The sequence below is a fragment of the Amycolatopsis sp. NPDC049691 genome, assembly GCF_040675005.1.
Lineage (GTDB): Bacteria > Actinomycetota > Actinomycetes > Mycobacteriales > Pseudonocardiaceae > Amycolatopsis.
The window spans coordinates 1-110200 of record NZ_JBFANX010000018.1; the positions used below are offsets into that span (position 1 = coordinate 1).

Annotated in this window: 114 protein-coding genes and 2 pseudogenes; 54 read left to right on the top strand and 62 right to left on the bottom strand. The window is 72.1% G+C overall.

What is annotated here, in order from left to right:
• Positions 1 to 164: 164 nt before the first annotated feature.
• On the top strand, positions 165 to 1640 hold the full coding sequence (locus tag AB0J40_RS33600) for a helix-turn-helix domain-containing protein (protein WP_364461192.1): 1476 nt from the start codon (positions 165 to 167) through the stop codon (positions 1638 to 1640).
• On the opposite strand, the gene AB0J40_RS33605 is transcribed toward AB0J40_RS33600, so the two are convergent.
• Genes AB0J40_RS33605 through AB0J40_RS33615 form a run of 3 tightly spaced genes read right to left on the bottom strand, consistent with a single transcriptional unit; the run spans position 1641 to position 4179 of the window.
• Entirely contained in the window at positions 1641 to 3350 is a 1710-nt protein-coding gene (locus AB0J40_RS33605) for a hypothetical protein (RefSeq protein ID WP_364461195.1), read from the bottom strand.
• A complete protein-coding gene (locus AB0J40_RS33610; protein WP_364461198.1) occupies positions 3350 to 3664 on the bottom strand; it encodes a hypothetical protein in 315 nt (104 codons plus the stop codon). The genes AB0J40_RS33605 and AB0J40_RS33610 overlap by 1 nt, the downstream gene beginning before the upstream one ends.
• The gene (locus AB0J40_RS33615; protein ID WP_364461201.1) at positions 3661 to 4179 is read right to left on the bottom strand and encodes a YbaB/EbfC family nucleoid-associated protein; all 519 of its coding nucleotides are present in this window, start codon (positions 4177 to 4179) and stop codon (positions 3661 to 3663) included. Before AB0J40_RS33615 ends, AB0J40_RS33610 begins: the two co-directional genes overlap by 4 nt.
• 184 nt (positions 4180 to 4363) lie before the next feature.
• Here AB0J40_RS33615 and AB0J40_RS33620 point away from each other — a divergent pair, with 184 nt between their 5' ends.
• The gene (locus tag AB0J40_RS33620; RefSeq protein ID WP_364461203.1) at positions 4364 to 5374 is read left to right on the top strand and encodes an aldo/keto reductase; all 1011 of its coding nucleotides are present in this window, start codon (positions 4364 to 4366) and stop codon (positions 5372 to 5374) included.
• Here the strand turns inward: AB0J40_RS33620 and AB0J40_RS33625 are convergent.
• Entirely contained in the window at positions 5371 to 5829 is a 459-nt protein-coding gene (locus AB0J40_RS33625; RefSeq protein ID WP_364461206.1) for a hypothetical protein, read from the bottom strand. The two genes, AB0J40_RS33620 and AB0J40_RS33625, sit on opposite strands and share 4 nt — an antisense overlap.
• 101 nt (positions 5830 to 5930) lie before the next feature.
• Between AB0J40_RS33625 and AB0J40_RS33630 the strand changes: the two genes are divergently transcribed.
• The 3 genes from AB0J40_RS33630 (at position 5931) to AB0J40_RS33640 (ending at position 8320) form a co-directional block, all read left to right on the top strand.
• Positions 5931 to 6620 carry a response regulator transcription factor gene (locus AB0J40_RS33630; RefSeq protein WP_364461209.1) on the top strand — a complete coding sequence of 230 codons (690 nt, stop codon included), beginning with the start codon at positions 5931 to 5933 and terminating at the stop codon, positions 6618 to 6620.
• Entirely contained in the window at positions 6617 to 7894 is a 1278-nt protein-coding gene (locus AB0J40_RS33635; protein ID WP_364461212.1) for a HAMP domain-containing sensor histidine kinase, read from the top strand. Before AB0J40_RS33630 ends, AB0J40_RS33635 begins: the two co-directional genes overlap by 4 nt.
• Before the next feature lie 75 nt (positions 7895 to 7969).
• A complete protein-coding gene (locus AB0J40_RS33640; RefSeq protein ID WP_364461215.1) occupies positions 7970 to 8320 on the top strand; it encodes a hypothetical protein in 351 nt (116 codons plus the stop codon).
• A 54-nt stretch (positions 8321 to 8374) separates the two neighbouring features.
• Here AB0J40_RS33640 and AB0J40_RS33645 read toward each other — a convergent pair whose 3' ends face one another.
• Both AB0J40_RS33645 and AB0J40_RS33650 read right to left on the bottom strand, forming a co-directional pair.
• Positions 8375 to 8935: a DinB family protein gene (locus tag AB0J40_RS33645; RefSeq protein WP_364461218.1), complete on the bottom strand. Its 561-nt coding sequence runs from the start codon at positions 8933 to 8935 to the stop codon at positions 8375 to 8377.
• A complete protein-coding gene (locus AB0J40_RS33650) occupies positions 8932 to 12198 on the bottom strand; it encodes a glucodextranase DOMON-like domain-containing protein (RefSeq protein ID WP_364461221.1) in 3267 nt (1088 codons plus the stop codon). The genes AB0J40_RS33645 and AB0J40_RS33650 overlap by 4 nt, the downstream gene beginning before the upstream one ends.
• A gap of 123 nt (positions 12199 to 12321) precedes the next feature.
• On the opposite strand from AB0J40_RS33650, the gene AB0J40_RS33655 reads away from it, so the two are divergent.
• On the top strand, positions 12322 to 12732 hold the full coding sequence (locus AB0J40_RS33655; protein ID WP_364461223.1) for an ATP-binding protein: 411 nt from the start codon (positions 12322 to 12324) through the stop codon (positions 12730 to 12732).
• A gap of 3 nt (positions 12733 to 12735) precedes the next feature.
• Here the strand turns inward: AB0J40_RS33655 and AB0J40_RS33660 are convergent, their stop codons facing one another.
• The 6 genes from AB0J40_RS33660 to AB0J40_RS33685 all read right to left on the bottom strand — a co-directional run bounded on the left by AB0J40_RS33660 (position 12736) and on the right by AB0J40_RS33685 (position 20491).
• Positions 12736 to 13461: a GAF and ANTAR domain-containing protein gene (locus tag AB0J40_RS33660; protein ID WP_364461226.1), complete on the bottom strand. Its 726-nt coding sequence runs from the start codon at positions 13459 to 13461 to the stop codon at positions 12736 to 12738.
• Positions 13462 to 13658: 197 nt separating this feature from the next.
• Positions 13659 to 13961, bottom strand: a complete 303-nt coding sequence (locus AB0J40_RS33665) for an STAS domain-containing protein (RefSeq protein WP_364461228.1) — start codon at positions 13959 to 13961, stop codon at positions 13659 to 13661.
• On the bottom strand, positions 13958 to 18034 hold the full coding sequence (locus tag AB0J40_RS33670; RefSeq protein ID WP_364461231.1) for a SpoIIE family protein phosphatase: 4077 nt from the start codon (positions 18032 to 18034) through the stop codon (positions 13958 to 13960). The genes AB0J40_RS33665 and AB0J40_RS33670 overlap by 4 nt, the downstream gene beginning before the upstream one ends.
• Positions 18035 to 18126: 92 nt before the next feature.
• Positions 18127 to 18540: an ATP-binding protein gene (locus AB0J40_RS33675; protein ID WP_364461234.1), complete on the bottom strand. Its 414-nt coding sequence runs from the start codon at positions 18538 to 18540 to the stop codon at positions 18127 to 18129.
• Positions 18537 to 20111, bottom strand: a complete 1575-nt coding sequence (locus tag AB0J40_RS33680; RefSeq protein ID WP_364461237.1) for a GAF domain-containing SpoIIE family protein phosphatase — start codon at positions 20109 to 20111, stop codon at positions 18537 to 18539. Before AB0J40_RS33680 ends, AB0J40_RS33675 begins: the two co-directional genes overlap by 4 nt.
• Entirely contained in the window at positions 20108 to 20491 is a 384-nt protein-coding gene (locus AB0J40_RS33685; protein WP_364461240.1) for an STAS domain-containing protein, read from the bottom strand. Before AB0J40_RS33685 ends, AB0J40_RS33680 begins: the two co-directional genes overlap by 4 nt.
• Positions 20492 to 20657: 166 nt before the next feature.
• Between AB0J40_RS33685 and AB0J40_RS33690 the strand changes: the two genes are divergently transcribed.
• Positions 20658 to 21041: an STAS domain-containing protein gene (locus AB0J40_RS33690; protein ID WP_364461243.1), complete on the top strand. Its 384-nt coding sequence runs from the start codon at positions 20658 to 20660 to the stop codon at positions 21039 to 21041.
• A gap of 20 nt (positions 21042 to 21061) precedes the next feature.
• On the opposite strand, the gene AB0J40_RS33695 is transcribed toward AB0J40_RS33690, so the two are convergent.
• Positions 21062 to 22285, bottom strand: coding sequence for a GAF domain-containing SpoIIE family protein phosphatase (locus AB0J40_RS33695; RefSeq protein WP_364461244.1), 1224 nt, complete (start codon positions 22283 to 22285; stop codon positions 21062 to 21064).
• Between the two features lie 82 nt (positions 22286 to 22367).
• Here AB0J40_RS33695 and AB0J40_RS33700 point away from each other — a divergent pair, with 82 nt between their 5' ends.
• A complete protein-coding gene (locus tag AB0J40_RS33700; protein ID WP_364461246.1) occupies positions 22368 to 23087 on the top strand; it encodes a histidine phosphatase family protein in 720 nt (239 codons plus the stop codon).
• Complete coding sequence (locus tag AB0J40_RS33705) at positions 23065 to 23934, top strand: NAD(P)H-hydrate dehydratase (RefSeq protein ID WP_364461248.1); 870 nt, start codon at positions 23065 to 23067, stop codon at positions 23932 to 23934. The genes AB0J40_RS33700 and AB0J40_RS33705 overlap by 23 nt, the downstream gene beginning before the upstream one ends.
• Here AB0J40_RS33705 and AB0J40_RS33710 read toward each other — a convergent pair whose 3' ends face one another.
• The 4 genes from AB0J40_RS33710 to AB0J40_RS33725 are packed head-to-tail and all read right to left on the bottom strand — an operon-like array spanning position 23935 to position 27975.
• Positions 23935 to 24657, bottom strand: coding sequence for an SDR family oxidoreductase (locus AB0J40_RS33710; RefSeq protein ID WP_364461250.1), 723 nt, complete (start codon positions 24655 to 24657; stop codon positions 23935 to 23937). It lies immediately after the preceding gene.
• Positions 24654 to 25496: an oxidoreductase gene (locus AB0J40_RS33715; protein WP_364461252.1), complete on the bottom strand. Its 843-nt coding sequence runs from the start codon at positions 25494 to 25496 to the stop codon at positions 24654 to 24656. The genes AB0J40_RS33710 and AB0J40_RS33715 overlap by 4 nt, the downstream gene beginning before the upstream one ends.
• Positions 25497 to 25539: 43 nt before the next feature.
• On the bottom strand, positions 25540 to 26358 hold the full coding sequence (locus AB0J40_RS33720; protein ID WP_364461255.1) for a helix-turn-helix transcriptional regulator: 819 nt from the start codon (positions 26356 to 26358) through the stop codon (positions 25540 to 25542).
• A gap of 54 nt (positions 26359 to 26412) precedes the next feature.
• Entirely contained in the window at positions 26413 to 27975 is a 1563-nt protein-coding gene (locus AB0J40_RS33725) for an alkaline phosphatase D family protein (RefSeq protein ID WP_364461257.1), read from the bottom strand.
• A gap of 134 nt (positions 27976 to 28109) precedes the next feature.
• Between AB0J40_RS33725 and AB0J40_RS33730 the strand changes: the two genes are divergently transcribed.
• Entirely contained in the window at positions 28110 to 30338 is a 2229-nt protein-coding gene (locus AB0J40_RS33730) for a PHB depolymerase family esterase (protein ID WP_364461259.1), read from the top strand.
• Here the strand turns inward: AB0J40_RS33730 and AB0J40_RS33735 are convergent.
• On the bottom strand, positions 30335 to 30829 hold the full coding sequence (locus AB0J40_RS33735) for a methylated-DNA--[protein]-cysteine S-methyltransferase (RefSeq protein WP_364461261.1): 495 nt from the start codon (positions 30827 to 30829) through the stop codon (positions 30335 to 30337). The two genes, AB0J40_RS33730 and AB0J40_RS33735, sit on opposite strands and share 4 nt — an antisense overlap.
• A 17-nt stretch (positions 30830 to 30846) precedes the next feature.
• Positions 30847 to 31740 (bottom strand): glycoside hydrolase family 16 protein, encoded by an 894-nt coding sequence (locus AB0J40_RS33740; RefSeq protein ID WP_364461264.1) that lies wholly within the window; start codon positions 31738 to 31740, stop codon positions 30847 to 30849.
• 321 nt (positions 31741 to 32061) lie between these two features.
• Here AB0J40_RS33740 and AB0J40_RS33745 point away from each other — a divergent pair, with 321 nt between their 5' ends.
• Both AB0J40_RS33745 and AB0J40_RS33750 read left to right on the top strand, forming a co-directional pair.
• The gene (locus AB0J40_RS33745; protein WP_364461266.1) at positions 32062 to 33225 is read left to right on the top strand and encodes a glycoside hydrolase family 64 protein; all 1164 of its coding nucleotides are present in this window, start codon (positions 32062 to 32064) and stop codon (positions 33223 to 33225) included.
• A gap of 44 nt (positions 33226 to 33269) precedes the next feature.
• Positions 33270 to 33482: a hypothetical protein gene (locus AB0J40_RS33750; protein WP_364461269.1), complete on the top strand. Its 213-nt coding sequence runs from the start codon at positions 33270 to 33272 to the stop codon at positions 33480 to 33482.
• 502 nt (positions 33483 to 33984) lie between these two features.
• Here AB0J40_RS33750 and AB0J40_RS33755 read toward each other — a convergent pair.
• Positions 33985 to 34407 carry an ATP-binding protein gene (locus AB0J40_RS33755; RefSeq protein WP_364461271.1) on the bottom strand — a complete coding sequence of 141 codons (423 nt, stop codon included), beginning with the start codon at positions 34405 to 34407 and terminating at the stop codon, positions 33985 to 33987.
• 342 nt (positions 34408 to 34749) lie between these two features.
• Between AB0J40_RS33755 and rho the strand changes: the two genes are divergently transcribed.
• Positions 34750 to 35814, top strand: a complete 1065-nt coding sequence (gene rho, locus AB0J40_RS33760) for a transcription termination factor Rho (RefSeq protein WP_364461273.1) — start codon at positions 34750 to 34752, stop codon at positions 35812 to 35814.
• A gap of 1 nt (position 35815) precedes the next feature.
• Here the strand turns inward: rho and AB0J40_RS33765 are convergent, their stop codons facing one another.
• The 5 genes from AB0J40_RS33765 to AB0J40_RS33785 all read right to left on the bottom strand — a co-directional run bounded on the left by AB0J40_RS33765 (position 35816) and on the right by AB0J40_RS33785 (position 38193).
• Positions 35816 to 35992: a hypothetical protein gene (locus AB0J40_RS33765; protein ID WP_364461275.1), complete on the bottom strand. Its 177-nt coding sequence runs from the start codon at positions 35990 to 35992 to the stop codon at positions 35816 to 35818.
• A gap of 14 nt (positions 35993 to 36006) precedes the next feature.
• Positions 36007 to 36285 carry a hypothetical protein gene (locus AB0J40_RS33770; RefSeq protein ID WP_364461277.1) on the bottom strand — a complete coding sequence of 93 codons (279 nt, stop codon included), beginning with the start codon at positions 36283 to 36285 and terminating at the stop codon, positions 36007 to 36009.
• A 109-nt stretch (positions 36286 to 36394) separates the two neighbouring features.
• Entirely contained in the window at positions 36395 to 36595 is a 201-nt protein-coding gene (locus tag AB0J40_RS33775; protein ID WP_364461279.1) for a DUF3072 domain-containing protein, read from the bottom strand.
• 67 nt (positions 36596 to 36662) lie between these two features.
• Positions 36663 to 37085 (bottom strand): hypothetical protein, encoded by a 423-nt coding sequence (locus tag AB0J40_RS33780; protein WP_364461281.1) that lies wholly within the window; start codon positions 37083 to 37085, stop codon positions 36663 to 36665.
• A gap of 55 nt (positions 37086 to 37140) precedes the next feature.
• Positions 37141 to 38193 (bottom strand): NlpC/P60 family protein, encoded by a 1053-nt coding sequence (locus tag AB0J40_RS33785; protein WP_364461283.1) that lies wholly within the window; start codon positions 38191 to 38193, stop codon positions 37141 to 37143.
• Between the two features lie 403 nt (positions 38194 to 38596).
• Here AB0J40_RS33785 and AB0J40_RS33790 point away from each other — a divergent pair, with 403 nt between their 5' ends.
• Positions 38597 to 39427 (top strand): peptidoglycan-binding domain-containing protein, encoded by an 831-nt coding sequence (locus tag AB0J40_RS33790; RefSeq protein ID WP_364461286.1) that lies wholly within the window; start codon positions 38597 to 38599, stop codon positions 39425 to 39427.
• Between the two features lie 96 nt (positions 39428 to 39523).
• The gene (locus AB0J40_RS33795) at positions 39524 to 40342 is read left to right on the top strand and encodes an LLM class flavin-dependent oxidoreductase (RefSeq protein WP_364461288.1); all 819 of its coding nucleotides are present in this window, start codon (positions 39524 to 39526) and stop codon (positions 40340 to 40342) included.
• On the opposite strand, the gene AB0J40_RS33800 is transcribed toward AB0J40_RS33795, so the two are convergent.
• Positions 40296 to 41240, bottom strand: coding sequence for a threonine/serine dehydratase (locus AB0J40_RS33800; RefSeq protein ID WP_364461290.1), 945 nt, complete (start codon positions 41238 to 41240; stop codon positions 40296 to 40298). The two genes, AB0J40_RS33795 and AB0J40_RS33800, sit on opposite strands and share 47 nt — an antisense overlap.
• An 83-nt stretch (positions 41241 to 41323) precedes the next feature.
• Between AB0J40_RS33800 and AB0J40_RS33805 the strand changes: the two genes are divergently transcribed.
• Positions 41324 to 42235, top strand: coding sequence for a LysR substrate-binding domain-containing protein (locus AB0J40_RS33805; RefSeq protein WP_364461292.1), 912 nt, complete (start codon positions 41324 to 41326; stop codon positions 42233 to 42235).
• Here the strand turns inward: AB0J40_RS33805 and AB0J40_RS33810 are convergent.
• Complete coding sequence (locus tag AB0J40_RS33810) at positions 42186 to 43109, bottom strand: LysR substrate-binding domain-containing protein (RefSeq protein ID WP_364461295.1); 924 nt, start codon at positions 43107 to 43109, stop codon at positions 42186 to 42188. The two genes, AB0J40_RS33805 and AB0J40_RS33810, sit on opposite strands and share 50 nt — an antisense overlap.
• Positions 43110 to 43182: 73 nt before the next feature.
• On the opposite strand from AB0J40_RS33810, the gene AB0J40_RS33815 reads away from it, so the two are divergent.
• From AB0J40_RS33815 to AB0J40_RS33825, 3 genes are read left to right on the top strand one after another with little or no spacing between them, the layout of a single operon-like run.
• Positions 43183 to 44082 (top strand): DMT family transporter, encoded by a 900-nt coding sequence (locus AB0J40_RS33815; protein ID WP_364461297.1) that lies wholly within the window; start codon positions 43183 to 43185, stop codon positions 44080 to 44082.
• 37 nt (positions 44083 to 44119) lie between these two features.
• Positions 44120 to 45016 (top strand): NAD(P)H-binding protein, encoded by an 897-nt coding sequence (locus tag AB0J40_RS33820; RefSeq protein ID WP_364461299.1) that lies wholly within the window; start codon positions 44120 to 44122, stop codon positions 45014 to 45016.
• On the top strand, positions 45013 to 45594 hold the full coding sequence (locus tag AB0J40_RS33825; RefSeq protein ID WP_364461301.1) for a CPBP family intramembrane glutamic endopeptidase: 582 nt from the start codon (positions 45013 to 45015) through the stop codon (positions 45592 to 45594). The genes AB0J40_RS33820 and AB0J40_RS33825 overlap by 4 nt, the downstream gene beginning before the upstream one ends.
• Here AB0J40_RS33825 and AB0J40_RS33830 read toward each other — a convergent pair.
• Positions 45584 to 46633: a serine hydrolase domain-containing protein gene (locus tag AB0J40_RS33830; RefSeq protein ID WP_364461304.1), complete on the bottom strand. Its 1050-nt coding sequence runs from the start codon at positions 46631 to 46633 to the stop codon at positions 45584 to 45586. The genes AB0J40_RS33825 and AB0J40_RS33830 overlap by 11 nt on opposite strands.
• A gap of 156 nt (positions 46634 to 46789) precedes the next feature.
• Between AB0J40_RS33830 and AB0J40_RS33835 the strand changes: the two genes are divergently transcribed.
• The 3 genes from AB0J40_RS33835 to AB0J40_RS33845 all read left to right on the top strand — a co-directional run bounded on the left by AB0J40_RS33835 (position 46790) and on the right by AB0J40_RS33845 (position 50323).
• The gene (locus AB0J40_RS33835) at positions 46790 to 48568 is read left to right on the top strand and encodes a glycoside hydrolase family 76 protein (protein WP_364461307.1); all 1779 of its coding nucleotides are present in this window, start codon (positions 46790 to 46792) and stop codon (positions 48566 to 48568) included.
• A 179-nt stretch (positions 48569 to 48747) separates the two neighbouring features.
• Positions 48748 to 49605: a hypothetical protein gene (locus AB0J40_RS33840; RefSeq protein ID WP_364461310.1), complete on the top strand. Its 858-nt coding sequence runs from the start codon at positions 48748 to 48750 to the stop codon at positions 49603 to 49605.
• 562 nt (positions 49606 to 50167) lie between these two features.
• The gene (locus tag AB0J40_RS33845; RefSeq protein ID WP_364461313.1) at positions 50168 to 50323 is read left to right on the top strand and encodes a hypothetical protein; all 156 of its coding nucleotides are present in this window, start codon (positions 50168 to 50170) and stop codon (positions 50321 to 50323) included.
• A 3-nt stretch (positions 50324 to 50326) separates the two neighbouring features.
• On the opposite strand, the gene AB0J40_RS33850 is transcribed toward AB0J40_RS33845, so the two are convergent.
• Complete coding sequence (locus tag AB0J40_RS33850) at positions 50327 to 50803, bottom strand: MarR family winged helix-turn-helix transcriptional regulator (RefSeq protein ID WP_364461316.1); 477 nt, start codon at positions 50801 to 50803, stop codon at positions 50327 to 50329.
• Between the two features lie 82 nt (positions 50804 to 50885).
• Between AB0J40_RS33850 and AB0J40_RS33855 the strand changes: the two genes are divergently transcribed.
• The 4 genes from AB0J40_RS33855 (at position 50886) to AB0J40_RS33870 (ending at position 53885) form a co-directional block, all read left to right on the top strand.
• On the top strand, positions 50886 to 51527 hold the full coding sequence (locus tag AB0J40_RS33855) for an NAD(P)H-dependent oxidoreductase (RefSeq protein WP_364461318.1): 642 nt from the start codon (positions 50886 to 50888) through the stop codon (positions 51525 to 51527).
• Between the two features lie 178 nt (positions 51528 to 51705).
• On the top strand, positions 51706 to 52215 hold the full coding sequence (locus tag AB0J40_RS33860) for an ATP-binding protein (protein ID WP_364461321.1): 510 nt from the start codon (positions 51706 to 51708) through the stop codon (positions 52213 to 52215).
• Position 52216: 1 nt separating this feature from the next.
• Entirely contained in the window at positions 52217 to 53191 is a 975-nt protein-coding gene (locus AB0J40_RS33865) for a DJ-1/PfpI family protein (RefSeq protein ID WP_364461324.1), read from the top strand.
• Positions 53192 to 53258: 67 nt separating this feature from the next.
• On the top strand, positions 53259 to 53885 hold the full coding sequence (locus tag AB0J40_RS33870; protein ID WP_364461327.1) for a response regulator: 627 nt from the start codon (positions 53259 to 53261) through the stop codon (positions 53883 to 53885).
• Here AB0J40_RS33870 and AB0J40_RS33875 read toward each other — a convergent pair.
• The gene (locus AB0J40_RS33875; protein ID WP_364461329.1) at positions 53866 to 57258 is read right to left on the bottom strand and encodes an indolepyruvate ferredoxin oxidoreductase family protein; all 3393 of its coding nucleotides are present in this window, start codon (positions 57256 to 57258) and stop codon (positions 53866 to 53868) included. The genes AB0J40_RS33870 and AB0J40_RS33875 overlap by 20 nt on opposite strands.
• A 157-nt stretch (positions 57259 to 57415) precedes the next feature.
• Between AB0J40_RS33875 and AB0J40_RS33880 the strand changes: the two genes are divergently transcribed.
• Both AB0J40_RS33880 and AB0J40_RS33885 read left to right on the top strand, forming a co-directional pair.
• Positions 57416 to 57862: an Lrp/AsnC family transcriptional regulator gene (locus AB0J40_RS33880; protein WP_364461332.1), complete on the top strand. Its 447-nt coding sequence runs from the start codon at positions 57416 to 57418 to the stop codon at positions 57860 to 57862.
• Between the two features lies 1 nt (position 57863).
• Positions 57864 to 58589: a GNAT family N-acetyltransferase gene (locus tag AB0J40_RS33885; RefSeq protein ID WP_364461335.1), complete on the top strand. Its 726-nt coding sequence runs from the start codon at positions 57864 to 57866 to the stop codon at positions 58587 to 58589.
• On the opposite strand, the gene AB0J40_RS33890 is transcribed toward AB0J40_RS33885, so the two are convergent.
• Entirely contained in the window at positions 58586 to 59584 is a 999-nt protein-coding gene (locus AB0J40_RS33890) for a hypothetical protein (RefSeq protein WP_364461338.1), read from the bottom strand. The two genes, AB0J40_RS33885 and AB0J40_RS33890, sit on opposite strands and share 4 nt — an antisense overlap.
• A gap of 124 nt (positions 59585 to 59708) precedes the next feature.
• Here AB0J40_RS33890 and AB0J40_RS33895 point away from each other — a divergent pair, with 124 nt between their 5' ends.
• Together AB0J40_RS33895 and AB0J40_RS33900 are read left to right on the top strand one after the other, a co-directional pair.
• Positions 59709 to 60305, top strand: a complete 597-nt coding sequence (locus AB0J40_RS33895) for a TIGR03086 family metal-binding protein (protein WP_364461341.1) — start codon at positions 59709 to 59711, stop codon at positions 60303 to 60305.
• Positions 60302 to 60739: a nuclear transport factor 2 family protein gene (locus AB0J40_RS33900; RefSeq protein WP_364461344.1), complete on the top strand. Its 438-nt coding sequence runs from the start codon at positions 60302 to 60304 to the stop codon at positions 60737 to 60739. Before AB0J40_RS33895 ends, AB0J40_RS33900 begins: the two co-directional genes overlap by 4 nt.
• Before the next feature lie 85 nt (positions 60740 to 60824).
• Here the strand turns inward: AB0J40_RS33900 and AB0J40_RS33905 are convergent, their stop codons facing one another.
• The 3 genes and pseudogenes from AB0J40_RS33905 to AB0J40_RS33915 all read right to left on the bottom strand — a co-directional run bounded on the left by AB0J40_RS33905 (position 60825) and on the right by AB0J40_RS33915 (position 62714).
• Positions 60825 to 62027 (bottom strand): GNAT family N-acetyltransferase, encoded by a 1203-nt coding sequence (locus AB0J40_RS33905; protein ID WP_364461347.1) that lies wholly within the window; start codon positions 62025 to 62027, stop codon positions 60825 to 60827.
• The gene (locus tag AB0J40_RS33910) at positions 62024 to 62344 is read right to left on the bottom strand and encodes a metalloregulator ArsR/SmtB family transcription factor (RefSeq protein WP_364461350.1); all 321 of its coding nucleotides are present in this window, start codon (positions 62342 to 62344) and stop codon (positions 62024 to 62026) included. Before AB0J40_RS33910 ends, AB0J40_RS33905 begins: the two co-directional genes overlap by 4 nt.
• A 77-nt stretch (positions 62345 to 62421) precedes the next feature.
• Positions 62422 to 62714, bottom strand: a pseudogene (locus AB0J40_RS33915) (metalloregulator ArsR/SmtB family transcription factor).
• Between AB0J40_RS33915 and AB0J40_RS33920 the strand changes: the two are divergent.
• Positions 62626 to 63083 (top strand): annotated as a pseudogene (locus AB0J40_RS33920) (ArsI/CadI family heavy metal resistance metalloenzyme). The pseudogenes AB0J40_RS33915 and AB0J40_RS33920 overlap by 89 nt on opposite strands.
• Before the next feature lie 7 nt (positions 63084 to 63090).
• Here AB0J40_RS33920 and AB0J40_RS33925 read toward each other — a convergent pair.
• Entirely contained in the window at positions 63091 to 63606 is a 516-nt protein-coding gene (locus AB0J40_RS33925) for a DinB family protein (protein ID WP_364461353.1), read from the bottom strand.
• 110 nt (positions 63607 to 63716) lie between these two features.
• Here AB0J40_RS33925 and AB0J40_RS33930 point away from each other — a divergent pair, with 110 nt between their 5' ends.
• The 6 genes from AB0J40_RS33930 to AB0J40_RS33955 all read left to right on the top strand — a co-directional run bounded on the left by AB0J40_RS33930 (position 63717) and on the right by AB0J40_RS33955 (position 68792).
• Entirely contained in the window at positions 63717 to 64211 is a 495-nt protein-coding gene (locus AB0J40_RS33930) for a SigE family RNA polymerase sigma factor (RefSeq protein WP_364461356.1), read from the top strand.
• On the top strand, positions 64211 to 65104 hold the full coding sequence (locus AB0J40_RS33935) for a hypothetical protein (protein ID WP_364461359.1): 894 nt from the start codon (positions 64211 to 64213) through the stop codon (positions 65102 to 65104). Before AB0J40_RS33930 ends, AB0J40_RS33935 begins: the two co-directional genes overlap by 1 nt.
• A 31-nt stretch (positions 65105 to 65135) precedes the next feature.
• Complete coding sequence (locus AB0J40_RS33940) at positions 65136 to 65972, top strand: serine hydrolase (protein WP_364461362.1); 837 nt, start codon at positions 65136 to 65138, stop codon at positions 65970 to 65972.
• 41 nt (positions 65973 to 66013) lie between these two features.
• Positions 66014 to 66787 (top strand): maleylpyruvate isomerase family mycothiol-dependent enzyme, encoded by a 774-nt coding sequence (locus tag AB0J40_RS33945; RefSeq protein WP_364461365.1) that lies wholly within the window; start codon positions 66014 to 66016, stop codon positions 66785 to 66787.
• A 125-nt stretch (positions 66788 to 66912) separates the two neighbouring features.
• A complete protein-coding gene (locus AB0J40_RS33950) occupies positions 66913 to 68403 on the top strand; it encodes an MFS transporter (RefSeq protein ID WP_364461367.1) in 1491 nt (496 codons plus the stop codon).
• Positions 68404 to 68471: 68 nt separating this feature from the next.
• Positions 68472 to 68792 (top strand): hypothetical protein, encoded by a 321-nt coding sequence (locus tag AB0J40_RS33955; protein ID WP_364461370.1) that lies wholly within the window; start codon positions 68472 to 68474, stop codon positions 68790 to 68792.
• An 82-nt stretch (positions 68793 to 68874) separates the two neighbouring features.
• Here the strand turns inward: AB0J40_RS33955 and AB0J40_RS33960 are convergent, their stop codons facing one another.
• On the bottom strand, positions 68875 to 69753 hold the full coding sequence (locus AB0J40_RS33960; protein ID WP_364461373.1) for a helix-turn-helix domain-containing protein: 879 nt from the start codon (positions 69751 to 69753) through the stop codon (positions 68875 to 68877).
• A gap of 58 nt (positions 69754 to 69811) precedes the next feature.
• Entirely contained in the window at positions 69812 to 70714 is a 903-nt protein-coding gene (locus AB0J40_RS33965; RefSeq protein WP_364461375.1) for a LysR family transcriptional regulator, read from the bottom strand.
• An 87-nt stretch (positions 70715 to 70801) separates the two neighbouring features.
• Between AB0J40_RS33965 and AB0J40_RS33970 the strand changes: the two genes are divergently transcribed.
• Positions 70802 to 71587 carry an SDR family NAD(P)-dependent oxidoreductase gene (locus AB0J40_RS33970; RefSeq protein WP_364461378.1) on the top strand — a complete coding sequence of 262 codons (786 nt, stop codon included), beginning with the start codon at positions 70802 to 70804 and terminating at the stop codon, positions 71585 to 71587.
• Here the strand turns inward: AB0J40_RS33970 and AB0J40_RS33975 are convergent.
• Positions 71538 to 72488 carry a LysR family transcriptional regulator gene (locus AB0J40_RS33975; protein ID WP_364461380.1) on the bottom strand — a complete coding sequence of 317 codons (951 nt, stop codon included), beginning with the start codon at positions 72486 to 72488 and terminating at the stop codon, positions 71538 to 71540. The two genes, AB0J40_RS33970 and AB0J40_RS33975, sit on opposite strands and share 50 nt — an antisense overlap.
• A gap of 119 nt (positions 72489 to 72607) precedes the next feature.
• Between AB0J40_RS33975 and AB0J40_RS33980 the strand changes: the two genes are divergently transcribed.
• Genes AB0J40_RS33980 through AB0J40_RS33995 form a run of 4 tightly spaced genes read left to right on the top strand, consistent with a single transcriptional unit; the run spans position 72608 to position 74999 of the window.
• The gene (locus AB0J40_RS33980; protein WP_364461382.1) at positions 72608 to 73315 is read left to right on the top strand and encodes an SDR family oxidoreductase; all 708 of its coding nucleotides are present in this window, start codon (positions 72608 to 72610) and stop codon (positions 73313 to 73315) included.
• A gap of 4 nt (positions 73316 to 73319) precedes the next feature.
• Positions 73320 to 73667 (top strand): DUF4440 domain-containing protein, encoded by a 348-nt coding sequence (locus AB0J40_RS33985; protein ID WP_364461385.1) that lies wholly within the window; start codon positions 73320 to 73322, stop codon positions 73665 to 73667.
• Between the two features lie 2 nt (positions 73668 to 73669).
• Positions 73670 to 73963 (top strand): muconolactone Delta-isomerase family protein, encoded by a 294-nt coding sequence (locus tag AB0J40_RS33990; RefSeq protein ID WP_364461386.1) that lies wholly within the window; start codon positions 73670 to 73672, stop codon positions 73961 to 73963.
• Between the two features lie 46 nt (positions 73964 to 74009).
• Positions 74010 to 74999, top strand: a complete 990-nt coding sequence (locus AB0J40_RS33995; RefSeq protein WP_364461388.1) for a MerR family transcriptional regulator — start codon at positions 74010 to 74012, stop codon at positions 74997 to 74999.
• A gap of 11 nt (positions 75000 to 75010) precedes the next feature.
• On the opposite strand, the gene AB0J40_RS34000 is transcribed toward AB0J40_RS33995, so the two are convergent.
• Positions 75011 to 75970, bottom strand: coding sequence for a 2-dehydropantoate 2-reductase N-terminal domain-containing protein (locus AB0J40_RS34000; protein ID WP_364461391.1), 960 nt, complete (start codon positions 75968 to 75970; stop codon positions 75011 to 75013).
• 71 nt (positions 75971 to 76041) lie between these two features.
• Between AB0J40_RS34000 and AB0J40_RS34005 the strand changes: the two genes are divergently transcribed.
• Positions 76042 to 76623: a TetR/AcrR family transcriptional regulator gene (locus tag AB0J40_RS34005; RefSeq protein WP_364461394.1), complete on the top strand. Its 582-nt coding sequence runs from the start codon at positions 76042 to 76044 to the stop codon at positions 76621 to 76623.
• Positions 76624 to 76694: 71 nt separating this feature from the next.
• Here AB0J40_RS34005 and AB0J40_RS34010 read toward each other — a convergent pair whose 3' ends face one another.
• A complete protein-coding gene (locus AB0J40_RS34010) occupies positions 76695 to 77381 on the bottom strand; it encodes a TetR family transcriptional regulator (RefSeq protein WP_364461396.1) in 687 nt (228 codons plus the stop codon).
• Positions 77382 to 77456: 75 nt separating this feature from the next.
• Here AB0J40_RS34010 and AB0J40_RS34015 point away from each other — a divergent pair, with 75 nt between their 5' ends.
• Positions 77457 to 77942, top strand: a complete 486-nt coding sequence (locus AB0J40_RS34015; RefSeq protein ID WP_364461399.1) for an SRPBCC domain-containing protein — start codon at positions 77457 to 77459, stop codon at positions 77940 to 77942.
• A complete protein-coding gene (locus AB0J40_RS34020; protein ID WP_364461401.1) occupies positions 77939 to 78319 on the top strand; it encodes a DUF1304 domain-containing protein in 381 nt (126 codons plus the stop codon). The genes AB0J40_RS34015 and AB0J40_RS34020 overlap by 4 nt, the downstream gene beginning before the upstream one ends.
• A 90-nt stretch (positions 78320 to 78409) precedes the next feature.
• On the opposite strand, the gene AB0J40_RS34025 is transcribed toward AB0J40_RS34020, so the two are convergent.
• From AB0J40_RS34025 to AB0J40_RS34050, 6 genes are all read right to left on the bottom strand, one after another.
• The gene (locus tag AB0J40_RS34025; protein WP_364461404.1) at positions 78410 to 78988 is read right to left on the bottom strand and encodes a hypothetical protein; all 579 of its coding nucleotides are present in this window, start codon (positions 78986 to 78988) and stop codon (positions 78410 to 78412) included.
• A 137-nt stretch (positions 78989 to 79125) separates the two neighbouring features.
• Positions 79126 to 79707, bottom strand: a complete 582-nt coding sequence (locus tag AB0J40_RS34030) for a GNAT family N-acetyltransferase (protein WP_364461406.1) — start codon at positions 79705 to 79707, stop codon at positions 79126 to 79128.
• A 139-nt stretch (positions 79708 to 79846) separates the two neighbouring features.
• Positions 79847 to 80449, bottom strand: coding sequence for an NAD(P)H-dependent oxidoreductase (locus AB0J40_RS34035; protein ID WP_364461409.1), 603 nt, complete (start codon positions 80447 to 80449; stop codon positions 79847 to 79849).
• The gene (locus AB0J40_RS34040) at positions 80446 to 80901 is read right to left on the bottom strand and encodes a MarR family transcriptional regulator (RefSeq protein WP_364461412.1); all 456 of its coding nucleotides are present in this window, start codon (positions 80899 to 80901) and stop codon (positions 80446 to 80448) included. Before AB0J40_RS34040 ends, AB0J40_RS34035 begins: the two co-directional genes overlap by 4 nt.
• A 57-nt stretch (positions 80902 to 80958) precedes the next feature.
• Complete coding sequence (locus AB0J40_RS34045; protein WP_364461414.1) at positions 80959 to 81621, bottom strand: hypothetical protein; 663 nt, start codon at positions 81619 to 81621, stop codon at positions 80959 to 80961.
• A gap of 28 nt (positions 81622 to 81649) precedes the next feature.
• On the bottom strand, positions 81650 to 82762 hold the full coding sequence (locus AB0J40_RS34050; RefSeq protein WP_364461417.1) for an NAD(P)/FAD-dependent oxidoreductase: 1113 nt from the start codon (positions 82760 to 82762) through the stop codon (positions 81650 to 81652).
• A gap of 76 nt (positions 82763 to 82838) precedes the next feature.
• Here AB0J40_RS34050 and AB0J40_RS34055 point away from each other — a divergent pair, with 76 nt between their 5' ends.
• Together AB0J40_RS34055 and AB0J40_RS34060 are read left to right on the top strand one after the other, a co-directional pair.
• The gene (locus AB0J40_RS34055; RefSeq protein ID WP_364461420.1) at positions 82839 to 83573 is read left to right on the top strand and encodes a TetR/AcrR family transcriptional regulator; all 735 of its coding nucleotides are present in this window, start codon (positions 82839 to 82841) and stop codon (positions 83571 to 83573) included.
• 117 nt (positions 83574 to 83690) lie between these two features.
• Positions 83691 to 85052, top strand: a complete 1362-nt coding sequence (locus tag AB0J40_RS34060; RefSeq protein WP_364461423.1) for a hypothetical protein — start codon at positions 83691 to 83693, stop codon at positions 85050 to 85052.
• Positions 85053 to 85067: 15 nt separating this feature from the next.
• Here the strand turns inward: AB0J40_RS34060 and AB0J40_RS34065 are convergent, their stop codons facing one another.
• Both AB0J40_RS34065 and AB0J40_RS34070 read right to left on the bottom strand, forming a co-directional pair.
• Positions 85068 to 86099, bottom strand: a complete 1032-nt coding sequence (locus AB0J40_RS34065; RefSeq protein ID WP_364461426.1) for a hypothetical protein — start codon at positions 86097 to 86099, stop codon at positions 85068 to 85070.
• 6 nt (positions 86100 to 86105) lie between these two features.
• Positions 86106 to 86636 carry a hypothetical protein gene (locus AB0J40_RS34070; protein WP_364461429.1) on the bottom strand — a complete coding sequence of 177 codons (531 nt, stop codon included), beginning with the start codon at positions 86634 to 86636 and terminating at the stop codon, positions 86106 to 86108.
• A gap of 264 nt (positions 86637 to 86900) precedes the next feature.
• Between AB0J40_RS34070 and AB0J40_RS34075 the strand changes: the two genes are divergently transcribed.
• Positions 86901 to 87257, top strand: coding sequence for a hypothetical protein (locus AB0J40_RS34075; RefSeq protein WP_364461432.1), 357 nt, complete (start codon positions 86901 to 86903; stop codon positions 87255 to 87257).
• Between the two features lie 76 nt (positions 87258 to 87333).
• Here the strand turns inward: AB0J40_RS34075 and AB0J40_RS34080 are convergent, their stop codons facing one another.
• Together AB0J40_RS34080 and AB0J40_RS34085 are read right to left on the bottom strand one after the other, a co-directional pair.
• The gene (locus AB0J40_RS34080; protein ID WP_364461434.1) at positions 87334 to 88122 is read right to left on the bottom strand and encodes a MerR family transcriptional regulator; all 789 of its coding nucleotides are present in this window, start codon (positions 88120 to 88122) and stop codon (positions 87334 to 87336) included.
• Positions 88116 to 88916, bottom strand: a complete 801-nt coding sequence (locus tag AB0J40_RS34085) for an alpha/beta fold hydrolase (RefSeq protein WP_364461437.1) — start codon at positions 88914 to 88916, stop codon at positions 88116 to 88118. The genes AB0J40_RS34080 and AB0J40_RS34085 overlap by 7 nt, the downstream gene beginning before the upstream one ends.
• A gap of 106 nt (positions 88917 to 89022) precedes the next feature.
• On the opposite strand from AB0J40_RS34085, the gene AB0J40_RS34090 reads away from it, so the two are divergent.
• Positions 89023 to 89871, top strand: a complete 849-nt coding sequence (locus AB0J40_RS34090) for a hypothetical protein (protein ID WP_364461439.1) — start codon at positions 89023 to 89025, stop codon at positions 89869 to 89871.
• 50 nt (positions 89872 to 89921) lie between these two features.
• Here the strand turns inward: AB0J40_RS34090 and AB0J40_RS34095 are convergent, their stop codons facing one another.
• The 8 genes from AB0J40_RS34095 to AB0J40_RS34130 all read right to left on the bottom strand — a co-directional run bounded on the left by AB0J40_RS34095 (position 89922) and on the right by AB0J40_RS34130 (position 97531).
• Positions 89922 to 91385, bottom strand: a complete 1464-nt coding sequence (locus tag AB0J40_RS34095; RefSeq protein WP_364461442.1) for a glycosyltransferase family 39 protein — start codon at positions 91383 to 91385, stop codon at positions 89922 to 89924.
• Positions 91382 to 92074, bottom strand: a complete 693-nt coding sequence (locus tag AB0J40_RS34100) for a helix-turn-helix domain-containing protein (RefSeq protein ID WP_364461445.1) — start codon at positions 92072 to 92074, stop codon at positions 91382 to 91384. The genes AB0J40_RS34095 and AB0J40_RS34100 overlap by 4 nt, the downstream gene beginning before the upstream one ends.
• A gap of 125 nt (positions 92075 to 92199) precedes the next feature.
• On the bottom strand, positions 92200 to 93240 hold the full coding sequence (locus AB0J40_RS34105; RefSeq protein WP_364461448.1) for a ketoacyl-ACP synthase III family protein: 1041 nt from the start codon (positions 93238 to 93240) through the stop codon (positions 92200 to 92202).
• Positions 93227 to 93523, bottom strand: coding sequence for a hypothetical protein (locus AB0J40_RS34110; RefSeq protein ID WP_364461451.1), 297 nt, complete (start codon positions 93521 to 93523; stop codon positions 93227 to 93229). The genes AB0J40_RS34105 and AB0J40_RS34110 overlap by 14 nt, the downstream gene beginning before the upstream one ends.
• A 258-nt stretch (positions 93524 to 93781) precedes the next feature.
• Positions 93782 to 94408, bottom strand: a complete 627-nt coding sequence (locus AB0J40_RS34115) for a phospholipase (RefSeq protein WP_364461454.1) — start codon at positions 94406 to 94408, stop codon at positions 93782 to 93784.
• Positions 94405 to 95583: an acyl-CoA dehydrogenase family protein gene (locus AB0J40_RS34120; RefSeq protein WP_364461456.1), complete on the bottom strand. Its 1179-nt coding sequence runs from the start codon at positions 95581 to 95583 to the stop codon at positions 94405 to 94407. The genes AB0J40_RS34115 and AB0J40_RS34120 overlap by 4 nt, the downstream gene beginning before the upstream one ends.
• Positions 95580 to 96566, bottom strand: a complete 987-nt coding sequence (locus tag AB0J40_RS34125) for an alpha/beta fold hydrolase (protein ID WP_364461459.1) — start codon at positions 96564 to 96566, stop codon at positions 95580 to 95582. Before AB0J40_RS34125 ends, AB0J40_RS34120 begins: the two co-directional genes overlap by 4 nt.
• A gap of 11 nt (positions 96567 to 96577) precedes the next feature.
• Entirely contained in the window at positions 96578 to 97531 is a 954-nt protein-coding gene (locus tag AB0J40_RS34130; RefSeq protein WP_364461462.1) for a VOC family protein, read from the bottom strand.
• Positions 97532 to 97686: 155 nt separating this feature from the next.
• On the opposite strand from AB0J40_RS34130, the gene AB0J40_RS34135 reads away from it, so the two are divergent.
• Positions 97687 to 98673: a helix-turn-helix domain-containing protein gene (locus AB0J40_RS34135; protein WP_364461465.1), complete on the top strand. Its 987-nt coding sequence runs from the start codon at positions 97687 to 97689 to the stop codon at positions 98671 to 98673.
• Positions 98674 to 98724: 51 nt separating this feature from the next.
• Here AB0J40_RS34135 and AB0J40_RS34140 read toward each other — a convergent pair whose 3' ends face one another.
• Positions 98725 to 101859, bottom strand: a complete 3135-nt coding sequence (locus tag AB0J40_RS34140) for a PA14 domain-containing protein (RefSeq protein ID WP_364461468.1) — start codon at positions 101857 to 101859, stop codon at positions 98725 to 98727.
• A 146-nt stretch (positions 101860 to 102005) separates the two neighbouring features.
• On the opposite strand from AB0J40_RS34140, the gene AB0J40_RS34145 reads away from it, so the two are divergent.
• Both AB0J40_RS34145 and AB0J40_RS34150 read left to right on the top strand, forming a co-directional pair.
• Entirely contained in the window at positions 102006 to 102389 is a 384-nt protein-coding gene (locus tag AB0J40_RS34145; RefSeq protein ID WP_364461471.1) for a hypothetical protein, read from the top strand.
• Positions 102386 to 103747 (top strand): caspase family protein, encoded by a 1362-nt coding sequence (locus AB0J40_RS34150; RefSeq protein ID WP_364461474.1) that lies wholly within the window; start codon positions 102386 to 102388, stop codon positions 103745 to 103747. Before AB0J40_RS34145 ends, AB0J40_RS34150 begins: the two co-directional genes overlap by 4 nt.
• 389 nt (positions 103748 to 104136) lie before the next feature.
• On the opposite strand, the gene AB0J40_RS34155 is transcribed toward AB0J40_RS34150, so the two are convergent.
• Positions 104137 to 104997: a 3-hydroxybutyryl-CoA dehydrogenase gene (locus tag AB0J40_RS34155; RefSeq protein ID WP_364461476.1), complete on the bottom strand. Its 861-nt coding sequence runs from the start codon at positions 104995 to 104997 to the stop codon at positions 104137 to 104139.
• 109 nt (positions 104998 to 105106) lie between these two features.
• On the opposite strand from AB0J40_RS34155, the gene AB0J40_RS34160 reads away from it, so the two are divergent.
• Positions 105107 to 105757, top strand: a complete 651-nt coding sequence (locus AB0J40_RS34160) for a TetR family transcriptional regulator (RefSeq protein WP_364461479.1) — start codon at positions 105107 to 105109, stop codon at positions 105755 to 105757.
• A 12-nt stretch (positions 105758 to 105769) separates the two neighbouring features.
• On the opposite strand, the gene AB0J40_RS34165 is transcribed toward AB0J40_RS34160, so the two are convergent.
• Entirely contained in the window at positions 105770 to 106843 is a 1074-nt protein-coding gene (locus AB0J40_RS34165) for a ricin-type beta-trefoil lectin domain protein (RefSeq protein WP_364461482.1), read from the bottom strand.
• A gap of 17 nt (positions 106844 to 106860) precedes the next feature.
• Positions 106861 to 109230, bottom strand: a complete 2370-nt coding sequence (locus tag AB0J40_RS34170; protein WP_364461485.1) for a ricin-type beta-trefoil lectin domain protein — start codon at positions 109228 to 109230, stop codon at positions 106861 to 106863.
• Between the two features lie 210 nt (positions 109231 to 109440).
• Between AB0J40_RS34170 and AB0J40_RS34175 the strand changes: the two genes are divergently transcribed.
• A complete protein-coding gene (locus tag AB0J40_RS34175) occupies positions 109441 to 110181 on the top strand; it encodes an FCD domain-containing protein (protein ID WP_364461487.1) in 741 nt (246 codons plus the stop codon).
• Positions 110182 to 110200: the final 19 nt, after the last annotated feature.

Here is a 110200-nt window from a genome sequence, read left to right on the forward strand (position 1 = left end):
CCACCGCCGAGGACCGACGCCGGCTGGCGCGGCCTTCGGTGCGTCAGACGCACCGAAGGCCACATTGGGTGCGTCAGACGCAACCAAGGCCACATTGGGGCGCTTGGGGCGGCGGCCGCTGCCGGAGGTGGCTTTTCGGCGAGCCGGCGGGCGGAGGGCATGCCGTGAGCCTGCGCCGAGTGCTTTCCCTGCCCGGCTGGTCCGAACACGTCCGCGTGCTCGCCGGCGCCGCCGGGCTGGACCGTCCACTCGCGACTGTCCAGGCCACTTTGGACGCTTCGCACCTTCCCGCGCCGGGGGAACTCACCGTCGTCGCCCGGCCGATCGCCGGGACCGACTGGCAGATCGATGCCCTGCTCCGCCGCTGCGCCGATGCCGGGGCCACCGCCGTTCTGCTGTCGGGGACCGAGCCGCTCAGCGCGTCGCGGCTGCTCGCCGACCGGCTGGCCGTTCCGCTGCTCGCCACCTCGGCCGCGCCGCTCGACCTGCTCGTCGAGGCGCGGCTGCTGCTCGCCGCGCCCGAACTCGACCGCGCCGATCTACTCCTCGCCACGCACCGCGCGCTCGGGGACCGGCTGCGACCGCCCGAGGAGGTCGTCGCCGTGCTGCGGCGGCTGCTGCGCTCGCCCGTCGCCGTGCTCGACGACCGCGGGGTGCCGCTCGCCGGGGAGGTCGCCGGGCGCGTCCGGCTGGACGAAGCCGTGCCGCAGCGGACCGTGCTCGACGACGGTGTCCTGCTCGCCCACCCCGTCCTGCTGCAGCGGCCCGCCATGTGGCTGGCCGCCGAGCTGCGGGGCACCGAGTCGGCGCGGGCCGACGTCGTCCCGCCCGCGCTCGCCGTCGCCGCGGGCGCGTTGCAGCGGTGGCTCCTGGCCAACCGCCTCGAGCTGGAACGCGACGCACGCTCGCGCACCGCGCTGCTCGGCGACCTGCTGCGCCTGGACACCGAGCCGGGCGCGGACCTGCGCCGCCGCGTCGCCGACGCCGGCTGGCGGCTCGGCGGCTGGCACGTCGGGCTGCACATCGGCGTCCCTGCGACCGTCGACACGGTCGCGCGCACGCAGGAGGTCATGCGGGCGCTGGACGTCGAGGCGGTCGTCGAGCACGGCGACGGCTGGACCGGCTGGGTCACCTTCGACCACGAACCGACGGCGGAGCGGGTGCGGGCCCTGGCGACCCGGCTCCAGGCGGCGCACCGGACGTTGCGCCTGGGCGCGCACATGGGCGTCGGGCGGCCGCACCCGCGTCCGGAAGGGCTGGCCGCGACGGTCGCGGAAGCCCTCGACGCCGCCCGGCTGGCCGCCACCCGGCCCGAGACGGGCCACTTCCTGCACGTCGACCAGCTCGGCATGGCCCAGCTGCTGCTGGAGTGGACCCGCACGGACACGTTCGAACCCGCCGCGCGGGCACTGGTGGCGCCGTTGCGCTCGGCGCCGGGCGACCTGGTCCGGACCCTCGCGGCCTACCTGGACGCCGAGTCGTCGATCGCGGAGACGGCCACGGTGCTGGGCGTGCACCGCAACACCGTGGCGGCCCGGGTCGCGCGGATCGAGCAGCTGCTCGGCGTGGACCTGTCCCGCCCGGACGAGCGGCTGGCGTTGCACCTCGCGTCCCGGGCGGTGATCCTCGCGGGCGAGTGACTAGTCGTCGTCCCCGCCGCCGGTGACGTTCCCGATGCTGGCGGGCACGCCCTTGATCATGTCGACGACGGTCTTGCCCGCCAGGCCCGACTTCCCGAACCACGGGTCGGTCATGATCTTGATGGCCGACTCGAACTTCTCGGCGCCTTCCTTGCCGAAGACCTTGCCGAGCTCGTGCACGGAGAAGTTGCTGATCTTGTCGAACTTCTGCATGATCTCGGGGGTTACACCGTCTATTTTGGACAGTTTGTCCTTGATGACGTTGGTCATCTGATCGGTGAACGGCTTGTGCGGCTTGGGATCCGGGGCCGGGGTGGGGTCCGGAGTGGACGAAGAGGGCGCGGGGTCGGGTTTGGCGGGCTCCGGCTTGGGGTCCGGGGTCGCCGAGGACGGCGCCGGTTCCGGCTTCGGTTCGGGGGTTGCCGAAGAGGAAGAAGGTGTGGGCTCGGGTTTCGGTTCGGGCTTGGGTTCCGGTGTGGCCGAGGAGGAGGACGGTGCCGGTTCGGGCTTGGGTTCGGGTTTCGGTTCCGGTGTGGCCGAGGATGGCTTGGGTTCCGGCTCGGGGGTCGCCGAGGAGGAAGACGGTGCCGGCTCGGGCTTCGGTTCGGGCTTGGGTTCCGGCGTGGCCGAGGATGAGGACGGTGCCGGTTCGGGCTTGGGCTCGGGCTTGGGTTCCGGCGTGGCCGAGGAGGAAGACGGTGCCGGCTCGGGCTTGGGCTCCGGCGTGGCCGACGAGGGCTTGGGTTCCGGCTCGGGGGTCGCCGAGGAGGAAGACGGTGCTGGCTCGGGTTTCGGTTCGGGCTTGGGCTCCGGAGTAGCCGAAGACGGCTTCGGTTCCGGAGTGGCCGACGACGGTTTCGGCTCCGGCGTCACGTCCGGCTTCGGGCTCGCCGGTGGCTTGGGCGCCGGGGTCGGGGTCAAGCTGCTCGTCGGGGGCTTCACCGCCGCGAGGTCGTCGCCCGCCTTGCCCATCTTCGCCAGCGCCTTCACCAGGTCGCCCAGCTTCTTGGCCAGCTGCATGAGCTTCGTGCCGATCTTGCCCAGCGCCGTGGCGACCGTGCCGATCGTCGTCGTGATGAACAGCGCGATCGAGGCCCCGAACGTCACCGGGGCCAGCGCCGCCGCGATCAGCGCGCCCTTGATGATCGTCGCCAGGAGCATCGCGATCAGGTCGCGCAGGATGCCGCGGAACGCGCCGACGATGCCGCCGGCGATCATCATGTTCTTGCCGGCCTGGTCGAGGTAGCCGCCGAGGGACGTCAGCTGCTCGGTGACCGCGTCCATGTCCTTCTTGAACTGCTCCGCGGCCTTGCCGGACCAGTCCTTCATGAGCGTGTCGAGGGCCTCCTGGTGCTGCTGCGACCACCCCTCGAGCTTCTTCTTCTCGGCCTTGAGCGCCTCGCTGGCCGCCTGGATGCCGATCGGGTCGCCCATCAGGATGTCCAGCGGCCAGCGCAGGATCGTGATGTGCTCGATGAGCCAGCCGATCCCGGCCGTGAGCAGGCTGCCGATCGGGTCCAGCACGAGACCGATCGTCTCCAGCGCCATGCCCGCCGCGCCGATGCCGATCGCGACCTGGTCGTTCTCCTTGACGGCCTTGTCCAGGCCGACCGCCGCCTCGAAGAACCCGGCCCCGGCCGCCGCGTTGTCCTTGTCGAACAGTTCGGAGCCGTGGAGGCTGACGTCCTTGCTCTGGTAGTCGTCGCCCACTATTCGAACCTCACGATCGAGTCGACGGCGTCCTGCTCACCCGACTGGTAGCGCTTCGCCGCCTCGGCGACTTTGTCCGAGAACTCGCCGATGGTCTTGGCGTAGTCGCCGAACTGGTGGTGCGCCTTGTCGGTCCACGCGCTCGCGCCGGCCGCCATCAGCTGGCACGCCGGGTTGATGCCGAACATGCCCGGGTCGCAGACCATGCCGCCGACGAGGTCCGCCGTGCTCTGCAGGTTGCTCTGCAGCTCGTCGAGGTGCTTGGCGAAGGTGGCCAGGGGTGCCGAATCGACCCGGAAGCCGCCGCCGCTCACCAGGGGTTCGATTCGTCGTCGAAGCGGTCGTCGGCCTGGGGACGGCGACGCGGGGGCTGCCCACCGGCGGGCGGTGCGGGCGGCCGCGCCGGGGGAGCGGCGGGCGGCGGGGTCCGCTCGGGCTCGGTGGTCTCCGGCGCCGCGAAGTCGCCGTCCGGCGGCGGGTCCGGCGGCAGGAACGACCGGACCATGTCGGTCGATTCGCCGTCGCCGTTGATGGTGGCGAAGGAGTCCGCGACGCTGCGGGCGGTCTGGCGCTGTGCCTCCCGCACCGTGCCCATGATCGCCGCGGTGAGCCGCGCGGGGCCCAGTTCGCACGCCCGGTGCCCGAGCTCGAGGTTCGTCAGCGCGCCGTTCGGCGCGAGCGTGACGGTGACCGCGCCGTCGCGGGAGCGGACGGTGGCGCCGGCGGCGGAAAGCGCTTCACTCAGCGCCGCCGCCTTCGACTGCATGTCCCGGACCTGCCGCTCGAGCAGGAGCTGGAAGTCCTCGCCTGGCCCCAGGTTCGGTTGCACGAATTCGACTCCTCGCCACGCCGGGGTGCCGGGGCACCGGCCCCGTGATCGCGCCAGATTAGCGCACACCGGACATTCATCCGCTGGTAGTCGGGGGTATGCCTGGATGACCCCCCGATGTTGCCCGCGAATGCCCTCGATCGGGTTTGACCCGGACCACGCTCCGGGTTGCACGATCGGCCGCATGACACGATTGGACGACTACCGGCCGCTCGGCCGCTCCGGACTGCGGGTGTCCCCGCTGGCCCTGGGCGCGATGACCTTCGGCTCCGGCCCCTTCTGCGCGGACGACGACACGGCGCGGAAGGTCTTCCGCGCCTACGTCGAGCGCGGCGGCAACTTCGTCGACACCGCCGACAACTACAGCGCCGGCCGCAGCGAGGAGCTGGTCGGCGAGTTCCTCCGCGACGTCGACCGCGACGACATCGTGCTCGCCACGAAGTACTCCGGCCCCGAGTTCCGCGACGGCGCCCCGTACTCGGACGCGCGCCGGCGCAGCAACGGGCGCAAGAACATGGTCGCCTCGCTGGAGGCGTCGCTGCGGCGGCTGCGCGCCGACCACGTCGATCTGTACTGGCTGCACGTCTGGGACGGCCGCACCCCGGCCGAAGAGGTGATGACGGCGTTCGACGACCTCGTGCGCGCGGGCAAGGTCCGCGCCGTGGGGCTCAGCGACGTCCCGGCCTGGTACGCGACGAAGGCCGCGATGCTCGGCGGCCCGCCGGTCACCGCGCTGCAGCTGGAGTTTTCGCTCATCGAGCGGGCGATCGAGGCCGAGTACGTGCCGCTGGCCGGCGAGTTCGGCACCGCGATCCAGCCGTGGGGCGCGCTCGGCGGCGGGTTCCTGTCCGGCAAGTACACGCGCGACGGCGCGGGCAGCGGACGGCTCACCGGCGGCGCGGACTTCCGGGCCCTGCCCGAGTCGCGGTGGACGATCCTCGACGTCGTCCGCGAGGTGGCCGTCGAGGTGGGCGCGACCCCGGCCCAGGTGGCGCTGCACTGGGTGACGCGCCGCCCGCGGATGCCCGCGCCGCTGATCGGCGCCCGGTCACCGGAGCAGCTCGCCGAAACGCTCGGCGCGCTCGAGCTGGACCTCACCGACGCCCAGCTGGACCGCCTGACCGAGGTCAGCGCGCCGGAACTGCCGTTCCCGCACGGCATCCTGGCGCGGCTCAACGCCGGGCTGCCGCGCTAGCCCCGGCCGTGGTGGCCGCCGTCGTCGGCGACGGTCTCCGCGTGCGGCTCGCCGTCCTGGCAGGTCACCACGACCACGTTCTCGGTCCCGCCGTTCTTGAACTTGACCGACGCGGTCGTCGCCGGGCCGCGCGCGACGTCGTCGGTGCGGTAGCCGGGATCCGGGCTCCACGAGACCAGGGTGACCCGGCCGCCCGCGCACGTGGCGACGATGCTGCCGCCGGGCACGGTCAGGCCGCGCGGCGCCGGGGCGCTCGACGTGGTGGGCGGCGGAGCCGGCGTGCTGCTCCACGGCACGGTTTCCAAGGCGCGCGCGACGTCGTCGGCGGACAACGGCTGGTTCTGCGGCCCGAGGATGCCGGCGCCGACGACGTCGAGGGCCACCGTCCCGGCGCCCGCGGTGACGGCGGCGGCCAGCAGCCAGCCCGCCGCCATCAGCACTCCGCGCCTGTTCACGCGTCCACTGTGCCATCCGGGCGGGTTAAAGCGCGGCTAAGAGCGCCTTAGCGTTCGGCGGCCGCCCGGCACCGCGGGTTTTCGTGTGTAGCCTCCCGACCATGGCGACCGTGCTGCTCGTCGAGGACGACCCGACCATCCGCACGGCCGTGCTGCGCGCGCTGACCGAGCGCGGGCACGCGGTGACGTCCGCGCCGACCGCGATGGCCGGGCTGCAGGCCGCCGTCACCGACCGGCCCGACGTCGTGCTGCTCGACCTGGGGCTGCCCGACCTCGACGGCCGCGAGGTGCTGCGGATGGTGCGGGCGGTCAGCGCGGTGCCGATCATCGTGGTCACCGCCCGCGGCGCGGAGGAGGAGATCGTCCGGCTGCTCGACGCGGGCGCCGACGACTACGTGGTCAAGCCGTTCGGCGGCGCCCAGCTCGACGCGCGGATCCGCGCGGTGCTGCGGCGCGCCGAACCGGAGGAGACGCACGAGCCGGTGGTCGTCGGCGGCCTGTCGGTCGACGCGCGGACGCGGCAGGCGTCCCTCGACGGCGCGCCGCTGGACCTCACCCCGCGCGAGTTCGACCTCCTGCACTACCTGGCGAGCCGGGCCGGGACGGTGGTGAGCAAGCGCGAACTCCTCGCCGACGTCTGGAAGCTGCCCTACGCCGGGGCGGACAAGACCGTCGACGTCCACCTGTCGTGGCTGCGGCGCAAGCTCGGCGAGACCGCGCAGGAGCCGCGGTACCTGCACACCGTGCGGCGCGTCGGCGTCCGGCTGGCCGAACCGGGGGCCGGGGCGTGAGGAAACGGCTCGCGGTGCTGGTCGCGGCCGCGATGAGCCTGGTGCTCGTGGCGTTCCTGGTGCCGCTGGCGATCCTGCTGCGGTCGGTCACCGCCGACCGCGCGGTCACCGCCGCGACCGCGAAGGCGCAGTCCCTGACGTCCTTGGTGGCGATCTCCGACGCGGCGGCCCTGCGGCCTGCCGTCGACCAGCTCAACACGACGGCCGGCCACCCGGTCACAGTGTTCCTGCCGGACGGCACCGTGCTCGGCGCGCCGGCCCCGCGCACGCCCGGCGTCACGCTGGCCGCCGCGCAGGGCGGCAGCCTCACCGTCGAGGACGCCGCCGGCCGCGAAATCCTCGTCGCGGTCCAGGGCCTGCCTCGCGGGACCGCCGTGGTGCGGGCCTTTGTGGACCGCGCCGAGCTGACGCGCGGGCTGGGCGCGGCGTGGCTGGTGCTGGCCGGGCTCGGGGTGGTGCTGCTGGCGCTCGGGGTGTTCGTCGCCGACCGGCTGGCGCGCTCGATCGTCCGCCCGGTCCACGAGCTCGCGGCGGTGTCGCGGCGGCTGGCCGAGGGCGACCTGGACGCGCGGGCCGTGCCCGGCGGGCCGGGGGAGGTGCGGTCGGTGGCGGGCGCGCTCAACCTGCTCGCCGCCCGGATCCGGGACCTGGTCCGCCAGGAACGCGAGGCGGTGGCCGACATCTCGCACCGGCTGCGGACACCGTTGACGGTGCTGCGGCTCGACGCCGAGTCGTTGCGCGACCCGGCCGAGGCCGACCGGATCACCGGCCACGCGGAGAGCCTGGAACGCCAGGTCACGGCGTTGATCGACCAGGCCCGCGCCCGGGATTCGGCGCCCGGCTCGTGCGACGCGGCCGCCGTGGCGGGCGAGCGGGCGGAGTTCTGGTCGGTGCTGGCGCAGGACCAGGACCGCGCGGTGACGGTCGAGCTCGACCCGGGCCCGCTGCCGGTCGCGGTCGGGCCGGCCGAGCTGGCCGCGTGCCTGGATGCCTTGCTGGGCAACGTCTTCGCGCACACGCCGGAGGGAACGGGGTACGCGATCCGGCTGACGGCGACGCCCGAAGGAGCGCGCCTGGAGGTCTCGGACGAGGGGCCCGGGTTCGACATCGACGACGTCGAGCGCGGCGCCAGCGGGGCCGGGTCGACGGGGCTCGGGCTCGACATCGCGCGGCAGACGGCCCGCGCGTCCGGCGGGACGTTCGCGGTCACGCGCGGGCGGCCGCACGGGGCGCGGATCGTGCTGGAGCTCGGGAAGCCGTTAGGGATGCCTTAAGCCGTGCGCAGCGCGCCGCTATCGGCGGGTGCGTGAAGCTTCTTTCGTTGGCGGAGAACGAAAAGGAGCACGGACATGCGCAAGATTCTGGTGATCGCGGCGGCCGGTGCGGCACTCGCGGTGGGCGGGACCACGGCGGCCATCGCGCAGAACGGCGCGGACGACGGCACGCGAGTGCCGACGACGGCCGGGGCCACGGCGACGACCGAAACCCCGGTCGCCACGGGAACCTCGAGCGGCGGCGTCGCCACGGGAACGAGCCGCCCGGCACCGAGCACGTACCCGACGCGGACGCACGACCTCGGCGACGACCACGGCGGCCGGCACGCGGAGCCCGGCGACGACCGCGGTGGCCGGGGTGCCGAAGCCGGCGACGACCGCGGCCGGCACCGCGAGGGCGGCGACGACCACGGCGGCCGCCGCTGACCCACCGTCCACATCGGACACCAGGTGCGGCGCTTCCCGGAAAGCGCCGCACCTTCAGGGCCGGGCGGCTCGCGCGACGCGTTCGATCTCCGCGCACCGCTCCGCCCAGAACTCGCGGTCCCGGGCCGGCGCGCTGGTCGCCCCGTCGAGCTGCTCCCGGAGGATGTCGGCGTGCCCGGCGTGCCGGTTGGTCTCGGTGAGCACGTGCACCACGACGTTGAACAGCAGCACGTCCGGCCGCGGCCACCACGGCACGTGGCCGGGCGCGTCGATGGGGAGCGCCGCGATCGTCGCGTCGGCGTGCGCCGCCGCGCGCTCGAACCGGTCGATGACCTCCGCGCGCGTCTCCTGCTCGGTCGCCCAGAAGTCCCGGCCGCGCGCCTCGAGGTCGTCCCAGCGCGGCAGCGGCTCGGGGAACGGCCTGCCGAACACCTCGCCCAGGTACCGCGTCTCCCACAACGCGAGGTGCTTCACCAGTCCCAGCAGGTTGGTCCCGGTCGCCGTCAGCGGACGGCGGACGTCGTACTCGCTCAACCCCTCCAGCTTCTCCAGCACGGCCGCACGGGCCTCGCGCAGATCGTCGTGCAGGTACTGCTTCGCGAATCCGTCGATCACAGCGGCACCCCGCGCACCGCGACCGGGCCCCGGGTCGGGTCCAGCTCGACCGCCTGGTCCACTCCGGACGGCGTCAGCACGTCGAACGCCTTCGGGGCGGTCGCCGGGTCCGCCGCGCAGATCGGTGCGGTCCCGCCCGCGGCGCACAGGCCGAACGTGTACTGGCCCGCCGTCGGCGTGAACGGCCGCGCCTGGTCGGGGGAGTTGCCGTCCTGGCCGGTCAGTACCACCGCGAACGTCCAGCCGGGACCGGGTGTCCCGAACGCCGATTTCGCGACGCTCACCGTGATGTACCGCGTCGCCTGCGAAGCCTGCACCGACGGCGTCGCCAGCGTTGCGCCCGAAGCGTCGACGAGCGCGGGATCGGCGAAGCCCTGGACCTCGATGCGGCGGCTCCAGGCGTCCGAAGCCGCGATCGTGTACGCCCGGCTCGGGAACGGCGCGGCGGTCGAGGTCGCCGTCGCGGCCGGATCGTGCGCGTAGATCGTCAGCAGCTGCGCGCCGAGCGGCGAGCCGAACGTCGGCGACAGGTCGCGGATCTGCGCGCGGAACACCAGGTTCGCGCCGGAGTCGATGACCTGGAACCGCTGCAGGTCGAACGCGCCCGCGTGGAAGTCCCCGGCCGTGGGGTAGGTGTACGTGCCCGGGCCGTTGTCGTCGCCGTCCGGGTCGGCCGCGTCGAGCAGGACCGTGCCGGTGACGAAGTCCGAGCTGATCGTTTTCTGCGCGTACCCGGTGCCGGTGCCCGAAGTAGCGGCCGCGGTCACGACGTTCGCGCCCAGCGGGGTCGGCACCGTCGCGCCGAACTTCCCGTCGGCGCCGGCGCGCACCGACAGCACCGAGGTCGTGCCGGTGTCGGTGTTCGAGACGGCCAGGTCGACCTGGCTGCCCGCGGGTGCGGTGCCGGTGACCGCCGCGGTCGCGGTGGACACCGACGCCGGCGCGTCGAGGGTGACGGCCAGCGCCGCGGGCGGGGCGTGCGTGACGTACCGGGCGCGGACGTCGGCGGGCTGCTCGGGCAGGCGGCCGTCGGCGAGGGCCCTGGCCAGCCGCACCGACTGCGACTGGGCCCAGCTGAGCGGTGCGACCGAACCGGCGGGCTGTCCCGGCGCGAAGCCGATGGACGCCGTGCGTGGGTCGGAGCCGTAGGGCGAGGCGGGCACGGCCGGGTTTTCCCACGTCTGCTCGGGAATCAGCCCGGTGCCGCCGGTCTGGGCCCGCATGGCGCGCAGCAGCGCCGCCGCGCCGGCCCGGTCGCCGGTCTGCACGGCCTGCTCGCCGCGTTCCCCCGCGAGCACCGGCCAGAGGTGGCCGGACCCGGTGTTCGTCGACGGCCAGGGTGCCCCGGTCGGCGCGCAGTTCGTCGGATCGGGCTCGTAGCAGTCGCCGTAGCCGTCTTCGCTGCCCGCCGCGGAAGTCCCGTAGCGGTACCAGCCCGGGCCGGTCGGGGTGTCCCGTTTGATCACCCGGTCGACGACGCCGAGCGACGCGGTGACGTCCGGGTCGTTCGCCGGCAGCACGCCGAGCCGGGTCAGCTCGAGGAACCCGGCGTCGACGACCGCGCGCTGGTCGGCGTCGACCGAGCCGTTGCCGAGGTTGTAGAACCACTCCGAGTTCGGATCGCCGTTCTTGGTCAGCCGCAGGAAGTAGCGCCCGCCGTACGGCCCGGTGGACGTCACCGTCCAGCCCTTGATGCTCCGCTGGAAGTGGTCCGCGGTCGCCCGGTAGACGCGCGCGCGTGCCGGGTCGCCGTTGCGGTCGGCGATCACCCCGGCCGCGACGAGCCCGGCGATCTCGGCGGCGATCGTCGAGGGGGAGTAGCCGCCCTGCTCTTCCCAGCGCTCGGAGCCGAACGCCGGCCCGTGCGCGACGACGAAGTCCGCGGCCGCCCGGATGTGGCCGGTGTAGAGCGTCCGGTCGCGATCCAGGCCGGCCTGCAGCGCCATCAGGATCGGGTACGCGCTCTCGTCGAGCTGGTCACCGCCGGAGTCGGGTGCCTTCTTGCCGTTCAGCATCGAATTGCGCGGGAACCGCCCGTCCGGTTGCTGCTGGCGGGAGAACAGCCACCGGACGCTGGCCCGCGCGGTCTCACGGTCGCCGGCCGCCAAGAGCCCGGAGAAGCTTTCGTAGAGGTCGCGGGCGAAGATCTCGCGGTACGAACCGAAGTAGACGGGCTTGCCGCCCGGTGCGTCCCCCGCCGAGACGGCCTGCCCCCACGGGCTGCCGAGCGACGCGACCACCGCACCCGGGAACGTCTTGTCCTCACTGGCCTTCAGCACGTTGACCGACTGGAAGTACGCGTCAGAGTCCTTGCCACGCACGGGAATCAAGCTGTTGTCGTAGTCGCGCCAACCTCGCGCGTACTCGCGGTAGCTCTGGTCGAACGGTGTGCGCAGGCTCGCGCCCGCGGTCTGGACCGCCGCGCGCGCGTCGGCGCCGAAGCCGAGGGCCAGCACGGCCGGGCGGCGCGGCTGCAGGTCCAGCTGGGCGGTCTGCACGACGTTGCCGTTCGCCGCCGACGACGTCGGGTCGGTGAGCCGGTGGTCGCGGTCGAGCTGGGCCAGCCCGTCGCCGGGGGTGCCGACGAACCCGCTGGACGTGCTCAGGAACCGGCGGTCGGCGCGCAGCGCGGCGGCCAGCGGGGTGGCGTAGTCGCGGGCCGGCGCGCTGGACACCGTGTTCGAATCGGCGCTGACCAGTGCGGACGTCGCCGCGTCCACCGAAGCGGTGTCCCCGCCGCCGTTCGCCGGGCCACCCCCGCCGTTGCCGTTGATGCTCGCGTCGAACCGCACGTAGACCTTGAGGTCGCGGCCGGACCCCTGCAGCGGGTCGAGCCGGGTCCGGATGAGCACGCCGGTGCGCGCGGGGTCGGTCAGGTACTCGGTGACCAGCCGGTACCTCCCGGTGCGCGGGGTCGACGTCACCTCGCAGGCCATCCCGCCCGCGCTCGTGCGCACGGTGTAGGTCATGTCCCGCGCCTGCAGGTCGGTGAACGTGCGGCCGTCGGTGACGGCGAACTGCAGCGTCTCGACGTTCGTGTTGTCGATCACCGGCGCGTAGACGTCGGACAGCACGCCGCCCGCGACGGTGAACCACGCCTTGCTGGTGGTGTTCCGGGCCGTACCCAGGCAGTCCTTGCGGGCCAGGCCGAAGTGCGAAAGCACGCCCGGCCCCGGGTCCGGCGCCGCGGCGGCGGCCGGGACGGGGAGGAGGGCGGCGGCCAGCACCGCGCACAGCACCACGGACCACGTCGACCGAGTCATCGGCACATCCGATCACGCCAGGTCGCGGCGCACCAGGTCCGAAAGCAGCAGAGGGGGCCGTTACCCGTGATTGAGAAACCGGACCGGTGGGTAGCAAACCCACAGTCCCCCGGGGAGGTGAACGTGGAAGAGCACGAAGCGGACGGCTGGCGGTACCGCGGCACCATTTCGCCACGGACGCTGCCGAGCCTGCGGCGGCACCTGGTTTCGTGGCTGCGCAGACGCGCCGGCGACGAGGTCGGGCGGCAGGCCGACGACGTCGTCCTGGCCTGCTGGGAAGCGATGGCCAACGTGCTGGACCACGCCTACCACGGCCGGCCGGGGCTGATCGACGTCCGGGCGCGGATCGACGAGGACGTGCTGATCGTCACCGTCGCCGACCAGGGGCGCTGGACGTCGGTCACCGAGCGGCCCGACCGCGGCCGCGGCCTGCGGCTGATCCAGGCGCTGGTCGACGGGCTCGACATGCGCTCGACCGACGACGGCACGGTGATCACGCTGACCTGGCCGTTCCCGGCCCGGCGCACCGCCTGAACGTCAGTCCGCCGAGGACAGTCCTTCGACGAACCGCGCCGCGACGTCCCGCAGCTTCACGTTGGTGTGCTGGGACTCCGCGATCAGGCGCTTCATGGCGTCGTCGGCGGTGACCCGGTGCACGGCCATCAGGATGCCCTTGGCCTGCTCGATCACCGCCCGCGAGGTCATCGCCGTCTCGAGCTCGGCGACGCGGCGGCGGGCGGTCCGGTAGCGGCGCGTGGAGCGCAGGCCGAACGAGACGATCGTGGTGTAGAGCGCCAGCAGCCGCGAGTCGGTCTCGGCGAAGCCGTGGTCGCCGAAGCCGAAGAGGTTCAGCGCGCCGCCGAGGGCTTCGTCCACGCGCAGCGGCGCGGCGAGGTAGCTGCCGACACCGACGCCGCGCGCGTAGGCGGTGAACTCGGGCCAGACCGCACCGGCCGTGGCGAGCGGCAGCCGGACGATCTCGCCGGTCTCGGCCGCTCGCAGGCACGGACCCTCGCCCGCGGCGTACTGGACGCGGTCGATGTCGACGGCCCGGTCGTCGGTGGAGGCGGCGGTTTCCGGCTCGCCGTCGCGGATCGCGGTGATGCTGGCCATGTCGGCCCCGGGCACGGCCCGGACGGCCTCGGCGCAGACCGCCTCGAGGATCTCGGTCTCGGACGGCTCGGTCTCGAGAGCCGTCGCCAGATCCGCCATCGCCGCGGTCAGCTCGTCGAAGTGCTCGGGCGGGATCGGTTCGCCGGTCACTGCGGTCACCTCCGTCCGGCTCCTGCGGAGGACGATACCCGCGCCGGCGGTTCGGGCCGGGGCGGTGGCCCCGGCCCGTCGCTCGCTGCTGAACGTCGTGGGTTGGGTGCCGGGGCCACCTGACGACAGCCGGCAGCACAACCCACCCGGCGACCGTCGCTACCGCCCGCTTACCCGGTCGGCCGTGTGCCAACCGCTCAGCGGATCGTCACTTTGGCGACCTGGGTGAGACCCGAGACACGCAGGACGCGGTCGAGCAGGCGAGGCGCGATCAGGCGCACGTCGTGCGCGCCCGCCTGGTCGAACAGGGCCGCGATGCCGGCGCTGTCGAGGTAGGTCACCCCGGTCAGGTCGACGGTCAGCGCGGCCCCCGCGGCCAGCTCGCGCTCGAGCGCGGCGCCGAACTCCCCGGCGTTGCCCATGTCGATCTCCCCGGTCACGGTCAGGATCCGGTCTCCGTCGTCGCCCGCGGAGGCGACCAGCGTGAGTGCCGTGGTCACGAACCGATTCTCCATTCCAGCGTGACGGTGGTGCCGGTCGTGTCGTGCCGGACGGCGACGGCGTCGGCGAGCGCCTCCATCATCGGCATCCCGCGCCCGCGCAGCACGTGGTTGTCCGGCGGCGGCTGCTTCCAGTGCCCGCGATCGGACACCGTGACGATCAGGTGCGCGCCGGCGAAACGGGCCGACAGGTGCGCGGTCCCCTCGGCGCCGGGGTAGGCGTGCTCGACGGCGTTCGCGCAGGCCTCGCCGGAGGCGACGAGGACGTCCTGCGCGAGCTCCTCGCCGAGGGAGGCGGTGCCCAGCCACGCGCGCAGCCAGTGCCGCGTCGAGGCGAGGCTGTCGGGGTGGGCCGGGAAGTCCAGCTCCAGCGGCGGCACCGACCGGCGGTAGAGCAGCAGCGCGACGTCGTCCTCGTAGCCCTCCGCCGGCCGCAGCCGGCCCATCAGCGTGGCCGCCAGCTCGGCGAGGTCGGCGTCGCGCGCGCCGTGGGCGACCGAGGTCGCCCGGTCGATGCCGTCGTCCAGCGCTTCGCGGCGGCGCTCGACGAGGCCGTCGGTGTAGAGCATCAGCAGCGAGCCGACCGGGACGACCGCCGTGGCCTCCGGGCGCGCGGCCGGGACGCGGACCGCGAGCGGCACGCTGCTGCCCGCGTCGAGGAACTCCGCCGAGCCGTCCTGGTGCACCAGCGTGGCGGGCGGGTGCCCGGCGCTGCTGTAGGTGAGCGTGCCGGTCGCGGGGTCGAGGACGCCGCAGAAGACGGTGGTGCACAGGGCGCCCGGCAGCCGGTCGGCGAAGAGGTCGAGCGTGGTCAGGGTGTGCGCCGGGCCGTTGGCCTCCAGCAGCAGGGCGCGGCAGGCACTGCGCAGCTGGCCCATCACCGCGGCCGCGGCGAGCCCCCGGCCGACGCAGTCGCCGACGACGATGCCGATCCGGCCGGCGGACAGCGGGACGACGTCGTACCAGTCACCACCCACCTCCAGGGGCGGGTTCGCCGGTTCGTAGCGCACCGCGAAGCCGTCGGGCAGCAGCGCCGGGCCGAGGATCGAGCGCTGCAGCGCGATGGCGACCTCGCGCTGCCGGTCGTCGCGGTGGGCGCGGCGCAGCGCGTGCGCCAGCGTCCCGGCCAGCAGCGCCAGCAGCGTCCGGTCTTCGATGCCGAGCGGGCGGCCCGGGTCCGGCTCGACCCAGAGCGTCAGCCGGCCGCCGGGGTGGTCCAGCGTCGCGCCGGCGCCGCCCTCCGCGGGGGTCGCGTGCAACGCGGGCAGGGCACGGACTTCGGCGAGCTTCGCGCGCAGCGGCGCGGCCAGGTCGGTCCACCGCCGGTCGGCGGCGTCGGTGGACATCAGCTCCGGTTCGCCGTCGGGTACCCAGGTCACCGCGAGCACGCGCTCGGCCTGCCACAGTTCGCGCAGCAGGTCCAGGGCCGTGCGAAGGACGTCGGGCACCCCGCTGACGCCGGCGAGGCGCTGGTTCATCGCGGCCAGCGCGTTTTCCCGCTGCACGGCGTAGCGCTCGGCCGTGACGTCGCGGATCGTGCCGACCACCCGGCGGCGGCCTTCGTCGTCGTACAGCTCGTTGTAGGCGACCGCGGCCCACACCCGGTGGCCGTCGCGGTGGCGCAGCGGCAGCACGAAGCTCCCGGACGGCTCGGTCCGCGACCGGCCCAGCGCGTCGGCCACCTGCCGGTAGGCGGCCGGGTCGTCGTCCGGGTCCGGCGCCCACGGGAAGGGCGGCGAGTAGGGCAGCCCGTCGGGCCCGTACCCGATCAGGTCGGTGCACGCCGCGTTCATCTCCACCACCCGCCCGTCGGGGTCGCAGACGAAGAAGCCGTCCTGCATCGACTCGATCATCGCCGCGCGCCACCGCGAGTGCTGCGTCCGCAGCCGCGCGAGCCGGATGGTCGTGCGGACCCGGGCGAGCAGCTCCTGGGCGGAGAACGGCTTGACCAGGTAGTCGTCGGCCCCGGCGGCCAGCCCGTCGACGGCGGCCTCCTGCCCGGCGCGGGCGGAGAGCAGCAGCACGGGCACCGCGGCGGTGCGCGGGTCCCGCCGCAGCTCGGCGAGCAGGCCGAGCCCGTCCAGCCGCGGCATCATCACGTCGCTGATGATCAGCTCGGGCGGCTCGGCGGCCGCGGCGGCGAACGCTTCGACGCCGTCGCCGACCGCGGTGACCGCGTAGTCCTCGTGCAGCAGCCGGGTCAGGTAGTCGCGCATGTCGGCGTTGTCGTCGGCGATCAGCACCCGGGCGCCCGTGGCCGGGGCTTCCGCGGCGGCCGGTCCGGGACCGTCCGCCGGCAGCCAGCGCAGCGCCTCCTGGACGTACGGCTCGACGGTGTCCGCGGCGAGCCCGCCCGCGGACGGTTCCGGGGCGACGTGCTCGGCGGGCAGGTGGCGGGTGCCCAGCGGCAGCCGGATCCGGAACGTCGTGCCCTCGCCGGGGGTGCTCTCGACGGCCACCGTGCCGCCGTGCATCCCGACGAGCTCGCGCACCAGGGCCAGGCCGATCCCGCTGCCTTCGTTCGAACGCGACCGCGCCGAGGGGATCCGGTGGAACCGCTCGAACAGCCGCGGCAGCTCGGCGGCGTCGATCCCGATCCCGGTGTCGGAGACGACGACCTCGGCGTGCTCGCCGTCGACGGCGGTGCGCACCCGGATCTCGCCGTCGAAGGTGTACTTGACCGCGTTGGACAGCAGGTTGAGGACGACCTTCTCCCACATCCCGCGGTCGACGTGCACCGGAGTGCCCAGCGGCGGGCAGGCGACCTCGAAGCGCAGCCCGGCCCGCTCGACGGCGGCGCGGAACACGCTCGCCAGCTCCGCGGTGAACGCCGAGAGGTCGACCGGCTCGAAGCGCGCCTGCATCCGGCCCGCCTCGATCCGCGAGAAGTCGAGCAGGTTGTTCACCAGCCGGCCCAGCCGCAGCGCGTTGCGGTGGATGACGGCGACCTCTTCGCGGACGCGTTCGTCCGCGTCCGACAGCGTCTTGTCCAGCTCGGCCACCGGGCCGAGGATCAGCGTGAGCGGGGTCCGGAACTCGTGGCTGATGTTGGCGAAGAACGTCGTCTTCGCCGCGTCCAGCGCGGCCAGCTCCTCGGCGCGGCGCTGCTGCGCCTGGTAGGCGAGCGCGCCGTTGACCAGCGCCGCCGTCTGCTGGGCGACCAGCCCGAGGAACGTCCGGTAGGACTCGTCGAGCGCGCGCCCGGCGCTCGCCGCCAACACGATCACGCCGGTGGCCGCGGTGCCGGGGGCGCCGGGCAGCGGCAGGACCATCGCCTCGGTGGGCGGGGTGGACCAGCCGCCCGACGGCAGCTCGCCGAAGGTGGTGGTCAGATCCGTGACGGTGCGCGGAGTCCCGTCGGCGAGCACCTCTTCGAGGGGCCAGCCTGCGGTGTGCGCGCTCCCGCCGGCGGTGACGGCCGCGAGGGCGAGCCCGCCGTCGTTTTCACGCACGTGGATCGCGGAGTACGGGACGTCGGCGCCGGCCCGCGCAAGCACGCCGGCGACCAGCTGACAGGCTTCGCCGACGGTGCGGGCGATGCCGGCCTGGGCGCCGAGCTCGCGCAGCGTGGCCAGCCGGCGTTCGCCGATCACGCGCTCGGTGGTGTCGGTGACCGCGGTGAACACCGCGCGCACGGTGCCTTCGTCGTCGTGGACCGGGCTGTAGGAGTAGGTCCAGTAGGTCTCTTCCCAGTAGCCGTGCCGGTTCATCGGCAGCAGCAGGTCCTCCGACCAGGTCGCCTCGCCGGTGGCCATCACGCTGTCGAGCATCGGGCCGATGATGTGCCAGATCTCGTCCCAGACCCGCGCGCCCGGCTTGTCCAGCGCGGGGTGCTTGGTGCCGAGCAGCGGCAGGTAGGCGTCGTTGTAGAGGAAGCGCAGATCCGGGCCCCACCAGACGATCATCGGGAAGCGCGAGGTGAGGCAGATCCGCACCGCCGTGGTCAGGCTCGCCGGCCAGCCCGCCGGGTCCCCGAGCGGCGACGACGCCCAGTCGAATTCCCGCATCCGGGCGGCCATCTGGCTGGTGCCCGGGAAGACGGCCCGCTGGCCGGATTCCTCGCCGACGGTCATCACACTCCCGATCACGCGGCCCCGGGTGAGCCTACCCGTCCGGGCCGGGCCCCGCCGCGTGCGCGAACCGGGCACGCCCGGGTGACGTGGCTTCAGCCGAGCCAGGTCATCGTGACCGTCGTGCCGTCCTCGCGGTGCACCTGCGCGCTCTGGTCGGCGAGACTGTCGATGAGCAGCAGGCCGCGGCCGCGCAGCCCGTTGGTCGCGGTGGGGGCGCGCCAGGCGCCGTAGTCGGTGACCGTCACCGTCAGCCGCCCGTTCAGCGCCTCGGCGCGGACGTCGACCGGACCCGGTTCGCCGTGGCGGTAGGCGTGTTCGGCGGAGTTGGCCATCGCTTCGTAGCCGGCCAGGACGATGTCCTCCCGGCGCTCTTCGCTCACGCCGAGCGTACTCAGCCAGTGCGCCAGCGCTTCCCGCAGCTCCGGCAGCCGGTCGGCCACCGCGGCGATGCGCCGGTGGAACGGCGCCGGCGGCGCGGGCGCGCCCGGGGCGAGGGGGTCCGTCATGCTGGGTCCTCTCCGCGGTGGCGCACGTGGATCAGCGCGATGTCGTCGTCGTGCCTGCCGAGGGTCAGCTCGGCGACGAGCTTGTCCCACGCCGTGCCGAGATCGGCCGCGGCGAGCACGGCGGGGATGCCGGCCAGCAGCCACTGCACCCCGAGGGTGAGGTCGCGCGTGCGGCTTTCGACCAGCCCGTCGGTGTAGAGCACCAGGTCCGCGCCGGGCGGGAACCCGGTGCTGCGCTGGGGGAACCGCGAACCGACGCCGAGCGGTTGCGCCAGCGCCTCGCCGATCTGCTCCGGTCCGCCGTCCGGGCGGACCAGGATCGCCGGCAGGTGACCGGCGTTGGCGTAGGTCAGCGTGCCCTCGTCCGCCCGGTGGACCGCGTAGAAACACGTCACGAAGCTTTCGCCGAACAGCCCGCCGGTCAGCGCGGAGACGTTGCGCAGCACCTCCGACGGGGGCAGCTCGAGCAGGGCGTAGCAGCGGATGGCCGTGCGGACCTGGCCCATCACGGTCGCGGCCGTGACGCCGTGGCCGACGACGTCGCCGATGACGAACGCGGTCGCGCCGGACGGGAGCGCGATGACGTCGAACCAGTCGCCACCCACCTTGCTCCCGGTCACCGCGGGCAGGTACCGGGTGACGACGTCGAGGCCGGGCGTCGGCGGCGCGACCGGCAGCATGCTGCGCGACAGCTCCGAGGCGAGGGTGCGTTCGCGCTCGTACAGGCGGGCGTTGTCCAGCGCGATGGCCGAGTAGGCGGCGATGCCCTCGGCGAGGTACTCGTGCCGCGGGGTGAACCGGTCCGGCTCGGAGTGGCCGAAGAAGAACCCACCCAGCACGTCCTCGCTGGTCGGGCTGATCACCGAGACGGCGAGGTAGCTGCACACGGGCAGGTGCCCCGCCGGCATCCCGTGGTACGGCGCGTTCCGCCCGAACCGCGGGTCCTTCGTGATGTCGGGGCTGCGCACGGTGCCGGCGCCGTCGAAGGTCGGCGAAAACACGTCGGTGTTGCGCGGCATGGGAAACCGCTCGAACGTCTCCCGGGGCACGCCCGAAATCGTGTACAGCGTGTAGGACTCGCCGAGCTCGTCGACCAGGTTGTAGAAGAACGCGCCGAACTCGGCGCCGGTCGCCTTCGTGGCGGCGTCGGTGGCGTCCTGCACGATCCGGTCGATGTCGAGCTGCGCGGTCAGTTCGCGGCCGGTGGAGTGCAGCGCGTCGAGCACCGCCGCTTCGCCGCGCAGCCGCCGCACGGTGGCCGCCAGGTGCGCGGTCGCGGCTTCGACCGCGGCGGCGACGGCCGACGGTGCCCCGGTGACTTCGCCGGTGGTGTGGACCAGCGCGCTTCGGTCGTCGCCGGCGACGGCGACCGCGGCGGTGGTCCCGCGGTCCGGCACCAGGTCCGCGAGCACAGCGGGGTCGGTCACGGCCACCGCGACGCGGTCGCCGAGCACCGCGCGCGCTTCGGCCGCGTCGAGGAGCCGGACTTCGGTGGGCACGGGAGTACCGGAGGCGTCGACGAAGGCCCGGCGCACGGCGTCGAGCAGGTCGTCGAACTCCGGGGTGGTCATCCGGCGGCCAGTGCCTCGGCCAGCGACGGGTAAATGGCCAGCTCGTCGGTCAGCCGGGTCAGCTCCAGCGGGCGCAGGGTGATCCGGCCGGTGGCCACCACCCGCAACGGCGCGGACACCGTCCGCCCCCGGTGCGCGCGCACGAGCTCGGCCATCCCCGCCGAGGCCAGGAAGGTGACGCCGGTCAGGTCGATGACGAGCACCGCGGGCTCCAGGCGCGCGGCGCGCTCGGCGAGCTGCCGCAGCTTCGGTGCCAGTGCGAGGTCGAGTGCGCCCTCGACGCGCAGCACGGCGGTGCCCTCGTGGTGGTCGAGCGCCACCGTTCCCGCTGAGCTCGCGGCGTCCCCGAGTGTGTTCCCGGTCGCGTCCGTTTCGGCCATGGCGCTCATCCTGCCTGGTCCGGGGCGGCCCGCAAAACCGGAGGGGGCGCTGACACGGCGGCGGCCGCGCGGTACGGGCATGATTGATCCCGGTTGAGCAGACAGCCTTCGTGATCACGCGCGCCCTCCGGAGGTTCCGGGGCGCTGCCGAAGGCGAGGAGAAACGATGACGGAGCACATCCACAGTGAGGGCTCGGCCACCGCTGTGCCATTCGGCGAATTCCGGATCGCCCGGACGGAGCAAGGCGACGCGGTCGTCGTCGAGGTGGCCGGGGACGTGGACACGACCACCGCGCCTGCCCTCGTGCAGGCCGCGGAAGAGGCACTGGCGGCGGCACCACCGCTGCTGGTGGTGGATCTGACCCGGGTGGAGTTCCTGGCCTCACCCGGGTTGACGGCGTTGCTGACGATCCACCGCGACGCCGGTTCCGGCACCGCGGTGCGGATCGTCGCGTCGGGCCGGGCGACCCTGCGCCCGATCCAGCTGACCGGGCTCGAGGACAGCCTCTCGCTGTTTCCGACCCGCGAGGCGGCGCTGACCGCGTCCTGAGGAGCGTCCCGGCCGGGGCCTCAGTCGCCGGCCGGGACGGCTTTGCGCTGGACGGCGAGCAGGGCGACGTCGTCCTGCGCCGCCCGGTTGCCGATCATCGTGGCCATCAGCTGCGCGCAGACCCGTTCGGGGTCGCCGGCGCGCAGGGCTTCCGCCAGCTGCCGCATCCCGGCGTCCACCGGCCGGTCCCGGCGCTCGACCAGGCCGTCGGTGTAGAACGCGAGCACGCTCTCCGGCGGCAGGTCCACCACCGTCGTGCGCCGCCGCGGCGAGCCGATGGTCAGCCCGATCGGGGGATCCGGCGGGACTTCGACCAGCCGGCCCGGTTCCCCGGGGACGGCGAACGCGGGCGGCAGGTGCCCGGCCAGCGACAGGGCGATGTTCTCGCGGCCCGGCCCGACGATCCCGTAGGCGACCGTGGCCATCGCGCCGTGCTCGAAGTGGTTGGCCTTGCGGTCGAGCTTGGCCAGCACCTCGTCGGGGCTTTCGCAGTCGAGGGCGTACGCGCGCAAAGCGCTGCGCAGCCGCCCCATGATCACCGCGGCCTCCAGCCCGTGGCCCGAGACGTCGCCCATCACGATGCCGAGCCGGTCACCGGGCAGGACGAACAGGTCGTACCAGTCGCCGCCGAGCCCGGTTTCCGCGCCGGGCACGTACCGCGCGCCGAAGGCCAGGCCGGGCACCTCCGGCAGGCTGCTGGGCAGCAGGCTGCGCTGCAGCGCCATGGTGGCGGAGCGGTTCTCTTCGAGGGCCTCGACCTGGATCGCCATGGCGAGGCGGTCGGCGAGCAGCTGCATCGTCGCGACTTCGGCCTCGGTGAACTCCCGGGGCGTGACGGACCCGACGTGCAGCACCCCGACGAGCTCGGTCCCGGCGACCATCGGCACCCCGAGCATCGAGTGCAGTCCGCGCTCCCACAGCAGGGAGTTCACGACGGTCGTCTCGTCGACGAGGTCGAGGACGACGGGCTGCCGCTCGAGCGCCACCCGGCCGGCGAACCCGCTGCCGACCGGCACCCGGACGCCCTGGTGGACCTCCTCTTCGATACCGGCCGCGGCGAAGGCGACCAGCTGGCGGCCGCTGGGCTGGTACCGCAGCACGGTCGCGGTGTCGACCTCCAGGACCTCCCGGAGGCGCTGGAGGGTCTCGGCGAGCAGCTCGGCCAGCCCCAGGTGTTCGGCGGGTACGCCGAGGATCTTCTCCAGCTGTTGCAGCCGGTCGTGGGCGCCGATACTCCGGGACATGGAAAGACCCTAGCCGGAACTCCTTTGCGCGCCTAACCATCCCGGGTTTCGACGGCGGGTCCCGGCGGGTAACCACCCGGGCGTGAGCGTCGACTTGGAGTGGGTGGCCGTGCTGCGCCACGGGCAGAGCACCGGAAACGTGGCCAGGGAAGAGGCGGAGTCGGCGGGAGCGGATGTGATCGACATCGCCGAGCGCGACGCCGACGTGCCGCTGACCGACCTGGGCCGCGAGCAGGCGAAGGCCGCGGGGGAGTTCCTGACCGAGCGCCCACCCGACCTCGTGGTCACCTCGACCTACCGCCGGGCCTGGGACACCGCGCTCCTGGCCGCGCCGGACGGCGTCCCGGTCGTGCCCGACGAACGGCTGCGCGACCGCGAGCTCGGCGTGCTGGACCTGCTGACCTCCCACGGCGTCCGCGAGCGGTGGCCCGACGAGCTGCGGCGCAAGCGGCGGCTGGGCAAGTTCTACTACCGGCCGCCGGGTGGGGAGTCCTGGGCGGACGTCGTGCTGCGGCTGCGTTCCCTGATGCGGGAGCTGAGCCAGGACCACGCCGGCAAGCGCGTCCTGCTGGCCGCGCACGAGATGACCGTCTTCGCCCTGCGCTACCTGCTCGAAGGCCTGCCGGAACCCGACCTGCTGCGCGCGGCGAACGCCACCGAGGTCCCCAACGGCTCGGTGACCGCCTGGGAGCGCGACCGCGACGGCGGGTTCACCATGGTGCTGGCCCAGGAAGTCGGCCACCTGCACGCCACCGACACCCCGCCCACGGCGGACGACGATGCCGCCGAGCAGCTCTCCTGACCCGGCGCCGATCAGCCCGGCCCTGTTGCGGGACGAGCGGATCGGCACCGAGGACCGCGGCACCGTGCTCGTGCTCGGCGGCGCCCGGACGGTGCCGGGCGCGCCGGCGCTGTCCGGGACGGCCGCCCTGCGCGCCGGCGCCGGCACGCTGCAGCTCGCGGTGAGCGAACGGCACGCGGGCGCGCTCGGCGTGTCGGTGCCCGAGTCGTCGGTGTTCGGGCTGCCGGAAACGGAGTCCGGGGCGATCGCCGGGGACGCCGTCGACCGGCTGGCCGACGTGCTGCACGGCGCCGGCACCGTCGTGGTCGGCCCCGGGCTCACCGGCGCCGAGGAGACCGAGGACCTGTTGCGGCGCTTGGTGCCCGCCATCGCGCCGGACGCCCGCGTGGTGCTGGACGCCTTCGCACTCGGCGCCCTGAGCCGGGCCCCGGAACTGGCGAAGCCGCTGTCCGGCCGGCTCGTGCTGACCCCGAACCGGACCGAGGCCGCGTTCCTCGACGGCTGTGACGAAGCCGATGTCGACGACCTCGAGACGGCGGTCCGGATCGCCGAGCGCTACGACGGGGTCGTGCTGCTCTTCGGGGTGGTCGCCGAGCCCGGCGGCCGGACCTGGCGGGACGGCAGCGGCCACATCGGACTGGCGACCTCGGGCAGCGGCGACGTCCTGGCCGGTCTGACCGGCGGTTTCCTGGCCCGCGGCGCGGACCTCGGCCAGGCCGCCCGCTGGGCGACGCACGTCCACGCCGTGGCGGGGCAGCGGCTGATCCCGGACACCGGCCGCACGGGCCTGCTGGCGCGCGAGCTGGTGGACGGGATCCCGCGGGTGATCGCCGAGCTGGAACGCTGACTACCGCTGGGCGGTGGGCCGCACGACGATCTCGTTGACGTCGACGCCTTCGGGCTGCCCGATCGCGTAGGAGATCGCGCCGGCGATGGTGTCCGGCGACAGCGTCACCGCGCGGTAGGTCCGCATCGCCTCCCGCGCACCGGCTTCGGTGATGGAGTCGGCCAGCTCGGACTCGACGACACCCGGCGAGACGGTCGTCACGCGGATGCTCGGGTCGGCCTCCAGCCGCAGGCCTTCGGTGATCGCGCGGGCGGCGTACTTGGTGCCGCAGTAGACCGCGGCCGTCGGCACGACCTCGTGCGCGCCGGTCGAGGCGATCGTCACGAAGTGCCCGGCGCGTGCGCGCCGGAAGTGCGGCAGCGCGGCCGCGATCCCGTGCAGCAGGCCGCGGACGTTGACGTCGATCATCCGGTCCCACTCGTCGACGTGGAGGAAGTCCAACCGCGACAACGGCATCACGCCGGCGTTGGCGACGAACACGTCGAGCCGGCCGTGCGCTTCGACGGCGGCGTCGGCGAACGCGGCGACCTCGGCGCGGTCGGTGACGTCGAGGCGGTGCACGTCGGCGGTGCCGCCGGCGTCGTGGATCTCCTTCGCCAGCGCGGTCAGCCGATCCTCCCGGCGGGCGCCGAGCACGACGTGGTGGCCTTCGCGGGCCAGCCGCAGCGCGGTGGCGTGGCCGATGCCGCTGCTGGCGCCGGTGATCAGGACGGTCTTGCTCACGGGGTTCCTTCCGGGTAGTCGGCGCCGAGGGTGGTCTCGCGCCAGGTGTCGAAGCCGGCTCGCAGGGTGTCGAGCCGGGCGGTGGCGATGTCGTAGGCGGCCCTGCCGAGCAGCAGCCGCAGGGGCGGCTCCTCGGCGTCGACGGCGGTGAGGATCGCCTCGGCCGCGCGGGCCGGGTCGCCGGGCTGCCGGCCGTAGGTGGCGGTGGTCGCCGCGCGGCGCGCGCCGGCCGTCTCGGCGTAGTCGTCGATGCGGACCGCCGACTGCCGCATCGACGGCCCGGACCAGTTGGTGCGGAACGCGGCGGGCTCCACGATGGTGACCTTGATGCCCAGCGGCGCCACTTCGGCGGCGAGGGACTCGGAAAGCCCTTCCACGGCGAACTTCGTCGCGTGGTAGTAGCCGGTGGCCCCGAAAGCGGCGAGCCCGCCGAGGGACGACACGTTCACGACGTGCCCGCCGCGCCGGGCGCGCATGCCGGGCAGCACCGCCTTCGTGACGTCGGCGAGGCCGAACACGTTGGTGTCGAACAGCTTCCGGACTTCGGCGTCCTCGCCTTCCTCGACCGCGGCGAGGTAGCCGTAGCCGGCGTTGTTGACCAGGACGTCGATCCGGCCGAACGCGCTCTCGGCCCGCTCGACCGCGGCGGCGACCTGGTCGTGGTCGGTGACGTCGAGCGGGAGCGCGAGCGCGCGGTCGCCGTGGGCCGCGGCGAGATCGGCGACGCTCGCCGGGTCGCGGGCCGTGACGGCGGCCCGGTGGCCGCGGTCGAGCACGGCTTCGGCCAGTGCGCGGCCGAGACCGGTGGAGCAGCCGGTGATGAACCAGTTTTCGGGCATGACGAAGTACTCCGTCCTTTCCGGAACGGTGAAGGGGTGGTGGTCAGCTCGCGGCGAGGCTGCCGAGCAGGGCGAGCGCGGCTTCCGAGGAACTGCCGGGTTCGGCCTGGTAGACGACGAGCTGCTGGCCGGGCGCGCTGTTGACGGTCAGCGCCTCGTAGCTGAGCGTCAGCTCGCCGACCTGCGGGTGGTGGAACCGCTTGGTTTCGTGGGTCTTCTGCCGGATGTCGTGGCGGGCCCACAGCCGGCGGAAGTCCGCGCTCTTGACCGACAGCTCGCCGACCGTCTCGATGAGCCGCGGATCGTCCGGGTCGATCCCGGCGGCCACCCGCAGGCCGCCGACGGTGTTGACCGCGACGCGCTCCCAGTCCGGGTAGAACTCGCGCGCGTCCGGGTCGAGGAACACCAGCCGGACGAGGTCGCCGCTGTGCGTGTGCCCGGCGAACAGCGCCTCGCCCAGCGCGTTGTGGGCGAGCACTTCGAGGCAGCGGCCGAGCACCAGCGCGGGCGTGTCCGGCCAGCCGTCCATCAGTCGCAGGAGGTTCGGGCTGACCTGCTCCCGGCGCCGCGGGCGGCGGCGTTTCGGAGCGGGCCGGGCCAGCCGGTGCAGGTGGGCGGTGGCGTCCTCGTCGAGGGCCAGCCCGTGCGCCAGCGCGTCGAGGACCTGCGGCGAGGGGTTGCGCTCCCGGCCCTGTTCGAGCCGGACGTAGTAGTCGGTGCTGACCCCGGCGAGCACCGCGACCTCTTCGCGGCGCAGGCCCGCCACCCGGCGCGACCCGCCCGCGGGCAGGCCGAGGTCCTCGGGCCCCACCTGTTCGCGGCGGGCCCGGAGGAACTCTCCGAGCTGGTTGTCGCTGGGCATGTTCCGAGGCTAACGCCGATCACCGCGACTTGGGTGGCCGCGGCGCACCCACCCTCAGGCGAGCCGGATCGGCTGCTCGTCGTGGTCGGGCCGCAGCAGCGTCGCGGTGGCCTCGCGGCCGTCGACGTCCAGCGTCATCACGGCGTTCCCGAAGTGCGGTCCCGAGACGCAGCTCCAGGTCAGCGGCGCGGGCGGGACGCCGGCGCGGCGGGCCAGCCCTTCGCTCAGCCGGGTGAGCCCGCGTGCCCAGCCGGCCCGGAACAGCCGGTTCATGTACCAGGGCACGGTGTTGTGCACCGGCGAGCAGGTGAGCTGGTGGACCGGCGCTCCCGGCAGGTCGGCGCGGGCGACGTACGCGTGGTGGACGTCGCCCGAGAGCACGCTCACCGACGCCGGCCCCTCGTCGGCCACCCGGGCGATCAGCCGGGTCAGCCGGTCGAACGACGCGCGGAACGCCGGCCAGTGCTCCAGGTCGGCGAGCTGCCGGAACCACTCCGAAACCCGCCCGACGAGCCCCGGCCGCGCGCAGAGCCGCTCGTTGACCGACTGGGCGGCCGACAGCGCGGTCGGCATCAGCCACGGCAGCGACGTGCCGATCAGCAGGTGGTCGTACCCGCCGTCGGTCTGCTCCTCGATCCAGCGGAACTCCTCGTCACCGATCATCGACCGCTGCCCGCCTTCGAGGATCCGCCCGGCGCGCGAGTCGATGACCAGCAGCCGCACCGGGCCGAAGTCGCGCCGGTAGGACCACCGGGTGCCCTTGGCGCCGTCGGCCTCGCGGTCGGCCCGGTCGGCGAACTCGCGCAGCAGCCCGGCGTTGTCGACCCCGGACTTCGTCACCTGCCGGAACATCTCGTCCTCGGCCAGCTCGCGCGGTCCGAGGTTGCCCAGGTGCTGGTAGACCCAGTACGACACGAGCGCCCCGCGGATCCGCTCCGGCCACCACGGCTCGCGCGCCATCCGCTCGCGCCAGGCCTGCGAGGTGTTCCAGTCGTCGTGGTCGTCGTGGTCGTCGAAGATCATCGACGTCGGCACGGTGGAGAGCAGCCAGCGCACCGACGGCTCGCACCAGGCCTCGAAGTACAGGTGGCAGTACTCCTCGAAGTCGGCGACCTCCGTGCCCGGCGGCACCTTCGGATCGCGGCGGGTGGCGAGCCACTCCTGCGTCGCGTCGGTGGTTTCGTCGGCGTAGACCTGATCGCCCAGCAGGAGCAGCGATTCCGGCCATTCGGCCTCGTCGAGCCCGGCCATCCGGTGGGCGTAGGCGGCGAGCGCGTCCGGGCCCAGCGCGTCCTGCTCCCGCGGCTTGCGGCACGACCCGAACACCAGCCGGAACCGCGGATCGCCGGGTCTCAGGGTCCGGATGCGGCTGGGCGGCAGGGCGCTGTCCGGCTCGGGCCAGACGAGCTCGCCGTCGAGCCGGACTTCGTAGGGCGTGCTCCGCCCGGGTTCCAGCCCGGTGAGCACGACCAGCGCGTAGTGGTGCCCGGACACTTCGAAAGTCCGCGCCTGCGCTTCGGCGACGCGGACTTCGCACGGCCGGTCCGTCTCGACCCAGATCGTCGCCGAAGTGGCGTCGACGTGCCGGAGGAGCGGACCCAGGAGCAGCTCGGTCATGCCGGGATCCTTTCAGCAGCAAGGCAAGTCGGCAGTTCGAGAAGTCCCGAAACATTCCGATAATCGTTGACCGGTCCCGGGTGGCGAACGAACGATCGTCGCAGCTGCGCCTGTTCCCGGAAAGGACTCGTCGAGTGCGAAGATTCTTCACCGCCCTCCTCGCCGCCGTGTTGTCGATCGCCGCCGCCGTCGTGCTGGTGATCACGGCGCAGCCCGCGTCGGCGGCCACGCTGACCCGCGTGACCGGATTCGGCACCAACCCCAGCAACCTCAACATGTACGCCTACGTCCCGGACCACGTCGCCGCCCGGCCGGCGCTGCTGGTCGCCCTCCACTACTGCACCGGCTCGGCCTCGGCGGTGTTCAACGGCTACGCGCGCGACTACGTCACCGCGGCCGACCAGTACGGGTACGTCATCGTGTTCCCGGAAGCCACGCGCAGCGGGCAGTGCTTCGACGTGTCCTCGCCGCAGGCCCTCACCCGCGGCGGCGGCAGCGACCCGGTCGGCATCCTGTCGATGGTCGACTACGCCAAGGCGCACTACAACGTCGATCCCGCCCGCGTGTTCGTCACCGGGTTCTCCTCCGGCGCGATGATGACGAACGTCCTGGCCGCGGAGTACCCGGACGTCTTCGCCGCCGGCTCGGCGTTCATGGGCGTGCCCGCCGGCTGCTTCGCCACCACCGACGGGTCGAGCTGGAACAGCCAGTGCTCGAACGGCCAGCTGATCAAGACCGCGCAGCAGTGGGGCGACCAGGCCCGCCAGATGAGCGGCGGGCGCAGCGGCCCGTACCCGCGGATGCAGCTGTGGCACGGCACCGCCGACGACACCCTGCGCTACCCGAACTTCGGGGAAGAGATCAAGCAGTGGACCAACCTGCGCGGGGTGAGTCAGACGCCGTCGTCGACCGACTCGCCGCAGTCCGGCTGGACGCGCACCCGCTACGGCGGCACCGGCGCGCAGGCGCCGGTCGAGGGCATCAGCGTCCAGGGCGCCGGGCACTCGCTGCCGCAGAACGGGATGGTGGCGTACGCGATCGCGTTCCTCGGCCTGAACAGCGGGTCGACCACGACGACGCCGACCACGACCACGACGCCGACGACGACACCGCCCGCCGGCACCACGCTGGCCGGCGCGGCGAGCGGGACCGGACGCTACTTCGGCACCGCCGTCTCGGCGGGCAAGCTCTCGGACAGCGTCTACACCGGCATCCTGAGCCGCGAGTTCTCCATGATCACCCCGGAGAACGAGATGAAGATGGACGCCACCGAGCCCGCGCAGAACCAGTTCAGCTACTCGGGCGCCGACCGGATCGTCGCCCAGGCGGCGAGCCAGGGCGCCCGGATGCGCGGGCACACCCTGGCCTGGTACGCGCAGCAGCCCGGCTGGATGCAGAGCATGGAGGGGTCGGCGCTGCGCTCGGCCATGCTGAACCACGTCACCCAGGTCGCGACCCACTACCGCGGCAAGATCTACGCCTGGGACGTCGTGAACGAGGCCTTCGCCGACGGCAGCTCGGGTGCCCGCCGGGATTCGAACCTGCAGCGCACCGGCGACGACTGGATCGAGGCGGCGTTCCGCGCCGCGCGGGCGGCCGACCCGGACGCCAAGCTCTGCTACAACGACTACAACACCGACGACTGGGGCCAGGCGAAGACCCAGGCCGTCTACCGGATGGTCCAGGACTTCAAGTCCCGCGGCGTGCCGATCGACTGCGTCGGCTTCCAGTCGCACTTCAACAGCAACAGCCCGGTGCCGTCGAACTACCGGACGACCCTGCAGAACTTCGCCGACCTCGGCGTGGACGTGCAGATCACCGAGCTGGACATCGAAGGGTCGGGCACCACGCAGGCGGACAACTACCGCACGGTCACGAACGCCTGTCTCGCGGTGGCGCGCTGCACCGGGATGACCGTGTGGGGCATCCGCGACACGGACTCGTGGCGGGCGTCGGCCACGCCGCTGCTGTTCGACGGCAACGGCCAGAAGAAGGCGGCCTACACCGCCGTGCTCGACGCGCTGAACGGCGGCACCACCCCGCCGCCGACCACCACTCCGACGACGCCCACCACGCCGACCACCCCGTCGCCGGGTGGCTGCACGGGGGCGTACGCCAAGACGGCGGAGTGGAACGTCGGCTTCAACGGCCAGGTGACCGTCACCGGGTCGGACAACTGGGTCCTCACGATCACCTTCCACGCCCCGCAGAAGGTCATCGGCAGCTGGAACTACACCGGGACCTGGGACAGCACCGGGTACGTGCTGACCGCGCGGCCCAACGGCAGCGGCAACGTCATCGGCTTCACCGTGCAGCACGGCGGGAACCTGACGGACCCCACTGTCACCTGTTCGGTGGGCTAGAACAGGCGGCCGACCTCGTCCGCGGGCGGTTCCTCGAGGCTCAGCAGGAACCGCTTGCGGGCGAGGCCGCCGGCGTACCCGGTCAGGCCGCCGCTGGTGCCGACCACGCGGTGGCAGGGCACGATGACGCTGATCGGGTTCCAGCCGTTGGCGTTCCCGACGGCCTGCGCGGCGCCGGGGTCGCCCAGCTCGGCGGCCAGCTGCCCGTAGGTGCGGGTTTCGCCGTACGGGATCTTCGTCAACAGCGCCCAGACCTGCTTCTCGAACGCCGAACCGCGCGGCGCGAGCTCGAGGTCGAACTCGCGCCGCGTGCCGGCGAAGTACTCGCCGAGCTGGGTTTTCGCGGCTTCGAAAGCGTCGTCGTCGCGGGGTCCGAGGTCGGTGAGGCGGGGCGTCCGGAGGTGGCCGTCGAAGTAGAGCCCGGCCAGCGCCTCGCCGTCGCCGACCAGGGTCAGCGGTCCGATCGGTGACGCGATGACGGCGTGCTTCATGGGGCCAGCCTACGGGTTCAGCCGTCGCTGACCTTCACCGACAGCGAGTCGATGCTCATTTCGGCGCCGGGCGTGATGTCCGCACCGGGGGAGGTGCAGCCGCACACCTTGTTCGGGTAGGAGCCGCCGATCGCGACGTCGAAGATGACGAAGAAGCCGTGGTCGACGGCGGCCTGCCAGGTCGCGTCCGACACCTGGTTCTGCTTGACCGAGAACGTCTGGGTGCCGTCGAGGGAGAAGCGCAGCTCCTCGGCGGCGTCGCGGCGGTCCACGACGACCGAGTAGGTGTGGTAGCCGTCCTGGCAGCCGGGGCAGTCCTGGAGGTCGCTGGTGATGCCGTCCGGATCGTGGCACTCGCCCTGCCACTGTCCACAGTGGAAGGTGGTGGAGTGCTTGCTCAGCGCGTTGACGTCTTCCATGATGTCCAGCTCGCCGATGCTCGGCCAGTTCGTCGCGCCGACCGGGCGGGCGTCGGCGCCCATCGCCCAGAACGCCGGCCAGTAGCCGAGGCCGTGTTCGGGGTTGGGCTGCTTGAGCGTCGCGCTGATCTCCAGCTGTCCGCCCGCGGGGGCGGCGAAGTCGGTGCGCCGTGTTTCGATCCGGCCCGACGTCCACCGGCCGTCCGCGTCGCGCAGCGGCTTGATCGCCAGGTGGCCCTGGCCGTCGTGGTAGACGTTCCCGGTCGAGTTCGTGGCGGTCTCGATCTCGCCGGTGCCCCAGTTCGCCGCGCCGCCGGGGTAGCCGGTTCCGGTGTCGTGGAGCCAGTCCCGGTCGTTCAGGCCGGTGCCGGCGGCGCCGTCGAAGTCGTCCTGGAAGACGGTGGTCCAGCCGGCTTCGGCGTGGGCGGGGGCGGCGGTGAGGGCGAAGGCCGCCGTCGCCAGGAGGGCGGCCAGCCGCTTGGTGGTGCGCATGGAGTCTCGCTTCCTTGGGGAATCCGGTCGTCCACGACCTGCGAGGCCGTCCACTTTCGCCGCCGGTCCGCGACGGCGTCAAGGGATGTGCCCGGAAGTACCCGGCACGCGGTACCCGCGGGCAGTCCCGGCGGAGTCCCGTTTGGAATTTCTCCCGGGTGGGAACCGCGCGGGCCGGGTGTGGCAGTGGTCTGGACCTTCTTTCGAAGGGTTGCCAGGTAACGAAATCGTGGTCATAGTTTGTTGGCGTCCACAACGAACTGCGAACCGCCCTCGGATGTCCTTTATGGACTCCGCCGTCTCCTCACCGTGGAGGACACCATGATCTCCCGTCGCTCGTTCCTCGGCCTCACGGCGGCGACGCTCGCCACGGCGGTCCCGCTCGCGCGGGCCGCGTCCGCCGCGACGCCGGACACGTTCGGCCTCAACCTGGTGAACAACTCCGGCTCGGGAACCGTGTACGCCTACGTGACCGGCACTTCCCCGGACGGCAGGCTGGTGCTGCTGCGCGCCGACGGAACGCCGTACTACCCGGCGTCGCCGTCGGCCCCGACGACCCCGCTGCCGGAGGACTGCGCCATCCCGATCGCCTCCGGCGCGCAGGTGTCGGTGCCCAGGATGGGCGGCGCGCGCATCTACGTCGTCACGGACGCGAAGCTGGACTTCTTCCTCGACCCGGGACCGAACCTGGTGCACCCGAGCTTCCTGAACCCCGGCGACCCGAACTACGGCAAGAACTGGTCGTTCAGCGAGTTCACGTTCAACGACACGCAGCTGTTCGCGAACATCAGCTACGTCGACTTCGTGGGCATCCCGATGGGACTGTCGCTGACTTCCGGGTCCGGCACGGCGACGGTCCACGGGCTGCCGGCGGGCGCGCTGGACCAGATCGCTTCGGCGCTTTCCTCGCTGGGCGGCGAGTGGGCCGGTTTGGTGCAGACGGGCGGCGGCGGGAACCTGCGGGTGCTGTCCCCGCACCACCACGCGGCGCAGTTCGGCGGCTACCTCGACGGCTACATCGACCAGGTGTGGCAGAAGTACGCGGGCACGGACCTCGTCGTCGACTCGCAGAACCCGGGCCTGGGCAGGTTCACCGGCCGCGTTTCGGGCGACCGGCTGGTGTTCGGGCCGGAGTCGTTCGCCAAGCCGTCGACGGCGGACGTGTGGAGCTGCGACAGCGGCCCGTTCGCGCTGGCGGCGGGAGCGAGCGACGCGCGCAAGGCGATCGTCCCGCGCCTGGCGGCGGCGCTGAACCGCACGACGTTGCTGGACAACCCGAACCAGCCGACGGACGAGGACCCGGCGCGGTTCTACGCGGGCGACGCGACGAACCACTACGCGCGGATCGTCCACTCGAAACTGCCGGACAACCGGGGCTACGCCTTCCCGTACGACGACGTGAGCCCGGGCCCGGACTTCAGCGGAGCGGTCTTCGCCGGCGACCCCCAGCTGCTGACGATCACGATCAACGCGGCCCACACCTAGAGGCAGTGCGAAAACTGTCGGTGGTGACGGCTAGCCTCATGGGCATGAACACGGACGACGCGACGGTCCCGGCGGACCAGCTGACGAAGGGCCAGTGGTTCTGGCACGAGCCGGCGCCGGGCCTGCCCGCGTGGCAGCTGCAGGTGACCTCGGCGGAACTGCTGGGGGACTCCGTCGAGATCTTCACCACGGACGAGGAGAGGGAGCTCGTGTCTTATCCCCGGGGGCGGTTGGTGCGGTTGGCTGACGTCGCTTGAGGGGTTTGTGAGGTAGGGCACTTCGGGGCCGGGGGGCCGGGGGGCCGGGGGCCGGGGGAGCCGGGGGGCCGGGGGCCGGGGGAGCCGGGGGAGCCGGGGCCGGGGGGCAGGAAGGTTGGGGAACCCGGGGAGCTTGGGGATCGCGGGGAGGTTGGGCGAGCGGCGAGCCCGCGGAGCCGGGGAGGTGGGGGAGCCCTAGGAGCCGGGAGGCCGGGGAGCCAGGGAGGTTGGAGCGAGCAGGGGAGGCCGGGGGAGCCGGGGCAGCCCGGAGAGCCCAGGGAGCCCGGAGCCCGGGGAGGTTCGGGGGACTCCGGGAGCGGGAACGTCAGAGGGCCCGTAAGCCGTGCCGGGCAACCATGCGGGGCGTAGCTTGCCCTGCGCTCCCGTGACCATCCGCATCTCGGCCGACCCCACGCAGGTTCTCCGCGCGGACATCCGCACCCTTAACCCTTGCGTGTCCCCAGTTTCCCCGTCGGCGCGGCGCGCGGTTCTTCGCCGCCGGTCAGGCCCGGCCTTCGTCCCTCAATGCCGCCGGGCGCCACGTCATGCGGACCGTTGTTCCGTGGTCGCCCGACTCGATGTCGGACTGGTCCGTCACCTTGTCGATCAGCACCAGGCCCCGGCCGCCCGACGTTCGCAGCCCCGGTTGGCGGGGGCGCGTTGCCGGGATTCCGCAGCCGGTGTCCGTCACCGTCACCGTTACCGCGTCGCCCTTGCGGGCCGCCTCCAGGCGGGCCCAGCCGTTGCCTTGCGGGTACGCGTGAGCCGCCACGTTCGCCAGCGCTTCGTACGTCGCCAGCGTGATGTCGTGCGTGCTGCCCGGGTCGAGGGGCAGCTCGCCCAGCCAGTGGGTCAGCTTGCGGCGCAGGCCCGCCATCTCGTTCGGCAGTGCGGGCGCCAGTTCTTCGAACGTCGAGGTGACCACGGCGCGGGCACTCGTGCGCGCCCGGGACGTGGTCCCCGTTTGGTCGGCGTCGGCGCTCTCGCCCGTATCGACGCCAGGTTCCGGGGTATGTCGGTACACGGTCCGCTCCCATCGTCAGCCGCGGGTCCCCCCGTTCTCGGGCTTCACTTCAGACCTACCCACCGCGACGGGGTCTTACCCGTTGTGCTTTCCGTGACGTCGCGCTAACGTGAAGGTGCTCCTCACGGATGCCGGCCCCTCGGCCGCCCGGAGGAAGCTCCCGGATCCAGGCTGATCGGCCTTCTTCCGCATTTCCCGGTTCCGCCCTTTCGCGCGGGCCGTCCACCTCATCAGGAGACACCCATGTCCTTTCACGGAATCCTTGACACATCCGGAAAAACCCCGTTCGTCCGCACCGGCTACCGGCCGGCTCCGGACGACGTCGCACTGCCGCTTTCCCTTGTCCGCAAGCACGAACTGCGCCCGGGCGACGAAATCACCGGCACCCCCGAGGAAATCCTCAGCGTCAACGGTGCCGACCCGGCGGAGCCGCGTCCGCACTTCGGCGAGCTGGTGCCGGTGCACCCCGACGAGCGTCTGCTGCTCGAAACCACCCCGGCGCGTCTGCTGACGCGCGTCGTCGACCTCGTCACCCCGCTCGGCAAGGGGCAGCGCGCGCTGGTCGTTTCCCCGCCGAAAGCCGGGAAGACGACCGTGCTGCGTGACATCGGTCACGGCATCTCGGTCAACCACCCGGACTGCCGGCTGATGGTGCTGCTCGCCGACGAGCGGCCGGAGGAGGTCACCGAGCTGCGCCGGACCGTGCGCGGCGAGGTGATCGCGTCCACTTTCGACCGTCCGCCCGCCGAACACGTCGCGGTCGCGGAACTCGCCGTCGAACGCGCCAAACGCCTGGTGGAACGCGGCGAAGACGTCGTGCTGCTCCTCGACTCGCTCACCCGCCTCGGCCGCGCGTACAACCTTTCGGCCCGCCCGTCCGGGCGCACGCTGTCCGGTGGCGTCGACGCGGCCGCGTTGCAGCCGATGAAACGCATCCTCGGCGCGGCCCGCAACCTCGAAGGCGCCGGTTCGCTCACGATCGTCGCGTCGGCACTGGTCGAGACCGGTTCCCTGGCCGACACGGTGTTCTTCGAGGAGCTGAAGAGCACCGGCAACGCGGAGCTGAAACTCGACCGCAAGGCGGCGGAGCGCCGCACCTTCCCGGCGGTCGACATCCCGGGGTCCGGCACCCGCCGCGAAGAACTCCTGGTCACGCCGGGAGAGCTGGCCGCGATGCGGGACGTGCGCCGCGCGCTGCAGGGCCCGCACGCGATCGAGCAGCTGCTCGACCAGCTCCGCAAGACGGGCTCCAACGCGGAATTCCTCCTCCGCGTGACCGGCGCCGCCGCCCTGCCCGCGGCGGCCTGACTCAGCCGTCCCGGCGTTCCCGAAGTTCACCGATCACCTTTTGCCCGACGCCGCGGGCTTCTTCGGCGCTCTCCGGCGGATCGCCTTGGCCGGCCTCGTAGAGGCTGTCGTCCGCCCGGCCGGGATCCGGGGTGCCGGGCCGCGCGATCTCGGGTTGTCGTTCGTCGGGGGTGGACATGTCCGCCCATCACCTCACTCGGGTGGCTGGTAGGGGGTGGCCCGCGGGTAGGAAGGCCGTTCGGGCCCGCGGTTCAGCGTGGCGACGAGAAAGCCGAGCCCCACAACGACAACGACGAGCGGGGCAGCCCCCGGCGAGACGGCCCACCAGGCCAGCCCGCCGGCGCCGATGACCCAGGCCGCGACGAAGGTGCGCTTCGCGGTGAGCGGATACGGCTTCCGCAGTTCGCGAAGGGCGGTCACGCCGAGCACGAGGAGCCCGGCCATGGCCACCAGCAGCACGGTCAGGTACACGGGGATGCCTCCTTCGGGGAGTCGGGCACCTCAACCGCAGTTACCCGGGTGAGAAGGGGACATGCCGTGGCGCCGGGCACAGAGCGCGCGCCCCGGCTTCGAAGCGCCCTCAGTTGCCCCGCCCGGTCGCCCGCTGCAGCTCGTCGATCCGCGCCGAAGCCTCGGCCTTCGTCAACCCGTCCGGCACTTCCTCGCCGGCCTCCTGCGCCAACGTCTGCAGGTAGGACTTCTGCGGCCCGGTCATCGGCTCGTCACCGGTCGTCCAGTCGCTCGGGTCCTTCTCCGGGTTCGGTTCCACCTGATCGGTCACGACATCCTCCAATCGAACACCTGTTCGCCTGGATCCGACTTTAGCGCAGGGGGCCGACAGCCGCCGGTCACGAGCCGGCCGGCGGGGCCGACGGCGCGCCCGCCTCGTGGCCCGGCCTGCCGTGCGTCCGGCGGTCGTCCTTCATCTGCTGTTCGTGCAGGTGGCGGCGGCCGTCCGTCAACTCCTGCAGCAGCGATCGCTCGAAGTCGCGGCACGCCTTGTAGTAGCCGTCGTCGTACTCCTCGACGACCTGGAACGTCCACCGATCGGGTAACACGTTGCGCCCGATCAGCTCCTCGTTCAGCCGGCGCGCCCAGTCGGTGTGGCCGGCCTTCTCGAGCTTCTCGACGGCCTCGCCGAGGGCCAGGTCGGCGCTCCCGGTCAGCTGGTGGAACGAGTAGAGGTGCCCGCGCGCCCGTTCGATCGTCTCGAGCGCTTCGGTGACCTTGCCGACGGCCTCGACCGTCGCGGCGTCGTAGTTGTCGACCATGCGCGGAAGATGCCCCGTTCCGCGATTTCTACACCTCGCGGAACGGGGCACCCGGTCACGCCGTGGGTCGCGTCGCGCCCGCGTACTGGCTCAGCAGGGGCGAGATCTTGACGACGTCGCCGCTGGTCGGGGCGTGCACCATCTTGCCGTCGCCGATGTACATCCCGATGTGGGACACGGGGGAGTAGTACGCGACCAGGTCGCCCGGCTGCAGCTGGCTGCGCGACACCGGGGTGCCGAAGCCCGCCTGCGCCGACGACGTCCGGGGCAGCGAGATCCCGGCCTGCTTGTACGCCCACTGCATCAGGCCCGAGCAGTCGAACGTGCTCGGCCCGGTGGCGCCCCAGACGTAGGCGCTGCCGAGCTTGCTCAGCGCCGCGTCGACGGCCTTCTGCGCCGCCGCGCTGGGCGCCTTCACGCTCGGGGGCGTGCCGCCGGTGTCCTTCTGCGCGGCCTTGTCGGCCGTGCTGAGGGTGCGGCTCTGTGCCTCGATCTGGTCGATCTGGGCCTGCAGGTTCTTCTTCTTGCCTTCGATGTCCGACGCGAGCTTGGCCGCGGCGTCGCGGGCGTCCTGCGCCCGCTTGGCCGCGTCCGTCGCCGCCTTCTCGGCGGCGGTGGCCTTTTCGGCCGCGCCGCTGAGGTTGTCCATCGCGGCGTTCTTGTCGGTCGCGATGACCTCGAGGGCCGCGGAGCGGTCCAGGAAGTCCTGCGTCGACGTGCCGGCGAGCAGCGCCGACAGCTTGTTCATCTGGACGCCGCTGGTGAAGGACGCGCCGGCGAACTTGTCGACCTGCGTCTGGTACTTCCGCTTCGCTTCGATGGCCTGGGCACCGGCGTCCTTGGCGGCGGTGACGTCGGCGTTGGCCTTGTCGAGCTGGCCTTGCTTGGCGGTCAGGTCGTCCTGGGCCTTGAGCAGGTCCTCGTTGAGCTTTTCGGCCTGCGCCGCGAGTTCGCGGTACTTGGCCAGCGCTTCGGACCCGGCGGGCGGGGCCTGGAGGACGGGGATGGGGGCGGCGGTGGCCGACGGCTGGGCCATGGTGACGACAGTGATCACCGAGGCCGCGGCGAGGGCACCTGACACCACGCGCTTGACGGGATGCGAACGCATTCTCGCGCGGGTCTCCTTTGCTGATCGGCCGCCGTCGGGCACCGGTGGCGAGTCGGGGGCCTCGCCCGTGTCCGGCGCGCGCTCGACCGCAACAGGAAGAGCCCGCGATGGGGTCCGGTACCCGGCAGGGGGTATCGGCGGCGATCTCGCGTCGCCGTCTATTCGACGACCGGGGGCCGCGAGATCTCGAACAGGTTACGAAAGGAACACGGCAACGTCCAGCGCTCGGCTGTGACAACTCTGTGTGACGACAGGAAACACGCCTGGATCAGTGAGGTCCCGGACGGGGTGTGGCTGGGATTACAGGTTGTGACGCCGGAGCGAATGCCGCTTTTGTACGTCCCTTGTATCCGGTGCGGTGATCCTCGTGGCCGTAGGCGATTCCGACCAATGGAGGACAGGGATGTTCACGAAGGCCGCCGTGCTGACGGCACTCACCGCAGCGGCGTTCGCCGTGGCCGCACCGGCCCAGGCCGAGCCCGCGGCCACGACGGCGCTGCCCACGGCGAACATGGAGGCCGTGCTGAAGGCGGCCCAGATCGACCCGCGCCGCGCCGACGACACCCAGACACCGGGCGCGCACGACAGCGTCCTGCTCGTCGAGCAGGCACTCCAGGCGAAGGGCCTGCTGGCGAGCACCTACGTCGACGGTTACTTCGGCACCACCACGATCACCGCGTACTCGCAGTACCAGAAGTCGTTGGGCTACACCGGGATCGACGCGTCCGGGCTGCCGGGCCGGACGTCGCTGGAGAAGCTGGGCGAGGGCCGGTACACGGTGACGAACCCGGTTTCGGCGGGCAGCCACGTGACCTACCACGGCGTCACGCTCAACACGCGCACGAAGGCGATGCTCGTGGCCGCCGAGGGGATCTTCGGTTCGTCGGTCAGCCTGACCCAGGGTTCGTACAACCCCGGCGGCGTCGACGCTTCGGCCGGCACGCACGACGGTGGCGGCGCGATGGACATCTCCGTGTCCAACCTGTCGTCGACGAGCCGGACCACCCTGCTGAAGGCGCTGCGGAAGGTCGGGTTCGCCGCTTGGCTGCGCACCCCGGACCAGGGTTTCGCCTACCACATCCACGCGATGGCCATCTCCGACCCGGACCTCTCGTCGGGCGCCCAGCACCAGACCGGTGACTACTACCTGGGCATGAACGGTCTCGCCGGCCGCGGTGCCGACGACGGCCCGTCGGTGCCCAAGGTGACGTGGGAGGAGTACCAGCGCGGCTGAGGCCGGCCCTTCGGCGTTCCGGGGCGTCTCGTGGGTGGCACCGCGAGACGCCCCGGTGGTTTGATCGAATCACCAACCAACCTGGGGAGTGGTCCGATGGACAAGAAGCCGTTCCGGTTCGGCGTGGTCGCGGCGGCGACCGAAGGCGGCGCGAAGTGGCTGCAGACCGCACGGCGGGCCGAAGAGCTCGGCTACTCCACCCTCCTCTGCCCCGACAACCTCAACCTCCCCACCCCGACCGCCGCGCTGGCGGCGGCCGCCGCCGTCACCACGGATCTCCGGGTCGGCTCCTTCGTCCTCGCCAGCCCGCTGCGGACCGCCCGGGCCGCGGCCTGGGAGTCGCACAGCCTGACCGTCGTCACCGGTGGACGGTTCGAGCTCGGGCTCGGCACCGGGCTGCCCACGATGCGGCAGCAGGCCGAAGAGCTCGGCCTGCCCTACGGCTCGGGCCAGGACCGGCTCGACTCGATCTCCGAGACGATCGACCACGTCCGGCGGCTCGACGGCGACGCGCACACCCCCGTCATGGTCGCCGCCGGCGGGCCGAAGGCGCGGCGGCTCGCCGGGGCGAAAGCCGACATCGTCACCCTCGCCGGCGGGGTGCTGACCACCCGCGAGGAAATGGCCGGCTACGTCGACGAGATCCGCGCCGCCGCCGGGGACCGGGACGTCGAACTCGCGCTCAACATCTTCGTCGTCGGCGAGCAGGTGCCGCCGTGGATCCGTGGCTTCATCGGCGTCGACGCCGAGACGCTCATCGAGCACGACTCGCTCACCATGATCCGCGGCAGCGCCGACGACATGGCCGCCGAGCTCGAACGGCGGCGCGACGAGCTCGGCGTCTCCTACGTCAGCGTCAACAGCGCCTTCATCGAGGAGTTCGCGCCGCTGGTGGCGCGGCTGTCGGGGAAGTGAGCGTCGCCGGGTCGGTGTTCGCGCCGCACAGCAGCACCGCGACGCGCTCGCCGGGCGACGGCCGGTAGGCGCCGCTCAGCAGCGCCGCGAACGCCGTCGCCCCGCCGGGCTCCACCGCGAGGCGGTAGCGGTCCCACAACGCCGCCCGGGCCTCGAGGATCGCCGAGTCGTCCACCAGCACCGAGCCCACCTCCGTGCGGGTGGCGACCGCGAACGCGATGTCGCCGAGCCGGGACGCGCCCAGGGAGTCCGCGGCGACGCCGGACACCTCGACCGCGACCGGCTCGCCCGCCGCCAGCGCCGCGTGCAGCGTCGGGGCCGTGCGCGGCTCGACACCGACCACCCGGGCCCGGCCTTCGACCGCGGCCGCGATGCCCGCCAGCAGCCCGCCGCCGCCGACCGCGACCAGGATCGTGTCGACGCCGCCCGTCTGCTCCAGCAGCTCGAGGCCCACCGTGCCCTGGCCGGCGCAGATCTCCGGCTGGTCGTAGGCGTGGCAGAAGAGCGCGCCGCGGTCCGCCGCGTCCTTCACCGCCGCGTCGTAGGCGTCCGCGTACTTTTCGCCGACCAGCTCGACCGCCGCGCCCAGCTGCCGCAGCTTCGCCACCTTGACCGCGGGCGCGTTCACCGGGACGTAAACCCGCGCGGCCACGCCGAATTCACGCGCGGCGTGCGCGACGGCAAGCCCGGCGTTCCCGCCCGACGCGGCGACGACGCCGGCCGCCGTAAGCGCACCCGCGGCGATGATCCGGTTGAACGCGCCGCGGGCCTTGAACGACCCAGTGTGCTGCAACTGCTCGAGCTTGAACCACAGGCCGTCGTCGGCGAACACGGGCGTCCGGCGGACCCGGCCCTCGATCCGCGCGGCGGCCTGCTCGACATCCGAAGTACTGATCACGTCTTCAGCATGCGCGCGGACCGTCGTAAGCACCAGCGACGTCTCCTAGGCTGGCCTTAGCAATGCTTACGGCTGGAGGTTCCGTGCTCGACGCTCGCCGCCTCGCCCTGCTCGCCGAAGTCGCCCGCGCGGGCTCGATCGCCGCGGCGGCCCAGCGACTCGCCTTCACCCCGTCCGCCGTCTCGCAGCAGCTGGCGAAGCTCGAACGGGACGTCGGCGCGTCCGTGCTGCACCGCCACGCGCGCGGCGTCACGCTCACGCCGGTCGGGGAAGCGCTGCTGGTCCACGCCGAGACGATCGCCGGCGAACTGCGCGGCGCGGAAGCCGTGCTCCGCGCGGAGCCGGCGCGGCTCGCCGTCGGCACGTTCGCGAGCGCCGGCACGGCGCTCGTCCCGGCGGCGCTCGCGGAGTTCCGCCGGGCGCATCCGGCCGTCGCGCTGCGGTTGCTGGACCTCGAGCCGCCCGCCGGCTACGACCTGGTCCGCTCGCGCGAGCTGGACCTGCTGATCACCCACCGCTACCCGGGCGCGCCGCTGCCCGACGCCCGCGGGCTGACCCGGTCGCTGCTGCGGGCGGAACGGTTCCGGCTGATCCTGCCCCCGGACCACCCGAAGGCCCGCGCCCGCCGACTCACCCTGGAGTCGCTGACCGGCGAAGAGTGGATCTCGGGCAGCCCCGGCGTGCCCAACCGCGCGTGCCTCGACCAGCTCGCGGACGCGGCCGGCCTCACGCTCGGCGTGACCTACGAAACCCGGGACTACCAGGTGATCCTGGCACTGGTCGAGGCCGGCTTGGGGATCGCGTTCGTGCCGGAGAGCGTGCTCGACCGGGCGGGAACGGCGCGGGTCGAGGTCCGCGACGTCGCCGACGCCCGGCCGGCGCGGGACATCTTCCTGGTGCACCACCGGCGGCCGGGCGAGCTGGTCACGGAGATGGTGGACCGGCTCAGCCGACCGGCCGGCCCGCGCTCTCGAAGCGCGCGGAGGCGGCTTTGAGCGCGTCCAAGCACGCGCGCACCGCGCCGTGGTCCTCTTCGCCCGCCCGGCAGATCGCGTAGATCGTGCGGGTCAGCGCCGGGCGGGTCGCCAGGATGCGGACCCCCTCGGGCAGCCGCTCCCGGGCCAGGCGCGGGACCAGCGCCGCGCCGACGTTGCCCGCCACCAGTGCCAGCTGCGTCGGGTAGCCGCCGACCGTGCAGCTGATCCGCGGCTCCAGCCGCTGCTTGCGCAGCACCTGCACCAGCCACTCGTAGCAGCCGGACCCCAGGCTCCAGCCGATCCACGGCAGGTCGTCCACTTCGGACAGATCGACCGTCTTGCGGTGCGCCAGCCGGTGGCCGGCCGGCACGGCGAGGTCCGCGACGTCGGAGAACAACGCGATCCGCGTCGTCGCCGGCGGGAGCACCGTCGGCCGGTCCTCCCAGCTCTCCAGCACCGCCACGTCCAGGTCGCCGGCCAGCACGCGCGGCATCGTCTGCTCCGCTTCGCCCTCGTGCAGCGTCACCGCCAGCCGCGGGTGCTGCGCGGCCAGCGTCGCCAGCGCGGGCGGGAGGAGCGCGTGCACCGTCGTGGGGATCGCGCCGATCCGCAGCGGCCCGATGACGTCCTCGCGCAGCAGCTCCAGGTCCGCCTTCGCCTCGGCGACCTGCGCCAGGATTCGCTCGGCGTGCGCGGCCAGCACCTGGCCCGCCTTCGTCAGCCGCACGCCGCGGCCGCGGGGCTCCAGCAGCGGCTGCCCCGCCTCCCGTTCCAGCTTGGCCAGCTGCTGCGACACCCCGGACGGCGTGACGTGCAGGGAAGCGGCCGCCGCGGCGACCGAACCCTGGGTGGCGACGGCGTGCAGCGCCCGCATCCGCTCGAGTCCGAACACGGTAGCGATTCTACCGAATTCCCCGCAGAAACATTCGCTTGTCCTTGACAGTCGTGCCCCGCACGCTGGAACCGTGACCACGACCGCTGCGACCACTCCCACGCCGTTGACCGAGCGCATCGACCCGCGTCTGCTCGCCGCGCTCGGCAGCTTCTGCATCTCGCTGTCGTCGGTGTTCATCAAGGTCTCGCACACCAGCGGCAGCACGAGCGCGTTCTGGCGCTGCCTGCTGGCCCTGCCGGTGCTGTTCGCGCTGGCCGCCCGGGAACGGCGCAAGCCGGGCACCGCGCCCCGCGTGCTCCTGCCGCTGCTGGCGGGCGTCGGGCTCGGCCTGGACTTCGTGCTGTGGGGCGAAGCGATCCCGCGGGTCGGCGCCGGCATCGCGACCGTGCTGCTCGCCGTCCAGGTGGTCATCGTGCCGCTGCTGGCGTTCGCGTTCCTGCGGGAACGGCCGGCCAAGCAGTTCCTCTTCGCCGTGCCCGTCCTGCTCGGCGGCGTCGTGCTGGCCGGCGGGTTCGCCGAAAGCGGCTCGTTCGGCTCGGACCCGGTCACCGGCGCGGTGTTCGCGATGCTGGCCGGCGCGGGGTACGCCGGCTACCTCTTCCTGATCCGCCTCAGCGGCGGCAAGGGAGCGCAGTCGCAGTCCCTGGTGCTGGCGACGCTCTCGGCCGGAGCCGTCGCGGTCGTGCTCGGCGTCCCGACCGGCACGCTCGACCTGACCCCGGGTGCCGAGACGTTCGGCTGGCTCGTCGCGCTCGCCGTCGTCGGCCAGCTGATCGGGTGGATCCTCATCTCCGCCGCGCTGCCCCGGATGCCGGCCACCACCGGCGCGACGCTGATGCTGCTGCAGCCGGTCGGCGCGGTGCTGCTGGGCATCGGCCTGCTGGGGGAGACGCCGAGCGTGCTGCAGCTGATCGGCTGCGCGGGTGTCGTCGCCGCCGTCTGCTTCGCCGGGCGGACCCGGCGCGGATGATCTGCGGGCCGGGTCCGTCCCGGCTACCGTCGCCGGTATGCGCGTGCTGGTGGCCGGGGCTTCGGGGTTCGTCGGCCGCCGGTTGTGCCCGGCGCTGGAAGAAGCGGGCCACGACGTCCTCGCGATGACCCGCCACCCCGCGAAGTACCGAGGAGCCGGGACGCCCGTGCGCGGCGACGTCGCCGACGTCGGATCGCTGCGGGACGCCCTCAAGGGCGCCGAAGCCGCCTACTACCTCGTGCACTCGCTCGACAGCACGGACTTCAAGCGCCGCGACGCCGACGCGGCGCGCGCGTTCGCCCGGGCGGCGGTGGACGCGGGCCTGCGCCGGATCGTCTACCTCGGCGGCCTCGGCGACGACGAGGACGCGCTGTCCGAGCACCTGGCCAGCCGCCGCGAGGTCGAGCGGCTGCTGGGGGAGACCGGCGTACCGGTGACGGTGCTGCGCGCCGGGATCGTCATCGGGCACGGCGGGACGTCGTGGGAGCTGACCCGCCAGCTCGTCGAGCACCTGCCCGCGATGGTCACCCCGCGCTGGGTGAGCACGCGCACGCAGCCGATCGCGATCGCCGACGTCGTCCGCTACCTGACCGGCGTGCTCGACCACCCGGAGGCCGAGGGCCGCACGTTCGAGATCGGCGGACCCGAGGTGCTGGCCTATCGCGACATGCTGCAGCGCGTCGCGGCGATCGAGGGACGGCCGCTGGTGATCGTGCCGGTGCCGCTGCTCTCGCCGCGGCTGTCCTCGTACTGGCTTTCCCTGGTCACCGACATCGACGTCACGACCGGGCGGGCGCTGATCGACTCGATGACGAACGAGGTCGTCGTCCGCGACGACGCGATCCGCCGGATCGTCGAGTTCGAGCCGATGGGCTACGACGAGGCCGTGCTGCAGGCCCTCGGCGAGCGGGCGAAGAGCCGGCGGTCCGGGTGAAGAAGGCTTTCCTCGGCGGGATGCTGGTCACGGGGTCCGGGCTGCTCGGCGCGTCGCTGGCCAGCCGGCCGGGTTCGAAGCGGTTCCACGTCCTCACGGCGTCGGTCGCGGCTACGTGGTTCGCGGGCGCCGGGCGGGTGCCGCGCGGCCGCCGGGACGTCGTCCAGCCGGTCCTCGTGGGAGCGGGCGCGTTCGGCGTGTTCTACGGCTGCGCGCTGGTGGCCCGCCGCATCCCGCCGCTGCGCCGCGCCATCGCGGGCGTGCTCGACCACGCCCACCGCGGTTCGACCACGTCGGTGGCGGCGACGGCGCTGGTGACCGGAGCGGCGGAGGAGCTCTTCTTCCGCGGCGCGCTCCACGACGCTTTCGGTCCCGGGAAGGCGACGGCGCTGTACGTCCTTTCGACGACGGCGACGCGCAATCCCGCGCTGGTACTGGCCTCGGCGGTGATGGGGACGCTGTTCACCGCGCAGCGCGGGCGGTCGGGCGGGGTGCAGGCGCCGCTGCTGACGCACGTCGTGTGGTCGGCGCTGATGCTCGCCTTCCTGCCGCGCCTGTTTCCCCCGCCTAGCCCGTGATCCCGTCGTAGGCGGCCATGACCGCGCCGAGGCCGCGGTCGTACCCGCCGTCCCAGAGGACCTGGTTCATCACGTACGCCACCACCATGCGGTGCTCCGCGTCGACGAGGACGACCGAGCCGCCCCACCCGCCCCACGAGCACGTGCGGCCCTCCAGCCGGTAGCCCAGGCTGTAGCGCATCGGCGCGCCGAGCACGCGGTCCTCGCCGTGGAACTGCTCCTCGAAGACCCGCTCGGCGCCGGCCGGCGACAGCAACCCGCCGCCGCCGACGAGCGCCGACTGCGCCGCGGCGACCGAGCGGGCGTTGCCGTACCCGTTGATGGCGGGCACTTCCGCGCGCCGCCAGGCCTCGGAGTACGAGTCCGAAACGCCGACCAGGAAGCCCGGCGGCTTGTCGCCCTGCGGGTCGGGGATCAGCGGCGCCACGCGGTGGTCGTGTTCGGCGGCCAGCCCGATGTGGAAGTCGGCGCCCAGCGGACCGGCCACCTCTTCGGCGAAGAACGTGCCGAGGCTGCGTCCGGTGACGCGGCGGACGACCTCGCCGACCAGGAACCCGAAGGTGACCGAGTGGTACCCGCCCGCGGTCCCGGGCACCCACGCCGGAGCCTGCGCGGCCAGCCGCGCGGTCACGGCCGGCCAGTCGAAGAGGTCGTCGACCGCGATCGGCCCGGTGAAGTCGGGCAGGCCCGCGGTGTGCCCGAGCAGGTGCCGGACGAGCGTGCTTTCCTTGCCCGCCACGGCGAATTCGGGCCAGTACGCGGCGACCGGCGCGTCGAGGTCCAGCTCGCCGCGGTCGGCCAGGACCAGAGCGCACAGCGCGGTCATCGTCTTCGTGGTGGACCAGACGGTGGTGATGGTGTCGCGCTCCCACGCCACCGTGCGCGCGGCGTCGACGTAGCCGCCCCACAGATCGACCACCGGCTCGCCGTCGACGAAGACGGCGACGGACGCGCCGACGTCGGCGGAACCGAGCGAGGCCGCCAGGACCTCACGCACCTTGCCGAACCGGTCTTCGCAGTCACCCTGGATGTCGGTCACGGCAGCCAGCCAACTCCGCCCGGGCCGGCCGCACCACTCATTTTCCGCACCGGAGAACCTTTGTCCGGAACGAGCCAGAACCGGGCGGAAACCTTCACCAACCGCGCCCCGGCTTCCTATGCTGGAGCGAACCCCGGTGCGTGGAGAGGGATGTCGATGCGGACATTGCTCGTGCTGCTGCTCGTGTTCGGTTCCCTGACCCCGGTCCCCGCCGAGGCGGCCACGGCGGTGTGCGTGACCTCGTGCGACACGCTCGACCCGGCGCGGGCCGCGCGGGAGAGCTTTCCCCTGCCCGACAAGGTGATCAACGGCCGCGTGCTGCGCCTGCACGCCTCCGACCCCGACGGCATGGCGTGGGCGAGCATCGACAACGGCGTCGCCGGTGACGCCGTCTGGCTCGACCGTTCGTGGGACGCGGGCGCGTCGTGGGAAGGCTTGCTGGGCAAGGCGAGCATCCCCGGCACGTGGACCGGCACGCGCACGCTGATGTACAACCTCACCGATCCGGCGCACCACCGCCGCGGCTGGGTGCGGGCGTGCGGGGACGCGCAGGGCGTCGGCTGCACCGCGTGGATCTACCCGGACGTCTGCGACGCCGCGTGCGACCGGAGCGCCCCCGCCGCAGGGGACAGCCAGCCGGTGGCGCCCACTACCCTTTTCGGCCGCACGATCCGGCTCCACTTCGACGGCAAGGGCATGGCGTGGGCGGGAATCGAAGCCGGCGGTGCCGGGGACGAGATCTGGCTCGACCGGTCGTGGGACGCCGGCGCGAGCTGGCCGGACGGCTCGTCTCTCGGCCGCACGAGCGTCGCCTCGGGTGCGGCTTCCGCGCGCACGACGGCGTTCGCGACGCGCGATCCCCGCGGCCGGCTCTACGGCGGCGCGGTGCGCGCGTGCGGCCGCGAAGCCACGCACGCCCAAGGCAGCTGCACGGCCTGGGCACGTCCGGCGACGACCCGCGCGGCCGGCGCGCTCGACGCGCTGATGTGGTCCTACGACCCGTACGCCGCGTGGTGGCCGTCGAGCTGGTGGAACTCGGCGGTCGCGGTGACGGCGGTGGCCGACGCGGGCGGGTTCGACGCCGCGCTGGCCCGCACGTTCGACGTCAACCGGGCCGCTTTCCCCGCCGGGACACGGAGTTCCGACGCGATCGAGGGCGACTTCGTCAGCCGCGCCGTCGACGACAGCGCGTGGTGGGGCCTGGCCTGGGTCGCCGGCTACGACCGCACGCACGACACCCGCTACCTGACCGAGGCGACGACGATCGCGAACTACGTCCACGGGTTCTGGGACACCGGCAGCTGCGGCGGCGGGGTGTGGTGGAACCGCGAGCGGACGTACAAGAACGCCGTCACGGCGGGGTTGTACCTGCGGCTGACCGCGTCGCTGCACAACCGGCTCGCCGGCGACACCGTGTGGGGCCGGCGGGCCCGCACGGCGGGGGACTGGTACCTCAACAGCGGCCTCATCAACTCCGCCGGTCTGGTGAACGACGGCTTGACGGCGTCGTGCGCGAACAACGGCCAGACCGTGTGGACGTACAACCAGGGCCTCGGCATCGGCGGGCTGCTGGAGCTGTGGCGCGCGACCGGCGTCCAGTCCTATTTGGACGCCTCGAAGCGGCTCGCGGACGCGGCGATGGCCCGGCTGACGTCGGGCGGCGTGCTCGTCGAGTCCTGCGACACCGGCACGGCTTCCTGCGACGACAACCAGAAGCAGTTCAAGGGCATCTTCCTGCGCTACTTCGGCGACCTCGCGACGGCGACGGGCTCGGCGGCCTACCGCGCGTTCGCCCAGAAGCAGGCGGACGCGCTGTGGACGAACGACCGGGACGCGCTCAACCGGATCGGCCAGCGCTGGACCGGGACGACGCCGAACGTGACCGACTGGCGCACCCAGGCTTCGGGGCTGGAAGCGATCCTGGCGGCCGGGTAGACGCGCACGATCGAGACCATTGCCGCCACCGGTCCCCGAGTACATGCCTGGTTCCCTCTGAGGTGCGACTTGGAGCCGTAACAGGTTGAGGTGGTAACGCGACTGTGGGGGCGGCGAAGGTGTGACCGGTCTGGAGGGCCCTGGTGCGAGCGCACAATTCCACGAGCAGAGATCGGTTCGTGAGCTTCTTCCTGCATCTCAACCTTCGCGCGTTGCTTACGATCGTCACGGTGGTGCTGGGACTTGGCGGCGCAACCTATCCGTTGATCCCCAAGGGGATGATCCTTTGGTTCTTGATCTCCGTGATAGCGGCGTTCTTTATTTTGTATTTGATTCACCTGGTTGTTTCCCGGAACGAACTTCAGGAGCGCGCGAGCTATAACCAGGAGCTACTGCAAAGATATACAGATGCTATCATCGAGCGGTTGAACTCATTTTGGCGTGTGCATTCGTGGGACAAGTCTGTTGTGATCCTTCCGAATGGCGATGCGAAAGAAACCACGGTCGTCGAAGCTTCGGCGGTCGGACAGGATCTGACCTTCTATCGCGTCTGGGCCGGTGCCGGTCGGCGTCAGCCGATGACTTATGCGGCGAAAAGCAGAACTCAGGTACACGTGCGAGGGCCGATACTTGCCGATGGTAGCGGTGGTGTCGAACGAGACGTGACGTATTCATGGATGCGTAACGGTCAGCTTGAAATCCTTGTGCACTTTGCGTCGCCGATTAAGGCTAACCAGAGGTTCGCGCTCGTATTCGACGTCTTCTGGCCTTCGAAATGCGAACGCTTCATGAAGCGTGGACAGCCTGATGAGTTCAAATTCAAGGTCACGCATCAGCTGGAGAAATTCAAATACGCGGTCGAGATGCCACCTGGGTGTGATGTCCTGTATGACGCCATTGGCTTCGATATGGGTTCGAATAAGGACTCTGCTATACGTCGCGAATTCGACGAGAAGAAAAATGTATCCAAGGTCGTGGTTGAGCTTGGCAACCTCGGAGAGAACGAGAATGTCGGGATGACTTTACAACTGAAGTGACCCGGCACGCTGGGTGCCGGGTCACCTTGGTGCTAGGCGTCTCCGCCTTCGTCTCCGCGTCGCATCTTCTGTGGATCTCCTCGTGCTTGGTTGAAACATCACGCAAGTACTTCATCTGGCAGCATGCTGGGTGGCTCGTCGAGTCTGCTACCTCTGAGAAGCCGTCCCTGCCTGGGGCTCGCGCTTCGCAGTCGTCCGCTCCGCCGACAGTGTTACACCAATCCGCGTAGTGCGGCCAACTGAAGTACTCCTTGCCATGTTCAGATAACGATGAGTGGTCGCTGCGTCGGCCCCGTGCGGTGCCGGCGGACATCGTGCCTTCGGGTCGTGGAGGCAGCCTCTGTCGGGTATGCACGCCGGACGGCACGCAGTTGCGGTTCCGGTCGGTCCTCTCCGAACTGCCCTCGGGACCGGCGACAGGCTCGGCGACCGAACGGCCACGGTTTCTCAGCGGCGCGGACGTGAGCCGCGTGGACGCCTCCCTCGATCCGCAGACCGGCAGTTCGGTCATCACCCTCGGCTTCACCGGCAAGGGCGCGCGGACCTGGGCGGAGTGGACCGGGTGAAACGTCGGCAAGCAGGTCGCAATGGTGCTGCGGAGCCGCATCTTGACTGCGCCGATCGTGCGGTCCGCCATCATCGGCGGGGAACGCAGATCACCGGCAAATTCACGCTGCCCGACGCGCGGCAACTGGCCCGCGACATCGCCGGCGGCTGACGATCAGCAGGTGGGCGGCAGGGCTTCCCGGCAGGCTTCGGTCTCCGTCTTGCTCGTCGCCTGGCGGAGCAGCTCGTAAAGCGACTCGCGCTGCTCGTTGCTGAGCGCGCTGAACACCTCGTCCTCGACCGCGGCGAGCGCGAACTCCGCCCTGGCCAGCAGCTTCGCGCCGACGTCGGTCAGTTCGACGACGTGCCGGCGGCGGTCGACGGGGGAGCGGCGCCGCTCGATCAGGTTCTCGGCCTCGAGGTCGTTGAGCAGGCCGACGACGTTCGTGCCGTCCATCTCCAGGATCTTCGCCAGGTCCTGCTGGGAGCTGCCACCGAGATCGCGCAGGACCGTCAGGGCGATCAGGTGCCGCGGCCGCAGCCCGAGCGGGGTGAGCACCGACTCGCTGCGCGTCTGCAACCGGCGCGTGAGCTGGCCGAGCAGCGCCCCACAGCGGTGGGGCGGCTGGTTGACGACCGGCAGCGAGGACATGAGCCCAGTATATGGGCACCCCAACTGTCGGTGTGCTATTAATGATTTGTCCTACACCAACGATCTATGGGCGGCTAACGACATGGCGCATCTCCTCCACATCGACTCGAGCATCCAGGGCGAGCGCTCGGTGAGCCGCGCGCTCAGCGCGCGGGCCGCGGCGGCCTGGCGCGCCGCGCACCCGGACGGCACGGTCACCTACCGCGACCTGGGCGCGAACCCGCTGCCCCACATCGACGCCGCGAGCGGGCTGGCCGGCATGGTGCCGCCGGAGCAGCACACGCCCGAGCAGGCGGCCGCGTGGGCGCGGACCCGCGAGCTGGTCGACGAGATCAAGGCGGCCGACACGGTGCTGCTGGGCCTGCCGCTCTACAACTTCGGCCCGCCGAGCAGCGTCAAGGCGTGGGTCGACCACCTCATCGCGCCCGGCCTGTCGGTCGACCACGAGACGCAGACCGGCCTGCTCGGCGGCCGCGAGTTCATCGTGCTGGCCTCGCGCGGCGGCGGCTACGGCGAGGGAACGCCCCGCGAAGGCTGGGACCACGCCGAGCAGTGGCTCCCGCACGGCGTTTCGCTGACCGGTCTCGAGCCGCGGTTCATCACCGCCGAGCTGACGCTGGCGCACGTCAACCCGGCGATGGCGGAGCTCATCCCGCTGGCGGACGCGAGCCGGGCCACCGCGGAGAAGACCATCGACGACCTGTGGGCTCCCGCGCGCGTCTGAGGGGCGGCGGCCGGGCGTCGCGGCGCCCGGCGACCGTTCGGCGCGCGAATCCCCGCCTTCGACGACCGTGCGCTGGGGCCCGGCGCCACCACGCTCACCCGGCCGGTACCGTGCCGCCGGAGGCCGGGTGGCAAGATGCCGGGACCCGGACAGTCGACCTGGGCGAGGAAGGTCAGGTTTGAGCGCGCACACCTCCCAGATGGACGATATCCGGCTGGTCGCGCAACCCAGCGCGTTGCCGGTCACGGAACTGTTCGTCCGCCTGATTCTCACCGACTGGTCCCTGCTGCCGATGCTGGAGCACGTGACCGCGACCGCGAGACGGCTGGTCGAGACCGTGATCGAGGCCGGCGACCCGCGGTCGCCCGCCTTCGTCACGCTGCGGCTGCGGCTGCGGGCCGAGGTGCTGGTCGTCGAGGTCGACGACGACGTGCCCGGGCTGCCGGAGCCGAAGGTCGTCGGCCCCGGCGAGCGCGTCGGCGTCACGCCCGGCGTGGGCGGGGCCCGCACCACGTGGTGCGAGCTCGAGCTGCCCGGCGGGATGAACGCCCGGCAGGTGCGCCTGCCGCGGCGGCAGGACCGCCGGACCCTGGTCGACGAACCCGTCTCCGGTGACCCGGTGGCGGCGGACCCGGAGGTGCTGGAGCGCCTGCTCACCCGGCTGAGCGGCTGGTCCGGCCAGGGCTGAGGTGAGCCGCCGTCCCGGCAGTTCCGTCGTCGTCGTGCTCTACGACGGCGTCCGGTTGCTGGACGTCTCCGGGCCCCTGGAGGTCTTCGCCGAGGCCAACGAGCACGGCGGGCGGTACGAGCTGAGGACGGCGTCCCCGGGCGGCGCCGACGTCCGCGCCAACACGGGGACGCGCCTGGGTGCCGACCTCGACCTCGCCGCGGCGGACCCGCGCGGGGCGACCGTGCTGGTGCCCGGCGGCCCCGAGTGGGTCCGCACGGTCGCCGACACCGAGCTGGTCGCGCAGATCCGCCGGCTGGCCGCCGGCGCGGACCGCACGGCGTCGGTGTGCGCGGGCGCGTTCGCCCTGGCCGCCGCCGGTGTCCTCGACGGGCGTCGCGCCACCACGCACTGGGACCTCACCGACCAGCTCGCCCGCCGCTTCCCGCTCGTGCGGGTCGACGCCGACGCGATCTTCGTCCAGGACGGCCCGGTGATCACCTCGGCCGGCGTGACGTCGGGCATCGACCTGGCGCTCGCGCTGGTCGAGGCGGACCTCGGCGCCGAAGTGGCGCGGCTGGTGGCCAAGCACCTGGTGGTCTTCCTGCAGCGGCCGGGCGGGCAGTCGCAGTTCAGCGTCCGCCTGGAGACCGGCCGCCCGCGCACGGAGGTGCTGCGGGCCGTGCTCGACGCCGTGGCGGCCGACCCCTCGGCACCGCACACGCTCGACGACCTGGCTGCCCGCGCCGGGGTGAGCACGCGGCATTTGACGCGCCTGTTCCGCGAGGAGCTGGGCCGCACGCCCGCCCGCTTCGTCGAGCAGGTGCGGCTGGAGTTCGCCCAGCAGCAGCTGGAGACCACAACCGACCCCCTCGACGTCGTGGCGCGGCGGTCGGGTTTCGGGTCCCCCGAGACGTTGCGGCGGGCCTTCGCGCGCGGCCTGGGTGTGACGCCGAGCGATTACCGGGCCCGGTTCCGGACCACCGGCATCGGGTGAACCGGACCCGCCTCCCGATCCGTGCATCCAGGCAGGGAGAGGACGTGGAGGCGAGGAGGCAGCCGTCGTGCGCATTGTCATCGCGGAGGAAGACGCCCTGTTGCGGGAGGGGCTCGTGCTGCTCCTGCGCAGCGAGGGCTTCGACGTCGCCGCGGCCGTCGACCACCCCGGGGAGCTCCTGGCCGCCGTCGCGACGGAAAAGCCGGACCTGGCCGTCGTCGACGTCCGGATGCCGCCGACCTTCACCGACGAAGGGCTGCGGGCCGCTCTCGAAGCGCGGCGGCTCATGCCGGGGCTGGCGATCCTCGCGCTCTCGGCGTTCGTCGAGGACGGCTACGCGGGCGACCTCCTGGCCGCCGGGGGCGGCGGGGCGGGCTACCTGCTCAAGGAGCGCGTCGGCAAGCCCGACGAGTTCCTCGACGCCCTCAAGCGCGTCGCCGCCGGGGGGACGGTGCTGGACCGCGATGTCGTCGCCGTCCAGCTGGCGCGGCCGCGGCCCGGCGACCCCGTCGGCACGCTCACCGCGCGCGAACGCGAGGTCGTCGCGCTGCTGGCCGAAGGCCACTCGGTGCCGACCATCGGACGGCTGCTCGGCATCGGCACCGCCGCCGCCCGGCAGCACGCCGGGGACGTCAGCTCGAAGCTGCGCGTCCCCGACGGTGCCCAGGCGATGCTCAGCTACCTGCGGGCGTGAGGACCTCGGCCTGCTTCTCGCGATACCGGGCGACGTTCGCGAGCTTGACGTCCTCGTAGCCGCGGACGAGGTCGGGCAGCTCGGCCAGTGCGAGGACCCGGGCGCGATCGACGTCGGCCGCGGTGAACGCCTTCAGCACCATGGCGCGGTAGTCCTCGATCAGCTCGCGCTCCACCCGGCGCACCTCGGCGCGGCCGAACGGGTCGAGCCGCGTGCCGCGCAGCCGGCGCAGCGCGTGCAGCACCCGGAACGCCGGGCGGAACCACGGGCCGAGGCTGATCTTGCGCTTCATCCCCAGCGCCCGCAGCACCGGCGGGTGCAGCCGGTAGGCGTACTTCGTGCCTTCGCCGAACTGCTCTTCGAGACCCGCCGTGAACGCCGGGTCCAGGGACAGCCGCGCGACTTCGTACTCGTCCTTGTACGCCATCAGCTTGTACAGGTGCTTCGCGACGGCTTCGGTGATCTCCGTCGGCCCGTCCTCCAGCACCCGCACCCGCTCGACGAACTCCGCGTACGCCCGCGCGTACCGCTTGTCCTGGTAGGCGACCAGATCCGGGATGCGGACGTCGAGCAGGCGCGCCAGCTCCGAGCCCGGTTCCGCGTGCACCAGCTTCCGCACGGACGGCTGCGCCACCGGCCGCGCCGGCACGGGGGTGGCCGCGAGCGCGGCCGGGTCGGCGACGAGCTGGCGGCCGCGGCGGAAGGCCTGCAGGTTCGCCGCCACCGCCGTGCCGTTCAGCTCGATCGCGCGCTCGATCACCGCGGCGGGCAGGCCGATCGCGCCGGTCTGGAACGCCGCGCCGAGCTGCAGCACGTTCGCGAACTGGTCGTCGTCGAACAGCTCTTCGGCCAGGCCGCGCGCGTCCAAGGACACCGTGCGCTTCGCCGCGGCCTCCAGGGGCGCGAGGACGCTGCCGGGGTCCGGGAAGGACACCGTCGTGTCGACGACCATCCGGCCGGTCGGCACCTCGGTGGTCGACACGACCGCCGTGGTGCGCGCGGAGTCGGCCACGCCGAGGTTCGCCGCGTCCGCGCCGACGAGGGCGTCGCACGCGAGGTAGAGGTCGCACTCGCCGGCGGCGAGCTTCGGCGCCTGCTCGACCGGCTCCGCCGTCACCTTCAGGTCGGACACCACCGCGCCGCCCTTCTGGGCCAGCCCGGTCTGGTCGAGCGTGCGGACGTGCCGCCCGTCGAGCACCGCGGCGGTGGCGAGGATCTGCGTCACGGTGACGACACCGGTGCCGCCGATCCCGGTGATCCGCACGGTGAAGTCCGGTTCGGACACCGGAGGAGCGGGCACGGCGTCCGCGGCCAGCTCGCCGAGCCCGCGCCGCTGCTTGCGACCGGTCGGCACGACGGTGACGAACGACGGGCAGTCCCCGGCCAGGCACGAGTAGTCGACGTTGCACGACGACTGGTGGATCGCGGTCTTGCGGCCGAACTCCGTCGCGACCGGCTGCACCGACAGGCAGTTCGACTTGGTGCCGCAGTCGCCGCAGCCCTCGCAGACGCGCTCGTTGATGACCACGCGGGTCGCCGGTGTGGCCTGCTTGCCGCGGCGGCGCTTCCGCCGCTTCTCGGCCGCGCACTCCTGCTCGTGGATCAGCACGGTGACGCCCTTGACGGCGGCCAGTTCCTCTTGTGTGGCCAGGAGTTCCCCGCGGTCGCGAACCTCGACGCCGGCGGGCAGCTTGCGCCGCCGCAGCTTCGCGGGAGCGTCGCTGGTGATCACGACCTTCTTCGCGCCTTCGACGAGCAGCAGCTCGGCGACCTTCTCCACCGGCAGGCCGCCCACGGCGTCCTGGCCGCCGGTCATCGCGACGGCGGAGTTGTAGAGCAGCTTGTAGGTGATGTTGACGCCGGCCGCGACGGCCGCGCGCACGGCGAGGCTGCCGGAGTGGGTGAACGTGCCGTCGCCGATGTTCTGGACGAAGTGCTCGGCCTCCACGAACGGCGCCATGCCGATCCACTGGGTGCCCTCGCCGCCCATCTGCGTCACGCCGAGCACGGTGCCGACCTGGTCGGGCTCCATGAACAGGGCCATGGTGTGGCAACCGATGCCGCCGCCGACCAAGGTGCCCTCCGGGACCTTCGTCGACGAGTTGTGCGGGCAGCCCGAGCAGAAGTACGGCGTGCGCGCCAGCAGCGGCACCGAGATGCGCTCGCGGCGGCGACGTGATTCGAACGCATCCACCGAGGTGATGCCTTCGGGCAGCCGCCGGGCGAGGCCGGCCGCGATGCCGTCCGGGTCCAGCTCGCCGAGTTCGGTGAACAGCGTCCGGCCGTCGCGGTCCTTCTTGCCGGTGACCGCGGGCGCGCCGGGGACGCCGTAGAGGACCTCCTTGAGCGCCGTCTCGATGAAGGACCGCTTCTCCTCGACGACGACGATCTCCGACAGGCCCTCGGCGAACTCCCGGACGATCCCGGGTTCGAGGGGGTGGATCGCGCCGAGCTTGAGCACGCGGATGCCGTGCCGGGACAAGGCTTCCGCGTCGAGCCCGAGGGTCCGGAACGCCTGCTGGAGGTCCAAATAGGACTTCCCGGCGGAGACGATGCCGATCCGGTCGGCCGGGCCGCGCGCGGTGATGCGGTTGACGCCGCTCGCGCGCAGGTACCGCGTGACCAGCGGCAGCCGGACGGTGAAGAGGCTGCGTTCCAGTTCGGCGAGGCTGGTGCCGAGCAGCCGCGACGTCGGCGTGTGCCGGTAACCCCCGTCGAGTTCCGGGGCGGTCCACTGTGGATCGACGAGCGCCGTGCCCGAGGCGTCGGCGACGTTGGCGACGATCTTCAGCGACGTCCACACGCCGGCGGCGCGCGACAGCTCGACCGCGTGCATGCCGAGGTCGAGGACGTCCTGGGAGTCGGCCGGGAAGAAGATCGGGATCGCCAGGTCGGCGAGCGCCAGCTCGGACGCGCACGGGACGGTCGAGGACTTCGCGTTCGGGTCGTCGCCGACGAGGGCGACGGCGCCGCCGCGCGGGTCGGTGCCGGCCAGGTTGGCGTGGCGCAGCGCGTCGGTGGCGCGGTCGAGACCAGGTGCCTTGCCGTACCAGAACCCGGTGACGCCCCGCCGTCCGCCGGCGCCCGCGACGAGCTGGCTGCCCAGCACCGAGGTCGCGGCCAGTTCCTCGTTGAGGCCCGGGCGGTGGACGACGTCGTGCTTCTCCAGCAGCTTCGCGCGGCGGCCGAGCTCGAGGTCGTAGCCGGCCAGCGGCGAGCCCTCGTAGCCGGAGACGAACACGGCGGGGTCGCCGCCGTGGGCGCGGTCGTGGCGGACGCGGTCGAACAGCAGCCGGACCAGGGCCTGCACCCCGCTCAGGTGCACGGTTCCCGCCTCCCGCAGGTAGCGGTCCTCCAGCGTGAACGTCTCCACGGCGCGGGCCTCCTTCGCGTCGATGTGCTTCCGGGCACACTGCGATGCCTGCCACAGCGACGCAACAGGCGGTGCCGGATCAGCATCCCAGACGCAAACTTCGGCGGGGTTTCGCGTCGGCTGGCCCGGATTTTTGCGCGGAGTTACGCTCGGGCGCATGACCGAAGAGCCGCTCGACGCGACCGACCACGAGATCCTCGGCCTGCTCCGGGAAGACGCCCGGCGCACGCTGTCGGACATCGCGGGCCGCGTCACGCTGTCGACGGCCGCGGTCAAGCGCCGCATCGACCGGCTGCGCGAGACCGGCGTGATCACCGGGTTCACCGTGCAGGTCGACCACGCGAAGCTGGGCTGGGGGATCGAGGCGTTCACCGAGCTGCGGTTCGTCGGGAACACGAAGGTCGCGGAGATCCTGCGCACGACCACGCGGATGCCGGAGGCGCAGGCGGTGTTCACGATCGCGGGCGACCCGGACGCGCTGGTGTGGCTGCGGGTGCGGGACATGGCCCACCTGCAGAAGACGATCGACGAGATCCGCCGTCAGCACCAGGTCACCGGCACGAAGACGCTGATCGCGCTGGAATCCTGGTCGCGGGGGACCTGACGTGCTCGTGACGCTGGCGGAGCGGCCGGACCTCGCCGACGCCGTCTACGCGATCCCGTACCCACCGGGGTCGCCGGCGTTCATGGCAGGCAGCCTGACGAGCCTGCTGGTGCGCGGCCGCCGGGTGGCGCGGCGCTGGCCGCACCTGGTGGTCGCGCTCCTGGAGGACGGCCGGCCGGTCGCGCGCGGGATCATGGTGCCGTTCCGAAGCCGGGGGACGCTGCCCGCGCGCGGCTGGGACGAAGTGGCGGTGTGGGCCGCGGAGGACGCGCTCGACGGCGTCGGTTGCGACACGGCGTGCGCCCTGGAGATCGCGGTGCACCCGGACCACCAGGGCCGCGGCCACTCCGGCACGGTGCTGTCGGGCATGCGCGCGGCGGCGGCCGGGCTGGATTCGCTCGTGATCCCGGTCCGGCCGCCGGACAAGGCCGCGGTGCCGTCGCTGCCGATGCGCGAGTACGCCGCCGAGACGCGGCCGGACGGCCTGCCCGCCGACCGCTGGCTGCGCACCCACGTCCGCGCCGGCGGCCGGATCGAGGCGGTCGCGCCCTGCTCGGCAACGGTCCAGGCGCCCCTCGAAGACTGGCGCCGCTGGACCGGGCTGCCGTTCACGGACGACGGCCCGGTCCTCGTCCCGGGTGCGCTGGCCCCGGTGCTCGTGTCGACGGCCCAGGACTTCGCGGTGTACGTCGAGCCGAACGTCTGGGTGTCGCACCGGGTCTGCTAGCCGCGCAGCAGGACTCCGGACGTGCGCTCCCGCTCGAAGAAGAACTCCGGCCACTCCAGACCGTCCGGCGGTGCGTCGATCGCGGTCGCCCGCCGGCGGAGTTCGTTCAGGTAGCCGGTGTCCAAAACCGTCCGCGCCGACAGCGGTTCGCGCAGCATCGTGTCGATCGGACCCTCGTACAGGTACGCGTCCACGCCCGGGAAGCCCTTGCTGCCGGGCGGGTACTCGCGGTTCGTCGGGAAGTACGTCGTGTCGAGCGCGCCCAGCCAGGAGCCCGCGATCGGCGTCAGCGACGGCCACGCACCCAGGCGCTGTTCCAGCCGGGCGTTGTCCGAGGTGAACCCGTAGTGGTCGGCGACGACGTACGCCGCGCCCGGGTACTCGCGTTCCAGCTGCGCCACCGCGGCGCTGCCGCCGTCGTGCTTCAAGTGCCCCAGCCCGAACAACATGAGCGCCTTGCGGTGCTTCCGCAGTACCTGCGTCTGCACCACCGACGTGATCGACGCGTCGCGGTCGTGGAACGGCTCCATGTCCGCCGGGCTGTGGATCCGGCTCCAGTCGATGGGCGGGTCGCCCGCCAGCACGCGGATCTTCCGCTCGGCGGGCTGCTTCGTGTTGACCTGCCGCACCAAGGCGAAGAGCTGTTCGTAGAACAACGAGAAGCCGCAGCTCGGCTGGGTCGTGTCCCGCCAGACGTGACTGATGTCCGGGACGTCGTCGCCCGCGATGTAGCTGTCCAGCATCGGCTGCAGGCGCGAGTTCCCGCACTCCACGACGACGTCGTTGACGCGGCCCGGGAAGCGGGGATCCCGGACGAGGTCGAAGACGAACGGCCCGGGGTCCGGGCTGGACTTCGCGACGATCGAATGCCGGTCGAAGGCGGCGAGCAGAGCGCCGACGGGATCGGACGGCGGGCGCGGTGGACCCGCGTCGGCGGGTGCGGCCACCAGCGTGGCGGCCGCGAGCACGGCCAGGACGGTCTTGAGCAAGCGCATGACAGCTCCCCAGAACGGCATACCTACTGTCTTACGACTATAGTACAACTCGGTCGCGGCGCCACTGAAAATCCCGCTTGTCCGTTGCCTTGTCCGCTGTCCGGCACGCTGCGACAATCCGCATGTGACGGCGCCGAGAGACCCTCTCGAGCTGCTCGTGGTGGCCCACGACGAGTTCGCACGGCGGCTGCGCCTCGTCGGACCCGGCGACTGGCGGCGACCGACGCCGTGTTCCGAGTGGGACGTCCGCGCGCTCGTCAACCACGTCGTCGGCGCGAACATCCGGTACCGGATGTTGCTGCGGGGCGCGTCGACCGAACAGGTCGAAGCAACGCGCGACGTCGATCACCTCGGCGACGACGCACCGGCGTCGTTCGTCGTGACCGCGGACGGCGTTGTCGCGTGCTTCCGCGAGGAAGGTGCCCTCGAGCGCATCGCACACCACGTGGCCGGTGACCGGACCGGCCGCGAACTGCTGTCGATGCGCATCCTCGACTCCGCGGTCCACGCATGGGACCTCGCTCGCGCGATCGGCGCGGACGAGACCCTCGACGAGGACGTCGTGGCCTTCCTCCTCGCCTACACCGCCGGCCTCGATTTCGGCCCCCGGCAACACGCGTTCGCACCGGCGGACGGCGGCCTTCCGCGCACCGCGTCCCGGCAAGATCGGCTGTTGCACCGGCTGGGCCGCACCCCGATCGGCACCGAGGAGGTCCGATGAGCGACACCAAGCAGTTCCTCGACGAAATGCTGCCTCGCATTCACCACGCCGAAACGGCGCTCCACAACGGCGACGCCGGTCCGCGCTTCGCACTGTGGTCGCACACCGATCCGGTCACCGTCTTCGGCGCGGCGTTCAGCCCGATCGGCTGGGCCGAAGTCGCTCCGATGTTCGAGAAACTCGCTTCGCGCTTCTCGAACTGCCGCTCGTGCGAGTGGGAGGTGGTCGCCGCCGACGTCGGGGCCGACTTCGCCTACCTGCTCGCGATCGAACGCACGACCGCGTCGGTAGCCGGCTCCGAGCCGACGCCGTACGCGCTCCGGAGCACGACGATCTTCCGCCGCGAGAACGGCGAGTGGAAGATCGTGCACCGCCACGCCGATCCCATCGACGACTCGGCGCAGTCGCTCGCCCGGCTGCACCGCGACCACTAGCGTCACGGGCGCGTAGCCGGGTCATCCGGCCGGGCCGCGACCAGGAGGCTGGCCCGGTTGGCCGAAGACGGGCTCGTGGCCTCGACTACGGCTGGATCGGCGTGGCTTGGCCGACCACGGTGCTGCGCCGTTCGATCAGGACTACGTCGCGCCACCGGCCGTGGTGGTACCCGATGCGCCGGCGGACGCCGACCTCCCGGAACCCGGCGCGCTCGTGCAGCTTCCGGCTCGCCGAGTTCTCCGGGAACACCCCGCTCTGGACGGTCCACACCCCCGCGGCTTCGGTCGAGGCGATCAACGCTTCGAGCAGCGCCCGGCCGACCCCGCGGCCGCGGGCGTCCGGGTGGACGTAGACGCTGTGCTCCACGACACCGCCGTAGACGCACCGCGAGGACACCCCCGTGACGGCGGTCCAGCCGAGGACGTCGCCGTCGGCGCCGAGAGCGGTGAACCGATGCGCCGGGAGGTGGGCGGCGTCCCAGTCGGGCCAGTCGGGCGCGGTGGTCTCGAAGCTCGCGTCCCCGGTGTCGAGGCCGGCTTGGAGGATCGCCAGGACCTGCTCGGCGTGCGCGGCCGTCATGGGGACGACGCGGACCGGCGCCGGCCGGGAGGCGCGGATGATCGCCGAGTGCAGCTTGTCGCCGACTTCGTGGGTGAACCGGACATCGATGCCCGTCAGCCGGGCGTTGCGCAGGAGCGCGCGGTAGCCGTCCGCGGTGAGCGCGCCGCCGAGGCATTCGGCGGTGCCGGCCGCGCGTTCGGCGTCGGTGAGCGTTTCGGCGGCCAGGATGTCGGTGATCCCGAGGCGGCCGCCGGGCCGCAGCACGCGGGCGATCTCGCCGAACGCGGCCGGCTTGTCGGGGGAGAGCGCGATGACGCAGTTGGAGATCACGACGTCGACCGAGGCGTCCGGCAGCGGGATCCGTTCGATGGTGCCGTGGACGAACTCGGCGTTGGTGACGCCGGCTTGCGCGGCGTGGCGACGGGCGAGGGTGAGCATCTCCTCGGTCGCGTCGAGGCCGATGGCGCGGCCGGCAGGCCCGACCCGGCGGGCGGAGAGCAGGACGTCGAGCCCGCCGCCGGAACCGAGGTCGAGCACGGTCTCGCCAGGGTGCAGGTCGGCGACGGCCACCGGGTTGCCGCAGCCGAGGCTGGTCGCCGCCATCTCGGCGGGGACGTCCTCGCCGGCGTAGTGGACGGCACCGAGCCGATCGGTGTCGGTGATCAGGCCGGCGCGTTCTCCGGCCAGCGCCCGGCGGGCGGCGTCGGCGTAACGGTCGAGGCTCACGGGCACACCTCCGAGAAAGTGACGGCAGCGCGCCCCATGACGACGTCGGCGGCGGTCGGGAAGCAGGACACGCAGCGCTGGTTCACCCGGTAAAGCCGGGCCGTGCCACGCGGTTCGGCGAGCACGAACCGGGCTTGGGTCAGGATCTTGAGGTGCGCGGACACGGTGGATTGGCCGACGTCGACGTGATCGACGATCTGCCCGACCGTCATCGGGGTGCCGGCCGAGGCCAGCAGGTTGAGGATCTGCACCCGGGTCGGGTCGGCCAAGGCCCGGAACCAACCTGCGTAGGTTTCGGCGGTGGCGCGGTCCAGCACGACGGCCCCTTTCATCGTCCATCGACGATAAACGATGAATCAGCCGAGCGGAAGGGCTCAGCCGGGCGACGGGCCGGTCACGCCGGAACCGGGACCAGCACGGCCGAGAGCCGGGCCAGCACCTCGGGTGGACGCGGTAGTAGACCCAGGTGCCGCGCCGCTCTTCGCTGATCAGCCCGGACTCCCGCAGCACCTTGAGGTGGTGGGAGATCGTCGGCCCGGTCAGGTCGAAGGCGTCGGTCAGGTCGCACACGCACGCTTCGCCGTCCAAGGAGGATGCGATGTCACGGTTACAGCTCGCGCTGCGGGTCGGAGACCTCGAGGGCTCGATCGACTTCTGCTCGAAGCTGTTCGGGGCGGAGCCGGCCAAGCTCCGCCCCGGCTACGCCAACTTCGCCATCGCCGAGCCCGCGCTCAAGCTCGTGCTCCTGGAGGGGGAGCCCGGTCAGGCGACGGTCATGGACCACCTCGGCGTCGAGGCCGAATCGACCGACCAGGTCGCCGAGGCCGGAAAGCGCCTCGCCGGCGCGGGGATGGAGACGCGGACCGAAGCGCCACCACGTGCTGTTACGCGGTCCAGGACAAGGTGTGGGTGCACGGTCCCGGCCAGGAGCCGTGGGAGGTGTACGCGGTCAAGGCGGATTCGCAGACGTTCGGCACCGGCGCGGCCGCCGTCACCCCGGCGACCTGCTGCACGTCCGGTGGCGAAACCGCCCAGCCGGAGGGCTGCTGCTCCTGAACGGTCTTCACCGGCCGAGCGTCAGCTGACGGCGGTGGAAGTCGAAGTGCCGCGTCGGGAACCGGTACACGTCGGCCAAGGTCATGTACTCGCGGAAGAACGGGTCCCACCGGGTCGGGTAGTGCATGCCGCGGGCGAGATCGCTGTCGGTCTCCCGGTCGAGACGGCGGTGCAGCGCCGCGATCGTCCGGTCGAACAGCGCCCGCATCCACCGTCTCGGCAGCAGCGTGCCGCCGAGCCGGGAACCGGCGAAGTTGACCGCGTCGAACGCCGCCGTCCCGGCGTTCAGCAGCCGCGCGTAGCCGCGGCTCGCCCCGTCGGGCAGGCGGCCGAACAGCCGCACCAGCCCCGACAGCGCGCGGATGATCAGGTAGCCGAGCAGCATGTGGAACAGCAGCTGGCGGTTGTTCCACCGCGTACCCGCGCTCGGCCGCCGCAGGTCGCTGCCGGTCGCGCCGTCCAGCAGCTCGTGGAAGGTCCTGCGGGCCCGCTCCAGCTCGTCGTGCACCGCTGCTTTGTCCATGCGGACAGTGTCCGTCGGAACACGATGGCCGGCGCCGATCCTCGGCCACTCTCCGAAGATTTCCGGCCGCGACTGCAACAGAGCACTGGGGCGGCGGCATCTTATGGGGTGTGCAGTTCGAAGAGTTCTCGCGCGAGCAGCTGCCCGGCCTCGTGCGGTTCGCCGCCGTGCTGACCGGGGACCGGGAACTGGCCCAGGACGTCGTGCAGGACGCGCTCGTGCGGGCGCACCAGCGGTGGCGGCACGTGGCGACCGCCGACCGGCCCGAGCTCTACCTGCGGAAGATGGTCGTCAACGGCTATCTCGGCTGGCGGCGCCGGTGGTACCAGCGGTCCGTGCACCCCACGGCCGATGTAGCGCTGTTCCGGGAGCCGGCCGCGCCCGATCCGGCGCGGCGGATCGCCGACGCCGACCAGCTCGACGGGCTGCTCGCCCGGCTGAGCCGCGCCCAGCGGGCGTCGATCGTGCTGCGGTTCTACGAGGACCGCGACGACGACGAGATCGCCGCGGTGCTCGGCTGCGCGCCCGGAACCGTGCGCAGCCACATCTCGCGCGGCCTGAGCTCGCTGCGCGTCGGGATCGAAGAAGGCAAGGAGAGCGTGTGATGACCGACCTCGACGAGCTGCGCCGCGTGCTGCGCGCCCAGGAGTCGCTGGCCCCCGACCCGGGTGCCGTGCTCGCCGGCGCCACCCGCCGGATCCGGCGGCGCCGGGCGACCAGCGTCGCCGCGGTGACCCTGACCGTGGCCGCCTTGGGTGCCGGAGCCGTCGGGCTGCTGGACCGGGGCAGCCCGGCGGCGACACCGCCGGCCACGCTCGCGAGCCCGGCGTCGTCCGGCGCGGCGAGCCAGGCACCGGACGCCGCGAAGGTGCCGCCGCCCGCGCCCGCGATCTCTCTCGAGGACAAGTCCTGGGACCTGCTGTTCTGGGCCGTCCAGCCGCACTTCGCCAGCATCCACTACGGGCAGGACCACCGGTACGGGTTCGACATCGAAGTCCGCGACGGCAAGGCCCCCGAAAGCGCACTGCCCGCGAAACCCACGACCGCCGCGCAGATCGCGCACCCGCAGACCGTCCGGTGGCACGACGGACCGCAGCGGTGGGTCACGGTGCGGACCTCGAAACCGGTGACGGCCGCGGAAATGCTCGGGCTGCTGGGGAAGATCGGCACCACGCCGCCGGTGATCGCGTCACCGCTGAAGTCCCTGCAGGTCCCCGACGGGCAGAAGGTCGCGACGTTCACCAGCGAGCCGGAGACCAACACCCTGGTGCTCTGCCCCGACCTCGAGGCGAACATGGCGCCGCTCGACCCCCGGTGCTTCTCCTTGTTCGTGTTCCTGACCGGCACGGGGGAATCGACGGGCGCGGTCGATCCGAAGGATCCGTTGCCCGCGCACCAGAGCCGGAAACTCGGCGGGTACACCCTCGAAATGAACAGCTCGTACCCCAACAAGGCGGCCGCGCTGGCCCTGCTGAATTCCGTCCAGCTCACCCGGTGAAGCTCCGCGTCGCCCGGCCGAAGGGGTTCCGATGCGTGTTTCCGTGCTCTTCGTCCTGGTCTGCGTCGTCGTCGGTGCGCTCACCGCGGCGGTCTGCCTTCGTCCGGTGAAGGCGCCCGCCGCGGCGGAACGGCCGGTGGTGTACCTGCCACCGGCCACGGCCACCGCCGCGCCGGAACCGGCGGACGAGGTGGTGAGCGTCGACGTCCGCGGCGAGTGGTCGTGGGCGTTGCGCGACCTCGGCGCCGGCGCCGTCGTCGGCGACGGGACGCTGCGCACCACGACCGCGTCGATGATCGAGGCCTGGCTCGCCGTGGACTACCTCGCTTCCCGGAGCTCGCGGGTCCCGGCCGGGGACGAGGCCAGGGTGACCCGGATGGTCCGCGACGGTGACGACCGTGCCGCGCAGACGCTGTACCGGCGGCTCGGCGGGGACGCCTCGATCACGCGAATGGTCCGGACCTGCGGGCTGCGCGACACGCGGATCCACCCGGGCCGGTGGGCCATGACCACGATGTCCGCGGCCGACGCGAGCCTGCTCGGCCGGTGCGTGGCCCGCGGTCCGGGCTTGAGCCCGCCGTGGCGGGCCAAACTGCTCGACCTGATGCGCCCGGCGGGCGCCGCGGCCGGCATCCCGGAGGCGCCGGTTTTCGCGGGTCTCCACCCGGCGGTCGGGAACGGCTGGACGCGGCAGGGCAACTGGTGGGCGGTGCACTGCCTGGCGATCTGGGACCGGTGGGTGCTCGCGGTCCTGGTGCACTACCCGGAGCAGGGGACGGGGCACCGGTACGGGACGCAGGTCTGCAAGAGCGTCGCCCAGCAGCTGTTCGGCCGCACGGACCCCGGGGTGCGCCGAATCGGGGGGTGATCCACGGAACATCCGCGTCCACCCGGGAGTTGACGCCTGGTATGAGCCAACTCGTGGACCGCACGATCACCGCCCTGCGCAACGAGCACGACGTGCTCGCCGCCCTCGTCCGCACCCTCACCGACGAGCAGCTGGCCGCCCCCAGCGGCGCCGCGGAATGGACCGTCGCCCAGGCGCTTTCCCACCTCGGCAGCGGTGCGGAGATCGGCCGCGCGCCCATCGCCCGGGCCGCGGGGGAAACCGTGGCGGCCGAAGACAACCAGACGATCTGGGCGCGCTGGGACGGGTCCGCGCCGCGCGCGCAGGCCGAGGGGTTCCTGGAGCACAACGCCCGCTGGCTCGACACGGTCGAGGCGCTCACGGCCGAGCAGCGTTCCTCGCTGACCGTCGACCTCGGCTTCCTGCCGGAGCCGGTCCCGCTGGTGACCGCGCTGGGCATGCGGCTCAACGAGGTCGCCAACCACTCGTGGGACGTCCGGGTGGCGTTCGACCCGGCGGCCGGGGTGGACGCCGGCTCGGCCGAGGTGCTCGTCGACCTGCTGACCGGGCCGCTGGGGTTCCTCGTGGGTTTCTTCGCGAAGGCGGCGGAGCTCGCGAACCCGGTGTCGGTCGCGGTTCCGGGCGGCGGCCTGGTGATCGACGACGCGGTGACCGTGGTGGACCACCTGGAGTCGCCGTCCGCGACGTTCACCGGGCGGGCGGAAGCGTTCATCCGGCTGCTCAGCGGCCGGTTGAAGGCGCCGTACGACAACGGTGTGAGCGTCGAGGGAAACGTCACGCTCGACGATCTGCGCCGGGTGTTCCCCGGGTTCTGAGGGGTCGGGACGGGTCTCTTCGGGCTCAAGCCGCCCTCCCGGAACCGAGACCCGGTCCGGCTCCGGGTCTCGGTTCACGCACGTAGCGTCGGGAGCGACGGGACCGCGGACGAGGGACGGGATGCATGCGGGCGGAGCTCGAAGCGACCGGCGACGCCGAGCTGACGGCCGGCCGTCGCGTGTGGACGGTCGGCGTGATGTGCACGACGGTCGGCCTGGTGATCGCCATGGTGACGATCGTCAACGCGGCGCTGCCCGCGCTCGCCGCCGACACCGGTGCGAGCCAGGCGGAACAGACGTGGATCGTCGACGTCTACACGCTGGTGCTGGCCGCGCTCGTGCTGCCGGCCGGCGCGCTGGGCGACCGGTTCGGGCGCCGCGGTGTGCTCGTCGCCGGCCTGCTCGTGTTCGCCGTGGGCTGCGCCGCGCCGGTGTTCCTCGATACGTCGGCCTGGCTCGTCGTGGCCCGGGCCGTCACCGGGTTCGGCGCGGCGATGATCATGCCGGCCACGCTGTCGATCATCACCGCCAGCTTCCCGCCGGCGCGGCGCGGGCGGGCCATCGGGATCTGGGCCGCGGTCGCCGGCGTCGGCGGGCTCGGCGGCCTGGTCCTGGCCGGGGTGCTGCTGCGGCACTTCTCGTGGCATTCGGTGTTCCTCGGGCCGGCCGCGCTGTCGGTCGTCCTGGTGGCCGCGAGCCTGACCGTGCCGACATCACGCGACCGCGACGCGCACGCCTTCGACGTCGTCGGCGCGGTGCTGAGCGCGTCGGCGATCGGCGCGGTGGTGTTCGGCATCCTGCGCGTCGCCGACCTGGGCTGGGGTCACGGCGTCGTGCTCGGGTCGATCGCGGGCGGGCTGGTGCTGGCGGCGCTCTTCGTCGGCTACGAGCTGCGGCGCGCGGATCCGCTGCTGGACGTCCGGCTGTTCGGCAACGCGGCTTTCGCGGCCGGCTCGGTGTCGGTGACCGTCCAGTTCACCGCCGCGTTCGGGATGTTCTACGCGCTGGCCCAGTACTTGCAGCTGGTGCAGGGGTATTCGGCGCTGTTGTCGGGGTTGGCACTGTGGCCGGTCGCGGTGTCGCTCTTCCCGCTGTCGCTGGCTTCGGCGCCGCTGGTTCGCCGGTTCGGGCTGCGGGCGGTGACGTGCGCCGGGCTCGCGGTGGTGGTCGCCGGCATGGTCCTCATCGGACAGCTGGACGCCGGAAGTGGTTACCCCGCCTTGGCGATCGCGGTGTGCGTGCTGGGCGCGGGCATCGGGGTGACGGCCCCGGCGGCGACGAGCGCGATCCTCGACAACGTGCCGCCGTCGCAGTACGGCGTGGCATCGGCGGTCAACGACGCGACGCGCGAAGTCGGTGCGGCATTGGGGATCGCGCTCGTGGGCAGCGTCCTTTCCGCCGCCTACCAGGATTCGGTCCGGCCGGCGACGGCGTCGCTGGCCCCGCCGGCACGTGAGGTCGCGGAGGGGTCGCTGGCGGGCGCGCTCGCGGTGGACGCGCACCTGGCACCGGCCGCACGAGCGGCTTTCGCGCACGGCATGGGGATCAGCATGCTGGCGCTGGCGGCCGTGGTGGTGGCGGGCATCGCCGCGACGGCGGTGCTGGTGCGCCGGTAGCCGGTGTATCTGACGGCGGCCGCCGATCCCTTTGTCTTCAGGAAACCGACGATTCTCCTGGAGGGACCATGGCCGAACTGCACATCAAGAAGCTCAAGTGCGTCAAGAAGGACGACGTGATCGGGAAGGACGAAGCCAGCCTGCAGGTCAACGGCACCACGATCTCGGGCCCGCACCTGCTGGGCAAGGGCGATTCGGTCACCCTCACCGCGATGCGCTCGTTCACGGGCTCGATCAAGGTGACCCTGGTCGACGAGGACGCCGGCAAGGACGACACCCTCGGCACGGTGACGATCACGGACACGCAGGCGGGAATCGGGACGCTGACGGCGTTCTTCAACGCCCTGCCGAGCGCGGACTACCACATGACGTACGACGTGCACAGCTGAGCGGCCCGAGGAAGCGCCGTCACCGGCGGCGCTTCCACCCGTGCCCGTTCACGCCCGCCGACGCCGGCAGGGATCGCCCGGGTCACCGGCCCCGATCCGGCAGCCGTTCGGGCGCACCGGCGGGCTCGGCGGTCCACGAAGCCAGGATCCGCAACCCCTCGTGCGCCGCCGAGCCGGGGTCCGCCGTCAGGACCATCAGGCGTTGCCCGCTGCCGTCCGGGCTTTCCCACATGTCGCAGTCCAGCGTGAGGTCGCCGACCACCGGGTGGCGGTAGTGCTTGACGCCGTAGCCCTGGCTCGTCACGTGGTGGGCCGCCCACCACGTCCGGAACTCCGGGTGGTGCACCGCCAGCTCGCCGACGAGCTCGGCCAGTTCCGGCGCGTCCGGGTCGCGCGCCGCTTCCAGGTGCAGGGCCGCCACCGCCGTGCGGGCCGCTTCGGCCCAGTCCACGTGCAGCGCGCGCACCTGCGGGTCGGCGAAGAGCAGGTACACGTAGTTGCGACGGTTCGCCGGGTAGCGCGCGAAGTCGGTGAACAGCGCGGCGGCGGAGTCGTTCCACGCCACGACGTCCAGCCGGCGGCCGAGCACCATCGCGGGTGTCTCCGCCAGCTGGTCGAGCAGCCGCTTCATCGCCGGCCGCAGCTTTTCGCCCGCCCGCCGCCGCGGACGGCGGAAGGGTTTGCCCGCCAGTTCGTACACGTAGGACTGCTGGTCGTCGTCGAGCCGGAGCGCGCGGGCGAGGGTGGCGAGCACCGAAGACGACGCCTGCACGCGCCCCTGTTCGAGCCGGGTCAGGTAGTCGACGCTGATCGCGGCGAGCTGCGCGACTTCTTCGCGGCGAAGCCCGGCCACGCGCCGCGGCGAGGAGGGCTCCGGCAGGCCGACGTCGCGCGGGTCCAGCTGCGCGCGGCGCGCCTTGAGGAAGTCGCCGAGCTCCTTCGGCTGTCCGGTGGGCTCCATGCGTCCGATTGTCCCCCGGAGCGGGTGGTTCCGGGTGGGCAGGTTTCGTCCCCCGGTGTCAGCCGCGCAGGGCGGTGGCCTGCTCGCGGAGTGCCTCGACCACCGCGGTGGCGCCCGCCGAGCGCCCGGGCCGCGTGACCACCACCGCGCTCCGCCCGCGCCACGCCGGGTCCTCCACCGCGACCACCGCCACGCCGGACGGCACCGACGCCGCCGCCACGCCCGGCAGCAGCGCGATCCCCAGCCCGGCCGCCACCATGCCCAGGCGGGTCGTCCAGCTGCGGGCCGCCCAGCCGACGCGCGGCTCGGAAAGCGTCGGCCACGCGCGGAACTGGGGCTCGCCGCGGCCGCCGCGGCCGACGATCCACGTCTCCTCGCGCAGGTCCGCCACCCCGGCCCGGCCGTGGCGGGCGAGCCGGTGCCCGGCCGGGACCGCGACGCGCAGGTCGTCCTCGACCAGCACGTCCTGGTGCAGGCCCGTGAGGTCGTAGCCCGGCAGCCCCTCGCCGACCCCGATCACCACCACCTCGGTGCGGCCGGCGCGCAGCCGCGCGAGCAACGCCGGGGTCGCCCCCTCGTCGAGCGTGACGACCAGCCCGGGGTGCCGGGTGCGCAGGACGGCCAGCGCCCGCGGGACCAGGACCGCCGCCGCGGCCGGGAACGCGCCGACCGACAGCCGGCCCGCCAGCCGGTCGCGCAGGCCGGCCAGCTCCTGCTCCGCGGTGTCGACGACGGCGAGCGCGGTGGCGGCGTGCCGGGCCAGCGACGCGCCGGCCGGCGTCGGGCGCACCCCGCGTGCGTGCCGCTCGAACAACGCCGTGCCCGCGGCCGCCTCCATCATCGCCACCTGCCGCGAGATCGCGGACTGCGTGTAGCCCAGCGACGCTGCCGCCGCCGTGAACGAGCCGGTCGACGCGACCTCGCGGACCACGCGCAGACCCGCCAGCGTCACTTCACTCATGCCCTCACCCTAGCCATGACCAGACCGCATGGCTTTCATGAGAAGACATCGCTGGTGCTCATGGGAAAGGAAGCTCAGCATGGAAGCATGATTTGGTTCATCACAGGATCTTCGAAGGGCTTCGGCCGCCACTGGACCGAAGCCGCCCTCGACCGGGGCGACCGGGTCGCCGCGACCGCGCGGAACCCCGAGCAGCTCGGCGACCTCGTCGACAAGTACGGCGACGCCGTCCTCCCGCTCCGCCTCGACGTCACCGATCGCGCTGCCTCGTTCGCCACCGTCCGCCGGGCGGCCGACCACTTCGGCGGGCTCGACGTCGTCGTCAACAACGCCGGCTACGGGCACTTCGGCCGCGTCGAAGAACTCACCGAGGACGAGGTCCGCGCCCAGCTGGAGACGAACTTCTTCGGCGCGCTCTGGGTCACCCAGGCAACCCTGCCGATCCTGCGCGCGCAGCGGCGCGGGCACATCGTCCAGGTCACCAGCGAGGGCGGCGTGGTCGCGTTCCCCGGCATCGGCGCCTACCACGCGTCGAAGTGGGCGCTGGAAGGGCTTTCCCAGTCCCTGGCGCAGGAAGTCGCGGAGTTCGGCATCCACGTCACCAACCTCGAGCCCGGGCCCTACGCCACCGAGTGGCTGGACGTCGGCTCGCGCCGGAGCACGCCGAACCCGGCCTACCGCACCGAAGAAGGCCACTGGGACGTCGGCGACCCGTACGCGACCCGCGCGGCGATCCTCGACCTCGTCGACGCCGCCGACCCGCCGCTGCGGATGTTCCTCGGCAAGTCGCTCGCCGCGGTCACCGAGGAGTACCAGGCCCGCCTCAAGACGTGGAACGACTGGCAGGACGTGGCGGTGCGGGCGTTCGGCTGAGTGCCGCGTGCGGGTCGTCCGCGGGCAGCCACCCGAGGTCCGGCGCGCCGACGTCCCGGGTGAGCGCCTCGATGGTCGCGAGGACCGGCGCGCGGGTCTCGTCGCGGCGGGACACCAGCGACCACGTCCAGAACGGCGCCGGGTCGACCACCGGCCGGCGCGCGAGGTCCGGCGGGGCCGGCGTCGTCTGGCCCTTCGGGTTGTTGAGCACCGGGCGCCGCAGGCGGCGGACGTGGTCGAAGAACGCCGGGCCCGTCGAACCGCCCTCGCCGACGGGCACCACCTCGGCGCCGGTGGCCGAGGCGAACTCCTCGGCGTAGGCGTTCCACGACGCCCAGCTGGCGGTGTCGGCGTCGACGAGCACGACGACGTCCTTCGCCCGCACCTCGGCGGTGCGGGTGCCCGTGCCGAACGCGTGGAGCCGGTCCGCGCCGAGCAGGCGCGCTTCGAGCTCGTGTTCGGCCAGGTCGGCGGCCCGTGCCCAGCAGATCGCCAGGTCGATGCTCCGGTCGGCGACCCGGCCCAGCTGGGTGTGTGAGGGCAGCACCCACGTGTCGACGTGCAGGTGCGCGACACCGGCGACGCGGTCGAGCAGGTCGACGGGCCGCCAGTTGACGTACCCCAGCCGCACCGGCTCGCGCGCGGCGATCCCGGCGGCCGACCGGCGCAGCTCGTCGGCCTGCTCCAGGAGCGCGCGGACCTGCGGCAGCAGCGACTCGCCGCATTCGGTGAGGGTGACCGAGCGGCGGTCGCGGTCGAACAGCCGCACGCCGAGGTCGCGTTCGAGCGCCTTGATCTGCTGGGACAGCGAAGGCCCGGCGATGCGCAGCCGCTCCGCGGCCCGGCCGAAGTTCAGTTCTGTGGCGACGGCCACGAAGTACCGAAGCTGGCGTAGCTCCATACCGGGAGCTTAGTGCGGTGGGAGGTCCGGCCTCCCAGCTGAGAGCGAACCGGTCGTGGCGGACCGCGTCCGGCGGGCACATCCTCGGCTCAGGAAGCACCACCCACCAGGAGGTTTTCATGAGCACCCAGAAGGTCGCGGTCGTCACCGGCGCTTCGCAGGGCATCGGCGCGGCCGTGGTCGAGGCGTACCGCAAGCTCGGCTACGCCGTGGTCGCGAACTCGCGATCCATCACCCCGTCGGGCGACGCCGGCATCCTCGCCGTCGCGGGCGACATCGCCGACCCGGCGGTCGGCGCCCGCGTGATCGAGCGGGCACTGGCGACGTTCGGCCGCGTCGACACGCTGGTGAACAACGCCGGCGTGTTCGTCGCGAAGCCGTTCACCGAGTACACCGGCGCCGACTTCGAGCTGGTGACCGGCGTGAACCTGCGCGGCTTCTTCGAGGTCACCCAGCGCGCCGTCGCCGCGATGCTCGAGGTCGGCGGCGGGCACGTCGTCAACGTCACGACCAGCCTGACCGACCACGCGAACAGCGCGGTGCCGTCGGCGCTGGCGTCGCTGACCAAGGGCGGGCTGAACGCGGTCACCAAGTCCCTCGCGATCGAGTACGCCACGCGCGGCGTGCGCGCGAACGCCGTGTCGCCGGGCATCATCCGGACCCCGATGCACCCGGCGTCGACGCACGAAGCGCTCGCGGGCCTGCACCCGGTCGGGCGGATCGGCGACCCGGCCGACATCGTCGACGCGGTCGTCTACCTGGAGGGCGCGCCGTTCGTGACGGGCGAGATCCTGCACGTCGACGGCGGCCAGAGCGCGGGACACTGACGCCATGGACATCCTCACCGGAGTGCTCGACGCGTGGAAGTCGGCGGTGGACGCCCACGAGCCGGGCCGGGTCGCGGAGCTGTTCACCGACGACGCGATCTTCCAGGGCCTGCACCCGTACAGCGTGGGCCGCGCCGGAGTTTCGGCGTACTACGACTCGCAACCGCTCGGGATGACGGCGGACTACCGGATCGTGGAGTCCCGCCGGCTGGCCGACGACGTGGTCCTCGGGTACGCGGCGGTCGACTTCGGCTTCCGCGACCGGCCGACGTTGCCGGTGCACTTGAGCGTGGTCGTCCGTCGCGTCGGCGACGCGTGGCTGATCGCCCACTACCAGGTTTCGAGGTTGTGACCATGGAATTCCTCGTGGACATGAGGACTACGGTCCCGCCGGGGACGTCGGACGAAGAGGTGTCGGACACGCGCCGCCGCGAGGCGGCGCGGAGCCGGGAGCTGGCGGCGCAGGGGCACATCCTGCGGCTGTGGAAGCCGCCGGAGGCGCCGGGGGAGTGGCACACGATCGGGTTGTTCGCGGCCACGGACGAGGCAGAACTGCAGGCGGTCCTCGAGTCGATGCCTCTGCACGCGTGGATGGCGGTGGCGGTGACGCCGCTGAAGCCACACCCGAGCGACCCGGGTGGCCACTGAGCCGTCGCTTGACTCTCAAGCCGGTCGAGATCGCATAGTGGCGGACATGGACGAGCTGTACCCCATCGGCGATGCCGCCCGCCGCACCGGCCTGAGCGTGAGCGCGATCAGGTTCTACGCCGACGAGGGCGTCGTCACGCCCACTGCGCTCACCGAGGGCGGCTTCCGGCAGTACGACGTGCACGCCATCGCCCGGCTCGAACTCGTGCGCACGCTCCGCGACCTCGGCGCCGGCCTGGACGACATCCGCCGGGTCCTCGCCGAGGAAAGCACCTTGCCGGAGCTGGCCGCCCGGCACCTGCGCCTGGTCGAGGACCAGCTGCGGCAGTTCCGCGCGCGCCGCGCGGTGCTGCGGACGATCGTGCGGCAGCACACCACGACCGACCAGGTGAGCCTGCTGCACAAGCTCGTGTCGATGTCCGACGACGACCGCGACCGGCTCGTCAGCCGGTTCTGGGACTTCGTGACCGACGGACTGGACGTCCACCCCGGCTACCTGGAACGGCTGCGCGACCGGCGGCCGCGCCTGCCCGAAGAGCCGTCCACCGAACAGCTCGAGGCCTGGATCGAACTCGCGGAGATCGTGCGGGACGACCGGTTCCGCACGGAGCTGCGGGCGTTCTTCCACCGCGCCTTCGGCTCCGAGCAGGGCAAGCTGATGGCCACGCCGGAGATGCTGGCCCGCGCCGAGCGGCGGCGGGTTCTCTACCTGGAGGCGCAGGCGGCGCAGCAGGCAGGCGTACCGGCGGATTCCCCGCGGGCGCGGGAAATCGCCGAGCGGATGGTGGCCGACTCGGCCGGTTTCGTCGCCGCCATCACCGGCGACCACGACCTCGCCAAGGCGCGCCGCAGCATGGCCGGTTTCGACCGGACCAGGTCGGCGCGGACGCGGGCCAAGCTGACGGGGACGAACCTGATGGTCAGGTACACCACGCTGGTGGCGACGATCAACGGCACCCCCGTGCCGGACGCGGACAAGACCGCCGCGGTGCAGGAGTGGCTGGCTGCCGCCTTGCGTCGGGAGACCACCGGCTGACGCGGAAGAGCTCAGGCGTTTTCGTTGCCGGCGAAGCTCGGTTCCGCCGCTTCCAGCCGGGGTACGGCGATGCCCAGCCGCCGTGCTTCGGCGAGAGCGTCCCGGCAGACTTCCCGCGGCTCTTCGGCTCCGGGGTCGGCGTGGCCCTCGAAACTCCTGCGCACCAACGGGACATGAGCGGTCAGCCACGCGAGGGCGGGGGCTGTCAGCCAGGTCGGCGCCCGGAATCCGAGCGTGCCACTCCGGTGCCGGCGCAGGTCCGCGCCGCGCGCTTCGAGCACCGGCAGAAGCTCGCGGGCGGCCAGCAGCGCCTCGCGCAAGTCGCGTCGCGCCCCGGCCAGGTCGGCCAAGGTTCCCCGCCGCAGGCCCTGCGAGTGCAGGCCGGCGTTCAGCGCGAAGTGGAGCCACAGCCAGCCGCGGAAATCGCGTTTCTCGCGCACCCGGAACCCGGCCTCGCGAAACGTCCGCCGGGCGGCCCGCTCACGCTCGGTCGGCGGCCCGTCCAGGGTGCCGAAGACGACCGCGGGCAGCAGCGTGCCGCGGAGCACGCCGTCTTCGCCGAAACCGCCACCGGCCAGCGGAAAGCCCCACGCGACCCGATCGACGGGGAGAGCGCCGATCGCGGCCGGCGGCTCGGCCCAGATGTTGCCGAAGACCAGGACCGTGGCGTTGCCGATGCGCGGTGCCAGGAAATCCGCGGCCTCGGTGAGGCGGTGGTGCGGGACGCTCAGCACGATCAGGTCGAAATCGTGGTCGGGCGCCAGCTGTTCGCGGTAGCGCACCGGCCACGTCCGGATGACGCGCTGCCCCCACACCCGCCTGCGCGCGTCGAGCAGATCGAGATCCACCGCCTCCCCGTAAGCCGAGGCGCGGCCGGGCCGGACGTAGAACTCGACGTCGTGCCCGGCCTGCTCCAGCGCCCAGCCGTGGACCGTGGCGATCACGCCCCGGCCGAACATGAGGATCTTCACGCGCGCACCTCGTCGGGTACAGTGAAATTGGAGGTCATCTCCACTTGTCAAGGTAGGGAGGCGGGCCCCGGTTGTCAACGCAAGGCAGCGCCGGCAAGCCGCTGCGCGCCGACGCCCGGCGCAACCGCGACGCGGTGCTGGCCAAGGCACGGGAAATCTTCGACGAGGGAACCTTCTTCGACCTGCGCTTCGACGACTTCGCCCGCTTGGCCGGAGTGGGTACGGGCACGCTGTACCGCCACTTCCCGACGCGGGAGGCACTGGCCGAGGCCGTCTACCGCAAGGAAGTCGCGACGTTGTGCGAGCACGCCCGCGAACTGCGGGGCACGCTGCCCGCGGGGGAGGCGTTGACGAGCTTCCTGCGGTACATGGTCGGCTACATCGACACGTACCAGGGGCTGGCCCGGACGCTGGCCACGCTGATGGCGACGGGGACGGGCGCCTTGGCGGAGGGCAGCCGGGAGCTGGAGCAGGCGGTCACCGACTTGGTGGCGGCGGCGGTGGCGGAGGGCGCGATCCGCGACGACGTGAGCGCGGGCGCGGTTTTGGTGGCCCTGCACGGGATCGGCGCGGCTCACGACCGCCCCGATTGGCGAACCGAGGCCGACGGCCTCATCACCCTGGTGCTGGCCGGACTGCGTCCGCCGTCTTGAGACGACGAGTGCGAGCGGCGCCGTCCGCTACCGCTGGTCGTGTGTCACCGCTGCCGGCAGGTCAGTCGTGGTCAGCGTGGTTTCGTGGGTGCAGGGAAGGTGGCCAGTCCCTCTTCGGCCAGGCGGGCGGCGCGGCGGACTTCCCGGCTCACGGCCTTGATCGCGTCCGGCAGGGGGTGGCCGGGGCGTACGTGGGTTCGGAGGGCGCGGAACTGGATCCGCCACAGGCCGAGGAGTGTCGCCGCGGCGATCTGGGGTTCGGGGTCGCCGGGGCGCAGTCCGGTCCGGGTGGCGAGCGCTTCGGCGGCGATGTCGACGAACCGGTCGGCGATGTCGCTTTGATAGGCCCGTAGTGACGGGGTGTTGCGGATCAGGTCGCCGAACTTTTGGTACTGCGCCAGCGCGCGGTCGGTGTCGGCGTCGGCGGCGAGACCTTTGGCGAGGCCGTTCCGTTCGTGGTCGAGGATGGTGAGCATCGCGTCGACCGGGGTCAGCGCCGGGTCCGGCAGGTGGGTGCGCAGCGCGTCGGCCGTGGCCTGGAGCCGGTCCAGGAGGAGTGCTTCCTTGCTGGGGAAGTAGTTGAAGACGGTCTTTTCGGACACTCCGCAGGCTTCGCCGACGTCGGCGACCCGGACGGCGTCGAAGCCGCGTTCGAGGAACATCCGCGCGGCGGTGTCCGACAGCTGCCGGCGCATCGCCCGCTTCTTGCGCTCCCGTAGCCCTTCGACAGCCGGTCGGCCGGTGCTGGTTGTCGTCACGTCGACATCCTACTTCAGTCACCCTAAAAGTTCTGCTACAGTATTTTTATAGCCACTGAAGTTAAGGAGTCTGCCGTGTCCGAGATCCACATCGTCCGCGACTACCCGCACTCGCCCGTGAAGGTCTGGCGGGCCATGACCGACCCGGAGCTGATCCCGTACTGGACGTCGACCGGGAAAGGCGCTCGTGCCGAGGGGTTCGAGCCGGTGGTCGGGAACAGGTTCCGGTTCGTCGCCAAGCCGATGCCCGGTTGGCGGGGCATCGTCGACTGCGAGGTGCTGGAGGTCCGCGAGCGGGAACTGCTGCACTACACCTGGGTCGGCGCGGAAGGGGAGACACCCAGCCACGTCCGCTACCGGCTCGAGCCCACCGCCGAGGGAACCCGTTTTACGTATCACCACACCGGGTTCACCGGTGTCGGCGGGTTCGCGATGGCCAAGCTGCTCGGCGCGATCCGGACCAAGATGCTCACCGTCGGCGTCCCGGCTCTGCTGGCCGAGCTGGACGAGACCGGCGCGCTGCTGCCGGACGCGTCCCTGCGGCTGGCTCGACCCCGATGAACATTCCCGCGCAACTGCTGGCCCTGGCCGCGGCGCTGATGCACCTGTGGATCTTCGCGATGGAAAGCGTCCGTTTCGGGCGTCCCGAGGTGCATGCCATGTTCGAGGTGCGCGCGGCGGATCTCGCTGTGGTCCGCCCGTGGGCGTTTCACCAGGGGTGCTACAACGCACTCTTGGCGCTGCAGGTGCTCGCCGGGCTGACCGCGGTCCACTCGGGCGCGGTCGCGGCCGGACGGGCCCTTGTCCTGGCCGCCGGGGTGTCGATGCTCGCGGCGAGCGTGGCGCTGGTCGCTTTCGACCCTCGCCGGGCGCGGATCAAGGGTCTGATCGGCCAGGGCGGACCCGCACTGGCCACCCTTATCGCCCTGATGGCCTGAGTCGCCCCCGGGGACGCGTTCGTTGTCGCTCTGGCAACACTCGGACATCGGCCTGAGCGTGTGATGTGCCGTGCGACTCGGGGAAGTTGGTCAGCTGGTCGTGAACCGGTTGCGGAAACGCTCCACGTGGAGTTCCGTGTCACGGAGCAGGCCGCTCTCGATCCAGGTGGGGTAGGCGGTGTCGTCCTCGTACAGCAGGTGGGCGTAGTAGAAGACGCCGGGCGTGGCGGCTTCTCGCTCCAGCGCGCGGAACCGTTTGCCCTCTTCGGACCAGCCTCGGTTCAGCGCCCGGTGTTGGCGGAAGATGTTCGGACCGAACTCGCCGCCGGACATGTGCGGGATCACGTGTCCCCGGTCGACCGGGGTGCCGTCGGGGTCTGGCGGCAACGGGAACCCACGCTGGTAGGAGACGTCACGCTTGGCGATCGCGGGTGGAGTCGTCACCCATGCGGCGACGGTGCGGTCCTCTTGCGCTGCGCCTGCCGCACTGGCCACGTCGAACAGGTAGGTGGCGGTGGACTGCCGGAACCGGACCAACGAGCAAATCGGCCACTGACGTTCGTAGTGCTCTGCCGCGGCTTCGAGGAGCACCCGGCCAAGGTCCGCATGGATCAGCGGCCGCTGGAGGATCCGCGTCAATCCCGCGTAGTCGACAGAAAGCCCGGTCACCACCTACTTCATACAGGACATCAGTCGTGACAGGCGCAACGGAAAGTACTTCGTGGGCACTTTCGTTCTCTTCCTGGTCATCTCGTTCACGGGCGTGACCTTGATCGACGAGCAGCCACTCCGGACGTGGTGGCCGCTCATCGCCGGTGCGCTGGCGGCCGTCGTCGGACTGGCGTGGCGGCGGCTTCGTAACGCTTTCCCGCGGCGACCTCGTAGATGATTCCCAGGCCGTCCTCCTCGTCCCAGTCTTCGCCGATTTCGACAAAGCCGTACTGCGATACCAGCTGGTAGGAAGCCAGGTTGTCGGGGCTGATGGTGGCCCGGACGGTGCGTACTCGCGGCTCGTCGGCGGCTCGGCGCAGCAGGGCTTCCAAGGCCGCGCGGGCGTAGCCGCGGCGCCGGTGTACCGGTTCGACGGCGTAGCCGATCTCCACCATCCCCGACGAGTCGGGAGGCCCGTGGTAGCCGGCTCGGCCCACGGCCAGCTGCCGCAGCTCGTCCCAGATGACGCCGGTGACCCATGCCGCGTTGGCCGGGTCGTCTTCGACCTGCCGGCTGCGCGTCTGCCACACTCCGCGCCAGTCCGGGCCGGCGAAGTAAGCGGAGACGGGGACCGGGCTGACCGCGTTCACCGCCGCCAGGTCGCCCCGTGCGAGAGCGCGGAATGCCGGCTCGGTCAGGTGCACGATCCGTACTTCCGGCCTCGGGTGATCGGTCATGAGGCGACCTTCGCACACCGGCCGGGCGGACGTCGTACGTTCCCGGCTTCCGCAAAGAGAAGAGATGTCGACGCCAGCGGGACAGCCACCACAAGCACACGTCGAACCCCGCCCCGGGCTTCGCGGCTGGTCGGGTGATTTACCCGGTTGCCTGACTGCCGCCTTCGTTCAGTGCCTTTAGTGCCCGAGTGTGCGCTACCAGCTCGCGCAGGGATGCCGGAGTGAACTCGGCGACGCGGCGAGCCCGATCGGATCGCTCGGTCATTTCGCCGGTGGGTCCGAGGAGCCGGTCGGCATGGGCGACGGGAAGGCTTCGGGGCAGGGGGAGCATGCCCGCTTTGCCGAGCGCCAGACGCAGCTGCTGACCGGCCAGGGCCCCACCGTGACCGGTGGTGGAGTACGACACGATCGACGCGGGTTTGCCGGCGGCTTCGGTGGCGAGGAAGTCCAGGGCATTCTTCAGCGCTGCCGGGGGTGCGTGGTTGTACTCGGGTGTCACGAAGACGTAGGCGTCGGCGGCCGCCATGGCCGCGAGCCAGGCCCTTACGGCCGCCGACGGCCGGCGGTCGGGGTTGGCCAGGGGTGCGAGTGGCTCGTCGAAGAACGGCATCGGGTGGTCGGCGAGGTCGAGCAGGGCGAACTCGGCGCCGTCGACGAGGGCTGCGTGGTTCATGACGAATCGGCAGACGCGGTCGCCGAGCCGCCCGGGCCGGGTGCTGCCGAGGATGACCTCGATTCTCATCGCCGCTCCTCGGTCTCCAGAATTTCGCACAATGTCTTCAGGGTTCGGATCGTGGTGGACATGGCGGCGTCGGTCAGGTGCTCGCTGCCGAGTCGTTCGTACTCGCGTTGCACGGCCAGCCCTTCCTGCACGAGGGACCGGCCGGCGGGGGTCAGTGCCAACGCGTGTTCACGACGAGACGTGGACGCGGTCGCGACGGCCAGCCAGCCGCGCTGCCGGGCAGTCTCGACGTGGCGGCTGACCGCGCCCTTCGTCAGGCTCAGGAGATCGGCGATCTCTTGTTGCGACGGCGGGACTTCGCCGGCGTCGGCGATCGACCGCAGCACCAGGAACAGGGTCCGGCCGATGCCGATCCGCTGCAGGAACCGGCGATCGCCGGCCCGTTCGCTCAGCAACGCCGCTCGGTGCAGGTAGCGCATGAGGTCCCGATGCGGAGACGGTTTCGCGCCCATCTCGACAGTGTAGATGTGAACAGTTCAGATGTGAACAGACGAGGGGAGACGTGCTCGTCAGCTGGTCGGGTAACCGGTCGCGGCGACGCGGCCGGCGACGGCGGCCACGGTGGTGGCGGGGTTGAGCGCGGTCACGACGCCCGGGGTCAACGGCTGCCCGGCGTAGACGTGCCGCACCGCGTCGAGGTCGACCGGCGTCTCGTAGTAGTCCTGTGCCCAGTCCTGGTACGCCTCGGGCGTGGGATCGGTCAGCAGGACGAACAGCCAGTCGGCCCCGTCGTCGCCGTCGGTGGGGAACTCGACGGCTCCGTGCCGCCAGCCGGTATCGCGGTGCTCGCGCCACAGGCAGACCGTGACGTACGGGGTGCCGAACTCGTCGCAGAACGCCGGTTCCGCCACGCACGCCCGGAACGCGTCGGGCACGGCGTCGAGGACACCGGGCCACGGCTGCTGATCGTCGGTGGCGTAAGGACTCATCGGCGACTCGTGGTCGAAGCCGCGCACGTACACCCCGGCTGCCGTGAACACGATGGAGTATTCGTTGCCCGAACCGTCCCGCATGGCAGCCAGCTCCTCGCCGGGCGCCCAGGCCGGGTCGTAGCGGTGGTACCGGTCTTCGCTGCCGGGATCCAGCACGACGTCCAAGACGGCCAGCGCGCGGCACAGCAGCCGCAGGTCCGGGATGGCGGGCAGGCGCCGGGCGACGTCGTACACGGTCACGCCGACATTCAAGCAGGCAGCACCGGGTTCAGCCGGCCGGGTGCGGGACGAAGTCGGGAAGCGCGCCGAGGCTGTGGCGCACGGCTTCGGCGCCGTACTCGAACATCTGCCGCTCGTAGTCGGCCACCGCGGTGAGCACGTCCTGGCGGCCTTCGGTCAGGCGGCGGCGCAGCAGGTCGGCGTCGCGCAGGGCGGTGTTCGCGCCGTTGCCGCCGGTCGGGGAGGTGGCGTGGATCGCGTCGCCGAGGAGCGTGACCGGGCCCGGCGCCCAGCGCTCGCGGGGCTCGACCACCCGGATGGACAGCAGGGTGCTGTTGTCCGGATCGGACTGCTCGACGAGCGCTCGCAGGTCCGGGTGCCAGCCTGCGATCCGGGACAGGACGGCGTCCTGCGGGGTCGCGTCGCCGAGCGAGCCGTCCGGCGGCAGGATCATGGCCCAGCGCACGTAGTCGCGGACGTCGGGGAGGACCACCTCGGGCGCCAGCTCTTCGGCCGCTTCCTTCGGCGGGGTGCGGAAACGCATGGCGCCCAGCAGCAGGCTCACGCCGTCGCCGGCGATCTTCGAGCCGAAAGCCCGCGAGAGCCCGGCGAACTGCTCCGTCAGCGGCGTGCGGCCGATGACGAACCGGACGCCGGTGTCGGTCGGGGTGGTTCGCGGCGACAACACCCCGCGGACGGCGGAGCCGACGCCGTCCGCCCCGACGAGCAGGTCGGCGACCACCGGGTCGCCCTGGGCGAACCGGGCTTCGACCCGGCCATCGGCCAGGACTTCGTAGCCGGTCAGCGCCGCCCCGGTACGCACGCTGAGCCCGGTCAGCAGCAGGTGGCGGAGCACGTGCCGGTCGACGACGGTCCCGGTCCGGCCGGGACCGAGCTCGCCGATCTCGTTCAGCTGCGGGTCCAGGACCAGCCGCTCGCCGTAGGCGTCGCCGACGATCGCGTCCAGCAGCGGGTGCCAGCGCGGCGGCAGGCAGCCTCGCAGCGCCGCCAGCCCGGTCGGGCTCAGCACGAGGCGGTAGCCCTGGAACCGCGCGGTGATCGCCGGATCACGCTCGTGGACGTCGGCCTCGATGCCGGCCTGGTGCAGGCCTTGCGCCAGGCACAGGCCGCCCAGCCCGGCTCCGGCGATGGAAACTCGCATGTCACGCTCCTTCGAACTAAGTTCGTCTCGGACGAACAAAGTTCTAGCACGCGAACTTAGTTCGTTTCAAGCTATAGTGACCGGCGTGCCCTCCGACCCCCGGCGACGCCGAGCAGCCCGGCACGCCCAGCCCGCCGGCGGCCCCGCCGCACCGTCGTCGCCCAAGCGGCCCATCACGGTCGACCGGATCACGGATGCGGCCCTGCAGGTCGTGGCGACCGAGGGCTACGACGCGCTGACCATCCGCCGGGTCGCCGCGGTGCTCGGGAGCGGGCCGTCGTCGCTGTACGCGCACATCGTCAACAAGGACGACATCGACGACCTGCTCGTCGGCCGGCTGTGCTCGGAGATCGTGCTGCCCGAACCGGACCCGGCCACGTGGCGGACGCAGATCTTCGACGCGTACGCGCAGATCCGTGACCAGTACCTGAAGTACCCCGGGATTTCCCGGGCGGCGCTGGGCACGGTCCCCACCAACCTCGACGCGCTGCGGGTCCGCGAAGGCCTCTTCGCGATCCTGCTCGCCGGGGGAGTGGAACCGCAGACCGCCGCGTGGGCCCTCGACGCGTTGTCCCTTTACGTCAGCGCCTACGCGCTGGAGCAGTCGCTGGTCCGGCAGCGGCGGAAAAACCCGGACGACGAATGGGTCCTCGGCCGCGAGGAGCTGCTGAGCCGGTTCACGGCGCTGCCCGCCGACACGTTCCCGCAGACCCGGCGTTATGCGACGGAGCTGACGTCGGGGAGCGGCCACGACCGGTTCGAGTTCACGCTCCGCTTGATGATCGACAACCTCACGCGGCAGGCCGGGTAGCCGGCCTAGCGACACCAAAGGGCAGCCCGGACGGTCCGCTCGCGCACCCGCCCGGTCCTGGGCCGATCCGCGCTTCCCGGCGACAATGGCGGCAGGCCGACGTCAGGGGAGGAGCCGATGCGCGATCGCCGTGAGCACCGCGCGCCGGGCGTGCCGCCCACGCCGGGGTCCCGCCCCGCAGCGCCGCGAGCCGAGTTCCTGCTGCACCTCCAGCGGACGGCGGGCAACACGGCGGCCGGCATCGTCGTGCAGCGCGGGTGGGCGAAGGACAACGCGGACGGGGTCGCCGCGCAGATGACCGGCGAGGACTGGAACCGGGACGGCGGACCCTGGTGGCTGCTCAACGGGCACAACCCGGAGGGGATCGTCGCGATCCTGCGCCAGCTCGGCGCGGCCCGCGCCAAGCTGGCCGCGCACCCGGTCGACGGAACCCGGTACGACAAGCCGCGGCTCGACCTGGCGATGGCCGTGGCGGCGAGGAAGGACGCTTCGGCGAGCGAGGTGACGGGCATGGACGCCCTGCGCAACGCGTCGGCCGGCCGGATCACCTACGCCGAATGCTGGACGGCGCTGCTCGCCCTGTCGAAAGGCGCGCGAACCGGGCTCTACAAGCGCATGAGCAAGGGCGAGCTGGCGAGCCTGCTCAAGCGGGTCAACGAGGCCCCCGCTCCGAAACAGCCCGCGCTGGAGGCCGAGCTTTCGCCGCTCCTCGGCCCACCGGCCACGGATCTGAAGCTGGAGTTCGTTCCCGACGCGTCGACGGTGGTCGAGGGCGGGCTCGTGCAACCGATGGGTGAGCTGCGGGTCTTCGTGACGGGGAAGCTGACGAAGACCGTGCCCGCCCGCGGCGGTCCGCCGGAGTCGAAGAAGGACGAGAGCAACCCCGGGCACACGTTCAACCCGACGACGGCGGGGACGTTCACCCTCGGCGAGGGTGGCGCGGTCGTGGGTGACTCGTGGAAGTACTCGCAGCTGGCGAACGGCACCCCGGTCAAGGACACCGGAACCGACATCCTGTTCGAGCGCGACGGCAAGTGGATCTCCGTGACGAAGCTGAAGACCAAGCTCACCCGCGACCGGATCATGTTCGAGACGACGAGGGTGCTCGCGCTCCGCGAACTGGCCGACGACCGGAGCAAGACCGCGCAGGTCAACACGGAGATCGAGCAGGCGCGGGCGGGCGGCCCGTACCGGCCGCTGCCCGGCACGTGGATCCTCAACGACTTCGGCAAGGAGGGGTTCCGGCTCACCGGCACGAAGGGCGACATCATCCACACGACCCCGGAGACCGACGACGCGTCGAGGGTGCTGGAAGCGGGGGACCTGGTCATGTCCCACGGATGCATCCACATCCTGGCCGGTGACCGCAAAGAGCTGGTCGAGGAAGGCATCCTGCGGGGCGGGGTGACGATCACGGTCCAGCCGTACGACCCGGCCAAAATGCCGCTCTGGGGCAAGCCGCCGGCCAAGACGCCCTGACATCCCGCGGGTGGTTCATGCCGGAAGACGACCTTCCGCCCGGCGGCGGGCTTCGGTCCGGAGCTCGAGGTCTTCGAACCACTTCCGTCCGCGGACTCCGCAGTTGTCCCTGATCGAGTGCTTGAGATCGGCGGTTCTGGCGTTCAGGCTCCGGACCATCGTCAGGCCTTTGCTCACCTCGCCGTCGATCTTCGACCTGGTGAGCGCGAGACTCGTGGCCGCGGCGGTCATCGCCGCCCGGTTCGGCCGCTCGCGGCGTCCCGTGGCCGGGTTGATCTCCGAGCGCACCCGCATGGTCACGGTGGCACGGGCGCGAACGACGATCCCCGACAGGCCGCGCGCCACGTCGCGGCTCATGTCGTAGTACCCGTACGCGTTGTCGGCGCAGCCGCGCGACTCGTAGTGCAGCTCGCACAGTCCCGCGAAGTCGAGGTTCAGCTCGGTCGCCCGGAGTTGCTGCTCGACCGCCGCGGCCAGCCGGCTGACGCGCTGGTTGTTGGCCCTGACCTTCCGCAGCGTGTTCTCGGCTTCGACCGTGGCCGCCCGCACCGCCGCCAGGGTGACCGGCTTGACCCGCTCCCCGGACGGGAACCAGCGGTCCCGCAACCGGATCGCGATCAGCGCGACCGCGCCGGCGGCGCCGCTGCCCCCGAAGAGGATCGCGGTCTGCTGGGCGGCGTGCGGGCCGTGTGCGACGTTGCCGTTCAGCAGCAGCACCAGCGCGGTGACGTTGGTGGCCAGCAAAAGGATCCCGGCACGTGGCAGAAGCCGGCGGAAGTCACGTAGGGGCGGAGTGCGGCTCCGCCGGCGGCGTTTCGGGCTCCCCCGGGCGACCAGAAGCAGCGCGACGAATGGTGCGGCGCCGAAAAAGCACCACCAGGCCGCCCGGTGTTCCGCGAACTGCGCCGGGTCCGTGGCGGCCAGGAACGGCACGATGGCCGGCGCGGTGAGCGCCAGCACCACGGCGGCGATCGCGCCGCTCACGAGCGGAAGCCCGAACGTCAGGGCCACGAACCAGAATCCGCAGCCGAAGTTCCGCCGGCCCACGTCGTCCTACTTCCGCCGGCCGTTGCCGCGCCGTTGCGGTCCCCGGTTCCGCGCGCGGCCGACGTCCGGCGCCCCGGATCCGTTGAGCACCTTGTCGATGTGGTCACCCAGCCCCGTCCGGCCGGAGGCGGTTTCGGACACGAGGAGCTTGCCGAGCACCTCGACCAGATTCGCGTGGAGTTGCTGCTGGTCGAACGAAGTCGCCTGGACGAGGTGCTGCTGCTCCTTGGCGATGCATTCCAGCAGGCCACGCGCACTGACTCCGGCGAGGGCACCACTGTTGCGCATTTCCCGGAGCGCGGCGCCGACGGCGGCCCGGCGGTCGGCCAGGGCGGTCAGCCGCTCACCGCTGTCCGCGTCGATCCGCTTGCTTTCGACCTTGAGCCGGCCCATCTCGGTGATGCAGGCGGAAACCTCGGCGACGGCCTTCGCGGCGGCACCCAGGGGATTGAGTGATTCGGCGATTTGAGAAACAGCCTTCCCGAAGACGATGCGGCCGTTCTCGACGGAGACCATTTCTTTGTTCAACTGGATCAACCTTGCGCCGTGGGCGGTGGGGAGCGGGTATTAGATCGAGGTCGAGTAAGTCGGTGTTACAGCGGAGAATCTGCGTCCTCTGTCGAGGGGGAACTCGGTTCTGTCGGTTAGTTTCCTTCTGTGGCGGACCGATGGTGGGCGCGGCGGCGGGCCGGCCCTCGAGCTGCTGGACAAGGCCATCGGCGTGCAGACACCGTTGGTGCGAAAGAACATCGGGCGGGCCCGTCAGCGCAACCCCGAGGCGACACCGGGGTCGCGCTGGCGTTGTCGGCGGGCGAGGCCTTCTCGTCGCTCGAACTGAGCACCCTGTTCGTGCTCTCGGTCGCCGAGGTCCGCGGCGTTCGGCTGGACGAGATCGAACGGAGGCGGACGCTGGTCATGGGAATCCTGCTCGGCCAGTCGGGTTCGTCGACCATCGTCGGCAAGGCCGCCGAGCGCACCGGCCGGCACTGGGCCCGCCAGCTCGTCAACAAGGTTCCCACGGCGACGCTCGGCGCCAACGCCACGGTCGCCGCACTGGCGGTCCGAGCCGCCCGGCGTGCGTTCGGCCCCGCACCAGGATCGTGGCCCGAGACGGGGCCGGATCGCGCGGCTTCCGACTCACGGCTTCAGGACCATTGAGCGCGTTTGACGGCGGCCCGCACTGCGGTGTGAGCGGACGTTGCCGAGCTACGTCGCGACACAAGGGAAAGGGGCCTCACCGATGCCGGGTGGCGCCTTCCCCCGGGGTCGGGTCCACGCGTTCGAGCCTCGTCCAGCCGGTCCAGCCGCGCGTCCTCAGCAGCTCGATCAGTCGGCGAGCCGGCGGGGCGGTGTCGAAGGCCAGGGTGTCCATCAGTTCGGCGAACGGTGGCTCGACGCCGGTGTCGCCGCCACCGTCCTCGGCCATGTGCGTGATGTAGGCGGCCAGCTTGTCGGCCAGTTCGACCAGCTGCGGATCGCCGTCGGCGCGGTCGAGAGCCTGTCCCAAAGTGAGGTAGAAGTCGATGAGCGGTGGGTCGGCGAGCTGCGTTCGCTTGCGTGCCGCCCACTCGGGGATCCGCTCGGGTGAGTGCGCGGCGAGCAGGATCCAGCCGTCGCGCTCGACCTGGACGATCCGCTCGTCGACGCCGAGCTCACGCAGCCGGTCGAGGATCTCGACCACCTCGGCGGGCAGCGCCAGGCTGTCGCCGGAGGCAAGGCCGCGGATCCGCTCGCGATGCCGCTGCCGCTGCCGGATCTCCGCCCGCAGCCGCTTGTCGATGTCGGTGACCGTCGCGCCGAACTCCTCTTCGCCGGCCTGGAGCAACTCCCGCACCCGCGACAGCGGCACTCCTGCCTCGGCGAGGGTCCTGATCTTGATCAGCTCGACCACGGCGCCGGCGTCGTACCTGCGGTAGCCGGAGTGGTCGCGCTCGGGTTCCGGCAGCAGCCCCTTGGCGTGGTAGTGCCGCACCGCGCGCACGGTGACTCCCGCGTACGAAGCCAGTTCGCCGATGGTCAGCATCGGTCCAGTGTCCTCGGCGTCTGCGTATCGTGGATCAGCCGGGCGATCTCCGGAGCGTGGGTGACGACGAGCCGGTGGTCGGCGTCGAGCCACGACGTGGCGACGTGCGGCAGCTCGTGCACCAGCCGCTCGATGCCGGCCCGCCAGTTCTGGTTGCGCCACCGCGTACGCGCATCACCGCTGTTGCCCGCCATCGAGGTCGACATGATCATGTGGATCGGACGGTCGATCTCCCGGTACCGGTCCAGGATGCCGGAGCGCACCACCTCGATCTCGAGGTTGAGGTCCAGGAAGTCTTGCGGGGTCAGGAGCACCTGACGCGGGGTGTCCTCGGCCCGCTCGAGCTCGTGCCGCAGGTTCTCCGCCATCGCGCGGAAGTCCGGCAGGTCGGCGTCGGTGACGAACGGTTCGGGCACCGGGTTCGCGCCGTCGACGAGAACGAGCCCGGCCACCGCGCCCGGATGCCCGGCGGCGTAGTGCACGGCCAGGTCCGCGCCCAGCGAATGTCCCACCAGGAGCGGCGAGCGATGTCCCAGCGCCGTCACGACGGCCCCGAGGTCGCCGAGGAACGCCTCGAAGGTGTACCGGTCGGCGGGCGAGGAAAGCCCGTGGCCCCGGAGATCGAAGGTCACCACGTCGTAGTCGCGGCGCAACAGGTCGATCAGCTCGTGGAGGTCGGCCTGTGTGGTGAGGAGTCCGGGACACAGGACCAGCGGCTGTCCCCGGCCGCCACGGGACACCGGGATCGTGACGCCGTCGTGGTGGACTTCGAACCGACTGGCTTGCGTGGTCATGGCAACCATCCTGCGGGGTTGACCTTGCGTCAGGGTCAACTCGGCAGTGGTCCGGCGTGCCGTCGGAAGGTCCCCTGTCGTACCGACCGGATGGTATGTTGACCCCGTGATCGAAACGGCGCGGCGGACCTGGCGAGTGCTCGAGCCCTACCACGGAATGATCTACTTCGCCCCGGAAGCCGTTGCCGCCTACGGGGAACTCGGTCTCAGCGGCCGCGCCGGCTACTTCGCGTCGAGGTCGGCCGCGCTTGGCGCGGTCCCGGCGACGGTCGTCGTCGCCACCTTCTACAACTTCAACCCGGTCCTCGTCGAGGAGTCGATCGACGGCGTCTGGTCCGTGACCGACCCGGCCGCGGTCGTCGCCGCCCGCTATGCCGCGGCCGATCAGGCCCTGCGCGGCACCCTGGGTGACGCGGTCGGCTCACCCGAGATGCGCCGGGCCGCCGCTCTTCTGCGTGCGGCCGCCGAGACGGTCGCCGGCGACGTCGTCGGCCGTCCGCTGTTCGCCGCGCACGCGGCCCTTCCGTGGCCCGCCGAACCCCACCTCGTTCTGTGGCACGCGCAGACCCTGCTCCGCGAGTACCGCGGCGACGCCCACGTGGCCGCCCTGCTGACGGCCGGCCTCAGTGGCATCGAAGCCCTCGTCACCCACGCCGCCTCCGGTGCCGTCCCCGCCGAGACCCTGCGTACCTCCCGGGCGTGGTCCGCGGCGGACTGGCGCCGAGCCGTCGCCGGCCTCCGTGAGCGGGATTGGCTCACCGGCGACGCCGATCTGACGTTCACCCCCGACGGCGCGGCCCGCCGAGCGGAAATCGAGAAGGCGACCGACGAGAACAGCGTGACTCCCTACGCGCACATCGGCGAGGCCGCCTGCGCCGAACTGCAGGATCTGGTGCGCCCGTTCAGCCGGGCGCTCGCCGGGAAACTCATGCCCTGGGCACTCGCGAGGCACTAGCCGGTACGACCCGGCGGCCGTGGGCCGGGGAGATAAGCCGTGCCGGGTTCTCAGTCGTAGTGGCGCAGGGCCGGCCAGAGTTGCGCCCAGGTGCCGTGGGGCCGCCGGCACTCGTAGATCGCTGCGTGCCCGTCGGTCTCCTGGTCGCGGATGTGGTCCGGGGTGGTGATCGGCGCGATCTCCCGCACGTCCGACCAGAACCGGTGCAGGTAGGGAAGCTTGAACTCGCCGACGCACAGCACGGTGTCCGGGGTGCCGGCCGGCGGCCCCCAGTCGGCGTAGGAGTTCTGTCCGCTGACGACCGGGCCGCTCGGCCGGCCGAGGAGGGTGAGCGCGCCGGCTTCGCCGTAGTTGCTGGTGAGAATCGGGGTACCGGGCGGCAGGCCGGTCGCCGCGGTCCGGACCTGGTCGACGAGTTCGGGCCAGCCGGCGGTTTCCATGACCGTGGGGTTGAGCGGCCGCAGCGCGTTCTGGGCACGGGCGGGCAGGACGGGGTAGCCGATCAGGATCGCGATCAGTCCGGAAAGGACAATGGCGGCCGGCAGGCGACGGCCCGTCCGGCCGGTTGCCTCCGCGTGCACCGCGCCCGCCGCGAACAGCGCGATCAGCGCGGGTGCGGGGTAGTAGGGCTTGCCACCGCCGATCGTGAACACCACGACCGCGGTCACCGCGATCGCCAACGCCCACCGGTGTTCGCGGCTCAGCCTGCGAACTCCGAGCACGCACAGGACGATCAGCGGCGGGCCCGCCAGCAGCGGCAGCAGGGGCAACTGCGCCAACGCACCGAGTGGCCCACCGGTCCGGTCGCCGAGCACCCGCGCCATCGCCAGGTTCGGCCAGCCGTGCCGGGCGTCCCACACCACGTTCGGCACCGCCGGCACGACGGCCAGCGCGCCCGCCAGCCACGGCCCGGGCGTCCGCAGCGCGTCGCGGTGCCACAGCAGCAGGCCGATCGCCACACCGAGCAGCAGCACGACGACGGTGTCCTTGTTCTCGAGCCCGATGCCGCCGAGCACGCCCGCGACCGCCCACGCCGGTGTGGTGCGCAGCCGCAGCGCCCTGGCGACGGCGACGAACATCGCGGCCCAGATCAGCTGGTCGGTGACGGTCGTGCCGAACAGCAGGGACGCGGCGACGAACGCGACACTGGCCGCGGTCGCGCCGGCGGCGATGGCCTGGGCGCGGGCCCGGCCCCCGAACTCGGCGGCCAGCTGGGCCGCCAGCACGACGCAACCCGCCTGGCACGCGATGGCGAGCAGCCGCAGCGGCAGCACACCGCCGGGCAGCTCGGCCGCCCACCGGGCGAGCAGGGGCGTGAGGGGCGGCTGGTCGACGTAGCCCCAGGCCGGGTGCCGTCCGGTGACGACGTAGTAGAACTCGTCGCGGTGCCAGCCGTAGCGGGTGGCGACCGTCAAGTGCACCGCGACCGCCGCGGCGGCGATGAGCAGCACCGGTCGCCAGGCCAGTTGCGGCCGCGGCCGAGCGGTGGCGGCCAGTTCGCCGGTCCGGCTCATGCGTCCCCCAGGAAGGCCCCGGTCAAGAGGTGGTGGACGGTCTTCCGGCACTGCTCGTCGGTCAGCATCGCCGAATCGGGGTCGCCCAGGCGGTGCCAGGCGAACCAGGCCACGGTCTCGGCGATGAACCGCGCGGCCGTGGGCACATCGGGTACGTCGTGCAGGTGCCCGGACCGGATGCGCTTGCGCAGGTAGCCGCTGAGAGCTTCGAAGTGGCCTCGACGGCGCTGCACGAACCAGAACTGGAACATTTCGGGCAGTTCACGGGCGCACTGCGCGACGAGCGCGAGGACGTCCCGGTTGGTCTCGATGAACGTGTAGAGCTCGTCGACGATCTCGCCGAACTCGTCGCGGGCCGAGCGGATCCGCCGCCGGGTCAGCGCGGCGGCCAGCTTCGGGAATCCCTCGGCGTCGGTCCACCGGCGGGCCAGCGCGACGATCTCGTCCTCGGCGGACAGTCGGACGGGAGTCTCCAGCCCGTCCAGCAGCTCGGGGCCGATCGCCCAGGCCAGCGCGACGTAGAGCAGCGCCTCCTTGCTCTGGACGTAGGTGTAGAGCGCGCCGTGACTGAGCCCGAGAGCCTTCGCCACGTCCGAGATACCGGTCTCGCGGTACCCGCGTTCGGTGAACACCCGCGCGGCCGCTTCGGCGATGTCGGTCAGGGACCGGGTGGCCACTCGTCCTGCCATGGGTTCAGCCTGACACTGACTGACTCAGTCAGTCAAGAATGCGCCTCTCGGAGCAGCGCGCCGGCCGCGGGCGTTCCGCGGCCGGCGCCGATGCCGCCCTCGGAGGAGCGGCATCGGTGGGCCCGTCAGGTCGCTGCCGCGGGGCCGAGCTGCAGGACGACGGCCGTCCACGTCATTCCCACGCCGATCCCCAGCAGCAGCACGTGCTCGCCCGCCCTTGCCTCGCCCGTGCCGAGCAGGTGGTGGAGCGCGACGATCTGGTCGCTGGCACCGAGGTGCCCCACGCGCAGGCCCAGCCCGGTCATCGTGCGGGACTCCGGGATGCCCAGCGGGCGCAGGACCTGCGTCCGCACGAGGCGCCGCCCGTAGTGCGGGGCACAGACCTTCACGATGTCCGGCAGGTCGACACCGGCGTCGGACAGCGCTTCCTTCACCACCGCCGTCACCCCGTCCGCGTTGCGGGCGTCGACGTGCGCCGGGCCGCCGTGGCGGCCGAGCCACTGGCGCTTGCGGCGGCGGATGTCCAGCGACCGGTGGGCCGTGACGCTGGCCGGGCGGAAGGGTTCGTCCCCGCGCTGCAGTCCCTCCAGGGAAGGGTCGGTGTAGGAGGCGATCGCGCGGACGCGCGCCAGGCCCGGCCGCCGGGAAAGGACGACCGCGCTGCCCGCGTCGCCGTAGACGATGCCGGTGTCGGCGCTCCAGTGCGGGAACCCGGGCGCGCCGAAGCGGTCGCCGGCGGTGATGAGCGCGGCTTCGTGGTCCGGGCGGCCGATCAGCACGCTCGCCGCGACGTCCAGGCCCGCCACCACGCTGTTGCTCATCGCGCCGAGTTCCAGGGTGAGCCCGGGGCCGGCGCCGACCCCGAGCCGGTCGCGGACGTACGAGGCGGCGTGCCAGAAGTCGATCCCGGGGTGGTAGATCCCGGCGTGCAGGCACAGCGTCGGCCAGACCGGTTCCCCGGCCGCGGTTTCGGCCCGCCGCAGGGCTTCGCGGCCGGCGCGCACCGCGAGCTCGGGCCCCGGCAAGCCGGCGACGGCGGTGGAGAGCTGGCCGGTCCGGTCGGCTTCGGCCGCGGTGAACTCGCCGGCCGCGAGGGGGACCGCGACCGGGGTCAGCGCACCGACCTCGCAGCCGATCCCGGTGAGGTGGAGGTCATCGACGCGCATCCGTGGTCACCTCCGGGAGCACGGCTTCGATTTCCGACAGCATGTCGTCGAGGTGGAGCGGGGGAGCGGACACGCAGCCGGCGGCGGCGAGCTCGGCGGCGACGGCTTCGGCGCTTCCGCCGGCGAACCGGTGGAAGCCCGCGAAGCAGTCGGGCCCGGTGCCCGGAACGGCGATGGCCAGGTGCGCCCAGCCGGTCTCGCGGTCCCACCGCACGATCAGCCGGGTGATCCCGGCGACGGTGTGGGTCTCGCGCAGCACCTGTGTCAACGTCGTGGCGGTCAAGCAACTTCCTTTCGGCACGGCGAACAGCGCGCACCGAAGGCGCGCGCTGGCGGCAGGAGGGTCGGGGACGCGTCGTCGGGCCCCTGGGAACGGCGGGAAACCTACCGTGACGAGCGTGCGGAGCGAGTCACCCCCCGATACACAGAGTGATTGCGGCAGCTGCTACGGGTTGGGATTCCCGAAAATAGCTCGGTTTTCCCTGCGCATCGTTCGGGAGATCCGGCAATATCGTTCACGTTGAGTAGTTGCCTGCTTCGCTCAGCCCGCGCTCGCCACGGCGTTGAGCAGCTTGGTGGCCGTCGCGCAGGCCTCGTCGGTGATGATGTGGTCGGTGCCCGGGTCGATGCGCAGGTCCACCTCCGCGCCGGCCTGCTGCAACAGCGCGGCCGTCTCCTCGACGCGGTGCCGGGGCACCCACGGGTCGTCCTCGATGCTGCGCAGCACCACCGGAACTCCGCGCAGGGCCTTCTCGTCCGGCGTCGGCGGTGTCGTGCCGAGGTAGCCGCCGGTGAACAGGATCAGTCCGGCCGACGGCCGCGGCCTGCTCAGCACCAGGTGCGACAGCAGGCAGGCGCCTTGGGAGAAGCCCCACAGCACCACACGTTCACTGCCGAAACCGGCTCCGGCGAGCCGGTCGAGGCACGCTTCCAGCACCCGCACCGACCGGTCCAGCGCCGGCTGGTTGCGCTCGACCGGCTCCAGGAACGACCGCGGGTACCACGTGTTGCCCTCGGCTTCCGGCGCGAAGAACCGCGCCGGCGTCGTGCCGAACCGCTCGGCCGTCGCCCGCATGAACGCCGGGTCCTGGCCGCGGCCGTGCACGGCGAGCACGGCCGGTGCGGCCCGGTCCGCCGGGGCGCCCCACTCGGTGGGCGACGGGGTCACCGCGCTTCCTGGAGATCGAGGAACACCCACCGCGAACCGGGTGCCAGGCCGCTGAGCAGCTTGCCGCAGTGCTGCAGCACGACCGGGCTGGAGGTGATGTGCTGGGTGCCCGCGTGCAGGTCGCGGAAGAACCGTTGCAGGACGCCGTGGCGCAGGGCCGCCGTCGCCGCCCACTTGTAGACGGTCTGGCCCACCGCGTGCACCGACCACGTGGTGTTGTTGAGCATCAGCCGGGTCAGCGTCTCCTGCGCGGTGTCCAGCGGTTCGCCGCGGTCCAGGGTCGCTTCGTTGTCCGCCCAGACCTCCGTCGCCCACGCCCGCGCCGCGCGCAGTTTCGCCTCGGCCTGTGCGTACTCGGCGTAGAACTGCTGCGTGTCCACCGACGCGCCCGGGCTGCCGGTCTTCTTGGCCGCCAGCACTTTCAGCTCGTCGAGCATCCGGCGGCCGACCCCGAGCGCCCACCCGGTGTGGCAGACGCCCGCCATGTTCGCCAGTCCCATGCGGTAGACGGCGCCGCCGTGCCGGACGTCGGTGGTCGCGATGTCGTAGACGTGGCTCTCCGGCACGAAGACGTCCTCGCACACGTAGTCGTGGCTGCTGGTGGCCCGCAGGCCCATGACGTCCCAGTTGTCGATCACCGTGGCCTGCTCCTTGGGCAGCGTGAAGACCAGCGCCTCGCCGGTCTCCGCGCAGAGCGCGGCGGTGTGGATGTGGGTCGCCATCGAGATCCCGGACGCGAAGTGCCAGTGGCCGCTGATGCGGTAGCCACCGTCGACGCGCACGGCCGTGCCGAGCTTGGTGCCCTGGCCGGCGATGAGCGCGTGGCCGCCGTTGGCGGCGTCCGGGTACAGGTCCGCCGCGGCTTCCGGGCCGAGGTAGGCGGCCGTCGTGCCGGTGACCATCTGCACGGCCATGAAGGCCCAGCCCACCGAAGCGTCCGCATAGGACAGTTTGGCGATCGTGTCGATCACCTGGCGCGGCGAGAACTCGTAGCCGCCGAGTTCGCGGGGAATGCCGATCTTGAACGCGCCGGTGCCCTGCAGGGCCTTGGCGGGCTCGTCGGGCACGCGCCCGAGTACCTCGCCCTGGTCGGCGTTCTCCTCGATGACCGGCGCGATCGCGTCGAGCCGGGCCATGACCGCGTCGAATTCGGCGCTGACGTGCAGGTGGTTCACGATGTCCGTCCTCGGGTCCGCAGCGTGGCCAGTATCCAGTCGATGACGGGTTTCACGGTCTCGTCCGGGTTCGCCTCGAAGGTCAGGCCGTGCCCGTTGCCGGTGATGCCGAAGTCCGGCAGGTGCAGCTGCCAGGCGTCGGCCCCGGCGGCGATCAGGAACTCCACGACCTGCGGGGCGAAGCCGGCGAACGCCGACGCCCCGCCGGTCACCACCGCGACCGGCTTGCCCGCCAGCGCGGGGATGCGCCGGCCGCCGGCTTCGGCCGGGTCGGCGGCCGGCGGGTCACAGGTGATCTCCGCGCTGGTGAGCCCCCAGGTCAGCGTGCCGAAGCCGGGGAACTCGGCGAACGGGGGACCCATCGGCTCGATCGCGGCGATGGCCGCGACCCGGTCCGGCCGCGCGTCGGCGGTCAGCCAGCCGACCGGGCCGCCCGCCGAATGGGTGACCAGCACGGCTTCGCCCACGATGTCGAGCAGCCGGCCCAGCCGGTCGGCGTCCAGGCGTTGCGACTCGGCCAGGTCGGCGGGCAGCGGCCCCATCGGGCAGAGGAGCTGGTCGACGTGCTCGGGGCCGTACGTCCACTGCGTCTGCGCGTCTCGCACTTCCTCCGGGAAGAAGAGCGCTGCCGCCGCCTCGTAGGGGAACGGCGGTCCCATCGGGCCGACGACGTCGGGGTGGTACGGCGAGCGGCCGTGCCCGCAGCGGTCGACGACGTAGACGGCGAACCCCGCCTCGACGAACCGGGTCGCCCACCCCGGCCTGCCGTCGGGGGTGCCGGTCCAGTCCGTGCCCTGCCCGCCGCCTCCGTGCACGAGCACGAGCGGGACCGGGTGGGCGGCTCCCGGCGGCGCTTCCCAGTGCACGAACAGCGGCGCCCGCTGCACCGTCCCGTGCTCCGTGCGCACCCGGTCGCCGGGTACCCAGAACTGTCCACGCCGGACGGTGACTTCGTACCCGCCCGCCACGTGCGGTGCTGTCACGGTTCCCGCCCTCAGATGTCGATCGGTTCCAGCCGGCCGAGGATCTCGTCGCGGCGGTGTTCGAACTGTTCCGGCAGCTGGAACCGGGTGCCGAGCTCGTGCGGGGACTCGTCGCAGGTCCAGCCGCCGTCGGCGTGGGTGACGGCGAGCTCGAACAGCGCGCCGCTCGGCGTGCGCACGTAGACGCTCTTGAAGTACTTGCGGTCCTTGAGCTCCGAGATGTCGGTGTAGCCGCGCCCCTCGATCTCGAACTTCAGCGCGTCCTGGTTCTCCAGGGTGGCGGCGTTCCACGCGAAGTGGTGGTAGGTGCCGGCGCCGTAGCCCCAGGTGCCCTGGTCGTCGGTGCGGTTGACGGTGATCTCGAGGTGGTTGCCGTGCTTGGCGTCGCCGATCTGCAGGCCGATGACGTCGCCCTCCTCGGCGAGATCGTCCCTGGCGAAGAACGACTCGCCGGCGAACTCGACCATCCGGTCGGGCGTGGCCATGTGCACCCCGATGCCGTGGATGCCGTGGATCGCGTGCTCCGGCGGCACCCCGTGGCCGGGGTGGCCCACGCGCTTGTCGCCGCTGTTGCCGACGAACAGGTACTCGATGCCCGACGGGTGCCGGAACGCCAGCCGGCGCCTGCCGAACCGTTCGACGTCGGTGACCTCGACGCCGTGCTCGGTCAGCCGGCCGTGCCAGAAGTCCAGCGAGTGGTCCGGGACCGACAGCAGGACCTCGCGCGCCTGGTTGGTGCCGCGCTTGCCGAAGAACCCGGCCTGCGCCCACGGGAAGGTCGTGACCACGCTCGACGGGTCGCCCGCGGCGTTGGAGTAGTACAGGTGGTAGATCGGCAGGGAGCCGTCGAACAGGACGGTGCGCTTGATGAAGCGCATCCCGAGGATCTTGACGTGGAAATCGACGTCTTCCTGGGCGTCCGCCACGGAAAGCGTCACGTGGTGGGAACCCTGCACGTAGGTCATGGGTGGCTCCTCTGCGCCGAGATGTCCGCCGAGGCGAACTGTAGGAACGCGGCGCGCCGGTGTGTGGCGCGAGAGCGCACGGTGGTGTCGAACCAGCGCACTGGTCGGCGGCCGGGCGGCTGGGTACCGTGGGCTGACCGACCGTGGAGACGACGATGACGTCATTCACAGCGCTGACGGAGCAGTTCGAGGGCGTGGCACCGCGACCGATCACGTTGACGTCGTGGGCCGACGCCGTCCGGCGCAGCGTGCTGCGCTTCGAGTTCGACTGCGACCGGCCGGACAGGTTCACCGGCCGGGTCCGCGACCGGCACCTGCACGGCGTGAGCTTCGTCGACATGGCCTCCGGACGGCACGCCGCCTACCGCGACCACCGCACGATCCGGGAGGCGGACGCGGGGTTCTACGTACTCACCCTCCAGCTCGCCGGCGAGATCCGCATCGCGCAGGACGGCCGCGTCGCGCTGCTCAGGCCCGGGCTGTTCGCGTTGTACGACTCGGGCAAGCCGGCCACGCTGACCGTCGGCGACGGCTACCGCTCCACCTGCATCCGGTTCCCCAAGACGGCGATCAGCCCACGGCAGGACGACCCGCTGGCCGAGATCACCGCGTCGCCGTTCGCCTGCGCGCCGGGCCTCACCGACACCGTGTGGAGCACGGTGCTCAGCGTCAACCGCAACCTGGAGTCGCTCGGCACCCACGGGCCCACGGCGGTCCGGTCCCTGATGACGCTCGTCGGCACGATGCTGCGGAGCGAGCTCGGCCACCACGTCCCCGCCGGGCACTCGCACGAGGAACTGCTCGAGCGGGTCCTCGGCTACATCGACGACAACCTGGCCGACGCGGACCTCGGCCCCGGCCGGGTCGCGGCCGCGCACTTCCTTTCGTTGCGCGGGTTGCACAAGCTGTTCGAGCGGACCGGCACCACGGTGTCCCGCTACATCCGCGAGCGGCGCGTCGAACGCTGCCGGATGGACCTGACGGACCCCGCGCTGGCGCACACTCCGGCGTCCGCGATCGGCGCCCGGTGGGGGTTTCCGGGTGCGTCGCACTTCGGGCAGGTCTTCAAGCGGGAGACCGGTCTGGCGCCGGCGGAGTTCCGGCGGCAGAACGCCGGCGGTGCCCCTGAGCCACCCGGTTAGGGCGCGGTGTGGGGCTGCTGGGCAACAACAGTCCCACACCGCGACGACGCCTCAGGAGAGCTGGGCCACCTCCGCGTCCGTCAACGCCTTGCCCACCACCTCGACGTCGTCGACCGCGCCGGTCCACGGGTCGACGTTGCGGCCGTCGTACTTGGCTCGGCCGACCGTGAACGCGCCGGTGCTGATCAGTGCCGGGCCGGCCGGGGCCGTCGCCACCTTGACCCCGTCCACGTACAGCCGGATCTCGTTGCCCGCCCGCACGCCCGTCAGCTCGTACCAGCGGCCGAGCTCCGGCACGACCTCGTAGCGGGCCCGGTTGCCGCCCGGTGTGCTGAACGCGAACGCGCCCTGCCCGTACTGCAGGTAGAACGGGCTCTCCCGCTCCCTGCCGTCTTGGCTCACCGCGGTCGCGTAGTTGCCGGGCAGCGCGTCGAGCCGCACCTTCGCCGACACCGTGTAGTCGCCGGTCGTGTCGACGACCGGGCCGTAGGTGTCGGCCGAGCCGCCCGTGAACTGCAGCGCGCCGTCCTTGAAGGACGCACCCGTCGGGGTGAGCGTCAGTGGGTTGTTGCCGCCGCTCGAGTCCTTCGCGATGCTTCCGCCGCGCTCGTCGAGCTTCCACTCGCCCTTGCCCGCGTACGGGTAGGGCTTGCCCGCGTCGGCGCCGGCCTCGATCACGCGCCGGTTGATCTCGCGGACCGGACCCGGGTCGACCTTGATGCGCTTGCGGTCGTACGTCCAGAGCCCGTTCAGCTCGCCTTCCAGGTCGGTGACCTGCGTGTAGACCGACGCCGACAGCTCGGCGCGCGCCTGCCCGAGGTAGAACGTGCGGGTGTTGTCGACGTACTTCGCCGTCAGCGCCGCCTTGTCCGCCACCCCGCTGTAGATCGCGATCGGCGCACCCGGCCACTGGTGCCCCGGCGTGCGCAGCGTGAAGCCGCCGTGCTCGCCGTCCATCGCGACGCGCCGCCCGTCCGAGTGCGCCGGGTCGGTGTTGTTGTAGTCGTGGTGGTCGATGACGTCGCCCGCGCCCGAGTCACCCTTGGAGGCGCAGCAGTTCACCCCGCTGTGGGCGTTGACGATCCGGCTCGGGTCGGTGGCCTTGACCTGGTCGGTGATCCGGCCGGTGGCGGCCTTGTCCCACTCGCCCCAGCCCTCGTTGAACACGATCCACGCGTAGACCGACGGGTAGTTCTGCAGCTGGTGCATCTCTTCCAGGCCTTGGCTGAGCCACGCCTGCTGCGCCGCGGGGTTGTTGCCGTCCTCCACGGACACGAAGTCCTGCCACACCAGCAGTCCCAGCTGGTCCGCGTGGTAGTACCAGCGGGCCGGCTCGACCTTGATGTGCTTGCGGACGGCGTTGAAGCCGAGGTCCTTCTGTGCCTTCAGGTCGAAGACGAGGGCCTCGTCGCTCGGCGCGGTGTTCAGGCCGTCCGGGTAGAAGCCCTGGTCCAGCTGCATCAGGGAGAAGAACGGCTTGCCGTTGAGCGTCAGCTTCGGCGTGCCGCCGACGTTCGTGATGCCGGTGGACCGCATGCCGAAGTAGCTCTTGACCTTGTCGCCGCCCAGCCTGATCTCCAGCTGGTACAGGTACGGGTCGTCCGGCGTCCACAGGTGCGCGTTGGGCACCGGCAGCTTCAGGTTCGCGTTCGCCGGCCCGGTGACCGTGCCGACGAACCGGCCACGCGAATCCTTGGCGACCGCCGTGACGGTGGCATTGCCCGCGGACTTGACGTTCAGCGCCAGCGAGCTGGTGGTGAGGTCGGGCGTCGTCTTGATCTCGTCGATGCCCTTGTCCGCCACCGGTTCCAGCCACACCGTCTGCCAGATGCCCGACGACGGGGTGTAGAAGATCCCGCCGGGGTTGGCCGACTGCTTGCCCTTGGGCTGGTACGGCCCGGTCGTGTCGGTGACGGCGACGACGATCTCCTGCTCGTCACCGCGCTTGAGCGCGTCGGTGATGTCCGCGCTGAACGCCGTGTAGCCGCCGGTGTGCTCCGCGACGAGCTTGCCGTTGACCCAGACCTTGGCCTGGTAGTCGACCGCGCCGAAGTTGAGCTTGAGGCGCTGCCCGCCGCCGATCTTCCAGTCGCGCGGGACGGTCACCGTGCGGCGGTAGAACATGTGGTCCTCGTGCCGTTCGAGCCCGGAGAGCTGCGACTCGATCGGGTAGGGCACGATCACCTTCTCGGGCAGCCGCTTGCCGAACGTCGGCTGCTGGCCCTCCCGGGCGGCCGAGAACTCCCACGGGCCGTTGAGGTTGACCCACTTGTCGCGCTCGAGCTGCGGCCGCGGGTACTCCGGCAGCGGGTGGCGCGTGTCGACGTTCTCGCCCCACGGCGTCCGGAGGCGTTCGGTCGACGCGTTCGCGACGATGCGCCCGGCCTTGCCGATCTTCGTGCCGTTCACCGCGAGCGCGCCCGCTCCGTCGTAGTAGAGCGTGACCCGCTGGCCCCGCAACACTTTTTCGGCCAGCTGGATCGTCGCCCGGGTGCGGCTCGTCGCGATGGACGAGACCGGCATCGGCGTCGCGTCGACCTCGATGCGCAGGTGGTCGGCCAGGTCGTTCGTGCCCGAGACCCGGCCGTCGAAGTCGGCCGTGAGCGTGCGGCCGTCCTTGGCCACGTCCGCCGTGCGCGGCACGACCTGGAAGCCGGCCGGCGGCGTGAAGGCCGACAGCGGCACGATCTGCTTCGCGATGGCCGCGCTCGACCAGCGCAGGAACATGTTGGCGCCGCCGGTGTCCTGGAACATCTCCAGCCTGAAGTCGTACTGCTTCCCGGCGGTCAGCGTGACCGGCGCGCTGGTCTGCTCCTTGTCCCAGTCGCCGACCCAGTGGTCGATCACCGGCGCGCCGTCGAGGAACAGCCGGAAGCCGTTGTCCCCGATGGCGTAGAACGTGTAGTCGCCGGTCTGCGGCACGGCGAGCTGCCCGGTCCACCGGGCGGTGGTGTGCTCCGTGCGGCCGGTGACCAGTCCGAAGACCGACGTCAGGTCGGGGTGGTCGACCTCCGAGTCGAGTGCGGTGCCTGCCAGGTTGGCGAAGTCGTGCGCGTCCGGCGCCGACGGCGTGAAGTACTCGGCCTTCAGACCGTGCACGGGCTCGGCGGCGCCCGCGGGCGGCGTGCCCGACGCGACACCCAGCGCCACCAGCAGGGCGACGAGGACGGAAGCGGCTCTTCTCATCGACGAGGTCCTCTTTCATTTTTACAACGTTGTAAAACGCTCTCCGGGTGATCCAAACAGACAACTCGGACGCATATCTACCGCCGAACGGCGGTATCTCGACGGTGCTCGGCCCCGCTCGCAACCACGTTGGGCATCATGACCGCATGAGCCTGTCTCCGGCGGAGGAGCCGCCGCTACGGATCAGCGTCGACGACCGTCCCGACGACCTTCGCTCCCTGGCGGACTGGCTGCGGCGGGAGGACCAGCTTCGCGGCCGGGTGAGCTTCCGCCCGGCCGCCCGGCCGGGGGACGGCGAGATGGGCGGTGTCGTCGACGTGCTCAGCGTCGCGTTCGGGGCCGGTGGGGCCGGGGCCGTGCTCGCCGGGACGCTGTCCACCTGGCTGGCGAGCAGGCGTGCCGATCTCAAGGTCACCGTGACCGCACGCGACGGCGCCAAGGTCGAGCTGGACGCGCGCCGCGTCCGGGACGTGGCCGAGGTACTGCGCGAGCTGGAGCGGCTGGCGCACGGACCGGACCAGCCGGAGTGAGCCGGTTCCCTGACCGTTCGCGCTCGCACGTGGTGCTGCTGGGAGCCGGCCGGTTCCGGGACCCGGTGCTGACCGAGTTGCCTGCCGTGAGCGAAAACCTGCTGGCTCTGCGCGGTCGCTTCACCGACCCCGGCACCGGCGTGTTCGCCGCCGAAAACTGCGTGACGGTCCCGGAGGACGCCTCGGTCGCCGAAGCCGGCCGGCTGGTGAACCGGTGCGCGGAGCAGGCCCGGGATCTGCTGCTCGTGTACTACGCCGGGCACGGGCTCGTCGACGACCGCGGCCGGCTGCACTTGGCGCTGCACCACACCGAGACCTCGTCGCTGAAGTACAGCGCCCTCCCGGTGGACCTGCTGCGGGAGGACATCGGCGCCAGCCCCGCCGAGGCACGGATCCTGATCCTCGACTGCTGTTTCGCGGGTCGCGCCATCGACGTGATGGCCGGCGACGCCTCCCTGATCGGTGCCCAGCTCGAGGCAGCGGGGACCTACACCCTCGCCTCGACGACCGCGACCGCGCCCGCCTACGCACCGCACGGGCAGCGGTTCACCGCGTTCACCGGCGCGCTGCTCGACGCGCTGGGCAACGAAACTCCGTTGCCGCTGGACGAAATCTACTTGCGCGTGGACCGGGAACTGGCTTCCCGCAACCTGCCGCGGCCGCAGCGGCGGGCCACCAACACCGCCGGCCGCCTGTGCCTTTCGCGGGGGCCGGGAGAACCGGTGCCACCAAACGAATCGTCCGCCCGTGAGGTCACCTTCCGGCGTGCTCCGGCGGCGCTTCGCCGCCGGCAACGGCAGGTCGCGGTCCGCATGGCCGCCGGGACCGCCGCCATTTCCGCGTCCCTGGGTGTGTTGTTCGCCGTGCTGAACCACGACCCCGACTGGCCGCGGGCGATCCTGGTCTACGGCGGGTTTTCCGCGCTGGTGGTCCTGGTGATCGCGCTGCTGACGACCGCGATCACCCCGAAGCAGGCGGAACTGGTCATCGACTCGGCCGGGATCACCATCGGAACCGAGCGGCAGCGCTCGACCGTGCACTGGGCGGACGTCTCCGATGTCGGCGTGCTCCGGCCACCGCGGGGGTCGGTGAATCCCGCGTTGAAGAAGGTCTACGCCGCCAACCACCTGCTGGTCGTCCGCTACCGGCCGGAGGTGCCGGTTCCCGCCGCCGGGATACCGAGTCTGTCCCGCCGGCTGCACGAGCTGGGCTATGTCGCCTTGGGTCCGATCGGGGCCTTCGACGCCGACCGGGAGAAGCTGCTCGCCGCGCTCGGCCGGTTCGGCGGCCCCCGGCTGTTCCGCACGGAGCGGGAGCTGCTCGGCCGCGATCCCCGGCTGCGGCCGGAGCTGATCTGAACCCGCTCGGCGGAACGCCACCCCACCACACGAGAGGCGGTCGCGCCGGCGCTTTGATCCGGTGCCGGCCGCCCGATCAGCCGGCCGGCTCGCCTAAGAGCCGGCCGGAGCCTTCGGCCAGCGGGCGGAGCGCCGTCCGGGCTTCGCGAGTGCCGCCGCGTCCCAGTCGCTTCTGCCGAAGTGCCGCGTGCGCTCGCCGGTGGCGGTGACCGTGGACGGTGGCCGCCCGGGGCCCAGCTTTTGAGAGACGGCCTGGTGGCAAGGCGGGCAAGCCGGAACGTGCGTCTCGTTCGGACTGCCGGGAAGCCGCACAGTGGCGCCCGGGTGCGCGGTTCCGGTGCAGATCTGGTGCTGGTGGCCGGCCGGGGCGCACAAGCAGCGGCACTCCGTCACGGCCGGTCGTAGGTGTAGAAGCCGCGGCCGGTCTTGCGGCCGAGGAGCCCCGCGTCGACCATGCGGGCCAGCAGCGGCGGTGGCGCGTGGAGCGGCTCCTTGAACTCCTCGTACAGGGATTCGGCGACGGCCTTGGTGGTGTCGAGGCCGATCAGGTCGGCGAGGGCGAGCGGGCCCTGGGGGTGGGCGGCGCCGCGGACCAGGCCTTCGTCGATGGCTTCGCGGGTCGCGAAGCCGGACTCGAGCATGCGGATCGCGGCGAGGATGAACGGGATCAGCAGCGCGTTGACCACGAACCCGGCGCGGTCCCGGCAGAGGATCGCCTGTTTGCCCAGCACGTCCTGGGCGAAGGTCCGGGCCCGGGCGACCGTCGCCTCGGTGGTCAGCAGGCTGGGCACCAGCTCGACCAGCGCGAGCACCGGTACGGGGTTGAAGAAGTGCACGCCGACCACCTGGGCCGGGCGCTCGGTCGCGGTGCCCAGCTTCATGATCGGGATGGACGAGGTGTTCGACGCGAGGATCGCGTCCGGGGCGGTGACGATCTTGTCCAGCTGCCGGAACAGCTCGGTCTTGACGGCCTCGTCCTCGACGATCGCTTCGACGACGAACGTGCGATCGGCCAGGTCGTCGAGGGTGTCGGTGACGCGGATCCGGCGCAGGACCTCGGTGGCGTCCGGGATCTTGCCCTTCTGCTCCGCGCGGTTCAGCGAGGCTTCGAGCCGGCGACGGCCGTCGTCCGCGCGGGCGGGGTCCGCTTCGACGACCACCACGTCCAGGCCGGCCCGGGCGCACACCTCGGCGATCCCCGCACCCATCTGCCCGCATCCGACCACGCCAACGCGTTCCATCGCCGCCACCTCTCCGGGACTCGGTACCATCGAGACGGTACTGAGTACCGGCGAGTAGCTGAAGGTCCTATGACGACCGCCACGCCCTACGCTGGGCCACGACCGCGAGGAGGCATGGATGACGGCCAAGGAACGCCTGGTCGAAGCGGCGTTCTCGCTGTTCGCCGAGCGCGGCTACGACCAGACGACGGTCGACGACATCACCGAGCGGGCCGGCGTCGGCCGAACGACCTTCTTCCGCACCTTCCGGGCGAAGGAAGACGTGATCTTCCCGGACCACGAAGTGCTGCTCCAGGCCATCGAGGCGCGGCTCGGCGGCGCGACCGAGCAGACCGCGCTGCTCGCGGTCACCGAAGGCGCCCGGCTGGTCCTGCGGCACTACCTCGCCGAGGGCGAGCGGGCGCGGACGCGGTACCGGCTGACCCGCAGCGTTCCGGCCTTGCGCGACCGCGAGATCGCGGGAGTCCAGCAGTACCAGCGGTTGTTCCGGGGTTTCCTGCACGACTGGATGGGCGGCGGGGAGGACACGGCGTTGCGAGCGGAGCTGATGGCGGGCGCCGTCGTGACCGCGCACAACCACGTGCTGCGCCGGTGGCTCAGTGGTCGGGCCGACGACCCGCTGCGGGAGTTCGACGCGGCGATGGCGGAGACGGTCGGTCTCTTCACCGCCGCCGGTGAGGACGAGGCGTCCATTGTGGTCTTTCGGACGAAGAAAGACCTCAACGCCCTCCTGCCCGAGCTGAACCGGGTGCTCGGCCGAAACCCCTGAGCCGGATTCCTTTCAGCGCAATGTCCACTGCTGGTTCGGCTGCCCATTGCACGCCCACAGGACCAGCTGGGTGCCGTTGGCGGTGCCCTGTCCGTACGCGTCGAGGCAGAGACCCGACTGGACCCCGGTGATCGTGCCGTTCGCCGCGATCGTCCACTGCTGGTTGGCCTGGCCGTGGCAGTCCCAGACGATCACCGGGGTGCCGTTGGCCGTTCCGTGGCCGGACGCGTCCAGGCACTTGGTGCCGCCCACCGTCAGCTCCTGACCCGCCCGGGTCCACGCCTGGCCCGCCTGCCCGCCGCAGTCCTGCAGCCGCACCTGCGTGCCGTTGGCCGCGCTCGCGGCGTCCGCGCAGCGGCCCGACTGCGTGCCGACGAGCTGCTGTGCCGAGGCGGTGCCGATGCTGCCCGGCACGGACCGCAGCGCGCCGAACCAGGTGGCGGCCATCTTGTCGTAGCCGGTCGCCGTGGGGTGGACGCCGTCGATCAGGTCGGCGGTGGTCAGCGCCGAGTGCATGTCCACCAGGTGCACGTGCTTCCCCGCGTTCTGGTTGCTCTGCACGATGCCGGGGATCGCGGAGTTGAACGTTCGGGCCGCCGACTCCTGGCCGGAGTTGGCCAGCGGAATGATCGTCGCGACGAAGACCTCGGCGTCCGGTGCCGTCGCGGTGATGTGGTCGATCAGCCCGGACAGCCGGGCCGGCGCGCGGCCGGTGTCGTAGTTCTGCAGGATGTCGTTGGTGCCGATGTGCAGCAGCACCGTGTGCGAGCCGGTGTTCCGCAGCCAGGTGACGACGTTCGCGTCGATCTGGTCGATGCGCCAGCCCGGATGGCCCTCGTGGTCGTGGTCGCCGAGCGCGGCCGGGCCGTTGTACTGAGAGCCGGTGAAGTCGACCCGGTAACCGCCCGCGACCAGGCGTTGCCACAGCCCTATCCGGTACCCGCCGGGGACTTGCGTGCCGTCGGTGATGGAGTCGCCCAGCGGCATGACCCGGACCCCGCCGTTGGATTCGGCGGCGGCCGGGGTGCCCGGCAGCAATGCGCTCAGGAACAGGACCGCCGCGGCCGCGATGAGCCGGATTCTCATGGTTCTCCCCGATCGTTTCACCCGAAGGTCCACTGCTGGTTCGCTTGCCCCGTGCACGTCCAGAGCCGGACGGCGGTGCCGTTGGCGGTACCGCCGCCGGTCACGTCGAGGCAGAGTCCGGATTGGACACCGGTGACGGCGCCGGCCGGGGTGACCTGCCAGCGCTGGTTGGCACCGCCGTTGCAGGTCCAGACGACGACGTTGGTGCCAGGGGTGGTGCCCTGCCCGGAGGCGTCCAGGCACCGGGTGCTGTCTCCGCTGTAGACGGTCAGTTCCCCGGCGGTGGTCCGGGTCCAGGCCTGGTTGGTGCCGCCGTGGCAGTCCCAGATCTGCACCTGGGCGCCGGGGGTGGTGGCGGCGCCGTTGACGTCCAGGCACTTGCCCGCCCCGGCCGCGCGCACCGGGCCCGCGGCCGGACCGGTGCCGCGCGGGCCCGCGGCGGCGATGACCTGCTGGGCGCCGGTGGGCCAGTTGGTGCCGCTCACCTGGATGTTGCCGGTCAGGACGTTGTTGTGCGGTGGCCCGGTGGCGACGTTGGTCGCGCCGCCGTTGTACCAGTTGCCGCTGAACGTGCTGTCGTTGGTGTTGTTGGTGCCGCTCGCGTTGGTGAAGGCCCAGACCCCGGAGTCCTGGATCACGTTGGCCGACAGGGAAACGTACCGGGAGCCTTCGTCCAGGTACAGGCCGACCGTGCGGTTGTTGTCGTAGACGTGGTTGTGGTCGAACGAGCTGCCCGGGTTCGCGGAGAGGTTGTAGAGGCTGCCGCCGTCGTGCATGAGCTTCTTGGTGCCGTGCACCCGGTTGTAGCTGACGACGGTGTCGCGCAGCGTCGTCGCGGTGGAGTACACCGGCTGGTAGTTGTACAGGCCGCGGTTGCGGTAGTCCTGGCTGCCGCCCGGGTCGTTCGCGCCCCAGCCCCAGCCGACGTCGATCCCGTCGTAGGTCAGGTTCGCCACGTCGTTGTGCGTGATCACGGCGTGCGTGACGTAGGTCGACAGGATGCCGGCCATTTCCCGGTAGTCGAGGGCGACCCGGCTCACCGTGTTGTCCGACAGCGTGATGTCGCGGTTGGTCATCGCCGGGTTCGACGGGTGGTGGGCGTCCGGGCGCACGCCGCCGACGACGATGCCCGCGCCCGAGTCCTCGGTGAAGGTGTTGTGGTCCACGGTGATCGAGGACGCCCCGAGCCCGACCCCGGACGCGTGCGCGTTCGCGTCGTTGCCGATGCCGAGCGCCACCTGGCCGAGGTGGGTGAAGGTGTTGCCGCTGAACGTGATCCCGGTGGCGGCCGAGACCTGGATGGCGGCCGGGGCCTGCGCCCAGCTGTTGCGGGCGCCTTCGAACAGCGGGCAGCCCGACTGGCACGAGCTCAGGAAGTCGGCCGGCATCGGCGCCGCGGCCGGGAGGAACGTGCCGCTCTGCTGGTTGGCGTAACCGGCCGACGTGCCCGGCGTGAGCCACGTCGTGTGCTCGAAGTGCAGTCCCTTGAACGCGAGGCCCCGCACCGGGTTGTCGTAGCTGCCGCTGATCCGCAGCAGCGACGTCAGCCGCGGCAGCTCGACGTCGTGGCCGCCGGGGACCCACCCGCCGGGTGCCTTGTAGTAGAGCCGCCCGGCCTGCGGGTCCAAGTACCACTGGCCGGTGTTCTTGAGGAACGAGTAGGAGTTCTCCAGGTACAGCTGGCCGCCGCCGAAGGGCTTGGCCAGGGTGTCGTAGCCCCAGTTGTTGTTGTTCCACGCCGGTTGCTGCATGACGATCGACGTGCCGCTGACGTGGTCGACGGGGGAGTACCGGTCGGTGAAGGAGTTCTGGCTCTCCACCTCGATCCGGTTCTGCTGCGGCAGCGTGGCGAGGTAGTTCAGCGCGGGGTTGACGATGGTCAGGCCGGACGTCGTGACCTGCACGTCGCCGCGGGAGAGGGGGATCGACGCGCGCGGCGCGAGCGCCCCGTCCACGAACAGCTGCCGGGAGTCGGTGCCCGGCGGCACGGACGCCACCCAGACGTTCTGGTTCGCGTCCTGCATCGTCCAGCCGGTGACCGCGGAGCCGCCGGAGAGGATCGGCGTCTGGCCGGCCGCGGCCTGCCAGGTGACGGTGTGGCCGTTCTGGCCGGAGTCGGCGCTGGTGAACGTCAGCGGGGCGGCGAGCCGGTAGGTGCCGCCGGCGAGCTGCACGACCACGTCGCCACCGGCCGCCTGGGCGCGGGCCAGCTGCTGTGCCCTGGCCGGGGTGGCGACGGGCTGCTCGGGGGTGCCGGGGTTGGCGTCGTCACCGTTCGGCGCCACGGCGATGGTGACGGTCGCGGCGTGCGCGGCCGGCGCGGCGAGCGCGGTCACCACGAGGGCGGCCGCGAACGCGGCGGCCACGAATCCGGTGCGCGGCGGCATGGCGGCTACCTCCCTGGGGACGGGGATGTGTGTGACTCATGCCAGGCCATGATCCCCGCCCGGCCGGAGGATCGGCACGGGCCTCGCGCCGCTCGACTTTCCACCTGCGGGAACGCGTGTAAGTTTCATTCCGCTTCCGCGGCTGTTGACCTGGTGACCGGGGTGCGAGGTACAGTCACTGGCCGGCGCCCACTGAGTCATACTCATCGGGTGACCAGCGACGAGGAAACCGCACTGCCGGCGCCCTACCGGCCCGGCTACGAACTGGTGGCCGAGCAGATCCTGCGGCTCATCGCCGAGCTGGAGCTGCGACCCGGTGACCGGATGCCGACCGAGGTCGAGCTGGCGGCGCGGATGGGGACCAGCCGGACCGTGGTGCGGGAGGCCGTCAAGATCCTCTCGGCGATCGGCCGGGTACGCGCGCACAAGGGACGTGGGCTGTATGTGTCCGACGACGAGGGCATGCTCGGCGCCTCGCGGTGGGGCGGGTTCTTCCTGCCCGCCGACCTCGACCACGTCTACATGCTCTTCGAGTTCCGCCGGGTGCAGGAGACGGCCGCCGGCCGGCTGGCGGCGGTCAACGCCACCCCGGCCCAGCTGCGCGCGATCGAGGCCGCCGCCGAAACCTGCCGCGACGGTCACCTGACCGGCCGCACCGCGCTGTTCGACCGCGGTGACGACGACTTCCACCTCGGGATCGCCACCGCGTCGCACAACCAGTTCCTCGTCGCGGCCGTGCGCGAAGCCCGCCGCCTGCAACGCCAGTCGAACATCATCGGGATGTCCGGCGCGGTCGGCGGGCACGCGGCGGGCGCGATCGAGGAACACGCCGCGATCTTCCGCGCGATCCGCGACGGCGACCCGGACGCGGCGGCCGACGCGGTCGCCGTCCACCTCGACAACACCCTGGAGGACTACCGCCGCGAGATCCAGCGCCGCCTCTTCGGCTGACGAACTCACTGCGGGCTGC

Excerpts from the sequence above, each read along its gene's own strand:
- AB0J40_RS33900 (WP_364461344.1), top strand. The coding sequence starts at position 60,302 with ATGAGCGACACCAAGCAGTTCCTCGACGAAATGCTGCCTCGCATTCAC.
- AB0J40_RS34140 (WP_364461468.1), bottom strand. The coding sequence starts at position 101,859 with ATGAGAAGAGCCGCTTCCGTCCTCGTCGCCCTGCTGGTGGCGCTGGGT.
- AB0J40_RS33785 (WP_364461283.1), bottom strand. The coding sequence starts at position 38,193 with ATGCGTTCGCATCCCGTCAAGCGCGTGGTGTCAGGTGCCCTCGCCGCG.
- AB0J40_RS33640 (WP_364461215.1), top strand. The coding sequence starts at position 7,970 with ATGCGCAAGATTCTGGTGATCGCGGCGGCCGGTGCGGCACTCGCGGTG.
- AB0J40_RS33835 (WP_364461307.1), top strand. The coding sequence starts at position 46,790 with ATGCGGACATTGCTCGTGCTGCTGCTCGTGTTCGGTTCCCTGACCCCG.
- AB0J40_RS34165 (WP_364461482.1), bottom strand. The coding sequence starts at position 106,843 with ATGAGAATCCGGCTCATCGCGGCCGCGGCGGTCCTGTTCCTGAGCGCA.
- AB0J40_RS33790 (WP_364461286.1), top strand. The coding sequence starts at position 38,597 with ATGTTCACGAAGGCCGCCGTGCTGACGGCACTCACCGCAGCGGCGTTC.
- AB0J40_RS33670 (WP_364461231.1), bottom strand. The coding sequence starts at position 18,034 with ATGACCGTCGGCGAGGAATCCGGCCAGCGGGCCGTCTTCCCGGGCACC.
- AB0J40_RS33890 (WP_364461338.1), bottom strand. The coding sequence starts at position 59,584 with ATGCGCTTGCTCAAGACCGTCCTGGCCGTGCTCGCGGCCGCCACGCTG.
- AB0J40_RS33705 (WP_364461248.1), top strand. The coding sequence starts at position 23,065 with ATGCCGCCGAGCAGCTCTCCTGACCCGGCGCCGATCAGCCCGGCCCTG.
- AB0J40_RS33995 (WP_364461388.1), top strand. The coding sequence starts at position 74,010 with ATGGACGAGCTGTACCCCATCGGCGATGCCGCCCGCCGCACCGGCCTG.
- AB0J40_RS33960 (WP_364461373.1), bottom strand. The coding sequence starts at position 69,753 with ATGGAGCCCACCGGACAGCCGAAGGAGCTCGGCGACTTCCTCAAGGCG.
- AB0J40_RS33880 (WP_364461332.1), top strand. The coding sequence starts at position 57,416 with ATGACCGAAGAGCCGCTCGACGCGACCGACCACGAGATCCTCGGCCTG.
- AB0J40_RS34095 (WP_364461442.1), bottom strand. The coding sequence starts at position 91,385 with ATGAGCCGGACCGGCGAACTGGCCGCCACCGCTCGGCCGCGGCCGCAA.
- AB0J40_RS33725 (WP_364461257.1), bottom strand. The coding sequence starts at position 27,975 with ATGACCGAGCTGCTCCTGGGTCCGCTCCTCCGGCACGTCGACGCCACT.
- AB0J40_RS33935 (WP_364461359.1), top strand. The coding sequence starts at position 64,211 with ATGACCGACCTCGACGAGCTGCGCCGCGTGCTGCGCGCCCAGGAGTCG.
- AB0J40_RS33745 (WP_364461266.1), top strand. The coding sequence starts at position 32,062 with ATGATCTCCCGTCGCTCGTTCCTCGGCCTCACGGCGGCGACGCTCGCC.
- AB0J40_RS34050 (WP_364461417.1), bottom strand. The coding sequence starts at position 82,762 with ATGCGAGTTTCCATCGCCGGAGCCGGGCTGGGCGGCCTGTGCCTGGCG.
- AB0J40_RS33975 (WP_364461380.1), bottom strand. The coding sequence starts at position 72,488 with ATGGAGCTACGCCAGCTTCGGTACTTCGTGGCCGTCGCCACAGAACTG.
- AB0J40_RS34130 (WP_364461462.1), bottom strand. The coding sequence starts at position 97,531 with ATGACCTACGTGCAGGGTTCCCACCACGTGACGCTTTCCGTGGCGGAC.
- AB0J40_RS33740 (WP_364461264.1), bottom strand. The coding sequence starts at position 31,740 with ATGCGCACCACCAAGCGGCTGGCCGCCCTCCTGGCGACGGCGGCCTTC.
- AB0J40_RS33850 (WP_364461316.1), bottom strand. The coding sequence starts at position 50,803 with ATGTCCTCGCTGCCGGTCGTCAACCAGCCGCCCCACCGCTGTGGGGCG.
- AB0J40_RS33970 (WP_364461378.1), top strand. The coding sequence starts at position 70,802 with ATGATTTGGTTCATCACAGGATCTTCGAAGGGCTTCGGCCGCCACTGG.
- AB0J40_RS34160 (WP_364461479.1), top strand. The coding sequence starts at position 105,107 with ATGACGGCCAAGGAACGCCTGGTCGAAGCGGCGTTCTCGCTGTTCGCC.
- AB0J40_RS33650 (WP_364461221.1), bottom strand. The coding sequence starts at position 12,198 with ATGACTCGGTCGACGTGGTCCGTGGTGCTGTGCGCGGTGCTGGCCGCC.
- AB0J40_RS34105 (WP_364461448.1), bottom strand. The coding sequence starts at position 93,240 with ATGCGCGTCGATGACCTCCACCTCACCGGGATCGGCTGCGAGGTCGGT.
- AB0J40_RS33965 (WP_364461375.1), bottom strand. The coding sequence starts at position 70,714 with ATGAGTGAAGTGACGCTGGCGGGTCTGCGCGTGGTCCGCGAGGTCGCG.
- AB0J40_RS33955 (WP_364461370.1), top strand. The coding sequence starts at position 68,472 with ATGGCCGAACTGCACATCAAGAAGCTCAAGTGCGTCAAGAAGGACGAC.
- AB0J40_RS33690 (WP_364461243.1), top strand. The coding sequence starts at position 20,658 with ATGACGGAGCACATCCACAGTGAGGGCTCGGCCACCGCTGTGCCATTC.
- AB0J40_RS33950 (WP_364461367.1), top strand. The coding sequence starts at position 66,913 with ATGCGGGCGGAGCTCGAAGCGACCGGCGACGCCGAGCTGACGGCCGGC.
- AB0J40_RS33990 (WP_364461386.1), top strand. The coding sequence starts at position 73,670 with ATGGAATTCCTCGTGGACATGAGGACTACGGTCCCGCCGGGGACGTCG.
- AB0J40_RS33620 (WP_364461203.1), top strand. The coding sequence starts at position 4,364 with ATGACACGATTGGACGACTACCGGCCGCTCGGCCGCTCCGGACTGCGG.
- AB0J40_RS33980 (WP_364461382.1), top strand. The coding sequence starts at position 72,608 with ATGAGCACCCAGAAGGTCGCGGTCGTCACCGGCGCTTCGCAGGGCATC.
- AB0J40_RS33630 (WP_364461209.1), top strand. The coding sequence starts at position 5,931 with ATGGCGACCGTGCTGCTCGTCGAGGACGACCCGACCATCCGCACGGCC.
- AB0J40_RS34060 (WP_364461423.1), top strand. The coding sequence starts at position 83,691 with ATGCGCGATCGCCGTGAGCACCGCGCGCCGGGCGTGCCGCCCACGCCG.
- AB0J40_RS34080 (WP_364461434.1), bottom strand. The coding sequence starts at position 88,122 with ATGCTGACCATCGGCGAACTGGCTTCGTACGCGGGAGTCACCGTGCGC.
- AB0J40_RS33750 (WP_364461269.1), top strand. The coding sequence starts at position 33,270 with ATGAACACGGACGACGCGACGGTCCCGGCGGACCAGCTGACGAAGGGC.
- AB0J40_RS34040 (WP_364461412.1), bottom strand. The coding sequence starts at position 80,901 with ATGGGCGCGAAACCGTCTCCGCATCGGGACCTCATGCGCTACCTGCAC.
- AB0J40_RS33685 (WP_364461240.1), bottom strand. The coding sequence starts at position 20,491 with ATGGCCGAAACGGACGCGACCGGGAACACACTCGGGGACGCCGCGAGC.
- AB0J40_RS33925 (WP_364461353.1), bottom strand. The coding sequence starts at position 63,606 with ATGGACAAAGCAGCGGTGCACGACGAGCTGGAGCGGGCCCGCAGGACC.
- AB0J40_RS34030 (WP_364461406.1), bottom strand. The coding sequence starts at position 79,707 with ATGACCGATCACCCGAGGCCGGAAGTACGGATCGTGCACCTGACCGAG.
- AB0J40_RS33720 (WP_364461255.1), bottom strand. The coding sequence starts at position 26,358 with ATGCCCAGCGACAACCAGCTCGGAGAGTTCCTCCGGGCCCGCCGCGAA.
- AB0J40_RS33765 (WP_364461275.1), bottom strand. The coding sequence starts at position 35,992 with ATGTCCACCCCCGACGAACGACAACCCGAGATCGCGCGGCCCGGCACC.
- AB0J40_RS33735 (WP_364461261.1), bottom strand. The coding sequence starts at position 30,829 with ATGAAGCACGCCGTCATCGCGTCACCGATCGGACCGCTGACCCTGGTC.
- AB0J40_RS34035 (WP_364461409.1), bottom strand. The coding sequence starts at position 80,449 with ATGAGAATCGAGGTCATCCTCGGCAGCACCCGGCCCGGGCGGCTCGGC.
- AB0J40_RS34085 (WP_364461437.1), bottom strand. The coding sequence starts at position 88,916 with ATGACCACGCAAGCCAGTCGGTTCGAAGTCCACCACGACGGCGTCACG.
- AB0J40_RS33945 (WP_364461365.1), top strand. The coding sequence starts at position 66,014 with ATGAGCCAACTCGTGGACCGCACGATCACCGCCCTGCGCAACGAGCAC.
- AB0J40_RS33675 (WP_364461234.1), bottom strand. The coding sequence starts at position 18,540 with ATGACGGACCCCCTCGCCCCGGGCGCGCCCGCGCCGCCGGCGCCGTTC.
- AB0J40_RS33985 (WP_364461385.1), top strand. The coding sequence starts at position 73,320 with ATGGACATCCTCACCGGAGTGCTCGACGCGTGGAAGTCGGCGGTGGAC.
- AB0J40_RS33855 (WP_364461318.1), top strand. The coding sequence starts at position 50,886 with ATGGCGCATCTCCTCCACATCGACTCGAGCATCCAGGGCGAGCGCTCG.
- AB0J40_RS33695 (WP_364461244.1), bottom strand. The coding sequence starts at position 22,285 with ATGTCCCGGAGTATCGGCGCCCACGACCGGCTGCAACAGCTGGAGAAG.
- AB0J40_RS33795 (WP_364461288.1), top strand. The coding sequence starts at position 39,524 with ATGGACAAGAAGCCGTTCCGGTTCGGCGTGGTCGCGGCGGCGACCGAA.
- rho (WP_364461273.1), top strand. The coding sequence starts at position 34,750 with ATGTCCTTTCACGGAATCCTTGACACATCCGGAAAAACCCCGTTCGTC.
- AB0J40_RS34135 (WP_364461465.1), top strand. The coding sequence starts at position 97,687 with ATGACGTCATTCACAGCGCTGACGGAGCAGTTCGAGGGCGTGGCACCG.
- AB0J40_RS33820 (WP_364461299.1), top strand. The coding sequence starts at position 44,120 with ATGCGCGTGCTGGTGGCCGGGGCTTCGGGGTTCGTCGGCCGCCGGTTG.
- AB0J40_RS34145 (WP_364461471.1), top strand. The coding sequence starts at position 102,006 with ATGAGCCTGTCTCCGGCGGAGGAGCCGCCGCTACGGATCAGCGTCGAC.
- AB0J40_RS33780 (WP_364461281.1), bottom strand. The coding sequence starts at position 37,085 with ATGGTCGACAACTACGACGCCGCGACGGTCGAGGCCGTCGGCAAGGTC.
- AB0J40_RS33680 (WP_364461237.1), bottom strand. The coding sequence starts at position 20,111 with ATGACCACCCCGGAGTTCGACGACCTGCTCGACGCCGTGCGCCGGGCC.
- AB0J40_RS34020 (WP_364461401.1), top strand. The coding sequence starts at position 77,939 with ATGAACATTCCCGCGCAACTGCTGGCCCTGGCCGCGGCGCTGATGCAC.
- AB0J40_RS34100 (WP_364461445.1), bottom strand. The coding sequence starts at position 92,074 with ATGGCAGGACGAGTGGCCACCCGGTCCCTGACCGACATCGCCGAAGCG.
- AB0J40_RS34170 (WP_364461485.1), bottom strand. The coding sequence starts at position 109,230 with ATGCCGCCGCGCACCGGATTCGTGGCCGCCGCGTTCGCGGCCGCCCTC.
- AB0J40_RS33940 (WP_364461362.1), top strand. The coding sequence starts at position 65,136 with ATGCGTGTTTCCGTGCTCTTCGTCCTGGTCTGCGTCGTCGTCGGTGCG.
- AB0J40_RS33715 (WP_364461252.1), bottom strand. The coding sequence starts at position 25,496 with ATGCCCGAAAACTGGTTCATCACCGGCTGCTCCACCGGTCTCGGCCGC.